Consider the following 114891-nt stretch of genomic DNA (forward strand, 5'->3'; position numbering starts at 1 on the left):
CTAAAATCCTAAGTCGCTGGGTCGGTCTCTCTAGACTGGCCCTGTAATCTCTCTCTAGTCCTTGTTCTACCTAACTTCTTCAGTAATTACTTTCCCTAAGTTTCGTTGACGGCGTCGTCGGTCCGGTCCTAGTCCGGTCTTTCTCCCTGATTTTAGGTCTATTGCCGTCGACGACGGGGCACCCACTCTAGATTTCCATCTGATTCCCTCAACCCATTAGCTAACCCAACTTCTCCCCCTAACGCATAGCAGATTCGTCCTAGAACCACTCCTAGCCTTGAGATTACCGATTCCAGTATGAATACCAGTCCAGTGATTAGCATTCGTTTCTTGCTCTGTGGTTCACTGCTGCTGACGACTAACCTAAATCACTTAAGAGATATCAGACCAATTACCACTGAGGGTAATTGGTCATCATTGTTCAACAGTCATCTGGTTCTAATCTTCGGTGCTGAGTCTCCTGACTGATCTCAGCTAGAACTCCATTTAGGTATCTCATTTATATCTATTATTAATTAACTTCAGCTAATGGACAGGATGTTGATTATATTTTTGTTGGTTTAGTCAGGAAGTTTTTCTGGGGTTCTGTTCTGGTGTTGAGTGGCATGTATCTAGCGAAGAATCGTGTCGTACAGATGAGAGAGGTTACTGATGGTTGATATCAGCCTGAGATAGATCTTCGGGTTCTGTGGTGATTAGGTGGAGTGTTTCACTGGCGCTAATGGAATCGTGCTTACAGGAAGTAATCGAAGACCGGATATGGAAAGGACTAGAAAAGATAAAGGCCCATGAATTTCTTCATGAGCCTTATCGGAATTTGGTGGCCCCTCCCAGATTTGAACTGGGGACCGAACGATTATGAGCCAAGCTTCAGCCCTGTAATCAACATAGTAACCCTGCCCCGAATCACTCCGAAATCCACCAGCAAAATCACATCACCTGATTATCCGCATGAATTCTCTGACGTCGACGACGGGGTTGATGAGGATGATGGGGGGAATTTAGTACGACGACGCCGACGAGGTTATGGGGTTAAACTTGGGTGGAAAGACAGGCCCCCTGAGAATCTTGACTTGCAACTCAAACTATCTGAGATATAGATGAGCAAGATGCAATTGACTATGCAACTAGGATAATTAAAACTACATCTAATATTAAATATAGGAGTTACCTTTTGGATCTATCTAACATATCAAAAGCGCTGGGCAAAAATAAGCCGTTTCTTGGCACTATTGATACTGAGCTTGGTGAGTTAGCAGTTTATCTGTTGCGTGTAAAAGGAATCAAAGCGTTATCAGACCAGACTGGCGATAAATCGATTGGTGATTTTTCAGCCGAGTCATATATTCAAATGCTTATCAGTGTATTGGCCCATCCAGTTGAAAAGGTACTAAATGATGAAGAGCCTGAAAAATCCACGCTGCCTCTAGAGCGGATTATGCTACTCGGTGAAAAAAGCTTAAATCAGTTCTCCAAGCTCTTTTTAGAACACCATGACTACCTCTATAGAGAAAAAATTTCAGAATCCAAAAAGAAGGAAGATGGAACCCCTGTTTGGTCACTGAGATATGGCGACACTATACATCCCCAAAATGAAGATGAGCAACCATATGAGTATTTATACCGCCTTCTTGTAATTGAAGATGGAGAACAACAAGAAAGAAGACGAGAAGTACTCGGTCAGTTTGCTTCCAAATCTCTTCTATCTTCCCACCTAAACTCTCAATTTGAAACTAGCACCGCAATAGGGGCTGCTCTCAGTGATAGAGTCAAATCTCTAACTACAGCAGCAAGTCTTGCCTCAGAAATCACTCAACCGATATCTGCTGCGATGGCAAGCATCCACCAACCTGCCTTAGATATATCTTCTATTGCACGAGCAAACCATATTCCAGACAGTATTTTAAATCCCTCAAATGTGCTAGAACCCAGTATATCTATCTCAAACAAAATGATGGAGATACAACATGAAGAAACAGCTAGAAAACACAAGCAAGAGCATCTAAATGAGCGTCAAGAGCAACATTTAGGTGCAATGGTCGAAAGCATGTCAGAGTCAGTAGAGTATATGCGTCGATTAGATGACAACCAAAGGCTCGCAACTGAAGAAAGTAAGCAAGCCAGCAAAGACTCTTCTGAATTTGCCATTCGCGGCATAAAGCTAAATAAGTGGGTTTTAGCCCTAACTGTTATCGGTCTTTTATCTTCAGCTTATGTTGACCATTCAGGGTCAGATACTGCAGAACAAGAAATACAGGTGGTAAAAGATGGGTTTTCAAAGCTATCCGAAAGCTTCGAGAATCTGGCAAATGCCGTAGAAGAAACTAACAGAAATGAACATATCACCGAAACTGCATTATCCTTACAAAAAGAAAATACAGAACTAAAGGCATTAATAGAGAAGCAATCCCAAAGAATTTCCGTCATTGAAAGCCAGCAGGCTGAACAGGTTAAGGCTCTTCAGGAACAGCTTAATGCTCTTCGTAGCGCAAATATGCATAAGCAAACTAGCACCTCAGAAACCGATACAAAACAAGAAGAGGCTAATACTCCTTAAATGAGAGCTATTTTAAGGCTTGCCGACCGCTTTCAGATTGAATTAATACTAGATACTTCAGTATGTAACCGTGACGTCGTCGACGTACATCACTAACCGTCAACGCCGCCACCAGAAAGCAAAAAAAAATCCGGTACCAGTGAGCAATGCCACCGATACCGGATGTGATAATTAAATTAATGGCTTATCTGAAACCATTATGTAACGCTCTGCATCTCGTCCAAACTTGAAGTAGATGCCATTGGCATTCAAGCTTGATTCTTGACCCTTAATCTTTGCTGACAACGCCGCTGCACCTTTAGGTAGATACATGCTTTCTTCAAACTCTTGAAGCTTATTCAGAAGCTCGGAAGGCTTGCCCTTCCACGGCTTACCTCCAGCTTTCTTAAGCAATGCCGTAAAAGCAATCGTTAGACTATCATCTGCCATACCCGATGCCATCAGCGACTCTACATTCTTCTCGTACACTTTTTGCAGCTTACCCTCTGGGATTTTCCAGATTGTTTCTAGCGCTCCTATCCATTTGGCATAGTCCATCATTCGCGCTTCATGCACCACCTCAACATCAGGTAATACCGCCAACGCTTTGGATGCAAGAGTCAGTAAGGCACCGAATATCTCTGGCATAGCTGCTTCTAACTCAGCTTTCAGCTCTTGTTCAGGACGTCGATTGCCTTTCTTCATCGGTTCCAAGTTGACTCGGAGGCAACGGGAAGCTAAGTCGGATTCTTTAACAAAATCATGAATACCGTTTAATACTAGTGGGCTATGTAGCTCTAGCATCGTCACTTCTGCTGTCTTGTACAGTGTTCGCTTCGTCATGGTTCCCTTGGTAGCTACGGTACAAAGCAAATCACTTTGACGCTTAGTTAAGCTTCTAAGGTTATCAATAACAACTAGCGACATGTCGTTAATGGTCAGAACAAAGTCACTTTGCTTAGGAAAAGCCATCGCTGAGACAGCGCTAGGATCTAACAAGCCACGAAGCACGTTATTACAGAAGAAGCTTTTTCCCGCCCCCTTCTCACCTTGGATCATCAGAATAGGATAAGGGACACCTTTTACCTTAGGATGCGCCATCAAGTAGGTCATATACGCTACTAGCAAAAGAAAGGTGTCCTGATCAGTGTTGATGAAACCTCTAAGCTTCTTCAGAGCTGATTTCATATCAACACAAGGTAGCTTTGGCGTCACCATTGGCAACTGAAAACTTGGTCTCTGAAAGTACAACTCTTCGTTGCTGGCTGGCATGCTATCCAACACATCAACACCTTGAGCGCTAAGTTGAGCAATCTGACCGTTCGAGAGATCAATGGTGACTGTTTCAGTTCCCGGAGCCATACCATATCGAATTTGAGGTTTAATCAACGGCTGCTCATGCTCCCATGCGATAGCTTTGACTTCCTCGAATGCATCTTTCACGTTTTTACCAACCAATCTTAGTTCTACTCGCTTAGCGAACTTACGCAGCATCTGCTCTCCCTGATCAGAAGCCAATGGGATAGCTTGCTTAGACTCTCCGGTATGCTCAATCAAATATGGTGTGCGTGACTCGTCCTGCTTAACTACGCTAGGGGTAAACTGTTCTAAGAACTCTGCGAATGCATTTTTATCAGCCATTGTAAAAATCTCCTTTAATACTATTTTTCTTGGGATGGCAGCATCATTTCGACTGCCACTTTTAAACGGAAACCATTTAGAACATCGGCGGCGGCGTCGGTGAGAGCCTGAGTTGCCGCATCCAATTGGTTTTGAAATTGTGCTTGTTCTAACCTCACCAAGAACGAATCGTGGTTGGTGAGTAGAAGTGGAATGTTGGCGTCATCAAGACGTAGACAGGCTCGACGCATAATGTCGGCACCTGTTGCTTGAATCTTCCAATTAGTTAGCGAGAGTTGCCCGTCCAAATCCGATATGGTGTATTTCCAATCTAAGGAACGAGCGAAGCCTTGATGCCGAATAACATCGGCAGATCTAGCGAGATAGTGGTCAATTGGGTAAATAAGACGAGATAGCTCATGAGACAGAGCTCTAACTCGACTCAACGCAATCCCCAGTTTTTCAGCGAGTGTCCGATAACCGATACCATATAGGCGTCCAATGAGCATTTGCTTACACTGGTCACGGCTAAATTGGCCGCCAACTAACTGAACGATATTTTTGTATATGTCCCCCTTTTGGTACCAATGCATGAGCACCTGACATTGCGCAAAATAAGCGGCAATCATGGGTTCTTGTTGCTGGTAATCTAAAAGAGCATAAACACTGCCTTTAGGTGGGCTCAGTACAGACTTCCAGTACTGCTTAGGGACTTGGTTCAGAGAAGAACCAAGCGTATGATCACGACCTGTTTTAGTATGAAAAGTCGAGACGACCGGACGATACCAATTCCCGGTAGAATCTGTGTTTAGTGCTTTAACAATGCCTTGATATTGCTTAGCTACGAATTGGCTTGTACCCGATTTTTTCTGTGAGTACGAACCAATTCGCTTAAGCATTGCAGCACGATTTACTCTAATCGCTTCTCTAGTCTTTAGATGCTCTATATGTCGCGTAATGCGACGTTGAACATCCAAAGGTGGCAAGCTCGAAACAGATTTAACCTCTTGAGCGATATGGTCAGGTAGGTAACCTTGCGCTGAGTGAACAAGTAACTGTTTATTTAGCGCATAGGTATGTGGTCCGAGACCATAACGTGCTATTACAATTCATGCTGCCATATCGTCGAAGTCCAAGTCATCAAGGTCAATCTCATCTTCAATTTCGACTTCCTCCAATTCTTCTAACGGCTCTGGGTCGTCCGAGAAAATTCCATCTTCGGAAGGATCTCTCACTCTTTCAGCGTCGGTGTCGTCATTACTCACTTGCTTTTGTTCAGTATCACCGTCAACGACGTCAACAAACTCACCTTTATTTTCTAACAACGCTTGAGCTACAGGATGTTCTAGGGAATCGATGTGATACTCTCCACCAAACGTTTCATCAAAAGCTTTCGCTACAAGAGACATATCAACATCAAATGGGGCGATATCATGCTCAACCGAGTAACTATAGACACCAGCCTCTTTGTTACGTTTTACTGAGATAACCTTCCCCTCAGCACTCGCCTTCACCGCGTCTAGCTTGCTGCGGTTCCAAGAATTTGATGGATTGCTACTCAATAGAACTAGGCGAATCTCGTTTTTTGTCGTTTGCAGAACATGAAGTACCTTTTGAGATACTTCTTTTTTTGGTAAGGACTGCGCAATGTCGGCATCTACATAATATATATACTTATATCCTGTCTCGTCATCGTATCGCTCAATCGTTAGCATTTTTTGTACTTCAGACTTTGTCATAAATGGAACACCATCTGACGGCATCATGTTTGACAATGCGTTACTAGGAATCTGCGCTTTGAAGTTAGCTACTTTTTCAGCCTGTGCATTTAGTTTTTCAAATAGATTCATTTCATCTCTCCTAAGTTATCAATAGAAATTGATGCGATTTAATTCAGCATCGCAATGGGCAGCCATTCAGCTACCCATTAAGTTGCAAAATCAATATTCAAAAGTCGTAGAGCGTTACTTTCCAAATTGTTAAAGAGCATCGAGAAGGCGTTCCGTCTCGTTGGTTTGCATTAAACAGCAATGTTGTGGCGTTGAATTTCCAAAGTGCTCGAAATAGCTAAATTTATCGTTTGGACTTTCTTTCCTAACCACGAAATACATTTAACCAGCTCCCCCACGAAGATAATTTCCAAAGTGCTTGTAAAAGCTACAGGCATAAAAAAAGAGAAGCTTTCGCTTCTCTTTTTTATCTGGTTCACGCTACTTTGACTGTTGTGACTTTTCGTAGGCATTCCTACTTTTACTGAACAAGCTATCTGATATATAAGCAAATGGTCCATCATACTTCTTCCACTTACTAAACTCTGAGTTGAGTTGCTTCTGTCTTCTGGCATAGCATTCATCATCAGACTCAACTACACCATCCTTGCCCACTTTCCTACTCACTTTATCCAGATAAAAGAAACTATCATTTTTTGCAATTTCTTCTGCTGCTTTATTGGCAGACACTGCATTAACCTTTAACCATGAATATAGCCACGCTTTAATAAATAACCAGCGATACGTTGCTCTGATATCGCTAGCTTTGTAACCACCATGCATTCTCGTATACATAAAAGTAGCAGGACTCGAAAGCTTAGCCTTACTACGCCCTTTCTGCTTTTTCTCGATATCTAAAGATTTCATTGAGAGCTCATGCATCAAAATTAGGTCAATGTACCGTTTCGTGTCTATTGCGATCGACACCTCTCTCCCTGATTTCTCATACTCAAACAATCTCCATTCATTCAAAACTTGCTCTATGTATTCCTCTAATCCTTGCTTGTAAAGCAAATACAAAGAAGTTGATAACAACGCAAACTTTTGGTTTTGAGGAAAGTCGACTAGCTCTTTACGGTTTAAGTAAGGCTTATTTGCAAACTCCATCAACTCCTCTACTACCGCCGATACCTGCGTAATCATTCCTTCTAGTATTTCAATACTGAGTGATGCTTTCCGCTTACTTAACTTCGCTCTGATTTCTTCAATGATCCATTTATCCCAGACCTGAAAAAGCTTATCTACAAGCCCCTCTAAATAGTCATTGACAGTCATAGGCGCTGATGACGTTGGAAGTCTTATTTCAAGTCGATCCATAACTTCGATAATGGACAACGCAGTCGTATTAAAAAAATAATTTTGGTGTAAATGCTGATACAGAGGAGTTTTAATTTTATCTAAGAACTCTTCTTCATAACTCTGTACATCACCTTTTTCAAACTTACTCAAAGCCAACGGACAATAAGCTTCATTACATCCTGGAAAATATGAAAAACCTAGTGTTTTTATGTGGAAATCTAGATGCTCATAGCTAGGTCGTTCTGACGTCTTTAACTGAATAAATTCGGGGTGAGATGATGCAATAAACATTTCAAAATTTATTAAATCAGGATCTTCTGGGGCAATACCGAAAGCTTTTCTGGCCAAAATTGCTATCTCTATAACATGAACATACCGAGTTTCTCATCCTATCTCAGTGATTGTTATGATATCCAGTCAATAGCATTATTATTGTCGTCGTCGACTTAATTCAGACGCCGTCAGCGTCAACGCGCAGCAAAAAAAGCAGAGGTTATCCCCCTGCACACCTAGTTTGCCCGTCAATCATCTATAACCTCGTCGGCGACGACACCAATTACGAAACCAGCTAGACCACCGATAAATACCCCATATGGACCATACCTAGCACCAATAGCAGCACCGACTTGAGCGCCACGGATACCAGTGTTCTTCTTTGATTGGGATGATGATTGTGAGAATGTTTTACTTTGCATACTTCCCTTCCTCTTTATATAGATATGAAAAAAGGCCATGCTCGATGAAGAACATGACCTTTTAGATTTTTACCAATACAGCTTTAGTGAGAGTGACCGCACACCTGACAACTACCATCATCATAAGCACGTTCACCACATGCAGGACAGGTTGTAACTAGTGTTGTAATTGATTTAATCGCCATGTAAAGGCTCCTTCTGTTGGTTGATTAGGGTGTTGCGAAGCTCATTGATACCTCAGCCTAGAGAGTTCCAATTTCGAAACTGAGATATCGTGAGCCAAGCTCCGCAACAAAATTTATTGTGCTTTACCTTTCTGGGTATCTGGGCCGCATTTCGCCGTATCAATGACATGACCATTCATGGTTCCACAGACATCCGCTTTCCATTGCACGATGACACCGTAAGACGCTGTATTCTGAATACCTGCCTTGCCATTCCATTGTGGCTCTAGTAGCTCTTTCATTTTCGAGATATCGCCCGGATTCCCTCCGAACGTGCCACCTGCGAATACTGAAGATGCGAAAAGCGAAGTTAAACCTAGCAGGATGATTGATGTTTTCATTTTTGTTTTTCCTTGAAGATTGCATGCCCTCTTTCTAAGAAGGCATCTGTTGATTAGTTTGAAGGTGTGGACTGACAGGTGGTGTCAGTTGGTAAAATTAATTTGAGGAATAACGGCAGGGCTTAGGTTTCGTGGGCTATGAAACCTATAACAAAATCGGTCACTTACTCATGACTATCGGGAAATAATGATGACTGACACTACCTGTCAGCGAATCAGTACATCATTGGTGATATGAATAAGAGTGAGAAGTTAGCCTACCGATTGAGTCAGATACTTTCCCGATTACATTCAGGAGAGAAACTGAGCCTTATCGACTTACAGCAGGAATTTGGAGTACATGAACGAACTGTACTTCGAGATTTCAGTCGACTGGCATTTCTACCTATCGAAAGAGAGGATGGATATTACTTCTTAAAGCAATTAGATCATCGTAATCCTAAAGCTCTTTTAACTCTGAACTCACTATCGAGTATGGGAGTAGATAAGTTGTTTCCAGATAGAGCAGTCATGACTCAGGCACTAAGCCATAAGACACAATCTATTCTTTTCCGTCATTTACCTATCGAAGATTCCAGTCGCTTTCAGACAACATTACGTGTCATTGCGAACGCTATTCATCAGCGAAACACTCTAACCTTAACGTGTCAGCGTCGTCGTTATCATCGGATTGAGCCTTACCAACTCATTAACGAGCATGGAATTTGGCATTTAGTTTCAATGCTTAGAGACCAATCATATTCGTTTCGAGTGGCAGAGATTACAGAGTTAGTTCAACACGATGATATTTACACTCCCTCACCTAGCTTCAACGAGAAACTAATCAGAGAAGAATTACACTGGAATACTCAGGGTATTGTAGAGGTCATCGCACAGGTAGGTTCTAGTCGAATTGATGATTACCAGAGGTCAGAACAACCTATGGCAATTCAAGTGCTGAAAGAGTTGGGTTATGGCTCGACACTTATAAGCATTGAGACATCAGATATTCACGCATTAATGCCAGTCCTCAAATCTTGGCTGCCTGATATCGATGTAATTTCTCCATCATGGGTAAAACAAGCCTTGGTTAGAGATATTGAAGCCTATCTAGCGACTTGTTCATGAGTAGGTTTATCGACGGCGTCGTCATTACGTCGACGACGACACCCTAATCTATCGAAACTTCTATCTCATCGAAGCAGTCCATTCCGACGTAGCTTAGGAAATTGGTTTCCCACATCGAATAGAACTCAGCGACACTGGATTCAATAATGGGAACTTCACCCATGTAACGGATGTAAGCCACACCATGACCAAAATCAAAGTCGATTTCTTTCTCAAGCTCAGGCATCAACCCACAGTAACTAAAGTCAGTGATGTAATCGAAAGTCCACTGGTCATTGAGTCTAGTGATACGGATTTCAGCAGGGTGAAAACCATCGCCCTCAGAGCTATAGCTCGAATCTCGAAAATTTATGGTTACAGCATGGGTTGACGGGGTTAGTTTCTGAGAGCGATCAATAACCATGTTAATTACATCTAGAAGGTCGGTACTAATTGGTAGCACTAGACGCTCTTTATCGAAGACTAAATTCATAATGAGATCCTTCTGTTATTTTTTCTTGGTAGGTTTGATGTGATTAACGAGATCGAGAAGCTCCTTTTTCCTATCTTGATATTTCTCTGAAACGACATGTAGGTAAATAGATGACTCAGCTTTAACGGCTAAACCTAGGCCACGAACGATAGCGGCACAGAAGCCCTGATTGTTAGCGGAACCAGAAGAATAGAGGGATTTGTAGACCTGACTTTTCCATGATTTACCACCCTGAGATTCGATAACCTCGAATAACTTAGAACATGGAATCCATTGTTTTGAATGTAATCCGGCACCACCACTTTGTCCGGAGATTCGGAAATAGAGCTGTTTATCCTCACTGTTTTGAGCAATCTCGTAGAGAACTTTCCCTTGAGATTTTGAACCTAGTTTATCTGCTTCACCTGATTTGAGGATGTTCGAAAATGGATTGTGTTTTGACGTGGCTTTAGATCCATCAGCTTCTGCATTAGCTGTACTGCCTTTAGATTGGTTCATAGAAACTTTCCTTTATTTATTGAACTAGAAAGAAGAACCTCACCGTTACGAATCGGTAAAAGTTATTCTAATTCAATAATATAAATTCATTTCGAGACTTATTACGCCTAGAGACTTCTTCCTGTCTTTTCCTGTCCGGTTCCTGTCTTTCCACTCAACTTTACCCCCATAACCGCGTCGGCGTCGTCGTACTAAACTCCCCCCATAACCTCGTCGTCGACGTCAGTAAACTCATGCGGGTAATCAGGTGATGTGATTTTGCTGGTGGATTTCGGAGTGATTCGTGGCAGGGTTACTATGTTGAATACAGGGCTGCAGCTTGGCTCATAATCGTTCGGTCCCCAGTTCAAATCTGGGAGGGGCCACCAAATTAGAAAAGCCAGAACAGTTCACGCTGCTCTGGCTTTTTGCTTTTCTAGATCTGCACACTCACGCAGTATTCCCTACAAATAACGAATCGCCCCGCACACAGTTCCAATTGCTTCTCTGTGACTAAGCTTACTTTTCTTTTATAAAAAAGGCGGCAATATGAACGTATATAAATTGTTCAATAGTTCAGGGAAGAAACATGAAAGACGAAACACTCTCGATTCACTTCGGCTACGAAACCGATCCAACAACCAAATCAGTTGCGACTCCTATTTATCAAACCGTTGCTTATGAATTCGATGATGCACAACACGGCGCCGACCTGTTTAACCTTGCGGTGCCGGGTAATATCTACACTCGCATAATGAACCCAACCAACGATGTGTTGGAAAAACGCATGGCAGCCTTAGAAGGCGGGATTGCAGGCTTAGTCGTGAGTGCGGGCAGCGCGGCGATCAACTATGCCATTCAAACGCTGGCCCAGATCGGTGACAACATTGTCTCTACACCTCAGCTTTACGGTGGTACTTACACCCTATTTGCTCACATGCTACCAAACCAAGGCATAGAGGTTCGCTTTGCCAAAGACGACAAGCCTGAAAGCTTGGCTGCACTGATCGATGAAAAAACCAAGGCGGTTTACTGTGAAAGTATTGGTAACCCAGCAGGTAATATCATCGACTTAGAACGTGTTGCAGAACTTGCTCATGCACAGGGTGTACCGGTGATTGTTGATAACACAGTAGCGACTCCAGTGCTGTGTAAGCCTATCGATTTTGGTGCCGATATCGTGGTGCACTCGCTAACAAAATACGTTGGTGGGCACGGAACAACATTGGGTGGCGTGATTGTCGACTCAGGTAAATTCCCATGGGCAGAGCACAAAGATCGCTTCCCAGTATTTAATCAGCCAGAACCTTCTTACCACGGTGTGGTTTATACCGAGGCTTTTGGCGAAGCCGCGTTTATTGGTCGTGCTCGAACGGTTCCACTGCGTAATACAGGCGCAGCATTGTCACCCATGAATGCTTTTATGCTAATGCAAGGTTTGGAGACCTTATCGTTACGCATGGAGCGACACACAGAGAACGCACTAAAAGTAGCAGAGTACCTTCAGCAACATGAGAAAGTGAGTTGGGTGAGCTACGCTGGTTTACCCACGTCTGAGTTCTACCCGTTGGCTGAGAAATACATGCAAGGTAAGCCATCGGCCATTTTATCTTTTGGCTTGAAAGATGGTTATGAAGCAGGTGTTCGTTTCTATGATGCGCTACAAATCTTCAAGCGCTTGGTGAACATCGGTGATGCTAAGTCCCTCGCTTGTCACCCTGCTTCTACGACACACCGCCAATTGAGCGAAGCGGAACAAAAACAAGCGGGTGTATCACCAGAGATGATCCGCCTCTCAGTAGGCATTGAGCACATTGACGATATCTTGGCTGACCTAGAACAAGCACTTAGCGCTTAATGACGCTACAGTTAGCTCTAACACTGATAGTTAACTAACAGACACAAAAAAGCCCATCACAGGATGGGCTTCTTATTATCTAACTTTTCTTAGATAAGCTGACAATTACTCAACCGTTACCGCTTTCGCTAGGTTACGAGGTTGGTCAACGTCGGTACCTTTGATTAGCGCGACATGGTAAGACAGCAGCTGCATCGGTACTGTGTAGTAGATAGGCGCTGTTACTTCACTTACGTGAGGCATCTTGATGATCTTCATGTTTTCATCACTTTCAAAGCCAGCGTCTTGGTCAGCGAATACGTAAAGCAAGCCACCACGTGCACGTACTTCTTCAACGTTCGATTTCAGCTTCTCTAACAAGTCGTTGCTTGGTGCAATAACGACCACAGGCATATCTGCATCGATAAGAGCCAAAGGACCGTGCTTAAGTTCACCAGCCGCGTAGGCTTCTGCGTGAATGTAAGAGATCTCTTTCAGTTTCAGAGACGCTTCCATTGCGATAGGGTAGAACTCACCACGGCCTAGGAACAGTGTGTGGTGCTTATCTGCAAAATCAGGGGCTAGCGCTTCAATCTCTTTATCAAATGCCAATGCTTTCTCGATATCAGCAGGCAGTTGATGCAGTGCTTGAACGATCTCAGCTTCTTTCTCTTCATTGATACGACCTTGTAGACGACCAATTGAAGTTACCATCATCAGCATAGCCGCTAGCTGTGTTGTGAAAGCCTTAGTTGAAGCCACACCGATTTCAGTTCCTGCGCGAGTCATGAAGGCAAAGTCAGACTCACGAACTAACGAAGAACCCGCTACGTTACAGATAGTCATTGCCGACATGTAGCCTTTCTCTTTTGCGAGACGAAGTGCAGCAAGCGTATCCGCCGTTTCACCAGATTGAGACAGAGTCACCAATAGGCTGTTCGGACGAACAACGAAATCACGGTAACGGAATTCAGAAGCAATCTCTACATCACAGCTTACGCCAGCTAGAGATTCAAACCAGTAACGAGCTGCCATGCCTGAGTTGTAAGACGTACCACATGCGATGATCTGCACGTGTTCTACCTTGCTTAGGATCTCTTCAGCTTTAACACCAATTGCATTAGTGATTACAGAAGTGTCAGAGATACGACCTTCCATTGTGTTGATTAGCGCTGTTGGCTGCTCAAAGATTTCTTTCTGCATGAAGTGACGGTATTGACCTTTATCACCAGCATCGTGCTCTGCGTTTGATTCAACGATGTCACGCTCAACACGCTCGCCCGCCACATCAAATACCGTAACATCACGACGAGTAACTTCAGCAACATCACCCTCTTCTAGGTACATGAAGCGACGAGTTACGCTTAATAGTGCAAGCTGGTCAGATGCTAGGAAGTTTTCACCAACACCAAAACCGATAACGATCGGGCTACCTGAACGAGCTACAACGATACGGCTAGGATCTTTACGATCAACCGCCACCGTGCCGTATGCACCGTCTAATTGTTTCGCTGTCTTTTGAAGCGCTTCAACCAATGAATCAGAACTACGAAGTTCCCATTCAACTAAGTGAGCGATAACTTCAGTATCCGTTTGTGAAGTAAACACGTAACCACGCTCTTGAAGAAGAGCACGCAGTGCTTCGTGGTTTTCGATAATACCATTGTGTACAACAGCAATATCACCAGACATGTGTGGGTGTGCATTCGCTTCAGATGGCTCACCGTGCGTCGCCCAACGTGTATGAGCGATACCAGTACCGCCAATAACATGTTGCTGATCGACTGCGTCTGCTAGCTCTTGTACTTTACCAAGGCGGCGCACACGAGTTAGGTTAGATTCAGTATCAACTACAGCGACACCCGCTGAGTCGTAGCCACGATATTCTAGGCGGCGAAGGCCTTCTACTAAAATTTCGGCGACATCACGCTGTGCTACTGCACCAACAATTCCACACATAGTTTCACTCCATCAATTTCGTTTTATTCCTATTGGCAGCAAGCAAAGGCCAGATCTTTATTAAGATCAATTATAGGAAGTTAAATGCATAATACTTAAATTTGTTTTTACGCTGGATCCGTCAGGATCACTCGAACATCATGTGATTCGATACTTGCTTTGGATTCTTCGCCCAAGTCTGTATCGGTAATCAAGATGTCAATGTGTTCCCACGCCAGCTCTAAGTTCGGGATCTTTCGTCCCACTTTTTCCGACTCAATCATCACGATCACTTCTCGTGACACTTCAGCCATTACTTTACTCAGGCCAATCAATTCATTAAACGTAGTGGTGCCTCTATCAAGGTCGATACCATCAGCTCCAATAAACAATTGGTCAAAATCGTAAGCACGAAGTACTGACTCCGCGACTTTGCCTTGGAAAGAATCCGAATGGGTATCCCAAGTACCACCCGTCATTAATAACGTTGGTTCACTTTCAAGCTCATTAAGCGCATTAGCCACGTGCAATGAGTTGGTCATAACGACCAAACCACGCTTGGTATTAAGCTGCTGGATCAAGGCGCCAGTCGTGCTACCACTATCGATGACAATGCGATTATGGTCGCGAATCAAATCTGCAGCGGCTTTTGCTAATGAAATCTTTCGAGTCGAAACTTGTTGACCCAGTTCTTCGTTCACAACCTCTTTCGGTAATGAAATCGCACCACCATAACGGCGTAAAAGCTGACCGTTTTTCTCTAAAGACGCCAAGTCCTTTCTAATCGTGACCTCTGAGGTTTCGAACTTAGCGGATAATTCATCAACACTAACCTCCCCCTTTTCATTCACTAGATTGGAAATTGCATGTCTTCTGAGCTGGGTGTTTCGTTTCGACATTTAGAAAAGGCCATTAAGTTTCGATGTGAAACATATTATAGTTACAACGAAACTATTTAGTCCATTTATTTTGATCCAAAAAATTAATAAATAGCGATAAAACCTTGTCCTAAGACAATTGTTAAGCAGTGATATTGAACTCATTAGGTGGTAGAATCCGCACCCGAAAAGAAAAAAAATTACAAAACTGACCGTTATTTTTCTGCAACTTTCACCTGATATATTGGTGTAAGTCACAGAAACCCGACGTTGAATCAAAATCGTTTAGTCATAAAATGACTAAAATTGATGAAAGACTTACAACTCTGAAGGACATATTGGAAGTCCCGCGCTTTTACACAACAGGCACAAAATGTTGATGTAGCGGACCAATCTTCAGAACTTAAATAAATTTCAAATTGTAACAATACTTACCGGAGAGTACCTTCCATGAAAAAGACCAAAATCGTATGTACGATTGGCCCTAAAACTGAATCTGTAGAGAAGCTAACTGAACTAGTAGATGCTGGCATGAACGTTATGCGTCTTAACTTCTCTCACGGTGATTTCGCAGAACACGGCACTCGTATCGCGAACTTCCGTAAAGTAATGGAAAACAAAGGTGAGCAACTTGCTATCCTTCTAGATACTAAAGGTCCTGAAATCCGTACTATCAAACTTGAAGATGGTAACGACGTAGATCTAGTAGCTGGTCAAGAGTTCACTTTCACAACTGACGCAACAGTTGTTGGTAACAAAGACGTAGTAGCAGTAACTTACCTAGGTTTCGCTAAAGACCTAACTGCAGGTAACACTATCCTTGTTGATGACGGCCTAATCGAAATGGAAGTTATCGCAACAACAGAAACTGAAGTTAAGTGTAAAGTTCTTAACAACGGTGCTCTAGGCGAAAACAAAGGTGTTAACCTTCCTGGCGTTTCTGTTCAACTTCCAGCTCTTTCTGAAAAAGACAAAGCTGACCTTAAGTTTGGTTGTGAGCAAGGCGTTGATTTCGTAGCTGCTTCTTTCATCCGTAAAGAAGACGATGTTAAAGAAATCCGTGAGCTTCTAAACGCTAACGGCGGCGAAAACATCCACATCATTTCTAAGATTGAAAACCAAGAAGGTGTAGATAACTTCGATTCAATCCTTGAAGCTTCTGACGGCATCATGGTTGCTCGTGGTGACCTAGGTGTTGAAATCCCAGCTGAAGAAGTAATCTTCGCTCAGAAAATGATGATCGAGAAGTGTAACCGTGCACGTAAGATGGTTATCACTGCAACTCAAATGCTTGACTCTATGATCAGCAACCCACGTCCAACTCGCGCTGAAGCGGGTGACGTTGCGAACGCAATCATGGATGGTACTGATGCTGTAATGCTTTCTGGTGAAACTGCTAAAGGTAAGTACCCAGTTGAAGCTGTTACTATCATGGCTCAAATCGCGAACCGTACTGATTCAGCTCTTAAAGCTGAACTAGGTTCTCGTCTAGACAGCCCACGTCTACGCATCACTGAAGCAGTATGTAAAGGCGCGGTAGACACAGCAGAGAAGCTAGCTGCTCCTCTAATCGTTGTTGCAACTGAAGGCGGTAAGTCTGCACGTTCAGTACGTAAGTACTTCCCAACTGCAAACATCCTTGCTCTAACAACTAACGAAAAGACAGCTGCACAGCTAGTTCTTACTAAAGGTGTTAAGCCAGTTCTTGTTGACTCTATCGAGAACACAGACGCTTTCTACATCAACGGTAAAGAAATCGCTCTACAATCTGGCCTAGGTAACAAAGGCGACATCGTAGTTATGGTTTCTGGTGCTCTAGTTGCTTCTGGTACTACAAACACAGCGTCTGTTCACGTTCTATAATCGAGAACAGCAACGCAATAAAATATAAAAGAGGGCTTCGGCCCTCTTTTTTTATGAAACAATATCTTGCCTAACTTTTCAGTACGCTGTATTATCAACACATAATAGAACTACGTACTGTTAACTTCCAATTGACTCTTTCTAAGAGACGGATTAGCAGACTAGAAATCAAATATATACATGAGGTTTGTAATGTCTAGTCCTACTCTCACTGATAAAGTATCGAAAATGATTCGCCAAGATATCCTGAACGGTGAATTGCTCCCTGGCCAAAAACTCGTTGTTGCTGATCTAAAAAGTAGATACAACGTGGGTGCATCGCCAATTCGTGAAGCCTTGGTACAATTGTCTTGGAGCAAGTACGTAAAACTAGAGCCACAAAAAGGCTGCTGGGTATCTCCAGTATCAAAGAAAGAACTTAACGATTTGTACGAAAGCCTTCGTGTTGTCTCTTCAGTTTTGCTTAAAAAAGCCATTTCATCAGGCGATGAGAGCTGGGAATTAGAAGTACTGACGTCTTATCATAAACTGTCTAAAATCCAATATGTGGCAGAAGAGTTTGACTGCGCTGAGTGGGAAGAACGTCACCAACAGTTCCATGTATCACTGCTTGAAGGCGCGGATTCAGAGAACATGTTTAAATTCTTTGATGACTTGATCAACCAAGTTAAGCGTTATCGTTTCCTAGTTCTATCGGCTGAAACAGTGACAGACGATCTGTTCAATATCGATGAACACGAAATGATCATGAAGCTAGTACTCGCTAAAAATGTCGATCAAGCGACAGAGCTGCTGGATCAACACCTGCTAAGCTCAATGAAACGAATTGAAGAAGTTATCGAAGCTGCTTAAGCATCAAGCCAAGATAGATTCTAACTACATAAAAACGGAGCCCAATGGCTCCGTTTTTTATTTCCAGTATTACGACTGAACTACCACCCAAAAAACTCTTTATGATGAGTATTGAGAAGCACGACCATAGGTAAAAAATACAACGCACTCAGTTGAAAACCAAGAATGACTAATGTGCCTATGGTTAACCTCACTAAAAAATCGACAAACATACTACGCCTCTTTTCACTCGACAGTATGATCCCCAAATGCTTGCTCGAGCTAATCCAATGAATTAAGTTAACGGTGTCATCCTTTTACTTCCGGTAAACACTCTATTTATTGCACCGTCTAACACGATGAAATCTGAAGTACAGCCATTTGCTTATTGTTCAGTTTAGCTCAAATTATCGCCAGCATTAGACTTTAGTCTAACTAGCTAATGTTTGTGATACGGATCTTTCCAAAGTGAGATTTTCAGGATTGTTCAGTATTGAGAGTAGGTAAATTGCTCATTCAATAGAGATAAGTCGGAGGAAGGATGAAGGTTTCATAGGTATTCAAACACGATTGAATACAGAGAATTAAGCGACATCAGCATGACTTGGGCACAAAGACACTGTATTGCGACCTGACGATTTAGATTCGTAAAGCCCCACATCGGCACATTTGTACGAACGAGTACTGTTACTGGTTAAATCCGTAAAGCCGACGCTGACTGTCACTTTAGTCCCCGCGGCGAGCTCTATCTCGATACGTAAACGATCCAAGACGCGTTTTGCTTCAGGCAGAGTGGTGTGTGGCATCAGTAGTGCAAACTCCTCTCCCCCAACACGAGCGACAAAGTCAGTACTGCGAAGGCTGTCCTGCAAAAGCTTGGCAACACCAGCAATCACACGGTCGCCTTCATTATGTCCAAGCTCGTCATTGATTCGCTTGAAGTTATCAATATCGACCAAAGCCAAGCAAGTCGTCGCTTCGTTAGGGTAACGCTCAACCAAGCGAGAATAGTAAGCGAGCTGCTCTTCGAACTTGCGACGGTTCCAGAGGTTGCTCAAAGAGTCTCGCTCGCTTAGAACGCGTAAACGGACTTCAAGCTCTTTTCTCACCGAGATGTCGACCAGTGACGTAATGTAGTAACTGATTTTACCCGAGTTGTTTTTGACCGCGTGAACTCGCATGATCGCAGTAAAAGGAATACGAAGTTTGTTCTTACACAACACTTCCCCTTCCCAAACTTCTTCTTGCTCTAGGTGCTGCCAGATTGAATCACTAGAGAGTGTCTGCTCGGTATTTTCCAGAAGCAGTTGTAAGGCGTTCTGTCCAATGACTTGCTTTTTACTGTAACCAGTTATGTTTTCAAATTCGTTATTGATCATCATGGCACGATGTTGCTTATCAGAGATCATCACCGCTGACATACCATTCAATGCCGCTCGCGCTAATTTACTTTCTAAGCTGCGTCGTCGATAGTGAGTTACCAGATAAGCAAACGGAAAGGCAAAGATCAATACAGTAAAGAGGACGATGATCTCTTCATGAGCAAGATCATTGAGATCGCGCTCTGCACGAGCAAGAAGCTGTTTTTCATTAAGTTGAATGAGCAAATGGACCTTTTGATTGTTCGCTAGCATAACCGTGTTAAACGCAAACAAATTACCATCCTCAAAAACGTGTCCCGCCTGCTCATTGGAGATTGCATCCCAAGTCTTCGGTGCGATGTTTTTTAGGTTGAAGCCTTTTCGTTCAGGAATAGAGTCGCCGAATAGCTTACCGCTGTTGTTACTCGCGATGTAATAACCGGCTTCATTGAGCACTTCTGCTTTAAGGTCATTATCAGGTGAATAACTAAGACGCGACGATAAACCCCATACGTCGAGATTTATAACAAGATAGCCGACTCTTTTTTCAGGTGTTTCTACGGGAGTAAAGACACGAATTACCGGAATATAAGGCAAGATTACCTCACCATGCTCAGTTTCAAGTTCAATGCCCCAGCCGCCAATCTGCTCGGCTTCTAGTTCTTGAGCATATTCGAAGTAGCTAGAGTCAGACTTATCTTGAAGCTCTTGAGGTATCGTTATATAGCCTGTTTCAGCGGAATAATTTACGCGAACCAGCTCTTTACCCGCTATATCTAACAGGTGGATCTGCGTATACCATTTCTGGTTCACTAGGACAGACTGCCAAACCTCTTCAAGTAGATCTTTGGTTTGGTTAGATGGAGAAGAAGCAAAATCAACCAAGCTTTGACTGTGACTTAACAGCCCCATCACAGAAACTAATTGGGTCTTAAGAAGATCATAATCTCGTTTGGCATACACTAACTGATGGACGGCTTGTTTCGCTGAGTAGTCGAAGCTCTGCTGTTTCACTTCTTGATAGCGTTGCAGGTAATAGAGACCTACAGCAGAAGACAGTGTGATAGAGATAATCAGCAATGTAATTATGGCTTTTTTATTTCTCATTGCTAACTCAGGTGAATGGAAGTGAAGCGCGGGATTATAGCACTCTAAATAATGAACAAAATAAAAGCCGCTTAAAAAAGCGGCTTTAAAACTATTTTTCCAATAACGATCGCTTACGCTTTTAGTGCGCGCTCACCGCGAGCAATGCCAACGACACCACTTCGAGCCACTTCAAGCACTTCCGTTACCTCAGACAATGCCTGAATGAAAGCATCAAGCTTCTCGCTAGTACCGGCCATTTGCACCGTGTATTGCGAAGCCGTTACATCAACGATCTGACCACGGAAAATATCTGCTGTGCGTTTCACTTCAGCACGAGCAAAGCCGCTAGCGCGTACTTTTACCATTAGAAGTTCACGCTCGATATGCTCAAGCTCAGACACTTCTTGTACCTTAAGTACATCGATCAGTTTGTGTAACTGCTTCTGAATCTGCTCAAGCTGCATTTCGCTTGAATTAGTGGTGACATTAAGACGAGAAAGCGTTGGATCATCCGTAGGAGATACATTCAAAGACTCGATGTTGTAGCCACGCTGAGAAAACAAGCCAACCACTCGAGAAAGTGCGCCTGGTTGGTTTTCCATTAATAGTGAAATGATGTGTCTCATATTATGTTCTCTCCGTTTTGCTTAGCCACATGTTATCCATACCCTCGCCTTTGATCTGCATTGGGTATACGTGCTCGGTGTCATCAACACTGATGTCAACAAATACCAGACGGTCTTTCATTGCTAATGCTTTTTCCAAGCCTGATTCCAATTCATCCGGAGATGAAATACGCATGCCAACGTGGCCATAAGCCTCAGCAATCGCAGCAAAATCAGGAACAGAGTCCATATATGAATTAGAGTAACGACCTTGATAAACAATGTCTTGCCACTGTTTTACCATGCCTAAGAAACGGTTGTTAAGGTTAATAATCTTAACGGGAATATTGTATTGCAGCGCAGTCGACAGCTCTTGGATATTCATTTGAATACTGCCGTCACCAGTAACAATCACAACTTCTTCATCAGGTTTCGCAAACTTAACGCCCATACCAGCAGGTAGGCCAAAGCCCATCGTGCCTAGACCACCAGAGTTAATCCAACGGCGTGGCTTGTCAAACGGGTAGTACAAAGCAGCAAACATTTGGTGTTGACCTACATCAGAAGCAACATAGGCATCGCCATTGGTTACTTTATGAAGTGTTTCAATAACTTGTTGTGGCTTAATACGACCAGACGTTTTGTCATACGCTAAGCAGTCACGCTCTTGCCACTGTTTAATTTCACTCCACCAGCTTTCCATCGCGTCTGCATCGTTAGTTCCACCTTGCTCAATAAGCAGGTTAACCATGCTCTCTAGTACTTTTTCCGCTGAACCTACAATCGGTAGATCCACTTTTACGTTTTTAGAGATAGAAGATGGGTCGATATCAATGTGCATGATCTTCGCATCAGGGCAGTACTTATCTAGGTTATTGGTGGTTCGATCATCGAAACGTACGCCAATACCAAAGATCAAGTCCGCATTGTGCATCGCCATATTGGCTTCATACAAACCATGCATGCCCAACATACCCAAAGAGTTCTTATGGGTACCAGGGAAAGCGCCAAGCCCCATTAGGGTGCTTACCACGGGTAAATTCAGTGCCTCTGCTAATTTTAACAGCGGCTTATCTGCCTCAGAAATAACTGCACCACCACCGACATAAAGTACCGGCTTCTTCGCTTCAAGAAGGGCTTTTAGCGCCTTTTTGATCTGACCTTTATGACCCGTAACCGTTGGGTTATACGAACGCATTTTTAGCGTTTCTGGGTATTCATAAGGAAGCTTGATTTGTGGGTTTAAGATGTCTTTTGGCAGATCAATAACCACAGGACCAGGACGTCCTGTCGTTGAAATATAGAATGCTTTTTTAACGACTTCAGGGATATCTTCCGCTTTCTTAACGAGGAAGCTGTGTTTAACGATCGGACGGGATACACCCACGATGTCACACTCTTGGAAGGCGTCATTACCAATTAAGCTATTTGGTACGTTACCAGAAATAACTATCATTGGAATTGAGTCCATGTAGGCGGTGGCAATACCAGTAACGGTATTGGTCGCACCCGGACCAGAACACACAAGTACTACGCCCGGCTTACCGGTAGAACGAGTATAGCCATCTGCCATGTGGGTAGCGGCTTGTTCGTGTCGTACTAATACGTGTTTAATTTCAGCAGTTTTAGCATGCAGCGCATCATAGATATCAAGTACAGAACCACCTGGGTAACCAAAGATTTGTTCTACACCCTCTTCAATTAGAGACTGCACCACCATCTCAGCGCCGGATAACATGGCTGTTTCAGATTTTGTTGTCATTTTGCTCTCCTCACCAGTTTCCAACCATATTTGGTGAACATGTTGGGCTGGTTTTTCATAGTCTAGGGCTTATTCGTAGCCTAATTCGAAATACTTCCACTTTTTCGGCTATGGCTGTCTGTCGTGATAACAACAAACAGTAATACGAAACAACTTTAACGCTTTATTATCATCTGGTCTAACACCTGTTATCCGATAATTACGTCAAAAAACCAACTATTAGCTGAAAGCATCAAATAAAACCCAAACCAAACCCAATAGTTAGATTTAAAAACCAATTAACATCTAAAAAAAAGAGCTTAATATTCAAATGAATCACGATTTATCGATTAATTACATCCTTATTGATGTGCGCTTTCGCACATTGTGCTGTGTCAGCAGGCATAAAAAATCCCCCTAAAAATGCAATCACATTCGTAGGGGGATTTTTAAACAACTGAAAATTTATCTAAGCAGAAAACTACTTATCTTTAGACTTTTCATTGTACATTTCTTCGATTTCGTCTTGATACTTATCGTTGATAACTTTACGACGCAATTTTTGAGTAGGTGTCAGTTCGCCATCATCCATAGAAAATGCTTTTGGCAGCAACTTGAATTTCTTCACTTGCTCAAACTTAGCCAACTCTTGCTGCAAGTCATTCACGCGCTTCTCTAGCATCTCGACAATCTGGTGGTGCTTAACAAGCTCAACACGGTCGTGATACTTGATATTCAGCTCTTTGGCATACTCTTCTAGAGAGTCATAACAAGGAACGATCAGCGCAGAAACGAATTTGCGCGTATCAGCGATAACGGCAATCTGTTCGATAAAGTGATCTTTACCAATCGCGCCTTCAACCACTTGCGGTGCAATGTACTTACCGCCAGAGGTCTTCATCAATTCTTTAATACGATCAGTAATGAACAGGTTACCATTTTCATCAAAATGTCCCGCATCACCAGTCTTTAGGAAACCGTGCTCGTCAAACGTCTTAGCGGTCTCTTCTGGCATCTTGTAGTAGCCACGCATCACCATTGGACCACGAACAAGAATCTCATCCTTAGCACCAATTTTCACTTCAGCGCCCGGCATCGACATACCAATTGAATCAGGGTTAAAACAGCGGTCATCCCAGCACGATACTGTTGCCGTGGTTTCTGTCATGCCGTAGCCAAGTTTTACGTTGATACCAATCGCGTGGAAGAAGCGACCAATGGTTTCATCAAGCTTCGCACCACCACATGGCATGAAGTTGATGTTACCGCCTAACAGAGCTCGCAGTTTAGATAACACAAGCTTATCGGCAAGCGCATGGCTCTTCTTCAGCATGAATGATGGTGTGCGACCTTCTTGGTGACAAACAGAAAGCTTCGCTCCCATATTCACCGCCCAAGTAAAGAGGACTTTACGGATAAACGGTGCTTTAGATACTTTCTCGTGAATCGCTGAGAATATCTTCTCGTAGAAACGAGGAACTGCAGACATAACCGTTGGCTTAACATCACTCAGCGCATCACGCACTTGCATTGTGTCTTGCAGGTAACAGTTGGTTGCGCCTTTATAAAGGACATAGAAAGTCCAAGCACGCTCAAATACATGTGATAAAGGTAAGAAACACAATGAGACGTCGTCTTTGCTTAAGCTAAGGCGCTCATCATGGCCTTTTAGTTGATAGCCAACGTTCGTGTAATCAAGCATTACGCCTTTTGGCTGGCCTGTTGTACCAGAGGTATAGATAAGCGTCAGTAAGTCATCCATACAGGCATCCGCAAGACGAACATCAAGTTCAGCTTGCTGCTCTTCAACACCACGAGCCATGAACTCTTTCCAAGAGACGGCAAAGCGATGTCCTTGCAGATCGATATCATCAGACATCGCCACAACAACTTCTAGCTGTTCACACTCTTCAAAAAGGCTAACCGCCGCATCAAATTGAGCTTGCTCGCCAACGAATAAGATCTTCACATCTGCATTTTGGATAATGTAAGAAGACTGCGCCGCTGTGTTGGTTGGGTAGATTGGTACCGTTACAAGACGCGCTTGTAAAGATGCAAAATCTGCCACAGTCCACTGAGGCATATTGTTCGAAAAGATACCGATCTTATCCTGAACTCTCAGTCCGTGAGCCAACAGTGCTAATGAAAGCGTATCGATTTGTTGTCCAAACTGTTCCCAGCTAATACCTTGCCATACATTATCGACTTTATGCTTCAAAGCTGTACGGTTGCCGCCTTGGGCAATTTGGTCACGAAGTCTTTTTACGATATGAAAATCTAAATTGGCCATCTCTTTACCTTTGGCTTACACCTGTAAGCTTTTTTGAGCGCACAAGTGTACCTCTGATCATGGAAAAGGCAACTGATGAAGCTCAAAGTTATAAGTAATAGTACGTCTCACGCTAAGTTTTCTATCAACAAAAATAGCAGGTACAAAAAAGCCCCAAGCCAGACTCCCAGCTTAGGGCTTACAAATCATAGGGATTAGTGCTTAGTTAAGCGCCACGACTTCGCCACAGATCATCATTAACTGATCGCGTAACCAAATGTGTCCTTTATCCTTTTCACTTGATTCGTGCCAGCTTAGGAAGCCAGAAATTGCCGCATTATCGAATGGGAAATCTAGGATCTGAAGCTGATCTTTGTTCGCGGCATGCTCAACCATCCAACGAGGTGCAATTGTCACAAGCTCAGATTGACCAACAACGTAAAGTACGTTGCTTAAGCTCGTACCTTCGTAGAAAGGTGTGCAATCTAGGTCACGGTAAGCTTGCTCTGAGAAGCTGCGTTGACCATGGATGCGAGACAGTTTTGCGTGCTTTTCGTTAAGCAGCTCTGCCGCTGAAACTTCACCGTTGATACGTGGGTGAGAAGCAGAAGCAACAACAACTAATTCGTCTTGGAAGATCTCAGTGCTTGAAAAGCCCTGCTCATCAAAACGAGCGTAATCAATAACGAAGTCGATTTCTTGGTAGCGCATACGCTCAGAAAGTTGACGATCGAATTCTGCATCCATGTGCAGTTTAACGCTCGGTGCTTGGTCGTTGATTGTCGACATGATCTTAGGTGCAAAACGCATGTCACAAGGGCTACAAATCGCAAGTTTGAACAGACGAGAAGACGACTCTGGAGAGAACACAGAACTTGGCAGTTCATTGCGTACTAACTGCAGTGCTTGGCGGATTGGACCAAACAACTGACGAGCACGTTGAGTCGGCTGAATACCACGACCTTGACGCATGAATAGTTCGTCGTTAAACATCACTTTTAGACGAGCAACAGCGTTACTTACAGCAGGCTGAGACATACCCAGATTATGAGCTGCACGTGTAATGTTTTGCTCTTGCATAACTGCATCAAATACAGTCAAAAGATTTAAGTCGACTCCACGAAGTGTGCTTTCCATTCTGTAGCTTGCAATAGCACTCATTGCGTCTTTTTTCTCTAACATTCAAGTTGCCTCTTGTCGGTTCGACAGCGTTAAATTGGTAATGGTATAGGAATAGATAACCACTAATTCTTATATTTATCAGACCGATGTTTTTCGGATTACCATTACTATTAACCAATAAATCTCGAGCTACCAACAAGATTGATAAAGAATAATTTTATTTTACCTTAATGATTAAATAACATCTAAAAATCAATTATTTATAGAGTTATAAAAAAACATAAAATGCATCACTTATGAGTTTCATTTCGACTTATTTAGCTGTTCTATCGTTTGGTTACATTTGTTACAATTTATTGAACCCATGAATTGTTTGACTGGTTGATTCAGAAATAACACTTATGAGTTAAGTGAGCGATGCATAACTAGGAAAATCTACCTTGTCCCAAAGTTGCTTTCTTAAGTCATCTTGGTTGGACCAATTGCCCGCTAACACCCATTCAACAAGTGCACTTGCCACGTCGGGATAAGTGACCACTTCAGCCTGCTTTTCACCGAGCCAACCACGCAAGGTAGCCGCGTCTAAAAAGGTCATAGTTTGAGCTAATCCAAGAGCCTCTAGCGTCGCCACATTGCTCTGTTGTTCGAACTGCCCCTCAAGTGGTTTGAGAAGCAATTTCTTACCCAAGGTTAGGGCTTCCGATGGCAATTCAAAACCGCCATTAGCCACTACACCAGAGCATTGATTGAGGTCGAATTGGAAACCGGCATGACTCAGTGGTTTGAACTCAATATTTTCGACTCGACTGTGCTCAATGACATTCGGGTGATAACAGACAAAGTTGTGCGAAATAAACTTCATCAACAGCTCTGAGATCGACTCAAGATCCTCAAACGGCAAATAGACCAACGTAAAGTCTTGTGCTGTTTTGGTTTGTTGATCACCAGCCAGCGTGTGAACGATAGGCGGCAGTATCGGTTGTTCAAAGTGATACCAATGCAAACCAATCGAGTGCTCAGTTGGGGCGAAATGTTGAATCACCGAATGTTCAATCCAGTTGCCCCCTTCTTTCGGTACATCATAGCGGAACGCATTCTGGTGGCTTATGCCAATGCATGGCACACCTTGCCTCTTAGCTGCCCATGCAGTCACAGGTTCAAAGTCATTCAACACTAAGTCATAAGGCGTCAAATCGATCTGATTAATCTCACTGAGAAATCGCCAGATGTTGTTCTTGATGAATGTCTTGCCGTATTTAACCTGCCCCTGCTCGCTGTAAAAAGTTAAGCCGCTGCGGGTCTGATAATTACCAAACGCTTCCATCGAGAAGTACTTGCTCTCGTCTCGCCCAGAGAACAGAAAATCGACATCGATATTTTGCTGACGAAAAGCCACGGCCATTGCTCTCGCTCGAGCAATGTGCCCATTCCCTGTGCCTTGTACGCCATATAAAATTTTCATGCATGTTCCTTTATGTTTGCCACTTAAGCTCGGCAGTGATTGTTGCCAACAAAATGATTACAGGATGAAGCTGATAGCAAGGCTAGTACAAGCGATGCCCAAGGCTGCGCCAATCAGTACGTCCGTTAAAAAGTGCACACCAAGTAGGATTCGAGAGCCAGCAATCGCTGCCGCCCAAATCAGGCTAAAGAGATATAAGCTCGGATAGAAATGTCCGATTAGAGTCGCCATAACAAAAGCCGCTGCGGAATGCCCAGAAGGCAGGCTGTATTTATCAGATGGCACAATATGGGAATAAAGCAATGAAGAGAATTCAGCGGGTCTGCGACGCTTGAGGGTATTTTTGGCAAACCAGTAAATAGGTAACTCGATTGCAAAGGCAGTTAAGCCCACCAAAAGAAAGTCTCGTCCGGTGTAACTGTCAGCCAGTAGTGCAACCAAAGCAATCAAAACGTAAAGATGTCCATCTCCAGTATGAGACACCGCCTTACTGAGTGTCGCCTGTTGTCCGCTATAACGGCTCTTTAAACAGAAAACAGAAAATGCCACATCCCAGCGGACAATAGGTTCGATAGTACGCATACAATCTCCTTAACAATCCTTATTCAGTTAAGGCTCAAGGTATGCCCCTGAAATGACAGTTAGGTGACGTTTTGAATGAACTAAAATGAATTTTGAAGCGAATTAACCGCTTTCACTAAGTAAGCTGATGGGAGCCAAGAAGCTGCCGATAAAAATAAAGCGACCCAAGGCCGCTTTATTCTTCTATGTTTTGACTTCTTTATATAAGCAAGCAAACGCTACTTCTATCATGCTAGTGGTTATCGTGTTCGCTAATGATAATAGTGCTCGTAAATGATAATAGCGCTAAAGGTTATAGCGCTAATGGCTCATGCTTTTTCACCAAACCAAAGTCCGCCAATATCGCGTAGGCCGCAGGGATCATAAACAACACCAGTAAGGTTGAAGCAAATATGCCAAACACGATCGAAATAACCAGAGGCTGGATAACCTGAGCCTGTAAGCTGGTTTCCGTCAATAGTGGCAACAAACCAGCAGCTGTCGTCATTGAAGTCAGGAATACAGCTCGGAAACGCTCACGACTCGCTTTCACCACCGAGTCATGTACGCTGTCTCCCTCATCAACATGGTGACGAATGTACTGCACCAACAAGATGGAATCGTTGACCACAATACCGGCAAGCGACACAAAGCCCATCATGCTTGGCATACTTAAAGAATGCCCAAGTATCCAGTGCCCAACGACTACACCAATAAAAGCGAGTGGAATCGCCAACATCACAACCACAGGTTCTAAGTAGCTTCTGAATTGATAGCTAAGAATTGCAAACACGCCGAATAACCCCAGCAAGAACCCTTTACCCATCGAGGATCCGGTCTTAGCCGCATCTTTAGCTTCCCCTTCGAAATCAAAGCGTAAGCCCGGATATTTCTGAATCAGCTTGGCTGCTTCATCTTTTTGGAACTGAGCCAAAATAGCTGATGAGCTCGCCTTTTTATTGTCAACATCACCAAAAATACTGATCGTTCTCAGCCCATCAATACGCTGGATACGCACGTAGTTACGTTGAAAATCTAGCGTCGCCAACGTTGCTAGCGGGATCTGACTGCCATCTGCGGTAATGATCGGGAAGTTAGCAAGCTGTTGTACGTCTCCCGCTTGCTCTTTATTAAGGTGCACCTCAATCGATATGTTCTCAACCCCAATTTGGATTTCATCTGCTGTCTGACCGAAGAATGCAGCACGCAACTGAGAAGCAATCATCTGCCCATTCACGTTGTAGGTTTCCGCTCCTGGGCGTAGCTTAACTAAGATCTCTTCTTTACCCATGCGCATGTCATCTAAAACACCATGCACTCCATCAAACTGATTGAGGTATTCCTGAATATCCAAAGAAGCCGATTTCAACGCTGCAAGATCATCATGTTTGGCGCGGATCTCGATAGCACGACCGCCCGGCCCCATGGTTGGCTGCTTGAAGACTAATGAAATAGGATCAGCAAGATCACCAATGTCTTCTCGCCATGCATCAATGAAATCATCGATAACGGTATTGCGACTCTCAGCGCCGAGTAAGTCTAAGCGCACCGTGGCTAAATGCGGGCCTGATTCATTGGCGTCTGCATTGGCATTAAACTGGCTAGTGATATGCTCAACCAATTTATTACCGCCCTCAACATCTTCACTCCACTGCTCATTCAAACGTTTAGCAGAAGCAACAATTTTGTCGACTACTCTCTCGGTTTGAGACAATGATGCGCCCGGCGGAAGAATGATGCGCGCCTCGGCAATATCACCATCCAGCTCTGGGAAAGGTTGGAACTTAACAACGCCACCAGCGATCAAGGCTACCGAAAGCAACAGCAGGGTCAGTACTCCCCCCATAAAGGCGTAGCGGAATGTCACGACTTTCTCAACCATGTTCATCAAAGTGGTATTACGGAAGTTCTCAAACTTATCAAGCAACACCACCTTAAAACGCAGCGCTGGCTTGTCATTCTTTTCTTTGTGTAATGAATGAGACAAGTGATTAGGTAGAATAAGAAACGCTTCGATTAAGCTCAGAGACAACACTAAAATAAGTACCTGAGGCACCGCTTTCAGCACCGCGCCCATTTCCCCATCAAGGAATAGTAAGCTACCGAAAATACAGACAGTGGTTAAGAAAGAAGACAGAACTCCGGGAAGCACTTTCTTTACGCCGTTGTACACCGCATCATCGACGCTTTGTCCCCTATCTAAATGGGAGGCTATCGATTCGGCTATCACTATGGCGTCATCCATCATGATACCAATCGCCATTAATAAACCGACCAGTGACATAATGTTGATCGACAAGCCCAAGTTAGCCATTAAGAACAAGCCACCAAGGAAGGCTACCGGCAGACCAGCAGCTACCCAGAATGAATAACGCAAACTGAAGAACAACCACATGGTGGCAAATACCAGAACAATACCTTGCCAGCCATTGCGCGCCATCATGGTTAGACGATCCCAAAGTACCGACGAGAGATCGTTGGTCATTTGCAGTGTCACACCATCGGGCGCAATCGCGCTTTGATCTTCAACGAATCTCGTCACGTTCTCTTTGATTCGTAACGCATCATCTTCTTTGTTTTTACTGATCTTCAATAGAGCAGATGGCTTACCATCAAACAGAACCTTCTGTTCATCCAGTTCAAAGCGATCGGTGATCTTGGCAATATCCCTCAAACGGATCACCGACCCATTTGGCGCAGATCCAACCACGATACTCTCTAATTCAACCGGCGTAATTCGTCTTTCATCAAAACGAATCAGGAAGTTTTTGTCTGGCGTTTCAACGTTACCACTTGGTAGTTTTACATTCTGACGACCAATTTGGTCTGCGATATCACCGACACTCAAACCTAACTGGCGAATGGCTTGGGTATCCAGTTCGACCCGATATTGGTGATCGGAAAAACCACTAACTTCGACTAAAGAGACATCATAATCGAGCTTCATGGTCCGTTTGAGATCTTCGGCGTAAGCCTTGAGTTCAGGCCATGAGGTTTCGGCTGTAATCGCGATATCAACTACCGGTTCATTCCAATCCAACTCTTGAACAACCGGAGATTCAATCTCGCTCGGGAAATCATTGATCGAGTTGATCTGAGTTTGCACGTCCACCAGCATTCGGCCAATATCCGCTTTCTCATTGAGTTTCAGAATAAGACGAGCACTGCCTTCGATCGCCTCACATTGAGTTTCTTCAATGTTGGCCAGACCATCGACGGCATCTTCCATTCGTACACACAAGCTCTCTTCCACCTCTTGTGGTGATGCACCGGGATAAACAATCGCCGCCATAATGTAAGGTGGATCATAGGCAGGAAAGGTTTCGCGCTTGATGGTTGATAATGAGGTCAAACCCATGATCAACAAACCAAGCATCAATAAGTTTGCAGCCGTCGGGTGTCGGGAGAAGAACCGAATCATGACGCATTCTCCTGCACATCCGCTGCTAATTCAGTAGAGTTTGACTCTTTGAGTAGCATGCCTTCAATCGCAGGTAAAACGTCATTTAGAATTAGCTTATCACCCGCGTGCAGTTCACCATCCACCACCACTTGGTTGTCTCGACGATAAAGCACTTCAACATTCACCACTTGTAAGCGCTGGCTGTCATCCATCAGATAAACCTTATCACCGTGCAGAGCGCGCTCTGGGACAACCCAACTAAGGTTGGCCAAGCCTTCGATCTCCGCTTTGACGAACATGCCGTTGACCAAAGGCGTGGCACTGCTTGGCTGCAGAGCGGAATAGTCTTGACCAATTTCAAGAATGATCCCCGCTGTGGCTTGGTTCTCATCAACGGTTTCACTGATTCTCGCCACCTTTGCAGGCCAATTGAGGTTAAGGCTGCCACTGTTTAGCTGAATACTTGCTTTGATCGGCGCTTCATAAGGGTTTGGTATGCCTGCGGCATCACGAGGGAATTGAGTAAAGCTTGAGGCTAAAGTTTGCATATCATGTATAGAGAGTTGCGCCTCAACTTCCATAACTTTAATCCCGTGAGCAACAAACATCTCTTGCTGAAGATTAACCACTTGGTTTTGTTCGATATCAACCTGCGCAATTCTCATCGCTCTAGGTAGGGTGATGGTCGTTTTATCCAAAGAGCGTTGCGCCTCTTTTACTTTAGAGACATTCACCTTAATCACCGCTTCCGCAACACGTTTTTCATCTGGCATTAATGCGATTTGATTCGCGATATCCAACACTAGCTTCTGTTGAGACAGTGCACTTTGTTGTTGTAGATCGACATCAGATTGAGAGGTGAGCCCTTTCTTACGCAGATCTTGTTTACGTTGTAGCTCTTTATTACTGATCAACAAACGATTCTTTTCGATCTTAAGAGTTTGATTCAGGTTGTCTTCTTCTTGGTTCAATTTCGCTAATGAAGTTTGGCTTGATTTAAGATCGGCCTCTGCTTGTATCAGCTTCAATTCGTAATCCAATGGATCAACCTTGAGCACAACCGTTCCCGCAGGGATCACCTGACCTTTCTCAAGATCTGGATGACGATAAACGATCTGTCCTGTCACCTCGGCAATCGCTTTCCATTCGACTTTCGGCACCACTTTGCCAAAGCCAACCGCTAACGGTGCTAACAGTTGTTGCTCTAGGCTTACTGTATCAACTAAGCGAGCTCTATCACCCGCAGGCTTGGTTGGAAGATCCGGCTTAAAGTTAATTGCAACCACAAGGCCAATGACACCAACCGCAAGCGCTGGAAAGAAGAGTAGTTTTTTATTTATTTTCATTATCTTTGATCCTGCACGGAAGAAGAGCTAGGCGTGTTTATAAAGCCTTCTGTCATCAATTGAATGTTGTGCTCGATTAAACGGTTAAGAAATTCTTCATTAATCTCAATACCATGGATTGCTAGTAGAGGAGGCGGCGCAATGAATGGAAACACCATCAAGCTTATATACGACACGCGACAGAGTTTGGGATCCATCTCTTTTCTTAAGACACCTTGCGCCACCAATTTTTCAAAAATGACATCTTGGGCTGGCTTAGCCACATCGAGAAAAACCTTTTCGAGTAACTCCCTTTGCACTTCAGAGGGCGGCATATTCATCACTTGGGCAATCAAACGAGGAAACTTGGGGACCTTGACCATCTCTTTGTAGTAAGTCCGCATTAAATCAAGAAAGTTCTCATGACTGCTTTCTTCCACCAATCTCTGCATCTGCAATTGCATCGGTCGTAGGGTTTCACGCAGCATCGCCTCAAACAGCCCGGCCTTACTGCCAAAGTAATAACGAATCATCGCAATGTTCACTCCCGCACGATCGGCAATCAGGCGTGTCGAGACCTTGTCGTATGGCTGAACAACAAACAGATCGCGAGCGTGCTCAATCAATAATTGTCGAACATCTAGGTTCTGTTGAGGTCGCCCCGCTTTTCGTGCCGTCATGGCGTAAACCTATCTCTATAATTAATCATTCGATTAATTATAGAGATAAACAGGCATAACAGTAGAAGAATAATTACTCACTATTTAATCAAGTGATTAATTAATCTAGTCACGCTTGTGATTTTTTTGGTGAATCGTTCCATTAAAAAGATTTACTACAAAGTTTTAACCTACACATCAGCCAAACGATAAACTAACCCGCCAATACAAAACCACCAATCAGCCCATTAACCTGAGAACAAGATAAAAAACAGCACAAACCAAACCAAAACACTGCCAATGTACGCTGATATTGGATTTTCTTGTTTGACGCTCAGAATAAATTACGGTAAATATGGTGTTAACAGTTTATTTACGGATATTTGTGTAATGATTTTTTCTTCTTCTCTACTGCTGAAACTTCTCCTTATCGTGAACCAATCGCGCGGGTAAGTTGTGGGTCAAGAACTACACAAATATTAAAACCCGCACTGAGCGGGTTTTTTTGTAACTGGCACTTTTAAAAGAACATCATTCTTAATAATAATTTGGATAGCAATCGATTCACTATCGATATAAGGAAGCACCCATGAACGATCAAGTAATAATTTTTGATACGACCTTACGTGACGGCGAGCAAGCATTGGCTGCAAGCCTTACGGTAAAAGAGAAGTTACAGATCGCTTATGCCCTTGAGAGACTGGGTGTCGATGTTATCGAAGCTGGCTTCCCTATCTCTTCTCCAGGTGATTTTGAATCGGTTCAAACGATTGCAAAACACATCAAAGGCAGCCGTATTTGTGCACTTTCTCGTGCCGTAGCGAAAGATATCGACGCCGCTGCAGAAGCGCTTAAAGTTGCTGACCAGTTCCGTATTCATACCTTCATTTCAACATCAACGGTTCACGTACAAGACAAATTACGCCGCAGCTACGACGATGTTGTCGAGATGGCAGTGAAAGCCGTCAAACATGCGCGTAACTACACTGACGATGTGGAGTTCTCTTGTGAGGATGCCGGTCGTACCCCTATTGATAACCTATGTCGCATGGTTGAAGCCGCGATTAACGCGGGCGCGAAAACCATCAACATTCCAGACACCGTTGGCTACACAGTACCGAATGAGTTTGGTGGCATTATCAAAACGCTATTCGATCGCGTACCCAACATCGATCAAGCGATCATCTCTGTTCACTGTCACGATGACTTAGGTATGTCGGTTGCGAACTCAATTGCTGCTGTGCAAGCGGGCGCTCGCCAAATTGAAGGCACAATCAATGGTATTGGAGAACGTGCGGGTAACTGTTCTCTAGAAGAAATCGCAATGATCATCAAAACTCGCCAAGAGTTGTTAGGTGTTCATACTGGTTTGGATCATAAAGAGATTCACCGTACCAGTAAGCTAGTGAGCCAACTTTGCCACATGCCAATTCAAGACAATAAAGCCATCGTTGGTGCAAATGCATTTAGCCACTCTTCAGGTATCCACCAAGACGGCATGCTTAAGAATAAGAACACTTACGAGATCATGACGCCTGAGTCTATTGGCTTGAAAAACAAAGCATTGAACCTAACAAGCCGTAGTGGCCGAGCGGCTGTTAAGAGCCACATGGACGCTATGGGTTATAAAGACAATGAGTACAACCTAGATTCATTGTACGAAGACTTCTTGAAGCTTGCTGACCGCAAAGGACAAGTGTTCGATTACGACCTAGAAGCACTAATGCACTTCGCGAACCTACGTGACGAAGATGACTTCTATAAACTTAACTACCTAAGCGTACAATCTGGTAGTGTTATGTCTACCACCAGCATCAAACTGCAATGTGGTGATGAAGAAAAATGCGAAGCGGCTGTCGGCAATGGTCCTGTTGACGCTTTATACCAATGTATCTACCGCCTAACGGGCTACGAAATCGCGTTGGATAAATTCGACCTTACTGCGAAAGGTGAAGGCGAAGATGGCTTAGGCCAAGCTGATATCATTGCTAACTATAAAGGCCGTAAGTACCACGGTACGGGCGTTTCAACCGATATCGTTGAAGCTTCTGGCCAAGCGTTACTACACGTTATTAATAGCATTCAACGCGCAGACACCATTGCTGAAATGAAGCAACAAAAATTCGCGACAGTTTAAGACCCCAATAACAGAGCGCTAGAGCCGATGTTGTTGGCTTTAGGGACAAAATTTAAAACGAGCCAAACCGCTCAGTAACAAGAATTAAAGGATTAACATGACAGATAAATCATACAAAATTGCCGTACTACCTGGTGATGGCATTGGCCCAGAAGTAATGCAACAAGCACATAAAGTGTTAGACGCGATCGAAAAGAAGCACGCGATTAGCTTTTCTCGCGAAGAGTATGATGTTGGTGGTATTGCAATTGATAATCACGGCTGTCCACTTCCAGAAGCAACAGTCACGGGCTGTGAAGAATCTGACGCGGTACTTTTTGGCTCAGTTGGCGGTCCTAAATGGGAACACCTTCCACCAAACGATCAACCAGAGCGTGGTGCCCTACTTCCGCTACGTAAACACTTCCAACTGTTCTGTAATCTACGTCCTGCACAAATCCACAAGGGTTTAGAGTCTTTCTCTCCTTTACGTGCTGACATTTCAGGAAACGGTTTCGACATCGTTGTTGTTCGTGAACTAACGGGCGGTATCTACTTCGGCCAACCTAAAGGTCGTGAAGGCGAAGGCGCAACAGAGAAAGCCTTTGACACTGAGGTTTACCACCGTTACGAAATCGAACGTATTGCGAAGATTGCTTTTGAATCTGCTCGTCTACGTAACAAAAACGTTTACTCAATCGATAAAGCGAACGTTCTACAAAGCTCGATCCTGTGGCGTGAAGTGGTTGAAGAAGTAGCGAAAGACTACCCAGACGTGAAACTAAGCCACATGTACATCGATAACGCGACCATGCAGCTAATCAAAGATCCATCTCAGTTTGACGTGATGCTTTGTTCGAACATCTTCGGTGACATCATCTCTGATGAGTGTGCAATGATCACAGGCTCTATGGGCATGCTTCCTTCTGCAAGCTTGAACGAAAGTAACTTCGGCCTATACGAACCTGCAGGCGGCAGTGCTCCAGATATCGCAGGTAAGAACATCGCGAACCCAGTAGCGCAAATTCTTTCTGCAGCGCTAATGCTTCGCTACAGCCTAGGCGAAGAAGCGGCAGCGCAAGACATCGAAACAGCGGTATCTAAAGCACTTTCTGCAGGCGAGCTAACCGCTGACCTTGCAGGAAAAAACCAAGCGCTGACTACCTCAGAAATGGGTGACAAGATCGCTGAGTACATCTTAGCTTCATAAGCTAGATACTTAGATTAGAAGCAAGTACATAAGAATAATATCAAGCCAAGTCAGCTTAAACCGCATGGCTTGGCTAGAAACAAACACTGGGACTGATGCTCCCAAGGAAGAAAAGCTATGTCGACAAACCAGCAAGCAAAAACCTTATACGAAAAAGTTTATGACGCTCACGTTGCGGTTGCAGCGAAGGGCGAAACGCCAATTCTTTATATCGATCGCCACTTAGTCCACGAAGTAACGTCACCACAAGCCTTTGATGGCCTGCGTGAAAAAGGTCGTAAAGTTCGCCAAGTAGGCAAAACTTTTGCAACCATGGATCACAACGTATCGACACAAACTAAAGACATCAACGCTTCTGGTGAGATGGCTCGTATCCAAATGGAAACGCTATCGAAAAACTGTGAAGAGTTTGGTGTCACGCTCTACGACCTAAACCACAAATACCAAGGTATTGTGCACGTAATGGGCCCTGAGCTAGGTATTACTCTGCCGGGCATGACCATCGTATGTGGTGACTCACACACAGCAACACATGGTGCATTTGGTTCATTAGCATTCGGTATCGGTACTTCAGAAGTTGAGCACGTTCTAGCAACTCAAACGCTAAAACAAGCTCGCGCTAAAACCATGAAGATCGAAGTAAAAGGCAAAGTTGCTGAAGGCATTACAGCAAAAGATATCGTACTCGCGATCATCGGCAAGACAACAGCCGCTGGCGGTACAGGCTACGTAGTTGAATTCTGTGGTGAGGCAATTACTGACCTTACAATGGAAGGTCGTATGACGGTATGTAACATGGCAATCGAGCTTGGCGCTAAAGCAGGCTTAATCGCTCCAGATGCAACGACATATGAATACATTAAAGGTCGTAAGTTCTCTCCACAAGGTGAAGACTTAGAAGCAGCAATCCAATACTGGGATACGTTAAAAACCGATGCTGATGCAGAGTTCGATGCGGTTGTTACACTAGAAGCAGCAGACATCAAACCACAAGTGACTTGGGGCACTAACCCAGGTCAGGTGATCTCAGTAGACACACCAATCCCTGCACCAGAAAGCTTCGCAGACCCTGTTGAAAAGGCATCTGCAGAAAAAGCGCTGGCTTACATGGGTCTTGAAGCGGGTAAATCTCTATCGGATTACAACGTTGATAAAGTCTTCGTAGGTTCTTGTACTAACTCGCGAATCGAAGACATGCGTGCAGCTGCAGCAGTAGCGAAAGGCCGCCAAGTAGCGAAACATGTTCAAGCATTGATCGTTCCGGGTTCTGAGCAAGTAAAAGCACAAGCTGAAGCGGAAGGCCTAGATAAGATCTTTATCGAAGCAGGCTTTGAATGGCGCCTACCGGGTTGCTCTATGTGTCTTGCAATGAACAACGACCGTCTAGGTCCACAAGAACGCTGTGCTTCTACATCAAACCGTAACTTTGAAGGTCGCCAAGGCCGTGATGGTCGTACGCACCTAGTTAGCCCTGCAATGGCAGCCGCAGCGGCTATCGCTGGTCACTTTGTCGATATTCGTGAACTTTAATTAGAGGATTTAACATGTCAGGTTTTCAACAACACACCGGATTAGTCGTTCCTCTAGATACGGCCAACATCGATACTGATGCGATCATTCCAAAGCAATTTCTACAGAAAGTGAACCGTATCGGTTTTGGTAAGCACTTATTCCACGATTGGCGTTTCCTAGATGACGCAGGCCAACAGCCAAACCCTGAGTTTGTGATGAACGCTCCGCGCTACCAAGGTGCTTCAATCCTGCTTGCTCGTGAAAACTTTGGTTGTGGCTCATCTCGCGAACACGCACCGTGGGCACTTGCTGATTACGGCATCCAAGTGATGATTGCACCAAGCTTTGCAGACATCTTCTACGGTAACTCTATCAACAACCAAATGGTTCCTGTTCGATTGACTGAGCAAGAAGTGGATGAGATTTTCCAATTCGTAGAAGCGAATGGAGGAGCAGAGGTCACAGTTGATCTAGAAGCAATGAAAGTGAGCGCAAATGGCAAACAATACTCGTTTGAAATTGATGAGTTCCGTCGTCACTGCTTACTGAATGGTTTAGATAATATCGGCCTAACGCTTCAACACGCAGATAAGATTTCAGAATTTGAAGCTAAAATTCCTAGCTTCCTGAAATAAAGCGATCTTTAAATAGAGCAAGCGATTTCAAAAACACCTAAAAGGTTGGCCTAGTGCCAACCTTTTTTATTTGAGTAAATTTTGCTTGGACTAAACTTTGTTGTTTAACTTAAATGGTTTATTTAGCTCACATATTTATTTAACTAAAGAACCATGAAAGAAAATCGTAAAGCATAAGGTCTTAGTAGTCAGTCATCAGGAGAATGCCATGAAACAACTACTTTTTATTGTCAGCCTACTTTTCTCAACCTTAGCTTTGTCTGCGCCTAAATCCGATCTTTGGCCATACTGGAATCAAAGCAACGAAACCAATCTAGAACAGGTATCTCATCAAGATTGGCAGCTGTTCCTCGACAACTACTTAGTTCAACAAGGTCAAAACACCCTAGTTCGCTACCAAGCAGTGAACACTGCAGATAAGACCAAACTCAAGCAGTACATAAGCCGACTTGAACAGATTGACCCATTCGACTATCCAAAAGCTGAACAGTACGCCTATTGGGTTAACCTATACAATGCAGTGACTGTTGATTTGATTCTTAATGCATACCCAATTAAATCTATCACTAAGCTCGGCGGACTGTTTAGTTTTGGACCGTGGGGAGATGATGTAGTGAAGGTAAATGGAAAGTCGCTGACACTCAATGATATTGAACATCGAATCCTAAGACCTATTTGGCAAGATCCGCGTACGCATTACGCGGTGAATTGCGCGAGTTTAGGTTGCCCTAATTTACAGCCTCAGGCCTTTACTACTGACAATACAGAAATGTTACTAGAACAAGCGGCGACCGAGTTTATAAACAGTGATAAAGCTGTACTAGTCAACAGCAATGACCTTGAATTGTCATCCATTTACGAATGGTTTGCTGTGGATTTTGGTACAGAGAATCAGCTCATTCAGCACCTAGACCAGTATCGAACAAAGCCGGTGACGAACACTAACAAAATCAACTATGACTATGATTGGTCACTTAACAAAGCGAACTAGTTTTAACATTAAAACTAATGAATCAAGCTAAAAAAAAAAGAGGCTAGAGGTTTTTATTAACCTCTAGCCTCTTTTTATCTATTGAACCGGATTTCAACAGTTAAAAGCTTGAACCCGGTTGCTGTAAGAACTCAACCTCTTCGGAAGTCGAAGCTCTCCCTAACACCTCATTACGGTGAGGGTAGCGACCAAAACGCTCGATGATGACCTTGTGCTTAAACTCAAAATCAAGATTATGTTCTAATCCCGTTTGAGAAAAGAGCTCCACGGCTTGTTCATGGACTAACAGAGACTCACTGTGCATATAAGGCATATACAGGAAGCTTTTTTGTTGCTCGTTAAGCTGGTGATCAAAACCACCCGATACCGCCTCTTGGGCTAGAGCCAACGCCATTGGGTCAGCCGAAAAAGCTGTAGGACTACTTCTACCAATATTTCGAGAAAACTGATCCAGCACGATAATTTCAGCCAATCGTCCTTGTGCGTTTTGTCGCCATTCAAATAGCTCACCTTGAGCCGCTGCCTTGTGCACCTCAGCAAATCGAGACTCTATCAAAACATCAATTTCTTCGCCGCCAGTAAACCAGTCTTTTGGCGTCAATTCATCGAACCAAAACTCTAGAACATCCTGATACGTTACCGTCATATAATTCCCTTTAATAAAAACCGAATCATTTAATAGTATGACTCGGTCTATGTTCGATTACTTAAAACCTTTAACCTTCTTTATTAGGTCATAAGCATTTTGAATTTCTTGCGATTTCTCTTTCGCGACATTCATCATTTCTGGTGGCAACCCCTTCGCCATCAGTTTATCTGGATGATGTTCATTCATCAGTTTACGGTAGGCTTTCTTCACCTCTTTGCCTTCGGCACTTTCACTCACACCAAGAACCTTATATGCGTCGCCAAGTTGGTTCTGTTGTGAAGCTTGTTGCCAACCTGATGACTGCCCATGCCCTTGACGGCCACCAAAGCTTCCACCTTGCTGTTGGAACCGGAACGCTGCTTCTTGCATCTGCAAGCGGCGTTCTAGCTGCTCTGCAGAAAATCCAAGGCCTTGCGCTATCTTATGCAGAACTTGGCGTTCACTCGGGTGCAAGCTGCCATCAGCAAATGCTGCGGATACTTGTAGCTCTAAAAAGAACTGCAGGAGATCAAAACGGCCACCCGATGAGATCTTCACACGCTCAAGTACATCACTTAATGGAAAGTCACTCTCTTTGCCGTCACGGAAGGCATCTTGGGCTGCTTTCCGTTGCTCGCCATGCAGGTTCATACGCTCCATCATTGTAGAAGCGAGCTGAATCTCTTCCGGAGTTACCTGTCCCTTAGCTTTAGCAACATGTCCCATAACCGCAAAAGCCGCTTTAAAGAACTCGTTTTGCCTTTCTGCTTGGCTTGGTCCACGACCAAAACCAGAACTATTGAACCCCGATTGGTTTAAACGTCGAGCCTTATCAAATTGATGCCCCAGAAATAAGCCAAAAACTAAACCAAGCGGACCTCCAAATAAAAAGCCAAAAAAAGCGCCCAAAATTTTGCCAAATATTTGCATTATGTGTTCTCTATCTATGAATTTTATCTGAGTAACGCTGTCTGATGATGCTGAATGCTAATATTTCCTTTATCATAAGGAAAATGCTTTATTAATTGGATTGATACTAGATCAACCCTTCATCTAGTGACACAGGATAGTTCAACTTCATGCAATCTTTTTCCCGCACCTTGTTAGCCGCGTCTATAAGTACGGCATTGTACGTGTCGACAACTCAAGCTGAAACAATCACCGATAGTAGTGTGCAGGAAATGCCCTCTATAGATCAATGCTTGATCGAACCCGCTGCCGAAAACGAGACACAACTGCCCGCTCATGTGGAATCAGATCGCTTAGAGGCTATCAATGGTGACAAGGCAATATATTCAGGTGATGTAAGAGTTACGCAAGGAAATAAAACCATCCTTGCTGATAATGTAACGCTTCACCAACAAGAAAACATCGTTGTAGCTGAAGGCAACGTAAACTTTAGTGACGGTCAAATTAAGTCTATCTCAGACAAGGCGACCAATAATCTCACTACCGATGAAATGACGCTTGAGAACACCGATTACGAATTCCTTTGCGAGCCCGGTCGCGGAGATGCTGTTTATATCGCAAAAACAGGCAAAGCGGTTTATGAAATTGAAGATGGTTCGATCACCTCTTGCCCAATTGGTGATAACGCTTGGCGCCTAAGAGCATCGAGCATCAGCGTCGATCAAGACGAAGAACAAGCCACCTTTTATAATCCACGTTTTGAAATTCAAAGTGTCCCAGTATTTTACTTACCCTACTTAACGGTACCTGTCGGCGACACACGTAAAACTGGTTTCTTGTATCCAACGGTTTCATACGGTTCAAGCGATGGTTTTGAAGCTGAAATCCCCGTTTATTGGAACTTGGCACCAAACTACGACTTGGAAACCACTTTTAAGTACATGCAGGAGCGTGGTACACAACTTAACAGTAAATTCCGTTACTTAAGCGATTTTGGCTCAGGTAGTATCGAGTCTGAATATTTGCCGGATGACAAAAAATACTCAGAAAAAGGCGACCGTTGGGGTGCTCAACTCCAGCATTCAGGGATATTCCAGCAATCGTGGTTGTTTGAAGTCGACTATTCAAAAGTCAGTGATATTGATTACTTTACCGATCTAAGTTCTGGTATTGGTAACCGTGAAGATGGCCAGCTACTTCAGGAAGGCCGAGCGACATACCGTTCCCAAAACTGGGATGCATCGGTACTTGTTCGAGATTTCCAAGTTCTGACTACAAGCAATAACCTACCTTACCGCCTAATGCCACAGCTAGAGTACAATTACTATGCTCCTGAGGTGATGGAGTACTTAGACTTCGACATGATCAGCCATGTATCTCTGTTTGATACAGATGCTTCAGGTAAGCCTTCTGCGACTCGTGTTCACGTTGAGCCAGGGATCACGGTCCCTGTAGGCAATACCTGGGGCACATGGACAACAGAAGCTCGACTACTTGGTACTTACTATCAACAAGACCTTGATGGCGTTGATACAGGTGCGGGTTCTGATTATGAAGGCTTAGAAGAATCGGTAAGCCGAGTTATTCCAGAGTTTAGAAGCCACGCAGGTATCGTCCTAGAACGCGACACCACTATTGTTGGCAACTATACTCAAACACTCGAACCGCAAGTCCAGTATCTTTACGTGCCAGAAGAAGATCAAAGCGATATTGGTCTTTATGATACTACGCTGTTACAAACCGATTACTACGGCCTATTTAGAAGCCGTAAATACAGTGGTGTAGACCGTATCGCATCTGCGAATCAAATTAGTTATGGTGCATCGTCTCGTTTCTTCGATGATGAGTATAAAGAGCGTTTGAATATTTCTTTTGGTCAGATTTTTTATATCGATAAAGATACAAAACAGACTTTAGACAACGACGACTCTGATAAGAAAACTAATTATTCGTCTTGGGCTATTGAAATGGATTTCAACTATGATGACTATCTGTTCTACCATGGTGGCGTGCAATACGACATCGATACCACTGCGATGCAACTTGCAAACAGCACATTAGAATATCGCTTCGCAGGCGGTTACATACAAACCAACTACCGCTATGTAACAGAAGAGTACATAAATGAAACTGTAGATTTTGACGTATCATCAATTACGAGGGATGGTATCTCACAAGCAGGTCTACTCGGTGCCTACCAAATTTCGCCAAAGTGGAATACCAGTGCTCAATATTTCTATGACTTAACCACACAAGAAGATCTAGAGTGGTTAGCTCGTCTGAACTATAAATCAGATTGTTGGTATATCGGCTTTACCTATAGTAACCGTTTGACGAATAACATTAGCGATCCAAATACTACGCCTGAATATGAAAATAACTTCAGTGTGAACTTCGGTATTGTTGGCTTTGGTACTAATATCGGCTCTGACTCCGGCGCGGTTGGGGAGAGCAGCTCTGACAACTCTCTAAGCTATGGTCGCCCATTCTTCTTAAACAACTAATTTTCTTTATTGATAAAACATCAGTAAATTTAAAGGACTACACATGACATTGTGGAAACACACATTAATTGCTATCGCAGCAGTTTGCACTGTATCAACGAGCTACGCAGCACCGGTTGAGCTCGATAGCGTAAAAGTGATCGTTAACGAAGGCGTTATCTTACAAAGTGACATCGACGCTTCAATGAAAACACTGCGTGCAAATGCTAAAAAAAGTGGTCAAACATTACCGTCACAAGATGTACTGAATGAGCAAGTTCTAGAAAAGCTGATCATCGATACAATTCAAACTCAAGAAGCGGAACGTATCGGTGTTCGTATTGATGATGCTCGACTTGATCAGGCGATTGAAGACATTGCAAAAGATAACAAACAAACAGTACAACAACTTACTGCATCGGTTGCTGAAGAAGGCCTGAGCTACAACGCATTTCGTGAGCAAGTAAGAAAAGAGATTGCAGCCAGTGAAGCTCGTAATGCCTTGGTTCGCCGTCGTATTAATATCCTTCCTGCAGAAGTAGACAACCTAGCGGACATCTTAGCGCAAGAAACCAATGCGACGGTTCAATACAAAATTGGCCACATTCAACTTCGATTCAATGATGACCAAACCAAAGAAGAGTTAGAAGCACAAGCGACAGATTTAGTGGAAGAACTAAACAGCGGAAAAGACTTCAGCACTATGGCTTATACTTACTCTAAAGGCCCTAAAGCACTACAAGGTGGTGATTGGGGTTGGATGCGTAAAGAAGAGATGCCTACGATTTTTGCAGACCAAATCAAAATGCAGAACAAAGGCAGCATCATCGGTCCTTTCCGAAGTGGTGTTGGCTTCCATATTCTAAAAATTGAAGACGTAAAAGGTTTGGAAACCGTTGCAGTTACCGAAGTTAATGCACGTCATATTTTGATTAAACCAACGGTTATCTTGAGTGATGACGGTGCGAAAGAGCAGCTTGAAGAAATCACGCGTCGCGTAAACGCAGGTGAAGCGAGCTTTGGTGACCTTGCACAGCAATACAGCCAAGACCCAGGCTCAGCCGTTCAAGATGGCGAGTTAGGTTACCAAACTCCTGATTTATACGTACCTGAATTCAAGCACCAAGTAGAAACGCTACCTGAAGGAAAAATCAGTGCACCATTCAAAACGGTTCATGGCTGGCACATTGTTGAAGTGCTTGATCGCAGAGAAGTAGACCGTACAGATTCAGCTTTAAAGAATAAAGCATACCAAATTCTATTTAACCGTAAGTTCAACGAAGAAGCTGGCGCTTGGCTGCAAGAAGTAAGAGCGAGTGCTTTTGTTGAAATGGTTGAGGATGACCAAGATGACAACTAAACGCCTTGTCATTACGGCAGGTGAACCTGCGGGGATTGGGCCAGATTTAACTCTGGCTCTATCTCAAGAAAGCTGGCCACATCAGCTCGTCGTTTGTGCGGACAAAACCCTACTAGCAGAGCGAGCAGAAATGTTAGGGATTGAGGTTGAGCTGTTGGACTACGACTCAACAGCGCCTAAGCAACCTCAACGCTCTGGAACACTGGTAGTAAAACATGTTCCACTCGCTGAAGTCGCCGTTGCGGGTCAACTTAATGAAGCGAACGGCCACTGCGTATTAAATACATTAGAAACCGCAGCAATTGGCTGTATGAATGATGAATTTGATGCTATTGTCACCGGCCCGGTTCACAAGGGTGTAATTAACCGAGCTGGCGTTGCTTTTAGTGGCCATACCGAGTTCTTTGCAGAGAAGTCCAATACTCCACTTGTCGTGATGATGTTGGCAACAGAAGGGCTGCGTGTTGCTCTCGTAACAACGCACATCCCGCTAGCTTATGTATCTCAAGCAGTAACCGAAGACAGATTAGAACAAATCATTGCTATTCTGCATAAAGATTTGGTCGAAAAGTTTGCTATAGAGAAACCAACTATTTACGTGTGTGGATTGAACCCACATGCGGGTGAAGATGGTTGTTTGGGTCGTGAAGAGATAGAAACTATCACCCCTACGCTAGAAAAAATTCGCCAGAAAGATGGTATTAATTTAGTTGGCCCATTGCCAGCAGACACCATCTTTAATGAAAAATATTTGCAAGATGCAGATGCTGTTTTAGGTATGTATCACGATCAAGTCCTCCCAGTATTGAAATACAAAGGGTTTGGTCGCTCAGTGAACATCACGCTTGGCTTACCGTTTATTCGCACATCAGTCGATCACGGTACCGCCTTAGACTTGGCAGGGAAAGGCCAAGCCGATACAGGGAGCTTTAGAACAGCGCTCACGCACGCCATTGAATTAGTAGAGAAAAAGCAATGAGAAATGATGTCCACTTAGGGCACAAAGCGCGTAAACGTTTTGGTCAAAACTTCCTTAACGATCCATACATTATTGATGGAATCGTATCGAGTATTAACCCACTACCAGGCCAGAACTTAGTAGAAATCGGCCCTGGTCTTGGTGCGATTACTGAGCCTGTTGGCAAGCTTGTCGACAAGTTCACAGTAATTGAACTGGATAGAGATCTTGCTGAACGTCTGCGTAATCACCCTGATCTTGCTGAAAAGTTAACGATCTATGAAGGCGATGCAATGAAGTTCGATTTCGAACAACTTGTTAAGCCAAACAACAAGCTACGTATCTTCGGTAACTTGCCATACAACATCTCTACACCATTGATGTTCCACCTTTTTGAGTTCCATAAAGACGTGCAAGACATGCATTTTATGCTTCAAAAAGAAGTCGTTAACCGATTGGCAGCGGGCCCTGGTACCAAAGCTTACGGTCGTCTAACGGTTATGGCTCAATATTACTGTAAAGTCACTCCTGTGCTAGAAGTGCCACCAACAGCATTTGTTCCGCCACCGAAAGTAGACTCTGCAGTCGTTCGCCTTCAGCCTTATGAAGTACTGCCTTACCCGGCAAAAGATCTTAAGTGGTTAGATCGCGTATGTCGCGAAGGCTTTAACCAGCGTCGTAAAACAGTACGTAACTGCTACAAGAGCCTAATCGACAAGGAAGTGCTTGAAGAGCTAGGTGTAAACCCTGGCATGCGCCCTGAGAACCTGACGCTCGAACAGTTTGTCGATATGGCGAACTGGTTGCACGACAGTCACAACGCTGACAAATAATCGAAAAAGGCTCCTACACTTCGGTGAGGAGCCTATTTTTTATGTAATACTTAAAGCATACCAACAACAAAAGGTGCGAATATGGATATATCTACGCCTTGTATCAAATGCCAAGTTCATTCTAAATATATAGAAGAACAATCTGAGCCATCTAAGAATCGCTACGTTTTCGCTTACATCATTACCATCAAAAATCTAAGTAAAACAACGGTACAACTTATGTCTCGCCGTTGGCTGATTACCGATTCCAACGGTAAACAACTCACCATAGAAGGTGATGGCGTGGTTGGACAGCAACCTGTGATTGAAGCCAATGACGAATACACATACACCAGTGGCACCGTCATCGAAACCCCAGTGGGAGTCATGCAGGGACACTATGTAATGACCGATCATAAAGGCATTGATTTCATAACAGAAGTCGACCCATTTAGACTGGCTATCCCCAATATTCTTAACTAGTACACATCTACCACTTACAGGAAAATGCTGTGTCGAATTATATTGTCGGAGACATCCAAGGATGCTTCAACGAACTTCAGTTACTGCTTGAAACCATCAACTTTGATAAACAACAAGATACATTATGGGTCGCCGGAGACTTAGTTGCTCGTGGCCCTAAATCCTTAGAGACGTTACGTTTTGTTCGTAGCCTTGGCGGTTCAGCGAAGGTGGTATTAGGTAACCATGATTTACATCTACTTGCGGTATCCTTAGGCCTCTTTTCAGCCAAACCAAAAGACAAGACTCAACCCATTCTTGATGCTGAAGACCGTGACCAATTGCTGGAATGGTTAAGACAACAACCCTTGATGCAAGAGCACCCAGAGTTTGTCATGACACATGCAGGCATCTCACCTCAATGGGACTTGGAACAAGCACGTACAGAGAATCGAGAGATAACGTCATTACTGAAATCGGACCGTTGGCAATGGCTTATCGAGAACATGTACAGCAACACGCCAGACCTCTGGAGCAAAGAGTTACAAGACATCGAACGTTATCGCTATGCGATCAATAGCCTGACAAGAATGCGCTTCTGTTTTGAAGATGGCCGACTCGACATGGCATGTAAGCTACCACCGAATGAAATTACCGATGAACCACTAGTGCCATGGTTTGACCTTCCGCAACGCATAAAGCTCGATAAAACTGTTGTTTTTGGACACTGGGCTGCGCTTGAAGGCTATAACGGAAAAGATGTAATTGGACTTGATACTGGATGCGTCTGGGGAGGAGAATTGACGATACTTCGCTGGGAAGATAAAAAGTTTTTCACTCAAAATGCGCTATAGAGATACGAGATACGAGATACGAGAAGTTTGCGTTACTGTTACAGTAACGCAAACGTTTTTAACTTCAGAGCTTAACGCTCGAGAATCACAAACTCCATGTTGTGTTTATTCTTCTCATCGGCTTGATAAGTTTCACTAAAGCTCTGCTTCCAACCTTCTCCCCAACTAGGGAACTGTGTATCGCCATCAACTTCGAGGTCGATATAAGTCAGGTATAGCTTGTTCGCTTTAGGTAAGCAGCTTTCATAGATAGAACCTCCACCGATGATCATCACTTCATCAACATCACTTACCAGCTCTAGTGCTTTTTCAATCGAAGTTACCGTCGTTACGCCTTCGATTTCTAAACTCTCATCGCGGCTGATTACAACGTTCAACCTCCCCGGTAAAGGACGTCCAATTGAATCGTAAGTCTTACGTCCCATCACGACAGGTTTGCCCATAGTTGAGCGTTTAAACCATGCGAAATCTGCAGGTAAATGCCAAGGCATCTGATTGTCTTTACCAATTACACGGTTGTTTGCCATTGCCGCTATCATACTGATGATCATAAATAGAAAGTCCTGTCCTTACCTGAAAATGAAATTGAAGTTAGACGATAGGTCTACGACGGTAGAATAACAGCCCCGGCACCGCCAAGCCAATCGCTAGCCCCGCGATAATGAACATCGACTTTAAGAAGTTCTCCATCAACATGGCGAGCAACTCTGGGTTATACCCTGCTCTGTTAATTTCTACCATAGCGATCATCGCTTTGAACGCAAAGACTCCTGGTACCATCGGAATCAAAGCGGCGACGGTAAATACCTTTGGGTGCGCCAACAGTTTGTGTGACCAATGAACCCCAATCATCCCGACAATAGTCGCAGCGAAGAACGTTGCCCATTCGATGGGAATGCCGAAATGCATCATTAAGTAACGGCTACCGTGGCCAATGGATCCTCCAAGAGCACAATAGATCAACGCACGTTGTGGCACGTTAAAGACCAGTGCAAAACCGACGGCAGGTATCGCCGCAAAAAACATATCATTCAAAAGGCCGAGCAATAATTCAAAGATAGTCATTAGCTTGCCCACCCCCACACGTCCGAAAGGCTCATCGCCGCAACAATGCCTAAGCTTGTTGCCAACGTTAATAAACTGGCCATGGTGAAGCGTGCTAGCCCCATATTAATATGGCCTTTAAGCATATCCGAAACAGAGTTAATTAAAGGGAAACCGGGTACAAGCATCAGCACAGAAGAAGCCATGACGATAGTGGGTTGGCCACCGATGTTATAAAGAACCGCTTGCGCTGAAATAGTTGTCGTAACAAACGCTGTGATAGCAAAGTTTAATAAGGGGTTAAAATGGCGATGACCAATTTCTTGTCTGACGATCATGCCGCAAGCTGAAGCAATAAAAGTCATCATGAAGACTTGCCAGTCTCCGCCCGCAAGGTGGCTAAAAGAGGCGCACGACAACCCTATCATCACAACCACTAACCAACGGTTGTAGCGCTCGGGGCTGATGTTTTGAATCTTTTTATACGCCAAATCATAATCGAGAATTCCCTTCTCCATCATGATGCAAATGCGTTGAATATCGGTGATAACCTGCATGTTAATGCCACGATCATTACAGCTTCGAGTAGTCGTTATGCAATGATCATCCATTACTGTTGTCACGACCAACGCATTGGCTGACAGTGCAACTTCAACCTCATTCACCCCACAAGCAATACCGATGCGGCGCATAATATCACCGACCAGTGTGCTTTCGGCGCCGTGTGCCAATAACATTTGTCCTGACTGAGCGACTAACCTTGAGATCGCTCTTTGTTTTGATGCCATGATTTCCTTCCCATAGGCGTTAATTATCTAAAGATAAATTTTGCATAAAAAACAACAAGACGTCATGATTTAGATACAAAAAAACCGCAATTTTCATTGCGGTTCAATAAAACTATCAGCGTATCTTAAAAAAAGCGACCAAAGTGCTTATAAGAAACGACGAGGATTATTAATCACGAACATAGATAACATGACCGTCATCTTCTTCGTCATCCCAATCATCCCAGTCGTCGTCATCTTCAGTAACGACATTCTTACCGGCCATCGCATCTTTATGGTAGTCATCCCACATAAAGTTAACTTTTTCTTCTTCTTCAATTGCTTCAACTTCACGAGGTAGGTTCTCCATGAACTCACCCAGTTTAAAGCAAAGATCTTTGGTACCGATCTTGTTTACAGCAGAGATCTTAAAGTACTCGCCTTCCCAACCTAAAGCTTCGACGATTTCTTGAATCTTTTCGTCAGCTTCTTCTTCAGGCATTAGATCAACTTTGTTGAACACTAACCAACGAGGTTTCTGTGCAACTTTCTCACTGTACTGCTCAAGCTCATCGATGATCGTCAATGCATTCTGAATAGGATCAGAACCATCAATTGGTAAAATATCGATCATATGTAGAAGAACACGACAACGCTCAAGGTGCTTCAAGAAACGAATACCAAGACCAGCGCCATCAGCTGCGCCTTCGATTAGTCCTGGGATGTCAGCAACAACGAAGCTCTTTTCAGGGACAACACTAACAACACCTAAACTAGGGATTAGCGTGGTAAACGGGTAATCAGCAACTTTCGGTTTCGCAGCAGATACTGAGCGAATAAAAGTAGATTTACCAGCGTTTGGCAAGCCAAGCATACCAACATCCGCTAGCAGAAGAAGCTCTAAACGCAGTTCGCGAACTTCACCTTTAGTACCCATTGTCTTTTGACGAGGAGCACGGTTAACAGACGACTTAAAACGCGTGTTACCAAGACCGTGCCAACCACCTTTACCAACCATTACTTTTTTGCCATGTTCAGCAACTTCAGCAACGATTTCATTAGTGTGGATATCAACAGCGCGAGTACCTACAGGTACTTTCATCGTCATATCTTTACCACGTTTACCTGTACAGTTACCACCGCGGCCATTTTCGCCACGCTCTGCATTATAAAAACGTTGGAAACGGTAATCGATAAGCGTATTTAAGTTCTCATCCGCTTGAATGTAAACATCACCGCCATCACCGCCATCACCGCCGTCAGGACCACCTTTAGCGACGAATTTTTCGCGCCAAAAGCTTACTGTACCATTACCGCCATCACCGGCTTCTATTTTTACTGATGCTTCATCAACGAATTTCATTTTTTAACTCCGCACTTACGTTGCGTTACCACTCATCAAGGAGTGATATAAATTCTAGCAGATCCGTGTTTAGATCGATCACCTAAGATCTAGATCGATCTGCAACCAAGGAACAAATAAGGAGAGGTTCTTTGCTTTCTATATATAAAAAAACAAACGGCTTCTTAATAAAACCAAACTGTTTCTCAAAAATAAAACGGCTTCTCAAAACCAAAACAAGAGCGTCTACTTTTTTATTCTCGCTATAAATAAAAAACCCTGCCGAATCGGCAGGGCTTTTGAATTCAGCTTGAAAGCTAGTATAAATAATCTAATAAAAGATTAAATTACTCAGCTTCGATGCTTACAAACTTACGGTTTTTAGGACCTTTTACTGCAAATTTCACTTTACCTTCAGTAAGAGCGAAAAGAGTATGGTCTTTACCGATGCCAACGTTTGTGCCAGCGTGGAACTTAGTACCACGTTGACGAACGATGATGTTACCTGCAAGAACAGATTCACCACCAAAACGCTTAACACCAAGACGTTTGCTTTCTGAATCGCGGCCGTTATTAGTAGAACCGCCAGCTTTTTTATGTGCCATTGTTAAACTCTCCTAATACTTAAGCGTTAATGCCAGTGATTTTCACTTCTGTGAACCACTGACGGTGACCAGCTTGCTTACGCGAGTGCTTACGACGACGGAACTTAACGATTTTTACTTTATCGCCACGACCGTGTTGTACTACTTCTGCAGTAACTTTGCCACCTTCAACAAGAGGTGCACCAACAGCGATTTCTTCGCCGTTAGCAACAAGAAGAACTTTATCAAATTCTACAGTTGCACCAGTTTCAACGTCTAATTTCTCTAAACGAAGTGTTTGACCTTCGCTTACTCGGTGTTGTTTGCCACCAGATTGGAAAACAGCGTACATATTTTACTCCGCTTTTTCCGCACAGCCTATGGTTGTTAATTCTACAACTCGGGTGTGCGCTAAACTAATCAATAGGGCGCAGATTCTACGGGAATCATGCCGCTATGACAAGCCATATTTTTAAAATATTGGCGAAAACATGTTCGCCAAAGAAAAGTGCGGCAATGATGCCTTTAAGTGATGTATTAATCAACGTTTTTTAGTGTATTATTCAACAATTAAATACAACGTATAAGCCTTACAGGGTCTAACTTCAGCCGGATGAACAATGGATTTTAAAGCTATCCAAACGCTTACTGCCAATGATATGGCAAAAGTGAATGAAACAATTCAAGCCCAACTTAATTCTGACGTAAGTTTAATCAACCAGCTTGGTTTTTATATCGTTAGCGGTGGTGGCAAACGCCTACGCCCTTTGCTTGCTCTTTTATCAGCTCGCGCACTTGGTTACCAAGGAGAGGCTCATATAACCTCAGCCGCGTTTATTGAGTTTATCCACACAGCAACACTGCTTCATGACGATGTTGTCGACGAATCAGACATGCGACGTGGCAAAGCGACAGCGAATGCTGCGTTTGGTAATGCAGCCAGCGTTTTGGTTGGTGATTTTATCTACACCCGCTCATTCCAGATGATGACGACGCTAGGATCTTTAAGGATCCTTGAGCTAATGAGCGAATCAGTAAACGTGATTGCCGAGGGTGAAGTTCAACAATTGATGAACTGTAATAACCCAGACACCACAGAAGAAAGCTACATGCAGGTGATCTATTCAAAGACCGCTCGTTTGTTTGAAGCCGCAACCCAAATTGGCGCGATTCTTACAGAGTCTTCACCTGAAATCGAAACAGCAATGCAAAACTACGGTAAGTACCTAGGCACTGCATTCCAGCTTATTGATGATGTGATGGACTACACCGCTGATGGTAAAGAGATGGGTAAAAATGTTGGTGATGACCTAGCAGAAGGCAAACCGACGTTACCGTTGCTCTACGCAATGCATCATGGATCACCAGACCAAGCGAGCATGATTCGTGAAGCGATTGAAAAAGCCAATGGTATGGAACGTCTCGACGACATTATGTCTGTAATGAAAGAAACAGGCTCGTTAGAATACACGACCAATAAAGCCTATGAAGAAGCTGATAAAGCCATTGCTGAGCTTTCTATTCTTCCTGATTCAGAATATAAGCAGGCTTTAACTACGCTAGCTCACCTTGCAGTAAAACGTAGTAAGTAAATAGAAGCTAAGTAGACAGCTATATAAAAAAAGAGCCGGTTGGCTCTTTTTTTTATCCTGCTTGATATTACTCTGGCTTTCAATAACGACTCGATTCTAATGATAAAGGTAATTGCGCTTCGATCTCTTCAAGTTCTTCCAATGGAACCGCATATTGCTTATGACTGTTGTAAGACTCAAACAAAGCGAACTGTTCTTGTTCATCGATAACCAATATCTTGCCCAAGCGACCTAGATAGTTAACATTCATTCCCTTTTGTACTCTAGCCATAATCCAATACCCTAATTCTTCGTGATTAGAAAAAGATTACGAGTGGGCTGAATGCAAGGATCAAAAAAGCCGATCACAATGATCGGCTTTCGTTAACTGTCTTTTTAGCAGAGTTCAGTTATCTATCGCTTATTTAGCGAATTCAACACCGATCTCAATATCGCCGTTTAGCGTTTCTAGCATGCTGTCTAGTGCGTTGCGTTCGAAATCGCTCAGTTCACCGTAGCTAAGGATCGCTTCTGCGCCCTCTTTGCCAAGTTTAACTGGTTGTGCGAAGAATGGTGCGTGCTCGCCTTCACCTTCAACGTATGCACACTCAATCACGTTCTCTTCGCCTTGAAGTGCTTTCACTAGAGCAAGACCGAAGCGACAAGCCGCTTGACCCATAGATAGAGTCGCACTACCGCCACCCGCTTTAGCTTCTACTACTTCAGTACCCGCGTTTTGGATGCGAGTTGTTAGCGCTGCGATTTCTTCGTCAGTAAACTCAACACCTTCAACTTGAGAAAGAAGAGGAAGGATCGTTACACCAGAGTGACCACCGATAACAGGAACACGAACATCGCCTGGATCTTTATCTTTCAGCTCAGCAACAAACGTTTCAGAACGAATGACATCAAGAGTCGTAATACCGAATAAACGACGCTTGTCGTAAACACCCGCTTTCTTAAGTACTTCAGCAGCGATTGGCACTGTTGTGTTTACTGGGTTAGTGATGATACCAACACAAGCAGTAGGACAAGTAACGGCAATTTTTTCAGCTAGAGACTTAACAATGCCAGCATTCACATTGAAAAGATCCGCACGATCCATACCAGGTTTACGAGCAACACCCGCAGAAATAAGCACAACATCCGCACCTTCAAGTGCTGGAGTTGGATCTTCACCCGCGTAACCTTTGATCGAAACAGGCGTTGGGATGTGGCTAAGATCGGCAGCAACACCCGGAGTTACCGGAGCGATGTCGTAAAGTGCAAGATCTGAACCAGCAGGCAGGCGGTTCTTTAGTAGTAGGGCTAGGGCTTGACCGATGCCACCAGCGGCACCAATAACAGCTACTTTCATTGTTATTCTCCTTGAGAGATTTCTCTTATAGATTCTTTGTAGAGTAATTCTTGAGCTAAATTTAAGTTAAAAAACTATATTAATCACAAAGTGATTACAATCAATTAACGCCAGCTTTGCGACTTCGCGCAAGTCAATAAAACCGTGCCACACAGCGAGTTGGCATTATGGGGATAATCATCTGAAATAACAAAATAAGTCGCCACTAATAACACATTATTCTATTAAATTTTTACAGTGATATGACTAACAAATTACCGTGATATTTTGGCTAAGATTGAATATGTATGCGAGAATATGCAGATATCTTTATTAATGAATAAGAATGACATATGCGCAATACAGAAAAACAAGACAACTTAGTTCGTGCTTTTAAATCATTATTAAAAGAAGAACGTTTTGGTTCGCAAGGCGAGATTGTCGATGCCCTCAAACATGAAGGTTTTGAAAGCATCAACCAATCTAAAGTTTCGCGTATGTTAACTAAGTTTGGCGCAGTTCGAACGCGCAATGCAAAAATGGAGATGGTTTACTGCCTTCCGGCTGAACTTGGCGTCCCGACAGTTTCAAGCTCTTTAAGAGAGTTGGTGCTAGATATTGACCACAACAATGCATTAGTTGTGATACACACAGGCCCTGGTGCTGCGCAGCTTATTGCCCGCTTATTGGATTCATTAGGTAAGTCAGAAGGTATACTGGGCGTAGTCGCAGGCGATGACACTATCTTTATTACTCCAACCTTGTCCGTGACCACTAAGCAACTGTTTGATTCAGTGTGCGAACTGTTTGAATACGCTGGATAATTGTCATAGTTTCATAACCATCACAACTACTAATGGATCACGAACATCTATTCGCTTCGTGATCCAAATCACATCCTAAGATATCCATCCCCTCCTCTATTAAAACCCACTAAACCATTGATTTTAAAAAACTCAATAGCAAATTAAACACGAGATCTAACCGTCATTTGTTAGATTTTTTAGCTATATCTTTTAACATTTGAGTAATTTTCTGCCAATTTTTGATATTATCCAGCCACTTTTTCATCACATGGATTGAAAAAGGTGCCGTTTCCAAATAGGAAACTCCAGAAACGACTACAATTGTTTCAGGGTTAATAATGAATAAAGGAAGGGAAATTCATGGCATTTACCAAACTTATTAAAGTTGGGGCTATTGCAGCTGCTGTAATGGGCGCTGGCGCAGTTAACGCTCAAGAGTTCATCACAATTGGTACTGGTTCAGTAACGGGTGTTTACTACCCAACTGGTGGTGCTATTTGTAAGCTAGTGAACAAAGGCCGCAAAGACCACAACATTCGTTGTTCTGTCGAGTCTACTGGTGGTTCAATCTACAACGTTAATACCATCCGTGCTGGTGAACTAGATTTCGGTGTTGTTCAATCGGATTGGCAATACCACGGCTACAACGGTACAAGTAAGTTCAAAGATCAGGGCGAATACAAGAAACTTCGCGCTATGTTCTCTCTACATACAGAACCGTTCAACATCATCGCTCGTACCGATGCTGGCATCAACAATGTGTCTGACCTAGCTGGTAAGCGTGTAAACATTGGGAATCCAGGTTCTGGTGACCGTGCAACGATGGGTGTTGTAATGGACGCTATGGGTTGGACTAACGATAGCTTCAAGCTTGCTTCTGAACTAAAAGGTTCTGAGCGTTCACAAGCACTTTGTGATAACAAGATTGATGCATTCATCTACATGGTTGGTCACCCGAACGGTTCAATCAAAGAAGCAACGACTTCTTGTGACGCAAAACTGGTTTCAGCAACTGGTCCGCAGATCGACAAGATCGTAGCTGAAAACCCATACTACGCATACAGCACAGTTCCAGCTGGTATGTACCGTGGTACAGACGCTGACGTAAACAGCTTCGGTGTTGCTGCAACTATGGTAACAACGTCTGACGTTTCTGATGAAGTAGCATACAACGTTGCTAAAGCAGTATTTGAAAACTTTGCTACATTCAAACGCCTGCACCCAGCATTTGCGAACCTGAAGAAAGAAGACATGGTTAAAGCGGGTATCTCAATCCCTCTTCACCCTGGCGCAGTAAAATACTACAAAGAAGTAGGCCTTCTAAAGTAACTCTACTTTAAGCCTACTCTACCAATAAGGAGGCGTGTCCTCCTTATTGGCTTTTCACGTTTTATAAAAATAACCCAAGTGAAAAGAGACAAACCTTTAAGTTTCTCCAATTTGGCGAACTTACCTTCGTATCAAGCCTAAGACAAAGACGAACAAAAAACGCATTTCCCTATCGATTCACTACACTAGATAGGAGATAAATAACGTCTCGTTGTTCGTAAGAAAGGCAGACCATCAATAATAAGGATAAAGTACATGACGCAGACAACATCACCGTCTCCAGATGTGCAAGAAATGGTGGCACAATCAGACACTGGTGCGCGTAGCCCTCACGGTATCCAAGGCCGTATTTTATGGTTTGTGCCTCTATGTTGGTCATTGTTCCAACTTTGGTATGCTTCTCCGCTGCCGTTCATTTTTAACTTCGCAATTTTAAACGACACTGAAGCTCGAGCAATTCACCTTACGTTTGCCATCTTCCTAGCCTTTACCGCTTACCCAGCCATGAAAAATTCGCCTCGGGATAGAATTCCTGCGGTCGACTGGGTATTAGCGCTTGTAGGTAGTTTTTCAGCTTCGTATATCTATATTTTCTATACGGAACTAGCCGGTCGTTCAGGCGCGCCAACAACATTCGATATTGTTGCGGCTGTGTTCGGCATGATTCTACTGCTTGAAGCAACTCGACGCGCTTTGGGTCCACCTCTTATGGTTGTGGCAGCAGTATTCCTACTTTACACCTTTGGCGGTCCTCATATGCCAGACGTGATTGCCCATAAAGGTGCGAGCCTTAATAAAGCAATGTCACATCTATGGCTAACCACAGAAGGTGTATTCGGTGTTGCTCTTGGCGTATCAACGTCATTCGTATTCTTGTTTGTACTGTTTGGTGCAATGCTAGAGCGTGCAGGCGCAGGTGCTTACTTCATCAAAGTAGCATTCTCCTTGCTTGGCCACATGAAAGGCGGCCCAGCAAAAGCAGCCGTTGTTGCATCTGGCCTATCAGGTCTAGTGTCTGGTTCATCTATTGCTAACGTGGTTACCACGGGTACTTTCACAATCCCTCTGATGAAAAGAGTCGGATTCTCAGGTGAAAAAGCCGGTGCAGTAGAAGTAGCCGCTTCAACTAATGGTCAGTTAACCCCACCAATCATGGGTGCTGCTGCATTCTTGATGGTTGAATATGTGGGTATCTCGTATGTAGAAGTGATTAAAGCGGCGCTATTGCCTGCTCTTATCTCTTACATCGCCCTGATTTACATTGTTCACTTAGAAGCATGTAAAGCAGGCATGACAGGCCTACCTCGTCGTCACACACCAACTATCGTACAAAGCCTACTGTCTTTCACTGGTACCATTCTTGGGCTATGTGTCATCAGTGCTGCGGTTTACTACGGTGTCGGTTGGACAAAAGATGTCTTTGGCGATGCAGCAACCCCAATTGTTACCGTTGCTCTATTGATCGCTTATGTAGCCTTGGTTCGAGTTTCAGCAAAATATGCGGCTGAAGGCGGCATGGATATTGATGCTGAGCTAACAGAAGTGCCAGATCCAGGCCCAACCATTAAGTCTGGTTTACATTTCCTATTGCCTATCGTGGTACTTGTTTGGTGTCTGACTGTAGAGCGATTCTCTCCAGGTCTTTCTGCCTTCTGGGCAACGGTATTCATGATTTTCATTTTGATCACGCAGCGTCCTTTGATGACTCTGATGAACAAATCGGACGATCTTGCAGAGCAAACCAAAGCGGGTTTCGTTGACCTATTAGAAAGCTTGGTTTCAGGCGCACGTAACATGATCGGTATCGGTGTAGCAACAGCTGCAGCAGGTACGGTTGTCGGTGTGGTAACGCTGACGGGTATCGGCTTGGTAATGACGGACTTCGTTGAGTTTATCTCAGGCGGTAGCATCATTCTTATGCTGCTATTCACTGCGGTAATCAGCTTAATCTTGGGTATGGGCTTACCAACAACGGCAAACTACATCGTTGTATCAACGCTGATGGCTCCGGTAATTGTTACCTTAGGCGCGGCGCATGGCCTAATCATCCCTCTGATTGCGGTTCACTTGTTCGTGTTCTACTTCGGTATTTTAGCCGATGATACGCCTCCAGTTGGTTTGGCAGCCTTTGCGGCCGCCGCGATTGCAAAATCAGACCCGATTCGAACCGGTATTCAAGGCTTTACCTACGATATCCGAACAGCAATATTGCCATTCATGTTCATTTTCAATACTCAACTACTGTTGATGGGCATTGATTCTTGGTGGCATCTATTCCTCACTATTTTCTCTTCTGTAACTGCGGTGCTTATCTTTGCTGCTGCAACACAAGGTTGGTGGTTTACCAAGAACAAATGGTGGGAAACGATCCTATTATTGGTTCTAACTTTCTCTTTCTTCCGCCCAGGCTTCTGGTGGGACATGATTTATCCAGAAAAAGTTCTTTCACCTGGAGTTGAGATCGCTCAAATCACAGAAGGTCTATCTGTGGGACAATCTCTTGAATTAAGAGTGGGTGGCGAAAACTTAGAAGGTGACTATTCTGAGAAGACGGTTCGCCTTCCATTTGAAGATTCTGCGACAACAAGTGAAGACCGCATTGCTTCAATGGGCTTAATGCTGACGAAATCTGAAGGCAAGATGATTGTCGACATGGTTGAGTTCGGTAGCCCAGCAGAAGCGGCTGGCATTGACTTTGATTGGGAAATTAAATCAGTTATCCAAGACGCGGAAAGACCAATGAAAGAGTGGGTATTCTTACCATCCCTACTCATTTTGATTGGCTTAGCGATGAACCAAAGAAGGCGTGCTCGTAAGGATGAGATTAGCGCGTAATGGATAGAGCCAAGTAGTGCTCAACTCTATTTGGCTTTATTACATGGAAAGGATAATCACAGCGCTTGGTCAATACTAAGCGCTGATAAAAAAGAGAAAAACACATGTATAAACAAATCCTTGTTCCTGTTGATCTTAACGACAAAGGCTTTTCTGACAAAGCTGTTGAATTAGCGGTATGGCACGCAAAGCATAGTAATGCTGAAATCCACATCTTGAACGTATTGCCGGGCATTCACATGTCGATGGTTGCGTCTTACTTCCCGAAAGATGCCGCGAATCAAATGAAGCTTGATGTAAAAAATCAGCTAAAAGAGTTTGCTGACAAATACATCGACGATGAAGTGGTTTATAAGGTTCACGTTGCAGAAGGTAAAACCTACACAACGATTTTAGATTACGCAGAAAAGCTTGGGGCAGACCTGATTGTGATGCCTAGTCATAAGCGCTCGAAAATCGACAAAGTGGTATTGGGTTCAGTGGCGAGTAAAGTCGTACAGAATTCACCAATCAATGTATTGGTAGTTAAGCCGCAAGGCTAATGGCTTCTAGCTTCTAGCTTCTAGCTTCTAGCTAAGTCGAATTGAAGAAAAAACATCAAAAAAGGTTGGCCCAAAGCCAACCTTTTTTCTTTCTGGAACTTAGTCTACAACCGCTTACTGTGAATTAACCGACGATATTCTGCGGCTTCCCATCAGCAAACCTATCAATGTTATCCATCAGAATATCTGAAAGCTTTTGAATTGAGCTATCACTGCCCCACGCTACGTGTGGCGTTAATAATAGATTCGGTAAGTGACTATTCGCCAATAACGGATTCGACGTATCTGCGGGTTCTTGTGTGAACACATCGATGCCTGCACCAGCAATATCATGATTTATCAATGCTTCAACTAAGGCTTGCTCATCGACTAACCCACCGCGGCCAGCATTAATCAATACCGCACTTGGTTTCATCATTGTTAGCTCTCGATCCGAAATCAAATTTCGGGTCGCTTCGGTCAACGGGCAATGTAAGCTGATCGCATCTGCTTGTTGTAACACAGTCTCAAAAGGTAGATATCCTTCTCGACAAGAATTTGCTCCTTTACGCTCAGCAAAGATGACGTTCATACCAATCGCTTTTGCTAATATCGCTGTCGCTTGCCCTAAGCCACCACTACCGATCAAACCTAATGTACTACCTGCAACATCTTGAATCGGATGAGTAAAGAAGCAGAATTGTTTGTCCTTTTGCCACTCGCCTGCCTCGATATCTTGATGATAACCAACGAGGTTTCGCTTTAGCGTAAACAGCATCGCGATAACATGTTCCGGTACCGATTGAGTCGCATAGCCTTGCACGTTTGTCACCGCTATGTTGTTACTCTTGCAGTAGCCAACATCGACATTGTTCACACCCGTTGCTGAAACAGCTATTAGCTTAAGTTGTTGTGCTTTAGTCAAATTCGATTCGTTGAGCACAACCTTATTGGTGATAACCACATCAGCGCCTTCAATTCGCTCAGACACTTGCTCAGGCGAAGTGAAGTCATACTCAACCCATTGATGTTCAAAGCTGAGAGGTTTTAAATGGATTTGAGATGGGATGGTCGCTCGGTCGAGAAAGACCACTTTCAACTTCGGCATTGTACGTCCTTGAATTTATGTCAATTGAGTCATTCTAAGCTTTTAGCTTACTGTAGTCTGGAAGCTCTGGCGCAATTTCAAAGTGCTGTTCGATTTGTGGTGAAGCTTGAAGATAAAACTCGCATGGCACGAAGGCTTTGAAAAGCTGGTTATTAGCTGGATGATAAAAACTCAGTTCACATGCGTGCAAAGCTAGCCTATCGCTATACTCAAACGCCTCTGGCGTAGCATAAAACTCGTCGCCAACGATTGGGTTCCCTAGTTCCATGCAGTGAACACGCAACTGATGAGAGCGACCAGTAATCGGCAGCAATTTCAATAATGTCGTTTGAGGCTCTTGTTGCTCCACAATATATCGAGTCTGTGATAGTTTACCCTCGTCAAAACAGACTTTCTGCCTAGGACGATTTGGCCAATCACAGATAAGCGGCAGATCAATCAAACCTTCAGCTTCACCTACTGAACCCCATACTCGCGCGTAATAGAGTTTGTGTGTCAGTCGATATTGGAATTGCTTCTTAAGATGGCGCTCAGCCTGCTTATGCTTAGCCAATAGCATCAAGCCTGATGTCGACATATCCAACCGATGCACAACCTGAATCTCCGGAAAATCCACAACCAACCGACTCCACATACTGTCGTAGTGCTCTGGCAGTCTCCCCGGTACCGAAAGTAGGCCTGCTGGCTTGTTCACCACAAGAATATCATCATCTTGATAGACAATATCAGTCCACGGTTCACGTGGTGGTGTGTACTGTTCTAACGCCATTAGAGCCTCTTAATTACTGGTTAATAAATAATTCACGGTTAATTCGTTTATTAATAAATACAATTTTCAACATTTTTGTACATAAAAGTTGACGAAGTTACGAAACATGGTATTGATAAGGTAACGGAAAATAAGAACTAAGCCTCAAAGGAAAAACGATGGAAAGTACGGCTAAAACCACCACAACACCAACCTCCGCACCACTTTCAAGCCTGATTAAATCTCTTGGCCCAGGAATCATGATGGCCGCTGCTGCGGTCGGTGGATCTCACTTAGTCGCTTCAACGAAAGCTGGCGCTATTTATGGTTGGCAACTAGCCGCACTGATTCTTTTAGTTAACGTATTTAAGTACCCATTCTTTAGAGCTGGCATCCAATATACCCTTGGTACTGGGCAAAGCTTGGTGGAAGGATATTCTAATCTCGGTCGACCTTACCTTGTTATCTTTTCGATACTAAGTGCCATTTCCGCCGTGGTAAATACCGCTGCCTTACTGCTATTCAGTGCAAGCTTACTGAGTTACTTTATTCCTTTTGATTTAGCCACCAGCACGCTGTGCATGATCGTTTTAGCGACGTGCTTGATCATTCTATTCGCTGGCCATTATCGCGCGCTCGATACGCTGTCCAAAGCGATCATGGCGAGCCTAACCATCACAACCTTAGCTGCCGTTGCCATTGCTATCGGCTCTCCAGTTGAACCTGATGCGGCTTTTGTTCCGCCATCACCTTGGTCATTGGCAGCTATTGGCTTTATCGTGGTGACTATGGGTTGGATGCCTGCGCCTATCGAGATTTCAAGCATCACCTCTATGTGGCTAAAAAGCCAAAAAGAGAAACAAGAAGTGACCGCTCAATCTGCACTGTTCGACTTCAACGTAGGCTACATTGGTACGGCACTGCTTGCTTTGATATTCGTTGCTTTAGGTGCACTTGTACTTCATGGAACAGGCGTTGAACTGTCTCGCTCTGGTGTTGGCTTCACCCATCAATTGGTCGGCATCTACGCTTCTACGATTGGTGAATGGTCGCGTCCACTGATCGCTCTTATCGCCTTCTTCTGTATCTTTGGCAGTACCATTACCGTTATCGATGGTTACTCACGCGTGCTTGCCGAATCACAGCGCCTGTTATTGAAAAAAGAATCGAGCCCAAGAATGCTGCAAGGCTGGATCATCATTGTCTCTCTCGCGGCACTCGCAATTGTGATGTTCTTCAGCGCAGCACTGATGCCAATGCTTGATTTTGCGATGGTGCTTGCCTTTGCTACTACGCCATTCTTCGCATTGCTTAACTTCATCTTAGTAAGCAAAACTAAGCTTCCTGAAGCGCTGGCGATTGGCACTAAGCTAAAATGGTTGTCTGTGGCGGGTCTGGTTTACCTATTTGGCTTCTTAGCTCTGTTCGTTTGGTGGAAATGGTTGATGTAATCTGCTCTCCAGATTCTTAACCAAACTGTTAGCCAAACTGTTAACTAAGTTATAGATACAAATAAGGCCTTCATGATGAAGGCCTTATTTCGTTAAAGCATTTAGCTAATTCAAAACTAGTTGTGAGAAACCACAATCAAACGTAGCGAATCAAGCTGAACCTGAGCCTTGCTGATGTACCCCGTCAGTTCATTGATTTGAGCTTCGATAACCTCTAGCTCTTCATCACGAATGTTAGGATTAACCGCTTTAAGCGCTTGTAGACGCTCTAACTCACCGTTCAAGTTAGTTTGCATATCTTTCTGAGCTTGCTGACGAACTTCTTCAACCTTCGGCAGTACATGCGTCTCACCTGCTTCGATTAGCTTGTGAATCTCACCTTGTACCGAGTTCACTAACTTGCTCGCTAAATGACGGTTTACCGGGCTGAGTTGACGGTTAAAGCTATCGAATTCAACCTGAGCAGATAAATCGTTACCACGACCATCCATCATCAAGCGAATCGGCGTCTTAGGCAGGAACTGGCTGATACCGCTGCGCTTTGGCGCTTGTGCATCAACAAGGTAAACCAACTCAAGTAGAATAGTACCCACTGGCAACGCTTTGTTCTTCAGTAGAGATACCGCAGACGCACCCACACCTTCACTCAATAGCAGATCAATACCACCCTGAATCATTGGGTGTTCCCAGCTAATGAAGTTCATATCTTCACGAGAAAGCGCAGTTTCACGGTCAAACGTAATCGTTGCACCTTCATAAGGTAAGCCTGGGTAGCTTGGCACCATCATGTGTTCAGAAGGTGTCACGACTAACGCATTTTCACCTTTGTCATCTTGGTTCAGACCAATGGTGTCAAATAGGCTTAGAGCAAACGACACTAGGTTAGTATCACCATCAGTAGACGCGATTTTTTCTGCAATCTCATGGGCTTTATCGCCACCATTTGAATGCATCTCTAGTAGGCGATCTCGGCCTTTTTCTAGATCCGATTTCAGACTTTGATTGAGCTTCGCTGATTCTTCAATCACTTCATCAAGTTGCTCGGTGTTACCAGAAGCCAGCATTTCAATCAGTACATCAGAATACTTATCGTAAACTGTGCGACCAGTAGGACAAGTTTCTGCAAACGCATTCAGACCTTCATCGAACCAACGCGCTAGAATTGCTTGTGATGTGCCTTTTAGGTAAGGAACATGAATGTCGATATCACGAAGCTGACCGATACGGTCCAAACGACCAATACGTTGTTCAAGCAAATCTGGGTTAAACGGAAGATCGAACATCACTAACTGGTTAGCAAATTGGAAGTTACGACCTTCAGAACCGATTTCGCTACAGATAAGCACCTGAGCACCGCCCTCTTCTTGAGCAAAGTAAGCCGCAGCTTTATCACGCTCTAGAATCGACATGCCTTCGTGGAATACCGTTGCACGCACACCTTCACGCTCACGTAGAGCTTGTTCCAGTTGAAGAGCCGTACTCGCACGCGAGGCGATCACTAGGATCTTTTCGCTACGCTTGTCTTGGATCTTTTCAATTAACCAATTCACACGTGAATCAAACTGCCACCAGCTTGAGTCTTCACCTTCAAACTCTTGGAAGATCTCTTCTGGGTACAGCATCTTCATCGCACGAGCTTCGGGAGCCATTTTGCCGCCGATCATGCCCGATACACGCATAGAGGTTGTGTACTGCGTTGGAATATCCATCGGCAATAGGTTTACATTACGCTTAGGGAAGCCTTTGATTGCAGCTCGTGTATTTCTGAATAGAACACGACCTGTACCATGGCGATCCATAAGGTTATCAATCAGTTCTTGGCGAGCTAACGCCTGCTCTTCTTCACTGCTATCGCCCTCGATAACGCGGAATAGAGGCTCAACATCTTGTTCAGAAAGCAGCTCAGTGATCTGATTCTTCGCGCTGTTTTCAAGCTTAACGCCAGAGAACAATGCCGTTACTGCATCAGCAACCGGCGCGTATTGGTCTTCTTCTTCAACAAATGCTTCGTAATCGTAGAAGCGATCAGGGTCAAGCAGACGCAGACGTGCAAAGTGACTCTCGCGACCAAGTTGTTCAGGGGTTGCTGTAAGCAGTAGTACGCCAGAGGTGTTTTCAGCTAAGCCTTCAACCACTTGGTATTCGCGGCTTGGTTTGTCTTGGCTCCACTCAAGGTGGTGCGCTTCATCGACAACCAATAGGTCCCATTCACCTTCCAGTGCTTGCTCGTAACGCTTGCGACTCTTACGCAGGAAATCTAGTGAGCACAGAACGTATTGCTGAGTATCAAATGGGTTGTCGGACTCAGCAAAAGATTCAATACAACGCTCTTCATCAAAGATAGAGAAGTGCAGATTGAAACGACGCATCATCTCTACAAGCCATTGATGTTGTAGAGTTTCTGGTACCACGATCAGAATGCGCTCAGCACGGCCAGACAGCACCTGCTGATGAATGATCATACCCGCTTCGATGGTTTTACCTAAACCCACTTCATCAGCCAGTAAAACGCGCGGAGCGTGACGACGACCCACTTCATGAGCAATGTACAACTGATGAGGAATCAAACCAGCACGCATACCACACAAGCCACGCATCGGGCTCTTATGTTGTTGGTATTGATTGCTTAACGCACGGTAACGCAGCACGAAATTATCCATACGGTCGATTTGACCTGCGTACAACTTATCTTGTGGTTTGTTAAAGCGGATCTGGTTGCTTAAGAATATTTCGCGCAGAGTCACCTCTGTCTCTTGAGTGTCTTCGCGAGTGCCCAAATAAGTCAGTAGCCCTTTGTCTTCGATAATTTCTTCGACAGATAGAGACCAGCCTTCTTGGCATTCGATGACATCGCCAACATTAAACGTTACTCGGGTTACGGGAGCATCAGTGCGTGCATAGACACGATTCTCTTCTGATGCTGCAAACATTACTGTCACTGTTCGAGCATCCATTGCTACAACGGTACCTAAACCTAAATCGCTCTCCGTATCGCTTATCCAGCGTTGCCCCAAAGCAAATGTCATGAATCGACTACCTCAATCTTATAGTTGGAATTTGGTCTTGTTTAGCTGCAATTTAAAACAAGAACACTCTCGTTCTCGCATTAAAAATATAGCCAAAAATACCTAATTTGCAGCCACTTTTTAAGTGCGCTCTAGATAATAGATATCTCGAGAAAATGGTGCAGAAAAAGGTCGCTAATCTTACTCGATGCTGTGATTTAGGTCACGCCTAAAGGACATGATTTCATACTTTTTTTCTGTTTTCGCTTGTGCAATCAAACTGTCAAAAAATCATGGTTAATCTATGAGTAGCAGATTGCTGCTCTCAAACGAAGACACTATCTTCACCTACAGCGATATGGTGATATTTATCTAGATGAAGTTTAGGTGAGTAGTTGACTATCAGCAGAATGAGATACTAATCTTTATATGAGCTTTATCTACGTTCAATGAATGCAATACAAGCCGCACGTCGGCAAGGAGATGCTATGGGCGAGACCAACCGGAAGCTATTTGTTTTAGACACCAATATCCTACTTCACGAACCCTTTGCTATATTTTCTTTCCACGAGCACGATGTCGTTATCCCGATGACAGTGCTAGAAGAACTCGACAGAATCAAAGACAGTAAAAGAGACGTTGCTCGAGATGCGAGAATCGCGATTCGAACGCTCGAAGACTTATTCAGGGAAGCCACACCAGATCAAATATCAGAAGGCATTCCTTTTTCTAAAGACATTAACGCATCCGGCAGTATTTCAATACTCGCTGATTACGAACTTCAAGAAAGCATCAAAGCCTTCGCCGATGACAAGGCTGGAGATAACCGAATCCTCAATGCAGTCCTCTATCTTCAAAACAAACGTGCGCCACGCGAAGTCGTTCTTATCACTAAAGACATCAACATGCGCTTGCGAGCCAAAGGCGCTGGTGTTCGCTTCGTTGAAGACTATCAAACCGACCAACTGATTGATGACATCCAATACCTCACCAAAGGCTTTCAACAACTCGAAGGGTCATTCTGGGATGGCATAGATAACGTTGAGAGTAGGAGTTTAGGTGGAAAAACGCTGCACACCTTAGCAAGAGCACCTTTCGATCCAACCTTCCTCAACCAATATGTGATTGACGAAGAAAGCGACTTTGCCGCTCGAGTCGAGGAGATTGAGGCCGAAAGCATTACGCTAAGAGATCTCAGTAGAGAAAGGTTGATGAACCGCAAGACATGGGACATTACACCTAAGAATATCTATCAAGGGATGGCGATTGATGCACTGCTCGACCCTGATATCGATCTCGTGATTCTAACGGGCGCTGCGGGTAGTGGTAAAACACTGTTAGCCATGGCTGCCGCACTTGAACAAACCATAGAACGTAAAAAATTCGATAAGATCATCGTAACCCGAAATACACCCGACATAGGTGAGTCGATTGGTTTCCTTCCCGGAACCGAAGAAGAAAAAATGCTGCCTTGGTTAGCGGCGGTGACCGATACACTGGAAGCTCTGCACAAGAATGATCACTGCACCGAAGGATCGATGAAGTACATCTGCGATAAAGCCAACATCCAGTTCAAATCGATTAACTTCATGCGTGGGCGCTCAATCCAAAATGCGTTTGTACTTTTGGATGAATGTCAGAACCTCACTGCTTCACAAATCAAAACCATCATTACCCGTTGTGGTGAAGGCACCAAGATCGTCTGTTCAGGAAACCTCGCTCAGATAGATTCTTCCTACTTAACCCCTGTGACTTCAGGCTTAACCTACATGGTCGAGCGCTTTAAAGACTTTGAAGGCAGTGCCAATATTCACCTCAATGGTGTGGTACGAAGCCGACTGGCTGAGTTTGCTGAAGAGAACATGTAACGGTTCGATTTAGTAAATCGTACTCCAGAAACAGAAAAGCGCCTCACATTGGAGGCGCTTTTAGCTTTAACTGCAACTGCAACTGCAACTGCAACTGCAACTATAATTTCAACTAGCTTGCTATAACAAATTTGCTGAAGTTGGTCTGAATTACTCAGTACCACCTACCGTTAGAGAATCGAGTTTCAATGTTGGTTGACCAACACCGACTGGAACGCTTTGGCCGGCTTTACCACACACACCGACACCACGATCAAGGCTAAGGTCGTTGCCTACCATAGACACTTGCTGCATCGCTTCGATACCCGAACCGATTAGCGTTGCACCTTTCACTGGGTGAGTGATCTTACCGTTTTCAATCATGTACGCTTCAGAAGCTGAGAACACAAACTTACCAGAAGTAATATCCACCTGACCGCCACCAAAGTTTGGCGCGTAGATGCCTCTTTCAACCGTCGAGATAATCTCTTCAGGAGTATGCTCACCTGGCAGCATGTAAGTGTTAGTCATACGCGGCATTGGAAGATGCGCGTAAGACTCACGACGACCATTACCTGTAGGCTCTACACCCATTAGACGAGCATTAAGCTTATCTTGCATGTAACCTTTTAGGATGCCGTTTTCGATTAGTGTGTTGTACTGACCATTAACGCCTTCATCATCGACGTTCAATGAACCACGCAGATTCGTTAATGTACCGTCATCAACAATCGTACATAGGCTTGATGTGACTTGCTCGCCCACTTTGCCAGAAAATACTGAAGACTCTTTACGGTTGAAGTCACCTTCTAAACCGTGGCCTACCGCTTCATGCAGAAGAACGCCCGGCCAACCCGAACCGAGAACGACAGGCATTGCACCAGCAGGCGCCGCAACCGCTTCAAGGTTAACTAACGCTTGGCGGATTGCTTCATCAGCAAATTGGTAAGCAACCTGAGAACCATTAGCATCACTTAAGAAGAAGTCGTAACCAAAACGACCACCGCCACCAGCACTGCCACGTTCACGACGATCGCCTTTCTGAGCAAGTACGCTAATAGACAAGCGAACCAACGGGCGAATATCACCGGCGAAAGTGCCGTCAGTCGCGGCAACAAGCATCTGCTCATGTACACCACTCAGGCTCACTGAAACCTCAGTAATCATAGGTTCCTTGGTGCGAATGTAAGCATCAAGTGCTTTTAGTAATTCTGTTTTCTGTTGTTTTTCCCAGCTTGCTAGCGGGTTTACCGCGTCATAATAAGCTTGGTTAGAGTTGCGCTTGAAAGCTTGTACCTTGCCGTTTTGGCCTTGCTTAGCGATACCGCGAGCTGCGATTGCACTCTGTTTAAGGCCATCCAATTGGATTTGGTCAGAGTAAGCAAAACCGGTCTTCTCGCCAGATACTGCACGAACGCCAACACCGCAATCGATATTGAAAGAGCCGTCTTTAATAATGCTGTCTTCTAGCACTAAAGATTCGTGCCAGCTTGACTGAAAGTAGATATCAGCATAATCAATTTGGCGGGTAGCAATGCTCGCCAATGTATCTGCGATATTTTGCTCCGTCAGCCCTGTCGGGTTCAGTAGCGCTTCTTCAATTTGATTAATGCTCATAAATGGCTCTTATTTGTAATTAAAATTGATTGGTAAATCGAGAGTGTTGCGCGATTGGCATATTTTGCCTGATTGATTCGCAACTGGATGTGTCTATCTCAACCACCATACTTTTAGGATCTTGGTCTAGCTGTGCGACCACTCGTCCCCATGGATCAACCACCATTGAGTGTCCCCATGTTTCTCTTTGACAAGGATGTTTGCCACCTTGCCCTACCGCGACAATCCACGATTGTGTTTCGATCGCGCGGCATCTTAATAATGCTTCCCAATGCGCTTGACCCGTTACCGCAGTAAACGCTGCTGGTACCACTATGATTTGTGCACCTTGCTTGCGTAACTCTGAATACAAGTGAGGAAAGCGCACATCATAACAAATACTCAAACCTAAGCGACCAAAAGGCGTTTCCGTCGTCACAACTCGGTCACCCGGCGTGAAAATATCCGACTCTCTATAGCACTTGTGCGCATCGGCAACATCCACATCAAACATGTGTAGCTTATCGTAATGAGTCACTAGGCACCCAAAGTCATCAATCACTAGGGTTGTCGTGGTCACGCCTTCAGCTATGCTTATCGGCATACTACCGACAACAATCCACATTCGGTGAAGCTTAGCTAACTCAGATAATTTCTTTTGTAGTGGGCCATCATTTAGAGGCTCAGCATACTGGTGATAGTCGGCTTTACTGCCAAAAACTAACGCGTTTTCAGGGCACACAACCCACTTCGCCCCCAACGCTTTGCACTTTGCTACTTCTTGAGCAAGGTAAGCAAGGTTCAATTCAGGGCTAGGGCCAGATGTCATTTGAATCAACCCAACACTATCCATGTGTCTCGCTCCTCTATTCATTATGATTCAGAAATCGGCATTTGACCGTATATTAACCGACTGGCTTGTATCAACTACTCAGCTAATTTTCTCAATTTTTCGGGTAGCTGGAACTCGCCAGAACTACGAGAAAGCTCACTCACCGTGGGTGAATCCAATGGGCCTTTTACCGAGTAATTCACTTGAGTAAAGACTTCAACCACCGGCGATATAACCGTAGTCACCGCCAATACGTACAGCGCCGTTTGAGGGGTTACCGCAAAGGCCGTTAATACTGGAATACCCGAGGTAATATCTGGGGTAAAATTCACTTCCGCATCAACCTGACGCGTATTCAGGTTAGCGATTCCTTTGATCTGCATCTCGCCTGCGACCGCATCCATGTTCAGATCGTTCGTCAGGAAGATACCGTTTTGAATCTTGCCGGTTCCTGTGATGCTATTGAATGCCATGCCTTTATCAAACACATCCGAGAAATCGAGTTGCATCTTACGGATAATCGAATCTAGGCTAAACAGGCCAAGCAATCGAGCCGCGCCACTTACGTCCGAGATGAAGCCTTTACCCAACTTGGTTTTAACGTTGCCGTCGATGGTATCCATCTGAATACCCCACGGAGAACCGTCCCACTCAAGCTGACCTTCCAACGCAAAAGGTGCTTTTTGAATCCCGGAAGTAATACCGAAGCGCTCCATTAACTCACTGTTATTTTCACCTTCGACATCAATAGATAACGATGAATGACTCTTGTCACCATTCAGTGCCCACCAGCCGCTCACATCGGCTTTGTTGTTTCCGCTTCGGACTTGAATCTTATTCCACTCAAGACGATCGTCTTGTCTTGCTAGCTCAACATCGACCTTACCGACTTTATAGCCTTGCAACCAAAAATCGTTCAGTGTGAGCTTAAGATTAGGCATCGCATCATAGATCTTTTTATCGAGTTCAGAGATCAATGGTGCTTCTTGCTCTTTCCGTTGCAGCAGTTGTTCTTGATTTGCTTTATCACTCCACTCAGGAACAAACAAATGCAGGCGATCTAGAGACACTGTTAGATCGTAAGGGGGCAAGTAATTGATATCCCCTTCAATCTCTTGGCTAGAAACTTCCATCTGCCACGCTTGTTTGTTCTTGCGAGCACTAAAATCGACATCATTCCAAGCTATGCCGCCTAAGATCAGCTCTTTACTTTCAAAAGTAATACGGCTAGGCGCAGGAATGGTTGGCGTATTCATTTGGCTAAGTACAGCGGTTGATGGCTTCACGGGTTCCATCACAACCGACAACCAATCATCGGCATTAAATTTATCAGTACGAATTAAGGCATGATGCCCAACAACAGGACTAATTTTATAACCACCACGCCCCAACACTAAATTGGTTGCAGTAAGCTTAGGAACCTCACCCGTAATATCAATTTCAGCCTGATACTTGGTATTCGGCAATTGCAGACGCGCAGTAATAGCTTCTTGGTTACCCGAGGCTTGCAGTCTAGCAGAACCACTCTCCAAGGATTTTTTCGCCAATGGATAAGGGTAATCACTGGCTAAATACTTAAGATCTGACTGTAAGTCTAACTGGTAACTAAAACCTATATCGTTGAGCTGAATATCAATCTGACTTTGCCATTGCGCATGACCCGATAGGCGACTCAACCACTGCTCGCCAATATAAGGCTCTAGAGGTTTCACGTCCCAATCACCTAAAACATCGATATCAACCGCATAACCAGGACCGTCATTCAGGCCTTTAAAATCAACAGAGATGCCCTGTTTTAGTAAGTCAGCGGCTAAACCATTCGCCGTAATAACATCATTATCAAACTCAATACGTCCGGTGGTGTTTTCGAGCACCATTGGCGGAGCTTCAATCTCAACATGGTTATCTTTAAGATCGGCATAGCCCCACGCTCTTGGCTCTTTTTCTGAATCAAAAGGAATATTGAGTTGGAATTCAGACGATACATCACCGCTCACTTGCAGCGCCGTTAACGCAGCACCCACAGAGTCGACTAATGGTGAGGCCGTCATGTAATCACGAACCGCATTACCTGAAGCCGTAGCCTTCGCTTCAATCTCGATATGACCGCCTTCCCCTAAATAAGGAATACGCCCAGTAATACGGTCAGCCGTTACGTCCATCAATTGAGCAGAGCGCGAATCAAGATGCATCGCATCATTTTCAAACAGGAGATCAAGCTGAAGATCGGTAATCAGTGGCCACGCCGTATCAAAACTGAACTTCGCGTTTTCTAGGCCAACCCAAACTTGGAAGATCCCATCATGGTTAGTATATGGGTATTGCCCCAGTTCACCATGCCATAACAGTTTCACCGTATCAGCTTTGCCCGCTTGAATCGCAGTTGAAAGGTAATCGGTTAGATCTTGCCCAAGTGCCAACGTCGGTAAATAACGCCATGTTTCACCCACATTGTAAGCGTCCGCTTCACCGTAGAAAGACAAGAATGGGCTCGCATCCTTTGGAAAGTCTAAGCGAAATGCGCCTAGTACTTGTAAGTCTGGCGTGGCTGCCGTGATTTTGTCCGACCACAGTTTCCAGCCGCTTTCATCTTGCTGCCAAACAATATCAACCAGACCCTGTTTAATATTCAGAGGTGCTTGGAAAACATCACCATAAGGAAACACATCGTCAATAACGTGAAGGCTAGCTTTCGCTTCCGAAGCCGAACCAAACACACTACCTGACACTTGGCTAAAACCGGGCACTAACTCCCACTGTTCAATCGCCAGATCAGAAAAGCTCGCTGAATAACGTAAGCTTTCGATGCCTGAATCCATTGAGACCCGAATATCAGAAACGGATCCACCCGGCTTCAACGAATTGATCATTTTGGTTGATTGCGCAGAATCTGGCATCAACTTGATTAACGGGGTAATAGTTTCCACATCAAGTTCAGAAACATTAAGTTCCCACGGGCCTTTATTCCATTTGAAGGCAACATCGAGTTCAGGCCAAGGCCTATCATCCGTTCTAAGGTTAAGTGAGTGACCATTCACTTGCCAACCATCATCAATGGGAGACAACTTAAAAACGCCTGATTCAAACATCAAATCATGTTGACCATCTTCGTTCCAGCTCAACTCCGAAGGCAGCACTTCTACGTAGGCATTTACCGGCTTGCTGTTTTGCAGGGTAACCCAACTATTCAAACTAACCGTGCCCGTTTCTATACCGGATTCAGCCTGCATATAACGGGTTAACCATGGTTTAACCGAGATATTGTCTGCACTCACATAGAACTCACCAGTTACATCGGTCAATGAACCACCATCGACAAAGTTAGCACTTACTGACAACGAGTTAAGATTGGCGTCTTTAATGCTAACCACACCTTCCGCGAGGTGGTGCTTACCTGAGTTTTTCCACTTTAAGGTTTCGATATCGAGCTGACGTTCTTCATCAGAGATGGTTCGATAAAGAAGAGAGGAATCTTTGGCGGTCACATCCACTAACGTTTTGAGGAGTAAGTTATCCAGCTCTTGCATCACCCGCTTTGAAGAGCCTGATTTTTTAGGTTTATCTTTGCCGTTCTGACCGGCAAACAGATCGACCGAACGTATATCCAGATACATTCGATTCATTACAAGGTCGGCAACAACAGGGCGCATCTGTACTAGAGATTGAATCAAATCAAATTCAACTTCGACACGTTCAACAGAGAAGGTCACATCTTCAGCATTAGGAAGACGAGCTTGAACGCCTTGCAGCGCAATAGAGGGATGAGTGTTACGCCAAAAGCCACCCACATCTTGAATAGAAAACTCAAAACCGGAATGTTGGTTTACCCAAAGCTCAATTTCAGATTGATACTTATTTAAATTGGGCAAGGCGACACGCAGTGTAGTCACAGCAATGGCTAGCGTTACTAAGAGAGTAACCACTAACCACAGACACGTACGTAAAATCAGAGTAACACTAGAACTCACAAAATATCCATTACATCATAACGACATCAAACTGCTCTTGTATGTACAGAGGCTCAGCCTGAATTTTCACTTGTTTACCAATAAAGACTTCAAGCTCAGCAAGCGCATGAGACTCTTCACCCTCTAATGCCTCGGCAACCGCTGCTGCCGCATAAACCACGAACTTATCCGCATCGTACGCACGATTTACACGAGTAATTTCTCGAAGTATTTCATAACAAACGGTTTCGACTGTCTTCACACTGCCACGCCCTTCACAGGCTGGGCAGCTAGAACACAGAATATGCTCAATACTTTCACGGGTACGTTTACGAGTCATCTCAACCAAACCAAGCTGTGTGAAGCCATTGATGTTGGTTTTCACACGGTCTTTATCGAGCGCCGCTTCTAAAGAAGTTAGTACTCGCTTACGGTGTTCTTCAGACAACATATCAATAAAGTCGATAATGATGATGCCACCTAAATTACGCAGGCGAAGTTGACGAGCAATCGCTTGTGTCGCTTCTACGTTGGTATTGAAAATCGTCTCTTCTAGATTACGACGACCAACAAAGGCACCAGTGTTGATATCAACAGTGGTCATCGCTTCTGTTTGGTCGATAATCAGATATCCACCAGACTTCAATTCTACTTTACGATCCAGTGAACGTTGAATCTCATTCTCAGTGTCGTACATATCGAAGATCGGTTTATCACCTTCATACAGCTCAAGCTTATCGGTAAGCTCAGGTACGTACTCCGAAGTAAACTCTTTCAGATTTTCAAATTCTAGTCGAGAATCGACCTGAATCTTACTCAGCTCAGTGCCCACAAAATCACGTAAGATACGCTGACTTAAGCACAGCTCACCATATAAGCGCGTACGAGCCTTATGCTTACCACGGCGCTCTACTACTTTGAGCCACAAACGCTTCAAGAAAGCGGCGTCTTGCTCAAGCTCATGAAAATCAGCGCCTTCAGCGGCAGTACGGATGATAAAACCACCGTGTTCATCACAGTAACGAGATACGACTTTTTTAAGACGATTACGTTCTGATTCGCTTTCAATACGCTGGGAAACACCGACATGACTTGCTCCCGGCATAAACACCAAGTAACGAGATGGCAAGGTGATATCAGTCGTTAAACGAGCACCCTTTGTTCCAAGAGGATCTTTAACGACCTGAACCACAATATCCTGACCTTGACGAACAAGCTCAGAAATATCACGTACCTGAAACTGCTTCTTTTCATTTTCAGCAACACATTCAGTGTGCGGAACAATGTCTGAGGCATGTAAAAATGCTGCTTTCTCAAGGCCTATATCCACAAATGCAGCCTGCATTCCGGGAAGAACACGGCTTACACGTCCTTTATAGATATTTCCTACGATACCGCGTCGAGCATCTCGTTCGACATGGATCTCTTGAAGAGCTCCCCCTTCAATCATGGCCACACGAGTTTCACTCGGGGTCACGTTCAGCAACAATTCAGCACTCATGGTGCACCTCAGATTAGTAATTATAAGAATTCTTGCAGTAGCTGGTCCGTTTCAAACAAAGGTAAGCCGACAACGGCGTAATAACTACCTTCAATTCGGGTGACAAAGCGTCCACCCAAACCTTGAATCCCATAGCTACCGGCTTTATCGCATGGCTCCCCTGTTTGCCAGTATTGTTCTATTTCTTTTTCACTGAGGGGTTTAAACCATACGTCGGTAATAATGATTTCTGTTTTTTGTTTTTCAGCAGAAACGACAGAAACGGCCGTCATTACTTGATGACGTTCATTCGCTAACTGAGTAAGCATACGCTTAGAATCAGCAAGGTCTGCAGGCTTCTCGAGCACTTGCCCTTGGCTAACGACTACGGTATCAGAACCGAGTACAACAGCATCCAAGCTAGGAACTACAGTATCAGAACCAGGAACGACATGCTGCTCTTCAGAAACATTAACTTGTAATAAAGAGAGTGCCGCTAAGGCTTTATCTAAAGATAGTCGCTTAACGTACTCTTCGGCGGTTTCTTGGGCGTGTTTATACTCTTCAACATCGGTTACGAGGACAGAGAACTCATAACCGAGTTGCGATAGTAATTCTTTGCGGCGTGGTGAGCCGGATGCCAAAACTAAATGTTTCTTTTCCATCGTCACGCTACCTCACATGCCAATGGCGACGCACGCGCCTCATTAATAAAAACATCCAAGGCCAAAGTATACAGTTTATCAATGCACCCCATAACGATAACGGATTAAAAACAACATCTTGGATCAAATATTCACCAAAGAATACCAACAGTTCAAGCAACACCGTTAACGCGGCAATGATCATCGCTTGCTGCCATAACGCCATGTTACGAATGACGAGGAAGTTCATCGCAATAATGTACATCACTATCGCCATCATCATACCTCGAATACCTAGAGTAGAGCCGATCAAAAGGTCCCACAATAAGCCTAGAATCAAAGCACTACCTACGTTAACACGATGCGGCAGAGCCAAAACCCAGTAACACGTAACCAGCAGTAACCAAGATGGTCTAAATAGGTCTAAACTACCAGGCCAAGGGATCGTTTGCAGAATCAGTGCTACTAAAAATGAGCAGCCAATTACGACCTTGCTTCTTAAAACGCTATTGGCCATCTTCACCCTCTAACAATGCTTGTTCTATGCTGGATTGATCCGCTTGCATCTGTTTGTTTTCATCAGGCCATACTAGCAGCAAGTATCTGAGCTTATCGAACTCAACCACAGGCTCCGCTTTGATAACGGCAAACTCACGTTTCGGGTCGTAATCAACGGCAGTAACGTAGGCGACTGGATAACCTTCTGGATATACTCCACCAAGACCCGATGTCACCAATAGATCTTCTTCTTGTATATCGGTACTGGTTGGAATGTGCTCTAGCTGGATCTCATCAATCATGCCATTGCCCGAAGCGATCACTCGAATATCATTACGAATAACCTGAACAGGAATTGCGTTGTTTGCGTCAGTCAGTAACAGGACACGACTATTATGAGCAGCAACAAAAGTCACTTGGCCGACAATGCCTTTTTCGTTGATCACCGGTTGACCTTCATACACCCCATCAATCTGACCTTTGTCGATCACAACTTGATGACGATATGGTGAAGTGTCTACCGCCATAACTTCTGTGACGACTTTCTTCTCATCACGGATAAACGGAGATCCTAACAACTTACGGAGGCGCTTGTTTTCTTCTTGATATTGCTCAAGCAGAATCAGCTCGCTCTTCAAGCGCAAGACTTCTCTTTTAATATTATGGTTGGACTTAATTAGCCCTTGTCGGGTACTAAAACGATCGTATACACCATCGAACATAGTGCGAGGCAAGTTGGCTGCATATTGAATAGGCGCGACCATGCTGTTTAATAAATAGCGAACATTTGAGAAAGCATCTAAACGACTATCAGCCAGCATAAGGCTGGCTGATAAAATTACAGCAAAAAACAGGCGCAATTGTAGAGAGGGGCCTCTACCAAAAATTGGCTTCATTCTATATTTGATCCTAGGGCTACATTTGATCCTATAGATAAGGTCCTAGGCTCTTTACATAAAACGAAATATAAAAGAGCCTAACACTAGATATTATTCTTCGCTAAACAGGTCACCACCGTGCATGTCAATCATCTCTAGGGCTTTACCGCCACCTAGAGCAACACACGTAAGTGGCTCTTCTGCAATAACAACTGGGATACCCGTTTCTTCTGTGAGTAGGCGGTCAAGATCTTTAAGCAGTGCACCGCCACCTGTGAGTACCATACCGTTTTCTGAAATATCAGAAGCTAACTCGGGTGGGCACTGCTCTAATGCGACCATTACAGCCGATACAATACCTGATAGAGGTTCTTGAAGTGCTTCAAGGATTTCGTTTGAGTTTAGGCTAAAGCTACGAGGTACACCTTCAGCAAGGTTACGACCACGAACTTCGATCTCTTCGACTTCATCACCAGGGTAAGCTGAACCGATTTCGTGTTTGATCTTCTCTGCTGTCGCTTCACCGATCAAGCTGCCGTAGTTACGACGAACATAGTTGATGATCGCCTCATCAAAACGGTCACCGCCGATACGTACAGAAGATGAGTAAACCACACCGTTTAGTGAGATAACCGCAACTTCAGTCGTACCACCACCGATATCAACTACCATTGAACCCGTTGGCTCGGATACGCGTAAGCCTGCACCAATCGCAGCAGCCATAGGCTCATCGATTAGATAAACCTCTCGAGCACCAGCACCTAGCGCTGATTCACGGATAGCACGACGCTCTACTTGCGTTGAACCACAAGGTACACAAACCAAAACACGAGGGCTTGGTTTAAGGACACTGTTGTCATGCACTTGTTTAATGAAGTGCTGAAGCATTTTTTCCGTTACGTAAAAATCAGCAATTACGCCATCTTTCATTGGACGGATCGCTGAAATGTTGCCAGGCGTACGGCCAAGCATTTGCTTAGCATCATGACCAACAGCAGCGACACTCTTTCCAGAACCGACTCGATCTTGGCGAATCGCAACAACGGAAGGCTCATCAAGAACAATGCCTTGGCCTTTAACATAAATAAGGGTATTGGCAGTACCTAAGTCAATCGATAGGTCGTTTGAAAACATGCCACGAAGCTTTTTAAACATATTCTTCGCTCATCCTGCAAGAATTAGAAGATAAAAAATTGCACTAAATGTACCAATACCTTGCTATTACGGCAAGGTATTGGTGTGTAAAGGTGGTTAGAAACGTCATATTACTACAGTAACTTAACTTAAATCAGAAAACCAAGGGCTATGGGCGATTAAGTCGATCAGGCTCTCCACGATAGATAACCCGATCATTACCTCGATGAATGCCGAAGGTTACAATGGAAGAAGGGTCTTCATCTCCTTGATCTCGCCAGTTAAATTGTAACCAAGGCTGACTTCCTTGTGACCAGGCACAAGAAATACCGTTAGGTTGAGCACTGCCTTGGCGTAAAAACAAGTGAACTTGCTCCCGTTGATTTGTCGTTTGCTTGGCAAATACAGTATCGCCTTGACCGGCTGATATCACCCCAATCTCTGGCTCACTGGTTAATAACGTATCACTGACTGCCGGTTCAGCCTCTGTCCAAACAATATCCCGACACTGTAAGCTCGTATCAAACTGACTATTATCATCTTGCACATTGGTCTGGAAACCCTGTTTACCTTGCCAATACTCAACCCTTAACGGCACATGAATGCTTTGACCCGAATTCCCGGCAACATCATCTAACATCATACGCCCATAACGTACATCCGGCTGGTTCAATAACTCTTGATGTAGAGTGGAAGGGCTCCCGCTCATTATTTTAAATTGGGTAGGATCGAGGCTATCACTCACACTGTCATCGTTTTTGTCTAACGTTAAACTTAAGTGACTGTCTATCGTCACGCTACTATCTATCGTGCGCGCAGAGTTATAAGGGCCATCGGGTAGCGACGCGCCGAGGGTCGCGCTCTCCAATTTTCTCCAAACGACTCTGTTATCCCATGATTGTGCCCAAACCGCACCGCTCCAATTACTTGCTGTTAACTCACTATCACTGATGTCTAACCGAGCAGAGTAAGCCCCCCACAAAAAGAAAGCACCTTTCAAATAATCGGCAAAATTTCCATAATTGCTGGTCGGCTTGTCTGCAGCACTAAACGCGGTGATAGCAAAGTCAACCTGTTTGAAAGGTTGCCCCATATAAGTCGACCCTCCCTGAGAATCGGGAGCAGTCCAATCTGACTGCGTGATCCTAAAATAATCTGGGTAGAAACGGCCTATCGTTTGATTATCCACATTCAGTGACATTGATAAATACATTGCGGAAGTCTTCATTTTTAATGACCCGACTTCTTGCCATGAAAATCTCAGAGTTTTTTGACGAGTTGACCCAACCTTGTCGTTAGGCATAAAAGTGTAGTCGCCAGGGAAACGATCATTCGCTAAGTTACCCAGCACGCCTGTATTTGGGTATGCTAACTCAAGCCCCACACTTAACGGTGCAGCATGGCCTGTCTCTGAATAATAGTTAAACGTGGTTTGATATTGGCACTCATCGCTTGGAGGTGACTGATAAAACTGAGGGTGAACAATCGGCTTAAAGGTCGCTCTAAACTCCTCGCCAGCTGAAATAAAATAGCCGGCTATCTCATCCGTTTTAGCCGGATTTTCAATCGTCCCGTCACTATTTTCAACATCACAAATCGCAATTTTCCATGGGCGCGATTGGACCATAAATTGACCTTTCAACGCTCCCCCTTCAACGGGACAATAGGCCTCATCACATTGAAAATTATTATCGGTAATCGTTACCAATATTTGCCCTGCATCTTGGAAGGTCAGTCTGGCATTGCGATTAGAATCAGTCAGATCTGCATTGAATTGTAGAAGGCCAGGAAACGCGGAGGCTGTCACTGGTTTTTGGTAAGAATATGACGCCGAAGGAGACCCTACGTACCCCAAATCAATTAACTGCCCACTATTGCTGCACGCTTTGACTTTAATAGGAACATCAATGGGTTTCCCCGCAATAACGCTTTGATCGCTTACTTCAAATTTATAAGGCACATATTTAATGGTATCACTATCACTTAAAGTAATCGTATTTGATACTTTCAGTGAAGCAGAAAGCGAGTAGTTACCAACAGTATTAGGGGTATTATTTATCACACGAAATTTTGAAATCCCCCCGGCTTCGGACACAAACTGAATATCTAAGTTTGTGCCACTATCTTGACTGAGGGTCGGTCGATACCCTTCAAGTAAGTTACCGTCACCATCTAACACAGACACTTCAACCATATTCTCTGGGGTGCTTTCACACGTAAGGTGGTAATTACGTGGATTAACTTCAATTTTTTCAGCGGCGGGGGGGGAATCACCACTGCACACTCTGACACTTGTTTCGGGGCAGTTTGATGGTGCGTAGCTGCAGTTTGGATCATTAAAGCCGCAATGTAATGATGTATTCACAGTGGATATAGGGGCTAAATGAGATGTTAGCGAACCACAAATAAGTGCGTTAGATAGATCAATGTCGTACCACGCGTCAATCGCACTATGTTCGTCATAAACGGCATTATTGGTACCAGTCATCTTCACCGCTTGCCCTGTAGATGTGACTGTTCCGCACACTTTCGTGTTGTGTAAGTTAATTTTTTGTAACGCGGTTACATCCCCATAAACCTCGTTCGATGAGCCTGTCGTTTCAACCTGGGTGCCATGACTGACCACATTACCAACCACTTTTGTATCATTCAATCTTACGTAACTCAGCGCAACAATATCACCATTGACTTCGTTTCCGGTACCAGTGATGTCAACGGTGGCCCCTTGACTTTCTATGTTACCGTTAACTTTTGTTTCATTAAGTTCAACTTTATTAAAGGCGATAATATTGCCATCAATTTGATTGCCCGTTCCCTTCACCGACACATAATTCGTGCTGCTGGCTATATTCCCGGTCACTTGTACATTTTCGAGGTATATATGACCAACGGCATTAACACCCCCTTTGATTTCATTATTACTGCCGCGCACAGAAACAAACCCATTCGGACTTTGGTTCAACACCCCACCTAGCAACTTTACTCCGTTACTTTCTGCAGAAATATGGTAGCCAGCCGGACCAACCGAGGTTTTCCCCGTCACAACAATATCTGGACCGACAAACATGATGGTTGCTTGAACAGTATGCAGTGAAACAGGGGAAGCCAGCGTACCCACTTGGTTATTGCCGGGAAAATTCATGCCTTTTTTCACGGTAAGAAGCACGGTCTTATCCTTCGGTCCACTCCACACGATGCGATCCCCAACATTAAAGTTGATCCATCCGTTAGAGGCATGGCAAACATACTGATAAGAATTAGTCTTATATTCCAGCACCCCACCAGGACAGATACCCACATTAGGGTTGTATAAGTCATAGACCTTAGCGGAAACGGAAGCGGAAAATAACATTAACACCATAAATAGCCCAGCGAGAGCCTTGAAGATCCTCTCTAGCCAATTCTGCTCTGTGTTTAATTGGGTTCGTTGTCTGAACCCTTTATTTGGCTGTATATTCACTCTTTTACCCATACCTCTTGCACTCGCTCAACCTGTAACCTACCACTTCCGCAAATCACCTTGGCTTCTACTTTATAAAAGCGTTGATTATTCAAGTCTCCGACCCGCATACAACTCATACGAGGCGCTTGGCATGGTTCGGCTGTCACTAAGTTTGGACGAGCTCCACTGATGGTATTTGTGCACATCGAATCGAACGCCGCAGAAGTCGAGAGTAAAGGAATAGGGTATAATTGCGTTAGCGCCCACTCATTAGCGGAGTGTGATAACAGCCAAGCTTGGGTACCCAGTTGCTCTCTCGTTAAGCTGTCGCTATTTGACCACCCGACTCGCGTTAGTGAATGCGCTAAAAAACCCATCACCACGATAACAAAAACAACCACAATTAATACGTTACCACTTTGATAACGTTGATAACGTTGATAACGTTGACTACGGAACATTAAGCACCTGGACATCTTGTTGGTAAACGCTGCGTTCACTATTTTGCTCCACAACCAAGTCAATATGAACAAGGCCACCTCGCTGGAGAGTCGGATCTAAATATTTAAAGCCGCTCTTCGATCCCACTATGCTGTCTGCGACCGTTAAAGGCAACGCATCCTGTAACGACTGCCTAGTAATGATATTACCCACAACGCAATACTCCACAATGTCATTGGGATCAAAAATATAATGGCGATCCGCAATTGAACGACTGACCAAGTTTTTGGCTTCCCCCACAAGCGTAAAATGCCCGTTGTTTTTATTTTGGTTTCCGACATCGAATGTATTTATGGGGAGTAAGTCTTCTCTACGAGTGGGGTTAATCACCATGCTTAATCCATTGGGAATGGTTGTTATCTCACTTCCATCGTCATTATTGTCCCCAACAAGAAAGTCGATATCTTGACCAATAGCCGAGTAAATACCAGAAAAGTGAATAGGGATAAAAGAGAGACACGAGCCGGAGGCTTGAAAACTATTTGGAACAGCATCACGAAATTCTCGTGATAACTTTTCCAAAATAAACTGCGCTTGAGTTTGTACTCTTTGTCGATTGATCGAATCGGCATACCCTTTGGTTCCCGACTCGACAAAGCCAGCGATAGCGAGCACCATAATAACGCCAACCACCATCGTCAATACCATCTCTATTAAAGTAAAACCCCGAACTTTCATCAAAAGTTTCCTTTATAAGCAGTGAGGACAAATCGGCCACTTTGTCCTGCAAAAATGGTCATGTTGATCCGTTTTAAATGACCGACTCCATCGCTGTCCAAGGCGCCATCATAAACCACATCAATCTCGACCCTGAAATTTCGGTAGCTCTCTTGAACGTCGTCCCCAAGCACACTTTGTAAAGGCCACGGCGGGCCTACTGAGCACTGAGATTGTGTCGTCTCGGTATACCAACATCCAATAAAGTCATCCACATCATTAAAATCACGGAGTTGAGTTTCTCCATCTGCACCTAATTGGGAAGGCAATGTACATTGCTCTTGCTGGCTCCCCACATCGCCTTCTCCACATCGAACTTCCCCCCCATTGGGGTCACTGTTTTGATCGAAGCCACGAGCCAGGATTTGGCTCATAAAACTTTGCCCTAATGCAACTGCGCGCGTTTGATAATGCGCAGATGCAGAATCGCTAATTTGAGGAACCAAAAAAGAAGTAAACGACAGCATTGCAATTCCGAGTATCACGATCGCGACGATCATTTCGATTAATGTCATCCCGCGATGAAAGGTCATGAACAGCTCCCTTTTGAGACATAGCCTTGGGGGTTGATGCTGACTAGGCATTGACTTTGATTCGCGTTTTCACGAATGGAAATCGTAATATCTGCGCCACTCACGTTCAGCGGATTCCCCAATAAATCAAAATCAATTAGGCTCGTTGATCCTATTTGGCTAAATGTCAGTGAAGCATCAGCAATCCAATCGCTGCGGTGTTCACGCTGGGCAGCGCTCAGCCCACAACTCTCAGAAGAACCAAGGCAATCGGGGCTGACTTGCAAGCGAAAGTGGCCATCATGCCCACTCACATTGGATTGCATTCGATTCACTTGAATCTGACGAATAATTGAAATCACCTGCTCCTGAGCAGCCATTGCAGAAAAGCTCGACGTACCGATATAGCGGCTTGCCGCATAAGAAGAGAGGATAGCAACGATAATAATAACGATGATCAGCTCTACCAGAGTAAAGCCGTTGGGTGTGGGGCTGTTATCCATCATGAGCCTCTAACTGCCTAGCGAATACTGATTATACAAGATAACGAAACTAACGATCTTATGTATATGAATAGTTTTGATATTTATGTGCATTGGATAGAAAAAAGGCCAGCAGGAGCTGGCCTTTTATATCTAAAGAACAGTAATTACTGGCATGCACCAGCAATAGCGCCAGCACCTGTAGAGCTAACTACTCGAGCCGTTGCTTGCGCTGCAGAAGTAGCCGAAGTGTAACGAACACATTGAGCGGTAAAACCTTCAAAACCATAATCGGTTGTTCCCCCAGCACTAACAGATGAGTCAGCCAGGTGTGCAAAGCCATCCATATCAAACGCAGCTTCAATACCTGCTGAAGTAGCTGTTGGGTAACCCCAGATAGTTTGAACTCCTTCAACATTCACAGGTGTAGATGAAGCTTCCCTGCCTTCAATTGCAGCCTTACCAAATACGATACCGGAAGCACCATTCATAGCTCCAGCTAAACCTTGAAGCGCTGAGTCCCTCGCATCATCTTGCAGGTTTAAGAAACGGGGTGCCGCAGTTACAGCAAGAATACCCAGAATAACAATTACAACCACTAGTTCAATTAGGGTGAAACCGCCTTGTCTTTTCATAATTAAGCTCTTTATATTAAATGTTACGCAGATTTACTGCAAAGTTACGGTCACACGACCCGTTTTAAGTTCGTAAACAAATTGGTGCGCCGTATTACCTTCAAGTTGAATGTAAGTACACGTGGCATCACCGGAATTTGCTTGCGCAGAATATTTAAAATTTGAATCGCTATCAATAGCATTAACCGCCGCCACTTGCGGTGGGTTTTGCAGCAAGTTCAGCATCAGTTCAGTACAGGTTTGATCTGAAATATCTTGTGGCGCGCTGCCGGTATTGTCATTCAGGGTCCATGGGTAACCATCTCGAAAACCAGTATCCACATTATTGCTTCTTTTTGAACGAGTTAGCCAAAAGTCAACACCATCATAGTCTATGGTATTGTATGTTTCACCACCGATCGTCTCTGATGGTCGTGCTTTTGCTTCCCATTGCGCTCTTGCAGACAAAACGGCGGTCGCAAAACCACCAGCGACACCTTCAATGCTTGCTTTTTTGGCTTCGTCCGTCACATCTAAGAAGCGAGGCAAGGCAGCTACCGCTAATAAACCCACAACAACAATGACTATAACCAACTCAACTAAGGAAAAACCCCTTTGATTTTTAAGCATTTTATACCTACTGTCTAATTACTATCACGCATTATACATTTGCAAACGTATAACACAAAAAAATAGTGTCAATATTTTCACAAAGCCAAAATATTGGCTTTCACGCTGAATCTTTCTTGTTTGAGTAATACATCTATTTGATATTTATCGCTGTAATGATAAACGCAGTGAAACTGCGTATTATCACTTCTATCTTCTATTGTTGGAGAGCTTAACCCGAAAATACTCTCTTGAGGGTACAGTTGGTCTAGCCAGTATCGACAGTCCCGCTTCGAGCCGTAAACGGGACTAATCCAACCCGTTCGGCTATAACTTTTGAGCGGCTCCAAATCGTGACTAGGCTCTGTGGCCGATAACAAATAGTGTTGTTTAAACAGATTGGCTTGCTCTAAGATTCGCTTACTTGCCACAATCAATGCTGTGTTCGTCGCTTGTTCTTCTACCGTTTTAAATGCCGATAGTAACCCAACAACCAGCGCAAGAATAACCGTACTCCAAACAACAAAACGTGAGCGATGTAGGTTATTTAGCATCCTCTAGCCTCTGATTGCATCCAACATTCCCCACATCGGTAAGAAAATACCTAATGCTAAAATCAAGACCATGCCAGCAACAACAACCAACAGGATTGGTTCGATTCTCGCTGTTAAGGTTTTCAAATCATAATCGACTTCTCGATCATAATAATCAGCCACCTCAAGCAACAGTTCATCAATGCGACCCGTCTCTTCGCCGACTGAGATCATTTGTATCACCAGTGGTGTGAAAATATCGCTATTGACCGCTGTTGATGAAACCGTACTACCGGCTTCAATGGCTGATTTCATGGCCTGAACTCGCAGCTCTAAAAAACGGTTGTCTAAAGCCTCAGCCGATAACGCTAATGACTGGTTGAGTGGCACACCCGCTTTTAACATTAATGCAAAAGTACGAGAGAAACGAGACAACAGCGCTCGGTTAAGCACACCACCTATAATGGGCATTTTTAAACGTATCCGATCCCAACGTTCAAGCCCCTTGTCTGTTTTGACCCAGGCTTTAAATCCAAACATCAAACCGAAGATCACCCCAAGCATTAAGCCCCAGTAGTTGACGAAGAACTCGGACATGCCAATCAATATACGAGTGGGTAAAGGGAGCTCAACACCAAAGCGAGTAAACATAGTGGTAAACTGCGGGATCACTTTTACATTGAGAATAAACATCGCGATCAAAATAAAAGTAATCACGAAAGTGGGATACCGCATCGCCGTTTTTATTCTCTTACGAGTCTCGACTTCTTGTTCGTAGTAACCCGCTAGCTGCAGTAAAGCTTGATCTAAACGACCTGTATTTTCACCTACACCTATCATCGACACAAACAAAGGGCTGAACACGTTAGGGTGCATTTGCATCGATGCCGATAATGCCCGGCCGTTTGTTAGTTCAGCGACGACGTCTTCTAAAGCGGCTTTCAACTGCTTATTTTCACAGTTTTGTGTTAGGCCTTTCATCGATCTTAATAAAGGCACGCCCGCTTTAGTTAAGCTATACAACTGTCGGCAAAACAGCACTAACACCTCAAGAGGGACACTCGGAGAAAATAGGCTGGACAAATCCACGTCGACTATAGAACTACCACCTTTTCCTAACTTGATAGAGGTAGGAATAATCCCCTTATTCATCAGACTATCGGCGGCAAGATCTTCACTATTCGCATTTAATAGGCCCGTTACTTGGCTGCCATCAGCGTTGCGGCCTACGTAGCGGTATGTGGGCATGGTGCGCCATCCTTAGGAATCTGAGAAGGCTGATCTGATGCCAATGCCTTAAGATAGATGGGTTCCGTTGTTCCTGAAGCATCGCCTTCGCCGAGGTACATTATCTCATCGAGACTCACAACACCTTGCACGGCAAGCTCCATCGCAGAAGCCAGTAACGGTTTGTAATGTTCAGATTGTCTGGCCAATTGAGCAAAACCAACGGCGTTATTGGTTCTGAGTGCATCCATCATCCCTTGATCTAACTCTAACATTTCGAACACACCAATCCGTCCATGATATCCCGTGAAGTTGCAATTCTGGCAACCCGATCCTCTGCTGAATGGTACGTCGACTTGATAAGGAAAACGGACACTCAGCCACTGTTTACGCGCTTCGTCTAATTCGTCCTCAACTTTACAATCGGAACATACTTTGCGAACCAGTCGTTGTGCAACGACCGCTCTCACAGCACTAGCCACCAAATAACCTGGTGCGCCCATATCCATCATACGCAGCGCACTGTCTATAGCATCGTTTGTATGGAGCGTACTCAACACTAGGTGACCGGTTAAGGCCGCTCTCAGACCAATTTCAACGGTTTCATGATCGCGCATTTCACCAATGAGGATAACATCGGGATCTTGACGCAAAAAGGTTCTCAAAATAGTAGAAAAATTGAGATCAATTTTAGGGTTAACTTGAACTTGGTTGATACGTGGCAGGCGATATTCAACAGGGTCTTCGACTGTGATGATCTTTCTTCCTGGTTGGTTCAACTCGCTCAAAGCACCATATAGCGTGGTCGTTTTACCCGATCCAGTCGGTCCGGTAACTAAAATCATACCGTGAGGGCGACGCAATTGCTGACGAAGACGAACAAGCAAGTCAATGGGAATACCTGATGCCTCTAATTCACGTAAACCTGCCGATTGATTAAGGAGACGCATCACCACAGATTCACCATGCTGCACTGGCATGGTTGACATACGAATATCAACCGATTGTTCTTTCACACGAATATTAAAGCGGCCATCCTGAGGGAGGCGCTTCTCCGATATGTCGAGACTTGCCATCAATTTCAAGCGAAGTACAAGCGCAGAAGCTATATTAACTTCATTCAACAACGTTTCATGTAACACACCATCAATACGCTGGCGAATACGTAACACATTTGAATCAGGTTCAATATGGATATCGGAGGCCCCGACTTGAACCGCATCTTCAAACAAAGAGTTAATGAGTTTAACAACCGTGACTTCCTGGCTGTCCTCATCGGCAATATTAAAATCAAAAGCGTCATTGACTTGGTGTTCGGCATGCAGTTGCTCAGCAAAAGAAGCAATCTCTTGAGTTCTTCGATAATAGCGATCAAAACAATCAACCAGTTGCTTTTCTGGAGCAATAACGAACTCCAGAGTATACTGACCTAATTGTCTGAGCAGCGATTCTTGTGCGAACAGATCTGCGGGATCACTCATCGCAACTCTCAATATGTCACCTTGACGTCCAAGAACTAAAGCACGGAGGCGACGAGCATGTACCTCAGGTAACAACTGTACAGATTCTACATCAACATTAGCTCGGCTTAGATCAATAAGAGGAATTCCGAGCTGCTGAGACAAAAAGCTCAGCATTTGTTGTTCTGACAAGAAACCAAGCTCTATCAGCGCGTCACCAAGCTTACGCCCAGTGCTCTTTTGAGAGACAAGAGCTTGTTCGACTTCAGCCTCAGTGATAATGCCTTCTTCGACAAGCAAATCACCAAGCCTTTTTCTTAATCTAATTTGCATCGCCACTCTCCTCTAAAGCATTGAGTATTTTTAACCGGTCACGTACAAAATTTTGTGATTGGGATGATATGCCAACTCTGGTTAAGGCACTTTGATATGACGCTTTAGCTGCCGTTAAATCAAGCTGGCGTTCTTGTTGAATAGCTAAGCCTAACCACCAACGAGCGTTATCTGAATCGACCTCTACCAACTTTTGGTAGCTTTCCAATGCCACTTCTTCTAGCTGAGAATTTTGACTCAACGCGGCACGCATTGCCAAATAATCTTGGCTAGGGTTCGGGGGCAAGTATATTAACGGACTTAAAGCCGCTTCTGATTGATTCGCTTTAATCAACAGCTTTGATAGCCCTAAACGTAGTTTTTCACTGTTAATATTGAGTTTAATACCCGACTGAAACAATTCATACGCTTTACGAGTGTCGCCTTTCCCGAAATAGAGAATCGCGAGCTTTTGACGGACATCTTCATCTCTTGCTGTGTAACGCAGAGCTTCTGTGTAGCCTTTCAGAGCACCAGTAAGATCATTTGCATCAAGCGCCTTCTGAGCTCGTCCTTGTGCATTCGTTGATAATTGTTCAGGTGTTAGCTCAACTTGCTCGATCAGCATGCGACTATGTTCTGAAACATCAGAGGCTCCATGCTCATTAGAGATAGGCGTGGGATCTTTTTTTGCCACACTAGCAACGTAAATCGGTTGAGTAATTTCAGTATTAACCGTTTTAGGCGTGCTTAGAGGTTTAGCTAGTGTTTGCTGCTTTGTCGTTTTTGGGGAAGATATTACAACGGATTCGGAAACACTAGGCTTAGCTTGAACGCTTTTTACCGTCACTGTGTTTTCTGTTGAAAGGGTCGAAGAGTCTAGTGTCACCAATTTCTTAGTTGGTGATGAGATAGGTTGAACGGCTTCCTGAATGCTATTTGAATCATCAACGACAGAAACTTGAACCTGTAAATCTCGTGTTGAGATTGACTGCTCAATCACTGGACCTTGCGATATCGCCCAGCCTCCCATCGCTAAACTCAAAGTAAAACTCGCAACAACCCAAACTAGGGGGGAACGCGTTTTTACTTTAGGTACGACTACCGCTTCAAAAGAAGTCGCTGATTTTTTCTTTGCCAATTCAGACAAGGCATTGTTAATAACGCTCATAATTAATTCCAACCCCACAGTATTGGCGTTTTAAATTTTGGCTTACACACATCGTAGGTATCATGCATGGCTGAAAACAGATGCTGGTTGTCGATATTATTTTTATCTTCACTAAACGAAAGCAGTAAAGCCTTGTGGCATAGCTGATTTATCAACCTTGGGATACCGAGTGAAGAACGACAAATCGCCTTTTTTTGATTCAAGCTAAACAGTTCAGTATTACCGCCAGACTTCGTAATCCGGTTATCAATGTAAGCCACAGCCTCATCAAGAGTTAGTGCTCTCAATGTTGAACTAAAGGTGATTCTTTGACGAAATTGTCTTAGGTGATAAGCCTCTAATCGAGCGTCTAATTCAGGCTGCCCGAATAATACTATCTGAAGTAACTTCTTGTCTTCAGTTTCCAGATTACCGAACAGCCTCAATGTCTCTAACGCTTCATCGGAGAGAGCTTGCGCCTCATCTATAATCGCAACCACTCTTAAGCCTGAGCGATGTAACTCAATCAGCTTATGTTGAATGTTATCCACTAGCGTAACTTCGTTCTCAATATTCAGATCAAGCTCTTTCGCAACAGCATGACGTAAGTCAGCCCCTGAAAGCACTGGATTTGGCAAATATATTAAAGCGGTACAATCTTTTAGATGATTAACCAACATCCGGCAAACCATAGTCTTGCCGGTGCCGACCTCTCCAGTCACCTTGATGACGCCCTCTCCCATCTCTAACGCCGAAATAACCGTTTGAATCGCCTCAAAATGCGGGGCTAATCCGTAAAAAAAGTCGGTATTTGGTGTTAAGGTAAAAGGCAGCTGTTCAAAACCAAAATGAGCTTGGTACATTAATTCATCCAGCTTAGTGAAACACTGCAAATCTAGAAGGTAAGTATTTATTCTTCATCTGGAAACCACTGCTGAAGCAAATCACGAGAGCGTTCTAATTCAGACTGCCAAGTATTAACCCCTACTATCGTGGGTTTTAATAAGATCACGAGCTCTGTTTTTTGCGTCAACTGGCTTGTATTGCGGAATAAATAGCCTAAACCTGGGATATCACCCAAAAATGGAACTTTTGAGGTCATGTCTGTAGTGTGTGATTTCATGAGTCCACCAATCACCACCACATCCCCATCTTGCGCACGAATCACGGAATCCGATTCACGAATCGAGCTCTTTGCAAGTGGAAGTGACACTAGGCCGGTGGTGGATCCTAAGTTCAGCTCTTTAACTTCTTCATTAACCTCTATAACTGCCGGATGAACATGTAAGAAGACATTGCCTTTGTCATCAATCTGGGGCGTTACATCTAAAGAAATACCAGAGAAAAATGGGGTTAACTCTACTTCAGGAGCAACATTCGCGTTATCTCCACTGCCAACAGCACTTGATAAATCTGTTACGTAGTATTCATCCGTTCCTACTTTAATCACCGCTTTCTGGTTGTTTGAAGCGGTAACTCTTGGACTAGAGAGCACATTAAGGTCACCTTGTGTACCCATAAAGCTCAGGACTGCCTCAAAGCTACCACCAGAAACGACAAGATTTGACTGTCCACCGAGCGCAGCACTGATGGGGTCGGCACCAGGTAAGGCTCCAGGAATAATTGCACCTGCTGCATCTTTAACAATTGAGCCCATGCCGATTGTATAGTTAGTGCCATTCGACGAAAACATCTTGGTCCAGTTAATACCCTGCTGATAGCCATCACTCAAAGTCACTTCCATGATCTTCGCTTCCAAGATAACTTGGCGTTGTAAACGCTTCTGCGATATTCCTAAAAACTCTCGAACCTCACGAATTTCATCAGGGAAAGCGCGCACTGTAATCACACTCGCCTGAGGAGTAACCACAACACTTTGACCATCTCCAGAACCAATTAGGTGCGCAACCGCCGCTTCAAGTTGTGGCCAAAAATCACTTTCAGATGTGGTTTCAATCTCTGTGCCACCGTTCGAGGTCGAATTTGAATTATTTGAAGAATTGGATGAATTGGATTCGGAGCTCGATGAACTGTTGTCTGAATTAGAGATCGTACCCGTTGTTATCGTGGTCAATGAGCGACCTGAGCGCTTCACTTGTAAATAATCGACCGGGATGGTGACCGTACGAAGACCTGCAGGGTATACCTGAATCACTTTGCCACGCTTTTCAATATCATAGCCATACATATCCTGAGCCACAGCCAACACTTCATCTAACGTTACATCCGTTAAGTTCAGCGTAAGCTTTCCAGATACACTTGGATGAATCGCCGCGCTGTATTCTGTACCTTTCACTAAGCTAGCAAAAAAGGTTCTCGCTTCTACCCCTTTTGCCTGAATACGAAAACGCTGAACCGTTTCCATACCTGAAGACAGAGGGTCAGTATTAAGCTGAGGCATCAGGTCATCTTGTACCGACGAAGGTAGATCATGAAGCGCTTTACTATTGGATTCATTAATTGATTCGTTTAAAGACTCTTTTATCTCAACAGGGTCACGATGCCCCATCGAACAGCCTACTAAAGATGATATTAGGATTGATACTACAAGTTTACGCATGTCTTCACTCTAACCTTAATTATTCTTAACATCTAAAGAGAACATCTCTAATTTCCACTGCTTAGAGCTTCTCTGCAGAGTGACGTATTCTGGATCTATATTCTTAACTCGGTACCCTCTTATCGTCTCTCCTTGGCCAAGGATTTTGCCATTTAAAATGGCATAGCATGGCATATCCGCTTTGCACACGATACTTTCTAAAGAAGGTAAGCGATAACGAGTTGGCGCCTTTTTAGCTGACGCTGTTTTTTGTTGAGGTGAAAGCCAATCTAATGGCGCCGTTGGATCTTGCTCAGCCCACACAACGGAACTGCTAAACAGCAAGGACAATAAAAGAGTTCTAACCACCGATAAATTCCTGTCTAGTGCCTAATGTGTAAACCTCGAACACTAGTCGAGCTTTAGGATATTCTTCTACTGAGTATTCTAATGTGCGCCAGTAGTAGCTCACAGGAAGTGACTCAAGCGCTTGAAGGTACGCTAGGATATCAAAGTAACTGCCTGTCAACTCCATTCTAACAGGGTGAAGAAAGTAACCAGAGTATTCACTGGTCTCTTGTTTGTTAGAGATCGCTTCTGGCTTTAGTGACTCTAGCGCCTCTAACTTCAGTCCGTTACCTGCATTAAGAACGCTCTCCAATAACTGCGACATTTGAGAAGGCGTGATCAGCCTCTCAACAATCTTTGAAAGCTGAAGTGAAAGCTCTTGGCTCTCCACTAGCAGCTTTTTATACTCTCGGCTAACCTCTTTGTCAGGGTCTTTGTTCAATTGGGCTTGCAAAACAAGCAGTTCACCTTGCTGTCTCTGATTTGATTGGTTCAGGCTAGTCATCTTGGCATTTTTAGCTTGAAGGTCGAGGTACGCTGGCTCAACCAACAAGGTGAACAACAACATAAATAGACCAACAAAACCACACACGAAAAGTAGCCATTTTTCTCGATGACTAAATGCAAGAAACTTATCGCTAAGTTGATTCCACTTCAGCATTACTTACTCTCCCTGCGAGTACTTAACTCAAACGTCACCACATCCTGATCATTACGACCAATTTTAAGTTTTTCAAAAGCACGCCCCACTAAATTCAACTCACTTTTAAACTGACCAACCCAGTTAGGAATAACATTTGCGTTACGAGCTAAGCCACTAAGATCTAAGATATCGTGAGTCATATAGATGTGTGAAAGAGAGATGTCATTTCGGCCTAATTTAGCTAAGGAACTCATGACGCCAGAATACCCGACTTGTTGTGATTCGTCGTATTGTCCGACCGCCTTCAACGCCTCTTTTTTAGCCTCAGTCTCACGTTTGAGACGCTTAACGGCCGCCGCTTTCTCTGGAGACGGTTTATGCTGAGTTAACTTATTGTTCAATTGGTCAACTTGATTATTAAGCTGATTTGATTCATGTTGCAAAACCGTTATATCACCATCTAAATTAGAAGACTGATACTGCATCACAAAGTACCCACCAAGTAGCAATACACAAACCAGCCCCCAACTCGCAACAACATTTTTCAGAGTAAAATATTCTTTTTTAGGTTTGAGATGTTCAGGGTAAAGATTGACTTTAAAAGTATCTTTTTTGGCCGCGAGTTTAACCAACAAACTCTCCGAATTATCACGTTCACCTTCAACCAATATTGAAACTGCCGAACTCAATGTGTTGTTTAAAGCGCTTTGCAGTTCAGCCTCATCTTCCTCATCACAACAGATTTTTAGCTGATGAAGCTGAGTACCTTTGAACTGAGAGGAAAGGTAATCAATAGAACGCTGAAGCTCCAAGGCAAGGGCGTCTAATTGCAGACCACTAGAAGCAGCACCCGTTAAAGGTGGAATAACACTTCGAATCGTTCTTTGAAAACAAATGGTATTTTCAACAAACGCACCAAGTTTGAAGTGCGTGTTAGGGCTGCGTTGCAAAAGGATAAAGTTAGAGAGCTCATCAGTACTATACCCCCAGATTTCATCCTCTGGAACCACACCTATCAGCTCAACTTGCGCCGAGCTAGTAATATTCACCAGCTTATCTAACAGTATTTTTGGTAAAACATACACTTGTAGCTTATTCGACATGGGCAAAGCTACAGCACTCGCGGTAATTTCAGTGGCTCTCTCTGAAACAAGATCCTTAATCAAAAATGGCAGCGCAACAGACCATTCACTCTCTGGAATACCTGGGTTCTCAATTTGATAAGTTTGATAGAAATTAGCACAGATAATCAACTGAAGGCTATTACTGGCAAACGCCTCACTGCTAAGCGATTTTTTTAGTACACTTTCCCAGCCCCCATTAATCACAGGAATACACGTGACTTGAGGCTCTAGATCTCCCGATGAAATATAAACGGCGTCATTACCCAATAGGACAACTTGGGAACTACCTTTAATATTTGTTGGCTTTATTTTTTCTAAAATCGCTTTAAAATTCATTTTTAACTACTACTCTTACGCCATCGATTTCTTCGACCAACTTTTACAACAGATTCCGCTCTCACAGCCTTTTCATTTTGGTTAGGCAAAGGGATGATTTGTTGTTCGTCGTCAAAATATCTTCCTTGATAACCGTTAATGCCTAACTCTATCAAGGTATTCTTTTCTTGTTTTGTCTCAACTCCAACGGCAATGACTTGAGTTGGGGAATCTCCGCATGTACCGATCAAACTTCGAACAAACAGTTGGTTCTCATGCCTTTTATCGATTTTCTTTGTGAGGCTTCTATGAAGTTTAATATAATTAACCTTCAAATCCTTTATATAATGAGTGCTAACAATCGTTCGTCCTGCTTGGCAAACCACCACTTTACACCCTAAACCTCGCAACATTTTTGCCACAGGTCTCATATAATCAAGATGAGCAATCAGGTGCCCTTCCTTAAACTCAAAAGCAAGCTGAGATCGATGCTGAGAAGAGAGCTGTAATAACTCACTCCTAAACCACTTAAAATGATGTTTACTTGCAAATGGGGTTACATTTAGATTCACCGAATAATGGGTAGGCCGACCAGACTCTTTCAGCGATTTTAGCAAAATATTTAAAACCGATTTATCCATCCGCGCTTGATACCCCACCTGTTCGACGGCTGGCATAAATCGAGACGATTTCAATAAACCTTTATCTGGATCGTGAATTCTAGTAAATATTTCTCTATTAAATTCATAAACTTGACCAGATTCCCGTAAAAGGTAACATCGCTGAGCAAAGATCACTAAATTCTCAGGAAGCAGAGCTTTATCAAGTAGAGTTCTCCAACGCACACTGCCCCTATGAAGCTCATTTTTGCTCTCTTTAGGATAACGGCTCCAGTTATTAATACGCTCTAACTGGGCACTCTTTAATGCGGTTTCCGTTTCATCCATGATTTGACTATGACGCTCACCTTCGGTGTACATGGTCACGCCGATATGGCACCAATTATCCGACTCTAAAGGCTCTGGTGGTGTTAGCTTATCAAGTTGTCTTAAACACTGGGCAGCCAGCGTCGCAATATCTTTAACACCTTGATGTGGGATAAATACAGCAAAATCCGCGTCATAATAGCGAGAAAACATAACATCAGGGTAGTGCTGAACAATATTCGACAAAACTTTACCTACTTCAACAATAAAGCCGTCGGTGATTTGCTTATCATTGGCATCACGTACCTGTTCCCACTCGTCGATACGCACTAGTAACACACCACCTCGAGTTCCGCTTTCTTGCAATGCCGATTCAAGCTTGTTATCAAATAGAACTCGATTTGCCGTCCCCGTGAGTTTATCTAGAAAAGTATAGGTACGAATAAAGGTATCAAAGCGACTTCGTTCCTGGCGAGCGTCTTGTAGCTCGTCAATCAATACATCTAAAGCTTCACTTGCGGTATATGGCCACTCTCGCTCATCTCCTTTTGCATGTGCTTCCACCTGCCCGGCTAAAATCATTCTTCCGCGCTCTTCCAAGATCTCAGAGCCCATTAATTGCTCTTTCAACCAACGAACACCGCAAGCAAGGCAGAAAAGAACCAGTGCGACTGCCAAAGTAATTGACAACATAGCTTCTATTGAATAGCTGAAGCCAATATAGGGGGGAAGCGCTTTAAACTCGATTCGATAACCTTCATTGCGCTCTAAAACGAAGCTTTTCTCATAAAGGCGACTGGGGGCAATTTGTGGGGAGGTGTCTTTGAAACGATAAACGATACCAGTCTTGTTCGAGAGTTTCATCTCAACAATATTGCTCGCCTGCAACATCTTAGGCATCCAACGCTGCATGGAATACGCGGCATCTGGGTCTTCCATTTCCTTATCTACAACATCAACAATACCAACCAAATAATGGTCCAAATACTCCTGCCCAATACGTTTAAAGGAAAGCGTACCACCAATAAAAAGAATGAACATCGCACTGATAACTATAACAGTGACAAATGCGATCAATCGAGTGCTCAATTTTAGTGTGGGGGTATATCTCATAAATAAAGAAATCCTTTTCAACTCACAAGTTGTCGTATTACCACTGATACAATAAATGGACGTTGTAAATAAATCGTTAAGAATTCTAGGTAGCAAAAAGCCGCGATGGACGCGGCTTCCTCCGACTTAAGACTGTCTTTATAATATATTAAAAACAATCCCTAAAATGGGATGTCATCATCAAAATCCATTGGTGGCTCATTATATTGAGGTTGAGCCTGCTGAGGAGCTTGTTGTTGAGGCGCTTGTTGTTGAGGCGCTTTTTGCGGTTGAGCAGGAGCGCTGTATTGTTGCTGTTGTGGCTGCTGTGGTTGACCCCAGCTACCTTGCTGTTGGTTGTTACCCATACCACCTTGAGCAGGAGCGCCGCCTTGGGCACGGCCACCAAGCATTTGCATCACACCATTGAAGCCTTGAACAACTACTTCTGTTGTGTAGCGATCTTGACCGCTTTGATCTTGCCATTTACGCGTTTGAAGTTGACCTTCAATGTAAACTTGAGAACCTTTACGTAGGTACTCACCAGCAACTTCCGCCAGCTTGCCAAACAAAGCAACACGGTGCCATTCTGTTTTTTCACGCTGTTCGCCAGTTGCTTTGTCACGCCATGACTCTGACGTTGCAATGGTAATGTTCGCTACTGCGCCGCCATTTGGCATGTAACGAATTTCAGGGTCATTACCTAGGTTACCCACTAATATAACTTTGTTAACTCCACGGCTAGCCATGATTTGCTCCGTCTAAATTCATAGTCTCAGAAAATTTTAGCGCACAAGAATAGCATGCTTTTCTGCAGTGATAAATCGCATTCCTATTCTCGCCTCACTACAAAGAATAAAAACGTAACAAATCATGATATTCAGATCGATGTTGCTTTTTTCTCCACTTACAAACCTCTCATTTACTTTCCAAGTTGATATTCAACGCAAGTCACAAGAAACGCTCTAGAGAAGCGAAAGCATGCATGACAACGTGAAATCTAAACCCAGCTCAACAAGGAGTTTCAATGAGAAAATCTCGATATGCTCGCACTTTGCATTTTATTTGCATCGATCCGAGTAACACCTATTTGCATGTTAAAGAGATTGAAAAGTTTCTATCTCTAACCCTTTTCAAGATGACACCAGATGATCTAATGTTATTTGACCGAAAGCAGAGTAATCGAATTTTGCTCGTTGATTACAAAGAGGTACCTCAATTAACGAACCTTCATCCAAATCTACCCGTGATGTGGAAAAACCATGAGATCATTCTATTCAACGTCCCCAAGGCACTGCCTACATCGGAGTTAATTACGTTTGGCGTATTAAAAGGTCTGTTTTACAACACTGAAGAGAAAGCCAAAATAGCGAAGGGACTTGAAGAGGTGATCAATGGAGACAATTGGCTACCTAGAAAGGTGGCAAGCCAATTGCTGTTCTACTATCGAAACATCGTGAGCACCAATACAACCCCCACCAATGTTGACTTAACCATTAGAGAGCTGCAAGTCATTCGTTGTCTTCAATCAGGCTCGTCAAATACACAGATAGCCGATGACTTGTTTATTAGCGAGTTCACGGTCAAATCTCACCTCTATCAAATATTTCGTAAGTTAGCCGTTAAAAATAGAGTCCAAGCCATCGCATGGGCTAACCAGAACCTGCTTGCATAATTGATCGGCCTCTTAAACTGACGATAATTTTGAGGAAAACTCTAGTGAACCATACGGATTGTTGCTGAATTTTTGACATTACTTATGCTAGAGTTGCCCTCAGAAATATCAACCACCTAGGTTGAATCCATAATTATTATAGATAAAGGGTCTTATCATGATCAAAAAGTGCCTTTTCCCGGCAGCTGGCTACGGTACTCGCTTCTTACCTGCAACCAAGTCAATGCCGAAAGAAATGATGCCCGTTGTAAACAAACCTCTGATTGAATACGGCGTTGAAGAAGCAATTGAAGCCGGTATGGATGGAATGTGCATCGTGACTGGCCGTGGTAAGCATTCATTGATGGACCACTTTGATAAGAACTACGAGCTTGAGCACCAGATCAGCGGCACCAATAAAGAAGATTTACTGATCAATATTCGTGAGACGATTGAAGCAGCAAACTTCACCTACATTCGTCAACGCGAAATGAAAGGTCTAGGTCATGCTATCTTGACTGGTCGTGAGCTTGTGGGTGATGAACCTTTTGCCGTTGTGCTTGCTGATGACCTTTGTGTGAACGAACAACAAGGCGTACTGGCTCAAATGGTTGCGCTATACAAACAGTTCCGTTGCTCAATCGTTGCAGTACAAGAAGTGCCTGAAAACGAAACACATAAATACGGTGTTATTTCGGGCGAGATGATCAAAGACGATCTTTTCCGTGTCGATGACATGGTAGAAAAGCCAGAACCAGGTACTGCTCCAAGCAACCTAGCGATCATTGGCCGTTATATTCTGACTCCAGATATCTTTGAGCTTATCGAGCAGACTGAACCAGGTAAAGGTGGTGAAATCCAGATCACTGATGCATTGCTAAAACAAGCAAAAGCAGGCTGTGTGTTGGCTTATAAATTTAAAGGCCAACGTTTTGACTGCGGTAGTGTTGAAGGCTATATCGAAGCAACAAACTACTGCTTTGAAAACCTATACAAAAAAGATCAGCAACAAATCGAGCTAGGTAAGCACTCAACAACAAAAGAAGCTTAATCGCTAATTTTGGCTTACTCGCTGTTTAGCTATTAAGTTATTTAATTATTTAGTTATTTAACTGATAGCAATGAACGGTTGGTTAGCAGCACATTAAATGATTCCAAGGGTGGCTCAAAAGAGTCGCCCTTTTTTATTACTGTTTTTTTATCCAGTAAAACTTTGCACAAATCTCACTCTATGTAATACTTTAGCCACTTAAAATTACATGGTCTGTTGAGATGGATAAAATAGAAATTAGAGGTGCTCGTACGCATAACCTCAAAGACATTAACCTAACCATACCTCGTGATAAGCTAACGGTTATCACTGGATTATCAGGTTCAGGAAAGTCGTCACTTGCGTTTGATACCCTCTACGCAGAAGGTCAACGTCGTTATGTTGAGTCTTTGTCGGCCTACGCTCGTCAATTTCTATCTCTCATGGAAAAGCCTGATGTCGACCACATCGAAGGTTTATCTCCAGCCATCTCCATCGAACAGAAATCAACTTCTCACAATCCTCGTTCAACGGTTGGCACCATCACTGAAGTCTATGATTACCTAAGACTACTTTATGCTCGTGTCGGTGAACCGCGCTGTCCTGATCACAATACCCCTCTTGCAGCACAAACCATCAGTCAAATGGTCGATAAAGTCTTAGAGCTACCGGCTGGTTCAAAGATGATGCTGTTGGCTCCGATAGTCAAAGAACGTAAGGGTGAACACGTTAAAACGCTTGAGAACCTAGCGGCTCAAGGCTTTATTCGTGCCCGTATTGATGGTGAGACCTGTGATTTATCCGATCCTCCCACATTGGAGCTGCACAAGAAGCACACCATTGAAGTCGTGGTAGACAGATTCAAGGTTCGCCCTGACCTTCAACAGCGTTTAGCTGAATCGTTTGAGACAACATTAGAGCTCTCTGGTGGCATCGCCGTAGTCGGCTGGATGGATGATAAAGAACAAGAAGAGATCGTATTCTCTGCAAACTTCGCTTGTCCAAAATGTGGTTACAGCATGCAAGAGCTTGAGCCTCGCCTGTTCTCATTCAATAACCCGGCAGGTGCTTGTGGTACGTGTGATGGACTTGGGGTTCAACAGTATTTTGACCCAAGCAGAGTGATTTTAGATGAGAACCTAAGTATTGCTGAAGGTGCGATTAAAGGCTGGGATCAGAAAAATTATTACTATTTCCAAATGCTGACATCGCTGTCAGATCATTATGGTTTTGACCTTTATGCGCCATTTAATTCTCTACCAAAGAAAACCCAAGAAATCATCCTCAAGGGTTCAGGTAGAACTGAAGTCGAATTCAAATACATCAATGATCGTGGTGATATTCGAGTCAAGCGTCACCCATTTGAAGGTATTTTAAATACGCTGGAACGCCGTTACCGCGATACTGAATCTAGCGCGGTGCGTGAAGATCTTGCCAAGTACATATCAACGAAATCATGTTCTAGCTGTGATGGTACGCGCTTAAGATTAGAAGCTCGAAATGTCTTTATTGGCGATACCACACTGCCAGAAATCGTTCAGCTCAGTATTGCTGATGCGCTAGAGTTTTTCCAAAACTTATCGCTTAGCGGCCAGCGTGGGCAAATCGCTGATAAAGTGATGAAAGAGATCAATGATCGTCTGCACTTCTTGGTGAACGTGGGTTTGAATTACCTGAACTTATCACGCAGTGCAGAAACACTGTCTGGTGGTGAAGCGCAAAGGATTCGTCTCGCAAGTCAAATTGGTGCCGGTTTAGTTGGCGTTATGTATGTGCTGGATGAGCCATCGATTGGCCTCCACCAGCGTGATAATGAACGTCTACTGCAGACTCTGGTTCACCTAAGAGATTTAGGAAATACCGTGCTTGTTGTTGAGCATGACGAAGATGCGATTCGTTGCGCTGACCATGTTATCGATATCGGCCCTGGGGCTGGTGTTCATGGTGGTCACGTGGTCGCAGAAGGCACCATGAAAGACATCATCGAAAATCCGAATTCTTTAACTGGGCAATACCTGAGTGGCGCCAAAGAAATTGCGATACCAAAACAAAGAACACCTATCGACAAGAAAAAGGTCGTCGAGATCGTTGGCGCAACGGGGAACAACCTAAAGAATGTCACTGCGACGATCCCTGTAGGCTTGTTCAGCTGTATTACGGGGGTATCGGGGTCAGGTAAATCTACACTAATCAATGACACCTTCTTTAAAGTTGCCCACACTCAATTAAACGGTGCAACAACCGCAGTTCCAGCGCAGCACAAAAAGATAAAAGGCTTAGAGCATTTCGACAAAGTGATCGATATTGATCAAAGCCCTATCGGTCGCACCCCTAGATCAAACCCTGCAACCTACACTGGTATTTTCACGCCAATTCGTGAGTTATTTGCAGGTACCCAAGAATCACGATCTCGTGGCTACAAGCCAGGTCGATTCAGTTTTAACGTTCGTGGTGGTCGCTGTGAAGCGTGTCAGGGAGACGGTGTCATCAAAGTAGAGATGCATTTCTTGCCAGATGTGTATGTACCGTGTGATGTGTGTAAAGGTAAGCGTTATAACCGTGAGACTCTAGAGGTCCGCTACAAGGGTAAAACCATTGATGAAGTTCTAGAGATGACTGTCGAAGATGCTCGTGAATACTTCAACCCAGTGCCTGTTATTGCTCGTAAGCTGCAAACCCTAATAGATGTTGGCCTTTCCTACATTCGCCTCGGACAAGCAGCGACAACCTTATCTGGTGGTGAAGCGCAACGCGTTAAATTAGCGCGTGAATTGTCTAAAAGAGACACGGGGAAAACCTTATACATTCTCGATGAACCAACAACAGGCCTACATTTCCACGATATCCAGCAACTGTTAACGGTACTGCATAGATTACGTGATCACGGTAATACGGTTGTCGTGATTGAGCATAACCTAGACGTCGTCAAAACAGCGGACTGGATCCTAGATCTTGGCCCTGAAGGTGGTCAAGGAGGCGGTGAAATTGTTGCAGAAGGTACACCTGAAGATGTGGCGTTAGTCGAAGGTTCGCACACTGCTCGCTTCCTTAAGCCTATGTTAAATTTGAAGTAGGTGTAAAATAGCTCCCTGCGAGCAGACAGAAAAATGTTAAAGTAACAGAGCTTGTTTCAGAAGGAACAAGCTCTGTTTTTATAAGGTTAGGGATTTATGGCAACAATACATACTAGCGGTACCCAGCTAGAAAATCAGAGAACTCAGCTTCCGCTTAACAAGGCATTCCTTGCCTCTTTAGCTGTTGTATTCTTATTAGCCATGCATTTTTTCATGCCCAATCCTGGAGGCTCAGGCCTCGCTTTATCCTTTAATCCAACCACTTGGTTAGCTCTTAGCTTTACGTTGGCGATTGGCTTCTACCAGCTTGCCACTAACCGAGCACTCAAATATTCAAAGTTAACCGTTGGCTTGCTAATAAGTTGCGTGATACTGACGCTGCCCATTCTTTACAGCAACGCCTCTCCTCAAGCCGCATCAGGCCGACTACTGGGATTGTGGGCGGGCTTCGCTTTATTCGTGGTGCTTCAGCAATTTAAATTCAGTAACAAACACAAACAACGCATGTTGTGGTTCATTGTTCTTGCCGTCGTCCTACAAGCACTTTTTGGCTATGTGCAATATTTCTTACTCGAACCTGGCAACCTATTTGGTTACAACACTGCGGCCAATAGACCTTATGGGATATTCCAACAACCGAATGTTATGGCAAGCTTTCTTGCTACAGGTTTTGTGCTTTCAGCGTATCTTTTAGCAAGACAGCCCTCTAAATATAATCACAAAATTAGCGAGTCGTTCTTACTATACCTGACACCAACCTTAACCGTGCCCTTGCTGATCATCATTGCATCACGTACAGGATGGTTGGCTGCCGTAATCGGGTTTGTCTGCATTCTGCCTTACCTTTACAAGTTCTCGACCAAGAAACGCTTCTACGGATGGTGCGCATCAGTGGTAGTCGGTATCGTCGTCGCTTTTTCGGTGATCAGCCTCAGCGCAACTGATAGTTTCGCCAGTAAAAAAGCAAACTTAGAAAGTCCACGAGCTTATACCTTTCCACAAGCGCTCGATATGATGATCGAAAAGCCATTTACCGGTTATGGCTACGGAAAATTCGAATCCGAATACACGTTATACACAGCCCGCCAACATCAACTTAACTCAAATTATCATCCCGGCCTTCCCTCAATGGATCACCCACACAATGAGTTCCTGTTTTGGGGAGTAGAAGGCGGAATAGTACCTATCGTTGGAATTTTAATTGCCGCGGTGTTAGTCCTGTCACGTATAGCAAACTCAGCGAAGGGAACACGTCTAGCACTGCTCGCGCTATTTGTACCCATACTCTTGCACTCTCAGCTCGAGTATCCTTTTTATCATTCTGCGATTCACTGGATAACATTCATCATCTTGATTTACTGGGTAGATCAACGCTCTTCTCGGCACTATCAACAGCCGTTTAGTATCGTTAGTAAAACCCTGTTTAGAGTGTCTAGCTTGGTGGTTCCGATCTTGGTGAGTTTCTATATGTTGAGCGCGCTGCATACCAATTATGTGCTGACTCAATTTGAACTGTCTAAGCCGAAAAACCCGGACATTCTTAAGCAGGTAACGAATCCCGTAGTTTGGAAAGATCGCTATGATTGGGATGTATACAGCACATATCTAAATATTGGCCTCTACAAAGCTGATCCTAGCCTGATCCAGCCTTATATAGATTGGTCGTTAGAGATCATAAAGAGTAAGCCAAGGCCTGCTTTCTACAGCAACCTGATTCTCGCGTATCAAGGATTAGGCGATCACAGCAAGGCAGAACAAATTCGTAGTGAAGCGAGCTTCTTGTTCCCAAATCGAGACTTTTCAAAGGTTCAGTATAAGAAGATATCAGAAGCAGAAAACAACATTTCTTCAGCTAAATGATGCCAAGGAATCTAGAATCATTTTGCTGTAATGACGTTTAGCCTAGACACAAAAAAGCGCACGATCTCTCGTGCGCTTTTCTTTTGAACTTCAGTTTATAGCTACTATTTTAGAACGTCTTGTAACGCTTTTAAGCACAAAGCGACATTCTCTTTTCGAGCGCCATAACCCATTAAACCAATACGCCAAGCCTTCCCAGCTAAACAGCCAAGGCCAGCACCGATTTCAAGGTTATATTCTTCTAGAAGTTGTGTTCTGATTTTGGCTTCATCAATCCCTTCAGGGAAGTAAAGCGCATTCAATTGAGGTAGGCGACTCTCTTCATCAACCACAAATTTTAATCCTAAAGCTTCTACGCCAGCTTTGAGTTCTTGGTGCATCGCATAGTGACGTGACCAAGCATTGTCTAGGCCTTCATTTTTCAATAAAACCAACGACTCATGCAAAGCATATAAGCTGTTCACCGGCGCCGTGTGATGATAACTACGCTTGCCTTCTCCACTCCAGTAACCCAGTACTAAGCTTTGATCTAGGAACCAGCTTTGTACTGGTGTTTGACGCGCCTTCATCTTCTCAACCGCACGTTGAGAGAAAGTCACTGGAGACAGGCCAGGAACGCAAGATAGACACTTTTGACTACCTGAATACACCGCATCGAGTTGCCATTCATCAACCAACAATGGCACACCACCTAATGATGTCACCGCATCCACAATCGATAATGCATCAAATTGACGAGCGACTGCGGAAATCGCTTGAGCATCCGATAACGCGCCAGTAGACGTTTCTGCATGCACAAATGCGACAGCAACAGCATCAGGGTTTTCTGCCAATGCCTTTTCTACCTTTTCCACAGAGACGGGTTTACCCCACTCGTCATCAACAAGGATCGCTTCACCACCACAACGCACAACATTTTCTCGCATACGTTCACCGAAAACACCGTTGCGACAAACAATCACCTTCTCGCCAGGCTCAATCAAGTTAACAAAACACGTTTCCATACCCGCACTGCCTGGAGCAGAAACGGCAATCGTAAACTCATTCTCTGTTTGGAATGCATACTTAAGAAGTTGTTTCAATTCATCCATCATCGCGATAAACAACGGATCGAGGTGACCAATGGTTGGGCGGCTCAAGGCCTGTAGAACTTGAGGCGAAATGTCTGAGGGCCCCGGTCCCATTAACGTTCGGTGCGGCGGATAAAAGCTATCAATAGCAGTAGTGAGTGTTAAATTAGACATGTACATCCCTTACGTTAATGTTGTGAACAATCCACCCTAAAGCAAATTGATTACCTCAGCAATTAGCCATAAGTATTGAGGTCACACCAGTGTCACATAATTGTTAAAATTATTTTTTAAATATCTCCAGTTACGGATTGACATTGTTACCGCAAACACGTTCAATGAAATGGCTATCTAGCAGAAGAGGAGCACTGCCCAGGCAGATGTTTTGTGGAACCGCATTTCCAATACAAAACATTAAGGGGGAGCAGTGCCGAGATAATAAAAGGATGCAGGACCTTTATTATCGGTTGAGCGGGCTGAATCCCGGCAACTGTCGCCATTTCTATATGGTGAAGAGCTTCTGAGGTTACTATTCTAATAATTCCTCTCTTTTTGCTCTAAATACTCTCTTCGAAAAACATCGGACGTTGGATTACCCAACCGTAATTTTATTTTAGGAAGTCGTGGGAGATATATCGTGAGTGCATCTAATGTAGCTGGTTCTTTTAATGTCGCTAAGTTTGGTGGAACAAGTGTTGCCAACTTTGAAGCAATGAGCCGTTGTGCTGCCATTATTGAAAATAACTCGAATACTAAACTGGTCGTGAGCAGCGCGTGCTCAGGCGTTACTAACCTGCTTGTTGAACTCGCGAATGGTGTTCAAGATAAAACTCGTCGCCAAGAACTAGTCACACAGTTAACCGACATTCATAATACGATTCTTGCTCAGTTAGCCGATCCGATCAGTATCGAGAAAGAGGTTCATAACATTCTCGATGATATTGCGAGTGCAGCCGAAGCGGCATCGTTCCAAGTAAGCACAAAACTGACTGACCACCTTGTCGCATGTGGCGAGCTGATGTCGACACATATCCTCGCTCAAATCATTCGCGAACGTGGTACACCAGCGGTTCGTTTTGATATCAGAGAAGTGATGCGCACCAATGATGATTTCGGTAAAGCAGAACCACAACTGGAAGATATTGCAGCCCTTGCACAGCAGAAACTGATTCCACTTTGCGAAGAACAAGTTGTCGTTACACAAGGTTTTATCGGTGCCGACAGCGAAGGTAACACCACAACGTTAGGTCGTGGCGGCAGTGATTATTCAGCTGCACTGATTGCCGAATCTGTGCAAGCGATTGGCTTAGAAATTTGGACGGATGTTCCGGGGATCTACACCACAGATCCACGCATCGCATCGAAAGCATCTCCTATCCCAGAAATCAGCTTCAGCGAAGCCTCTGAAATGGCAAACTTTGGCGCGAAGATATTACACCCTTCGACTCTGGTTCCTGCCCTACGCCATCAAATCCCGGTTTTTGTCGGCTCATCAAAAGCGCCAGAGCTTGGTGGAACGTGGATTCGTCAACAAGTTGAAAGCTCCCCTCTATTTAGAGCGCTTGCCCTACGCAGCAACCAAACCATGGTTACGCTGCGCAGCGCCAATATGTTCCATGCTTATGGCTTTTTGGCGAAGGTATTCGAGATCCTTGCTAAACATAAGATCTCGGTCGATCTTATCACTACCTCAGAGATCAGTGTCTCACTGACTCTCGATCAAACCGATACCTCTGGTGGTGCTCCTGAGTTACCTGAAGCCGCTCGCCTTGAGCTTGAAGAGTTGTGTTCCGTAGATATTGAGCACGACCTATGCCTTGTTGCTCTTATTGGTAATAACATGAGTGAAAGCAAAGGCTATGCAAAGCAGGTATTCGGTACTCTAGAAGATTTCAACCTACGTATGATTTGTTACGGAGCAAGCCCACACAACCTATGCTTCTTGCTAGATGAATCTGTGTCTAAGTTGGCGATTCAAAAACTTCATCAAGAGTTATTTGAGTAGATAGTCTGTTTATCATCGACAGATAAATAACTAAATTACAGATATAAAAAGGGTTGCTCTTGAGCAACCCTTTTTTATTTTTGCGAATCGAAGCTCGTTATAAATTCAAACTAGTTAATGTTTGGACCTAACCACTTCTCAGCTTCCAACATATCCCAACCTTTACGGTCGGCATAGCTATCCACTTGATCCTGTTGAATCTGTGCAATCGCAAAGTATCGGGCATCAGGATGTGAAAAATACATACCAGACACTGAAGCACCAGGCCACATTGCGTAACTCGTCGTTAGTGACATGTCGATCGCTTTTTCAACGTCCATCAACTCCCACAACGTGCCTTTCTCTGTATGTTCTGGGCAAGCAGGGTAACCCGGAGCAGGACGAATACCTTGGTATTTCTCTCGAATCAAATCGTCGTTAGACAAGTTCTCATCTGGCGAGTAGCCCCAGATATCCTTTCTCACTTCTTTATGCAGATACTCCGCGAACGCTTCAGCCAATCGGTCAGCAACCGCCTGAATCATAATTGCGTTGTAGTCATCGCCTTTCGCTTTGTATTCATCAGCCAGCTCTCGCTCACCGATACCACCAGTCACTGCAAAGCCACCAATCCAGTCCGCTTTGCCGCTATCTTTAGGTGCAATGTAATCTGACAAACAGTAGTTAAAACCTTTTGGCTTCTCGGTTTGTTGACGAAGGTTGTGCAAAACCTTTAACACTTCAGTACGAGATTCATCGGTATATACCTCGATATCATCGCCAACACTGTTGGCAGGGAACATCGCACACATCCCACGAGCTTCAAGTAGCTTCTCTTTCTGCACTCGATCCAATAAATCATTCGCATCTTTGAATAAGCGTTTCGCTTCCTCTCCCACTTCTTCATGATCAAGAATTGCAGGGTACTTTCCGACTAGCGACCATGTCATAAAGAATGGAGTCCAGTCGATGTACTGACGTAAAGTCGCAACATCAAAATCATTGAAGATGTGCACTCCAGGCTTAGCGGGTGCCGGCGGCGTATAAGCTCTCCAATCAATCACCACTTTATTAGCTCGAGCGCGCTCAAGCGTAACAGGCTTGGTACGTGGTTTCTTACGATTGTGCTGATCGCGAACGCGATCATAATCAATATCCAACTTCTCAATAAATGCTGGCTTCAACTCTTTAGATAACAATGAGGTACATACACCCACCGCACGTGAAGCATTGTTTACGTAGACCACAGGTTCAGAGTAGTTTTGTTCAATCTTAACGGCTGTATGCGCTTTGGATGTGGTTGCTCCACCGATCAGAAGAGGCAGTTTAAAGCCTTGTCTCTCCATTTCTTTAGCCACATGGACCATTTCATCAAGAGAAGGAGTGATCAAACCCGAAAGGCCAATGATATCGACGTTCTCTTCTTTAGCGACCTTAAGGATTTTTTCGCATGAAACCATCACGCCTAAATCGATAATTTCGTAGTTATTACACTGCAAGACAACGCCTACAATGTTTTTACCAATATCGTGAACATCGCCTTTTACGGTCGCAAGTAAGATTTTTCCGTTAGTCGCACCAACGTCTTTGGTTGCATTAATAAATGGTTCTAGATGGGCTACCGCTTGCTTCATAACACGTGCAGATTTCACCACTTGAGGAAGGAACATCTTACCTTCACCAAAGAGGTCACCAACCACGTTCATGCCATCCATTAATGGGCCTTCAATCACCTCAATAGGACGAGAAGCATTAACACGAGCTTCTTCGGTATCTTCTACAATAAAGTCGGTAATACCTTTCACTAAGGAATGCTCTAAGCGCTTTTCTACTGGCCAAGTACGCCACTCTAAAGCAGATTTATCTTCAACTTTCCCCACTGCACGCTCTAGATATTCAGTCGCGATATCTAGCAAGCGCTCAGTGGAATCATCTCGGCGATTTAGAACAACATCTTCAACGGCTTCACGCAAATCCTCAGGCACATTATCGTAAATCTCTAATTGCCCAGCATTTACGATGCCCATATCCATACCGTTTTTAAAACAGTGGTATAGGAATACTGCGTGGATTGCCTCACGAACGTAGTTATTGCCTCGGAATGAGAACGAAACATTCGATACACCACCAGAGATCATCGCATGAGGGAGATCGCGTTTGATATCTCCTACTGCTTCAATGAAATCGACCGCATAGTTGTTATGCTCATCAATACCCGTTGCCACAGCAAAAATGTTCGGGTCAAAAATAATATCTTCAGGTGGGAAGCCCACTTCATCAACCAGAATATTGTAGGCATTAGTACAAATCTCAACCTTACGCTCTCGAGTATCAGCTTGGCCAACGTCATCGAACGCCATCACGATAACGGCTGCACCATATCGGCGAACCAGTTTCGCTTGTTCGACAAACTTCTCTTTCCCTTCCTTCAATGAGATAGAGTTAACGATGCCTTTACCCTGAATACATTTCAGACCCGCTTCAATAACTTCCCATTTTGAAGAGTCGACCATGACTGGCACTTTCGAGATCTCAGGCTCAGATGCACATAGATTAAGGAATTTAACCATACACGCCTCAGCGTCTAGCATTCCTTCATCCATGTTAATATCGATAATTTGAGCGCCGTTCTCAACTTGCTCTCGAGCCACACTCAAAGCTTCATCATATAGCTCTTCTTTGATAAGGCGCTTAAAGCGAGCAGAGCCCGTAACGTTAGTTCGCTCACCCACGTTTACAAACAGAGATTCCTTGGAAATCGTCAATGGCTCTAAACCAGAGAGACGACAAGAGACGGGTAAATCTGGTAATTGGCGCGGTGTTACACCTTCAACAGCTTCCGCCATTTGGCGTATATGTTCTGGCGTCGTACCACAACAACCACCAATTAGGTTCAAGAAACCACTTTCAGCCCATTCCTTAACGTGTTCAGCCATATCTTCGGGAGACAGGTCATACTCACCAAATGCGTTAGGTAAACCCGCGTTAGGGTGTGCAGAAACATGACATTCGGAGATACGAGACATCTCACCGACATATTCGCGCAGTTCATCTGGGCCTAATGCACAGTTCAAACCGAATGAGATTGGTTTTACATGACGAAGAGCGTTGTAGAATGCTTCCGTCGTTTGTCCGGAAAGCGTTCGACCAGATGCATCGGTGATAGTACCGGAGATCATAACTGGTAAAGTGATACCCATTTCTTCAAAGACTGATTCAACGGCAAAAGAGCATGCCTTCGCGTTAAGTGTATCGAAGATAGTCTCGATAAGAATAAGGTCGGACCCACCTTTGATAAGAGCACGAGTCGACTCAGAATAAGCCACTACAAGTTCATCAAAGCTCACATTACGATAGCCCGGGTCATTAACATCTGGGGAGAGAGAACAAGTTCGGTTAGTTGGACCTAAAACACCCGCCACGAAACGAGGTTTCTCTGGCGTCTTCGCTGTCCATTCATCTGCCGCTTCTCGAGCCAGTTTAGCAGCAGCATAGTTAATTTCTTCGCTAAGACTTTCCATATCATAGTCGGCCATAGCAATGGTTGTTGCATTAAAGGTATTGGTTTCGAGGATATCTGCACCTGCTTCCAAATACTCCGTGTGGATACCTTTGATAAGCTTAGGCTGTGTAAGTACCAAAAGGTCATTGTTACCTTTTAAGTCACTATGCCAATCAGCAAAGCGCTCACCACGATAGTCCTGCTCTTCCAATTTATAATCCTGAATCATGGTACCCATGCCACCATCAATCAGTAAAATTCGTTGCTTTAACAGAGCCTCAATCTTTTGCCTTACATTACTTCCCACGGTACAGCCTCATTCCTTTAATTATTCCTCCATCCTATCACACATTAAAAAGGAGTCTAGACGTCTAAAAAAGGAAATTGATTACTAAGCTATGACAAAAAGTGTTTGCTATTTAAGCATGAGACAACGAAAATTAATTTTCATACTTTGTTACATATTGGAATCCCAATGTCGGTCTATTACACCTTATGCTTCTTGTCCGCTGCAGCCATGCTTATTGCTTTCGTGAATACCAAAATTGGTAAAATGCAGACAACCATCGCCATTACAGCTGGCTCAATGATGCTATCTCTATTGATTATCATTGCGGGACAAAACAATTGGTTTCAATTGGCAGACATCGCCTCAGAGACCGTTGCCAGTATTAACTTTGAAGACTTCCTCCTGAAAGGAATATTAGGTTTCTTACTCTTCGCGGGCGGCTTGGGGATTAAACTACCAAACTTAAAAGATCAGAAGTGGGAAATAACTGTACTAGCATTAGGTGCAACACTGTTTTCAACCTTCTTTATTGGGTTTGTGCTCTATGGGTTTTGTCAATTTATCGGCATTCAATTTGACCTGATTTATTGCTTACTGTTTGGGTCTCTAATATCTCCAACCGATCCAATTGCCGTGTTAGCAATAGTAAAAAAACTCGATGCTCCCAGACGAATCTCTACTCAAATCGAAGGAGAGTCTCTATTTAACGATGGTTTTGGTTTGGTTATCTTCGTAACCCTATTTACTATCGCATTCGGCACAGAAGCGCCGACTGTTGGCAGTGTTACCATGTTATTCGTCCAAGAGGCGATTGGCGGCATCGTCTACGGTTTTGTTTTAGGTCTGGTATTCCACTACCTAATCAGCAATACCGATGATCACTCTATGGAGTTGCTATTAACCATAGGCATCCCAACTGCTGGTTATGCGTTTGCTGAAGTTCTACATGTATCAGGACCATTAGCGATGGTGGTATCAGGTATCATGATTGGTAACTGGACTCGCTTTATCGGATTCTCAAAAGAGAGTGAGGATCACCTAGACCATTTCTGGGAACTCATAGACGAATTCTTAAATGGCGTCCTCTTCTTATTGATTGGTATGTCTATGCTACTATTCAAATTCCACCAAGAAGACTGGATTTTGATGGCGTTCGCAGTACCTCTAGTACTGAGTGCACGTTACCTCAGTGTGTTCTTGTCCTATATAGGATTTAAACGCTTTAGAACTTACAATCCTTGGTCAATCAAGATCCTGACTTGGGGCGGTTTGCGTGGTGGTCTAGCTCTAGCAATGGCTCTTTCAATACCTTCAGGCATTTGGGTTATTGAAGACAAGTCAATCGATGTTAAAGAGATTATCCTTGTCATGACATACGCTGTTGTTGTGTTCTCAATATTAGTTCAAGGTTCGACAATTACTCCAATGATAGAGAAAGCGAAACAAGCTGAGAAAGAATTGGATTAACACCGAAAAATATAAACGAAGGTCGCTTAGTATAAGCGGCCTTTTTTGTACCTGTGTCCATCAACAAGCACGCCTCTCTATCCCACAAGTTGCTCCCCTTATCTCTTTGTAGTATCTGAAGCAGTAAAACTAGCAAGCAACCAAGCACTAGTTTGAGTGCGTTCGAGCGAAGAGAAACACAAAGCATTTACGGAAATAAATTAAGTAAAGATACATGGCCTTCTTTTAAAGTGAAGTATTGAAAGCATAATAAAGTGTAGAAAGAGAACCACGATCGAAGAGGAATTGTAATTAGAGTTAAAGCTTCGCACACCAATGTTCTAGAACCGAAACTTCTCTATAGAACATCTGATGCAGTAGCAAGAAAGGTCTAGTCTTTCTACCGGGGCGTGCAGTCTAGATCCTTAAATATGCCAGAGGAGGACTGAGTCGGCACTCCGGAGATTCAACCAGACTGGTAAGTTAGGAGGACGCCTAGTTCTCCCAACATTGCTTCGAAGAAGCAACAGACGTAAAAAATCCCTAGCATTTCTGCTGAGGCTTTGTATGTGGCAGGAGTAGAGGTTTAGACTCCCAACACGCGCTATTTTGGTAAGCCGGAGAATCCGCTGCTTTGCTAATGGCGTATAATTAGTTTCAGAAAGCAAAAAGGCTCTAGCATTTCTGCTAGAGCCTTAAATATGGCAGGGGTGGAGAGA

The 114891-nt window shown here is 44.0% G+C and carries 89 protein-coding genes, 1 pseudogene and 1 riboswitch; of the genes and pseudogenes, 29 read left to right on the top strand and 61 right to left on the bottom strand.

Features of this window, described 5'->3' with window-relative positions:
- Nucleotides 1-1174 precede the first annotated feature (1174 nt).
- Nucleotides 1175-2557: a hypothetical protein gene (locus ED652_RS06410; protein WP_122053911.1), complete on the top strand. Its 1383-nt coding sequence runs from the start codon at nt 1175-1177 to the stop codon at nt 2555-2557.
- Nucleotides 2558-2728: 171 nt separating this feature from the next.
- Here ED652_RS06410 and ED652_RS06415 read toward each other — a convergent pair whose 3' ends face one another.
- From ED652_RS06415 to ED652_RS06440, 6 genes are all read right to left on the bottom strand, one after another.
- Complete coding sequence (locus ED652_RS06415; protein ID WP_046225246.1) at nt 2729-4177, bottom strand: ATP-binding protein; 1449 nt, start codon at nt 4175-4177, stop codon at nt 2729-2731.
- A 20-nt stretch (nt 4178-4197) separates the two neighbouring features.
- Nucleotides 4198-5055 (bottom strand): DNA polymerase, encoded by an 858-nt coding sequence (locus tag ED652_RS06420; RefSeq protein WP_046225245.1) that lies wholly within the window; start codon nt 5053-5055, stop codon nt 4198-4200.
- A gap of 210 nt (nt 5056-5265) precedes the next feature.
- Nucleotides 5266-6006 (bottom strand): hypothetical protein, encoded by a 741-nt coding sequence (locus tag ED652_RS06425; RefSeq protein WP_046225244.1) that lies wholly within the window; start codon nt 6004-6006, stop codon nt 5266-5268.
- Nucleotides 6007-6366: 360 nt separating this feature from the next.
- On the bottom strand, nt 6367-7572 hold the full coding sequence (locus tag ED652_RS06435; RefSeq protein WP_017087736.1) for a hypothetical protein: 1206 nt from the start codon (nt 7570-7572) through the stop codon (nt 6367-6369).
- A gap of 173 nt (nt 7573-7745) precedes the next feature.
- The gene (locus ED652_RS23720) at nt 7746-7919 is read right to left on the bottom strand and encodes a hypothetical protein (RefSeq protein WP_162929923.1); all 174 of its coding nucleotides are present in this window, start codon (nt 7917-7919) and stop codon (nt 7746-7748) included.
- A gap of 298 nt (nt 7920-8217) precedes the next feature.
- Nucleotides 8218-8484: a hypothetical protein gene (locus tag ED652_RS06440; RefSeq protein WP_122053913.1), complete on the bottom strand. Its 267-nt coding sequence runs from the start codon at nt 8482-8484 to the stop codon at nt 8218-8220.
- Between the two features lie 234 nt (nt 8485-8718).
- On the opposite strand from ED652_RS06440, the gene ED652_RS06445 reads away from it, so the two are divergent.
- Nucleotides 8719-9591, top strand: coding sequence for a YafY family protein (locus ED652_RS06445; RefSeq protein WP_122053915.1), 873 nt, complete (start codon nt 8719-8721; stop codon nt 9589-9591).
- A 43-nt stretch (nt 9592-9634) separates the two neighbouring features.
- On the opposite strand, the gene ED652_RS06450 is transcribed toward ED652_RS06445, so the two are convergent.
- Both ED652_RS06450 and ED652_RS06455 read right to left on the bottom strand, forming a co-directional pair.
- A complete protein-coding gene (locus tag ED652_RS06450; RefSeq protein ID WP_122053917.1) occupies nt 9635-10063 on the bottom strand; it encodes a DUF2787 family protein in 429 nt (142 codons plus the stop codon).
- A gap of 15 nt (nt 10064-10078) precedes the next feature.
- A complete protein-coding gene (locus ED652_RS06455) occupies nt 10079-10561 on the bottom strand; it encodes a hypothetical protein (protein WP_122053919.1) in 483 nt (160 codons plus the stop codon).
- 568 nt (nt 10562-11129) lie between these two features.
- Between ED652_RS06455 and ED652_RS06465 the strand changes: the two genes are divergently transcribed.
- Nucleotides 11130-12398: an O-acetylhomoserine aminocarboxypropyltransferase/cysteine synthase family protein gene (locus tag ED652_RS06465; RefSeq protein ID WP_010434545.1), complete on the top strand. Its 1269-nt coding sequence runs from the start codon at nt 11130-11132 to the stop codon at nt 12396-12398.
- Nucleotides 12399-12503: 105 nt separating this feature from the next.
- On the opposite strand, the gene glmS is transcribed toward ED652_RS06465, so the two are convergent.
- Nucleotides 12504-14336: a glutamine--fructose-6-phosphate transaminase (isomerizing) gene (gene glmS / locus ED652_RS06470; protein WP_122053922.1), complete on the bottom strand. Its 1833-nt coding sequence runs from the start codon at nt 14334-14336 to the stop codon at nt 12504-12506.
- 107 nt (nt 14337-14443) lie between these two features.
- Nucleotides 14444-15214: a DeoR/GlpR family DNA-binding transcription regulator gene (locus ED652_RS06475; RefSeq protein WP_122053924.1), complete on the bottom strand. Its 771-nt coding sequence runs from the start codon at nt 15212-15214 to the stop codon at nt 14444-14446.
- Nucleotides 15215-15643: 429 nt separating this feature from the next.
- On the opposite strand from ED652_RS06475, the gene pykF reads away from it, so the two are divergent.
- A complete protein-coding gene (gene pykF, locus ED652_RS06480; RefSeq protein WP_017104457.1) occupies nt 15644-17056 on the top strand; it encodes a pyruvate kinase PykF in 1413 nt (470 codons plus the stop codon).
- 180 nt (nt 17057-17236) lie between these two features.
- Nucleotides 17237-17908 carry a GntR family transcriptional regulator gene (locus ED652_RS06485; protein ID WP_017104458.1) on the top strand — a complete coding sequence of 224 codons (672 nt, stop codon included), beginning with the start codon at nt 17237-17239 and terminating at the stop codon, nt 17906-17908.
- 563 nt (nt 17909-18471) lie between these two features.
- Here ED652_RS06485 and ED652_RS06490 read toward each other — a convergent pair.
- The 10 genes from ED652_RS06490 to ED652_RS06535 all read right to left on the bottom strand — a co-directional run bounded on the left by ED652_RS06490 (nt 18472) and on the right by ED652_RS06535 (nt 33505).
- Complete coding sequence (locus ED652_RS06490; protein ID WP_122053926.1) at nt 18472-20355, bottom strand: diguanylate cyclase; 1884 nt, start codon at nt 20353-20355, stop codon at nt 18472-18474.
- 113 nt (nt 20356-20468) lie between these two features.
- Nucleotides 20469-20963 (bottom strand): acetolactate synthase small subunit, encoded by a 495-nt coding sequence (gene ilvN / locus ED652_RS06495; protein WP_008219984.1) that lies wholly within the window; start codon nt 20961-20963, stop codon nt 20469-20471.
- Nucleotide 20964: 1 nt separating this feature from the next.
- The gene (locus tag ED652_RS06500) at nt 20965-22704 is read right to left on the bottom strand and encodes an acetolactate synthase 3 large subunit (protein WP_122053928.1); all 1740 of its coding nucleotides are present in this window, start codon (nt 22702-22704) and stop codon (nt 20965-20967) included.
- Nucleotides 22705-23164: 460 nt separating this feature from the next.
- Nucleotides 23165-24973, bottom strand: coding sequence for a long-chain fatty acid--CoA ligase (locus ED652_RS06505; RefSeq protein WP_122053929.1), 1809 nt, complete (start codon nt 24971-24973; stop codon nt 23165-23167).
- A 201-nt stretch (nt 24974-25174) separates the two neighbouring features.
- On the bottom strand, nt 25175-26134 hold the full coding sequence (leuO, locus tag ED652_RS06510; RefSeq protein WP_004735878.1) for a transcriptional regulator LeuO: 960 nt from the start codon (nt 26132-26134) through the stop codon (nt 25175-25177).
- A gap of 346 nt (nt 26135-26480) precedes the next feature.
- Nucleotides 26481-27536, bottom strand: a complete 1056-nt coding sequence (locus ED652_RS06515; RefSeq protein ID WP_122053931.1) for an MJ1255/VC2487 family glycosyltransferase — start codon at nt 27534-27536, stop codon at nt 26481-26483.
- A 57-nt stretch (nt 27537-27593) separates the two neighbouring features.
- Nucleotides 27594-28118 (bottom strand): phosphatase PAP2 family protein, encoded by a 525-nt coding sequence (locus ED652_RS06520; RefSeq protein WP_004735880.1) that lies wholly within the window; start codon nt 28116-28118, stop codon nt 27594-27596.
- Between the two features lie 292 nt (nt 28119-28410).
- Nucleotides 28411-31518: an efflux RND transporter permease subunit gene (locus tag ED652_RS06525; protein ID WP_122053933.1), complete on the bottom strand. Its 3108-nt coding sequence runs from the start codon at nt 31516-31518 to the stop codon at nt 28411-28413.
- The gene (locus ED652_RS06530) at nt 31515-32846 is read right to left on the bottom strand and encodes an efflux RND transporter periplasmic adaptor subunit (RefSeq protein ID WP_122053935.1); all 1332 of its coding nucleotides are present in this window, start codon (nt 32844-32846) and stop codon (nt 31515-31517) included. The genes ED652_RS06525 and ED652_RS06530 overlap by 4 nt, the downstream gene beginning before the upstream one ends.
- Nucleotides 32846-33505, bottom strand: a complete 660-nt coding sequence (locus tag ED652_RS06535; RefSeq protein ID WP_122053936.1) for a TetR/AcrR family transcriptional regulator — start codon at nt 33503-33505, stop codon at nt 32846-32848. The genes ED652_RS06530 and ED652_RS06535 overlap by 1 nt, the downstream gene beginning before the upstream one ends.
- A 568-nt stretch (nt 33506-34073) precedes the next feature.
- Here ED652_RS06535 and leuA point away from each other — a divergent pair.
- The 5 genes from leuA to ED652_RS06560 all read left to right on the top strand — a co-directional run bounded on the left by leuA (nt 34074) and on the right by ED652_RS06560 (nt 39948).
- The gene (gene leuA, locus ED652_RS06540; RefSeq protein WP_065207191.1) at nt 34074-35621 is read left to right on the top strand and encodes a 2-isopropylmalate synthase; all 1548 of its coding nucleotides are present in this window, start codon (nt 34074-34076) and stop codon (nt 35619-35621) included.
- A 97-nt stretch (nt 35622-35718) separates the two neighbouring features.
- The gene (leuB, locus tag ED652_RS06545) at nt 35719-36810 is read left to right on the top strand and encodes a 3-isopropylmalate dehydrogenase (protein WP_102298541.1); all 1092 of its coding nucleotides are present in this window, start codon (nt 35719-35721) and stop codon (nt 36808-36810) included.
- Nucleotides 36811-36927: 117 nt separating this feature from the next.
- Nucleotides 36928-38340 carry a 3-isopropylmalate dehydratase large subunit gene (gene leuC, locus ED652_RS06550; protein WP_054547852.1) on the top strand — a complete coding sequence of 471 codons (1413 nt, stop codon included), beginning with the start codon at nt 36928-36930 and terminating at the stop codon, nt 38338-38340.
- 14 nt (nt 38341-38354) lie between these two features.
- The gene (gene leuD, locus ED652_RS06555) at nt 38355-38957 is read left to right on the top strand and encodes a 3-isopropylmalate dehydratase small subunit (protein ID WP_122053938.1); all 603 of its coding nucleotides are present in this window, start codon (nt 38355-38357) and stop codon (nt 38955-38957) included.
- 208 nt (nt 38958-39165) lie between these two features.
- Nucleotides 39166-39948 carry a DUF547 domain-containing protein gene (locus tag ED652_RS06560; protein WP_122053940.1) on the top strand — a complete coding sequence of 261 codons (783 nt, stop codon included), beginning with the start codon at nt 39166-39168 and terminating at the stop codon, nt 39946-39948.
- Nucleotides 39949-40048: 100 nt separating this feature from the next.
- Here ED652_RS06560 and ED652_RS06565 read toward each other — a convergent pair whose 3' ends face one another.
- Together ED652_RS06565 and djlA are read right to left on the bottom strand one after the other, a co-directional pair.
- Nucleotides 40049-40594, bottom strand: coding sequence for a DUF924 family protein (locus ED652_RS06565; RefSeq protein ID WP_122053948.1), 546 nt, complete (start codon nt 40592-40594; stop codon nt 40049-40051).
- A gap of 57 nt (nt 40595-40651) precedes the next feature.
- The gene (gene djlA / locus ED652_RS06570; RefSeq protein WP_122053949.1) at nt 40652-41506 is read right to left on the bottom strand and encodes a co-chaperone DjlA; all 855 of its coding nucleotides are present in this window, start codon (nt 41504-41506) and stop codon (nt 40652-40654) included.
- 149 nt (nt 41507-41655) lie between these two features.
- Between djlA and lptD the strand changes: the two genes are divergently transcribed.
- The 6 genes from lptD to ED652_RS06600 all read left to right on the top strand — a co-directional run bounded on the left by lptD (nt 41656) and on the right by ED652_RS06600 (nt 48414).
- Complete coding sequence (lptD, locus tag ED652_RS06575; RefSeq protein ID WP_122053951.1) at nt 41656-43989, top strand: LPS assembly protein LptD; 2334 nt, start codon at nt 41656-41658, stop codon at nt 43987-43989.
- A gap of 43 nt (nt 43990-44032) precedes the next feature.
- Nucleotides 44033-45328, top strand: a complete 1296-nt coding sequence (gene surA / locus ED652_RS06580; RefSeq protein ID WP_122053952.1) for a peptidylprolyl isomerase SurA — start codon at nt 44033-44035, stop codon at nt 45326-45328.
- Nucleotides 45318-46307: a 4-hydroxythreonine-4-phosphate dehydrogenase PdxA gene (gene pdxA, locus ED652_RS06585; RefSeq protein ID WP_162929924.1), complete on the top strand. Its 990-nt coding sequence runs from the start codon at nt 45318-45320 to the stop codon at nt 46305-46307. Before surA ends, pdxA begins: the two co-directional genes overlap by 11 nt.
- A complete protein-coding gene (rsmA, locus tag ED652_RS06590) occupies nt 46304-47119 on the top strand; it encodes a 16S rRNA (adenine(1518)-N(6)/adenine(1519)-N(6))-dimethyltransferase RsmA (protein ID WP_009847826.1) in 816 nt (271 codons plus the stop codon). Before pdxA ends, rsmA begins: the two co-directional genes overlap by 4 nt.
- An 81-nt stretch (nt 47120-47200) precedes the next feature.
- Complete coding sequence (apaG, locus tag ED652_RS06595) at nt 47201-47581, top strand: Co2+/Mg2+ efflux protein ApaG (RefSeq protein ID WP_009847827.1); 381 nt, start codon at nt 47201-47203, stop codon at nt 47579-47581.
- A gap of 29 nt (nt 47582-47610) precedes the next feature.
- Nucleotides 47611-48414, top strand: a complete 804-nt coding sequence (locus tag ED652_RS06600) for a symmetrical bis(5'-nucleosyl)-tetraphosphatase (protein WP_122053956.1) — start codon at nt 47611-47613, stop codon at nt 48412-48414.
- 71 nt (nt 48415-48485) lie between these two features.
- Here ED652_RS06600 and folA read toward each other — a convergent pair whose 3' ends face one another.
- The 6 genes from folA to rplU all read right to left on the bottom strand — a co-directional run bounded on the left by folA (nt 48486) and on the right by rplU (nt 52503).
- The gene (gene folA / locus ED652_RS06605; RefSeq protein ID WP_099167444.1) at nt 48486-48965 is read right to left on the bottom strand and encodes a type 3 dihydrofolate reductase; all 480 of its coding nucleotides are present in this window, start codon (nt 48963-48965) and stop codon (nt 48486-48488) included.
- A 40-nt stretch (nt 48966-49005) separates the two neighbouring features.
- Nucleotides 49006-49479 carry a threonine/serine exporter family protein gene (locus tag ED652_RS06610; protein WP_065113131.1) on the bottom strand — a complete coding sequence of 158 codons (474 nt, stop codon included), beginning with the start codon at nt 49477-49479 and terminating at the stop codon, nt 49006-49008.
- Nucleotides 49479-50246 (bottom strand): threonine/serine exporter ThrE family protein, encoded by a 768-nt coding sequence (locus ED652_RS06615; protein ID WP_122053958.1) that lies wholly within the window; start codon nt 50244-50246, stop codon nt 49479-49481. The genes ED652_RS06610 and ED652_RS06615 overlap by 1 nt, the downstream gene beginning before the upstream one ends.
- A gap of 169 nt (nt 50247-50415) precedes the next feature.
- On the bottom strand, nt 50416-51588 hold the full coding sequence (cgtA, locus tag ED652_RS06620; protein ID WP_009847831.1) for an Obg family GTPase CgtA: 1173 nt from the start codon (nt 51586-51588) through the stop codon (nt 50416-50418).
- Nucleotides 51589-51914: 326 nt separating this feature from the next.
- Nucleotides 51915-52172 (bottom strand): 50S ribosomal protein L27, encoded by a 258-nt coding sequence (gene rpmA, locus ED652_RS06625; RefSeq protein WP_004735905.1) that lies wholly within the window; start codon nt 52170-52172, stop codon nt 51915-51917.
- Between the two features lie 19 nt (nt 52173-52191).
- A complete protein-coding gene (gene rplU, locus ED652_RS06630; RefSeq protein ID WP_004740823.1) occupies nt 52192-52503 on the bottom strand; it encodes a 50S ribosomal protein L21 in 312 nt (103 codons plus the stop codon).
- Nucleotides 52504-52771: 268 nt separating this feature from the next.
- On the opposite strand from rplU, the gene ispB reads away from it, so the two are divergent.
- On the top strand, nt 52772-53743 hold the full coding sequence (gene ispB, locus ED652_RS06635) for an octaprenyl diphosphate synthase (protein ID WP_102281921.1): 972 nt from the start codon (nt 52772-52774) through the stop codon (nt 53741-53743).
- A 79-nt stretch (nt 53744-53822) separates the two neighbouring features.
- Here ispB and ED652_RS06640 read toward each other — a convergent pair whose 3' ends face one another.
- Together ED652_RS06640 and mdh are read right to left on the bottom strand one after the other, a co-directional pair.
- Nucleotides 53823-54014, bottom strand: a complete 192-nt coding sequence (locus ED652_RS06640) for a hypothetical protein (protein ID WP_017100846.1) — start codon at nt 54012-54014, stop codon at nt 53823-53825.
- Between the two features lie 129 nt (nt 54015-54143).
- Nucleotides 54144-55079 carry a malate dehydrogenase gene (mdh, locus tag ED652_RS06645; protein ID WP_010434414.1) on the bottom strand — a complete coding sequence of 312 codons (936 nt, stop codon included), beginning with the start codon at nt 55077-55079 and terminating at the stop codon, nt 54144-54146.
- Nucleotides 55080-55411: 332 nt separating this feature from the next.
- Here mdh and argR point away from each other — a divergent pair, with 332 nt between their 5' ends.
- The 4 genes from argR (at nt 55412) to ED652_RS06665 (ending at nt 60570) form a co-directional block, all read left to right on the top strand.
- Nucleotides 55412-55882, top strand: coding sequence for a transcriptional regulator ArgR (gene argR, locus ED652_RS06650; RefSeq protein ID WP_004735909.1), 471 nt, complete (start codon nt 55412-55414; stop codon nt 55880-55882).
- A gap of 342 nt (nt 55883-56224) precedes the next feature.
- On the top strand, nt 56225-57193 hold the full coding sequence (locus tag ED652_RS06655) for a TAXI family TRAP transporter solute-binding subunit (RefSeq protein ID WP_017078819.1): 969 nt from the start codon (nt 56225-56227) through the stop codon (nt 57191-57193).
- A 255-nt stretch (nt 57194-57448) separates the two neighbouring features.
- Nucleotides 57449-60028: a TRAP transporter permease gene (locus ED652_RS06660; RefSeq protein ID WP_122053960.1), complete on the top strand. Its 2580-nt coding sequence runs from the start codon at nt 57449-57451 to the stop codon at nt 60026-60028.
- Between the two features lie 104 nt (nt 60029-60132).
- On the top strand, nt 60133-60570 hold the full coding sequence (locus ED652_RS06665; protein WP_029223337.1) for a universal stress protein: 438 nt from the start codon (nt 60133-60135) through the stop codon (nt 60568-60570).
- A gap of 124 nt (nt 60571-60694) precedes the next feature.
- On the opposite strand, the gene ED652_RS06670 is transcribed toward ED652_RS06665, so the two are convergent.
- Nucleotides 60695-61657, bottom strand: coding sequence for a D-2-hydroxyacid dehydrogenase (locus tag ED652_RS06670; protein WP_122053962.1), 963 nt, complete (start codon nt 61655-61657; stop codon nt 60695-60697).
- 34 nt (nt 61658-61691) lie between these two features.
- Nucleotides 61692-62426: a bifunctional tRNA pseudouridine(32) synthase/23S rRNA pseudouridine(746) synthase RluA gene (rluA, locus tag ED652_RS06675; RefSeq protein WP_122053963.1), complete on the bottom strand. Its 735-nt coding sequence runs from the start codon at nt 62424-62426 to the stop codon at nt 61692-61694.
- A 158-nt stretch (nt 62427-62584) separates the two neighbouring features.
- On the opposite strand from rluA, the gene ED652_RS06680 reads away from it, so the two are divergent.
- Nucleotides 62585-63856, top strand: coding sequence for an NRAMP family divalent metal transporter (locus ED652_RS06680; protein WP_122053965.1), 1272 nt, complete (start codon nt 62585-62587; stop codon nt 63854-63856).
- 116 nt (nt 63857-63972) lie between these two features.
- On the opposite strand, the gene rapA is transcribed toward ED652_RS06680, so the two are convergent.
- Nucleotides 63973-66882 carry an RNA polymerase-associated protein RapA gene (gene rapA, locus ED652_RS06685; RefSeq protein WP_122053966.1) on the bottom strand — a complete coding sequence of 970 codons (2910 nt, stop codon included), beginning with the start codon at nt 66880-66882 and terminating at the stop codon, nt 63973-63975.
- Nucleotides 66883-67349: 467 nt separating this feature from the next.
- On the opposite strand from rapA, the gene ED652_RS06690 reads away from it, so the two are divergent.
- The gene (locus ED652_RS06690) at nt 67350-68729 is read left to right on the top strand and encodes a PhoH family protein (RefSeq protein ID WP_076676216.1); all 1380 of its coding nucleotides are present in this window, start codon (nt 67350-67352) and stop codon (nt 68727-68729) included.
- 150 nt (nt 68730-68879) lie between these two features.
- Here the strand turns inward: ED652_RS06690 and tldD are convergent, their stop codons facing one another.
- The 26 genes and pseudogenes from tldD to ED652_RS06820 form a co-directional block, all read right to left on the bottom strand.
- Complete coding sequence (gene tldD / locus ED652_RS06695; protein WP_122053968.1) at nt 68880-70325, bottom strand: metalloprotease TldD; 1446 nt, start codon at nt 70323-70325, stop codon at nt 68880-68882.
- Between the two features lie 19 nt (nt 70326-70344).
- The gene (locus ED652_RS06700) at nt 70345-71157 is read right to left on the bottom strand and encodes a carbon-nitrogen hydrolase family protein (protein ID WP_122053969.1); all 813 of its coding nucleotides are present in this window, start codon (nt 71155-71157) and stop codon (nt 70345-70347) included.
- A 74-nt stretch (nt 71158-71231) separates the two neighbouring features.
- On the bottom strand, nt 71232-75104 hold the full coding sequence (locus ED652_RS06705; protein ID WP_122053971.1) for a YhdP family protein: 3873 nt from the start codon (nt 75102-75104) through the stop codon (nt 71232-71234).
- A 10-nt stretch (nt 75105-75114) separates the two neighbouring features.
- Entirely contained in the window at nt 75115-76584 is a 1470-nt protein-coding gene (gene rng, locus ED652_RS06710) for a ribonuclease G (protein ID WP_122053972.1), read from the bottom strand.
- A gap of 20 nt (nt 76585-76604) precedes the next feature.
- Nucleotides 76605-77228 carry a nucleoside triphosphate pyrophosphatase gene (locus ED652_RS06715; protein WP_122053974.1) on the bottom strand — a complete coding sequence of 208 codons (624 nt, stop codon included), beginning with the start codon at nt 77226-77228 and terminating at the stop codon, nt 76605-76607.
- 7 nt (nt 77229-77235) lie between these two features.
- Entirely contained in the window at nt 77236-77724 is a 489-nt protein-coding gene (mreD, locus tag ED652_RS06720) for a rod shape-determining protein MreD (protein WP_122053976.1), read from the bottom strand.
- Nucleotides 77714-78601: a rod shape-determining protein MreC gene (gene mreC, locus ED652_RS06725; RefSeq protein WP_122053977.1), complete on the bottom strand. Its 888-nt coding sequence runs from the start codon at nt 78599-78601 to the stop codon at nt 77714-77716. The genes mreD and mreC overlap by 11 nt, the downstream gene beginning before the upstream one ends.
- A 93-nt stretch (nt 78602-78694) precedes the next feature.
- Nucleotides 78695-79738, bottom strand: a complete 1044-nt coding sequence (locus tag ED652_RS06730; protein ID WP_122053979.1) for a rod shape-determining protein — start codon at nt 79736-79738, stop codon at nt 78695-78697.
- A gap of 148 nt (nt 79739-79886) precedes the next feature.
- Nucleotides 79887-83177 (bottom strand): polymer-forming cytoskeletal protein, encoded by a 3291-nt coding sequence (locus ED652_RS06735; protein WP_162929925.1) that lies wholly within the window; start codon nt 83175-83177, stop codon nt 79887-79889.
- Entirely contained in the window at nt 83174-83620 is a 447-nt protein-coding gene (locus tag ED652_RS06740; protein ID WP_122053982.1) for an MSHA biogenesis protein MshP, read from the bottom strand. The genes ED652_RS06735 and ED652_RS06740 overlap by 4 nt, the downstream gene beginning before the upstream one ends.
- The gene (locus tag ED652_RS06745) at nt 83610-84338 is read right to left on the bottom strand and encodes a PilW family protein (RefSeq protein ID WP_122053983.1); all 729 of its coding nucleotides are present in this window, start codon (nt 84336-84338) and stop codon (nt 83610-83612) included. The genes ED652_RS06740 and ED652_RS06745 overlap by 11 nt, the downstream gene beginning before the upstream one ends.
- On the bottom strand, nt 84338-84910 hold the full coding sequence (locus tag ED652_RS06750; RefSeq protein WP_122053985.1) for a prepilin-type N-terminal cleavage/methylation domain-containing protein: 573 nt from the start codon (nt 84908-84910) through the stop codon (nt 84338-84340). The genes ED652_RS06745 and ED652_RS06750 overlap by 1 nt, the downstream gene beginning before the upstream one ends.
- The gene (locus tag ED652_RS06755; protein ID WP_122053986.1) at nt 84907-85392 is read right to left on the bottom strand and encodes a prepilin-type N-terminal cleavage/methylation domain-containing protein; all 486 of its coding nucleotides are present in this window, start codon (nt 85390-85392) and stop codon (nt 84907-84909) included. The genes ED652_RS06750 and ED652_RS06755 overlap by 4 nt, the downstream gene beginning before the upstream one ends.
- A 146-nt stretch (nt 85393-85538) precedes the next feature.
- Nucleotides 85539-86006, bottom strand: coding sequence for a type II secretion system protein (locus tag ED652_RS06760; protein ID WP_122053988.1), 468 nt, complete (start codon nt 86004-86006; stop codon nt 85539-85541).
- A 33-nt stretch (nt 86007-86039) separates the two neighbouring features.
- Nucleotides 86040-86615: a prepilin-type N-terminal cleavage/methylation domain-containing protein gene (locus tag ED652_RS06765; RefSeq protein WP_122053990.1), complete on the bottom strand. Its 576-nt coding sequence runs from the start codon at nt 86613-86615 to the stop codon at nt 86040-86042.
- Nucleotides 86616-86692: 77 nt separating this feature from the next.
- On the bottom strand, nt 86693-87148 hold the full coding sequence (locus tag ED652_RS06770; RefSeq protein WP_122053991.1) for an MSHA biogenesis protein MshF: 456 nt from the start codon (nt 87146-87148) through the stop codon (nt 86693-86695).
- Nucleotides 87149-87151: 3 nt separating this feature from the next.
- Nucleotides 87152-88375, bottom strand: a complete 1224-nt coding sequence (locus tag ED652_RS06775; RefSeq protein WP_122053993.1) for a type II secretion system F family protein — start codon at nt 88373-88375, stop codon at nt 87152-87154.
- Nucleotides 88376-88425: 50 nt separating this feature from the next.
- Nucleotides 88426-90147: pseudogene (locus ED652_RS06780) on the bottom strand (GspE/PulE family protein); the annotation flags it as partial.
- Complete coding sequence (locus ED652_RS06785; RefSeq protein ID WP_122053995.1) at nt 90137-91297, bottom strand: lipopolysaccharide assembly protein LapB; 1161 nt, start codon at nt 91295-91297, stop codon at nt 90137-90139. The pseudogene ED652_RS06780 and the gene ED652_RS06785, both read right to left, overlap by 11 nt.
- Before the next feature lie 2 nt (nt 91298-91299).
- Complete coding sequence (locus tag ED652_RS06790) at nt 91300-92139, bottom strand: ExeA family protein (protein WP_122053997.1); 840 nt, start codon at nt 92137-92139, stop codon at nt 91300-91302.
- Nucleotides 92140-92186: 47 nt separating this feature from the next.
- Entirely contained in the window at nt 92187-93836 is a 1650-nt protein-coding gene (gene mshL / locus ED652_RS06795) for a pilus (MSHA type) biogenesis protein MshL (RefSeq protein WP_122053999.1), read from the bottom strand.
- 15 nt (nt 93837-93851) lie between these two features.
- Nucleotides 93852-94184, bottom strand: coding sequence for an MSHA biogenesis protein MshK (locus tag ED652_RS06800; RefSeq protein ID WP_122054001.1), 333 nt, complete (start codon nt 94182-94184; stop codon nt 93852-93854).
- A complete protein-coding gene (pilO, locus tag ED652_RS06805) occupies nt 94177-94824 on the bottom strand; it encodes a type 4a pilus biogenesis protein PilO (RefSeq protein WP_122054002.1) in 648 nt (215 codons plus the stop codon). The genes ED652_RS06800 and pilO overlap by 8 nt, the downstream gene beginning before the upstream one ends.
- Nucleotides 94824-96266 carry an MSHA biogenesis protein MshI gene (locus ED652_RS06810; RefSeq protein ID WP_122054004.1) on the bottom strand — a complete coding sequence of 481 codons (1443 nt, stop codon included), beginning with the start codon at nt 96264-96266 and terminating at the stop codon, nt 94824-94826. Before ED652_RS06810 ends, pilO begins: the two co-directional genes overlap by 1 nt.
- Nucleotides 96267-96268: 2 nt before the next feature.
- Nucleotides 96269-98284, bottom strand: coding sequence for an RNase E specificity factor CsrD (gene csrD / locus ED652_RS06815; RefSeq protein ID WP_122054005.1), 2016 nt, complete (start codon nt 98282-98284; stop codon nt 96269-96271).
- Between the two features lie 161 nt (nt 98285-98445).
- Nucleotides 98446-99012, bottom strand: coding sequence for a single-stranded DNA-binding protein (locus ED652_RS06820; protein ID WP_122054007.1), 567 nt, complete (start codon nt 99010-99012; stop codon nt 98446-98448).
- A gap of 278 nt (nt 99013-99290) precedes the next feature.
- Between ED652_RS06820 and ED652_RS06825 the strand changes: the two genes are divergently transcribed.
- The 4 genes from ED652_RS06825 to ED652_RS06840 all read left to right on the top strand — a co-directional run bounded on the left by ED652_RS06825 (nt 99291) and on the right by ED652_RS06840 (nt 105881).
- Nucleotides 99291-99938 carry a LuxR C-terminal-related transcriptional regulator gene (locus ED652_RS06825; RefSeq protein ID WP_065105522.1) on the top strand — a complete coding sequence of 216 codons (648 nt, stop codon included), beginning with the start codon at nt 99291-99293 and terminating at the stop codon, nt 99936-99938.
- A 157-nt stretch (nt 99939-100095) separates the two neighbouring features.
- On the top strand, nt 100096-100968 hold the full coding sequence (gene galU, locus ED652_RS06830) for a UTP--glucose-1-phosphate uridylyltransferase GalU (protein WP_004735975.1): 873 nt from the start codon (nt 100096-100098) through the stop codon (nt 100966-100968).
- Between the two features lie 221 nt (nt 100969-101189).
- Complete coding sequence (gene uvrA, locus ED652_RS06835) at nt 101190-104021, top strand: excinuclease ABC subunit UvrA (protein WP_122054009.1); 2832 nt, start codon at nt 101190-101192, stop codon at nt 104019-104021.
- Nucleotides 104022-104117: 96 nt separating this feature from the next.
- Nucleotides 104118-105881, top strand: a complete 1764-nt coding sequence (locus ED652_RS06840; protein ID WP_122054010.1) for a PglL family O-oligosaccharyltransferase — start codon at nt 104118-104120, stop codon at nt 105879-105881.
- 104 nt (nt 105882-105985) lie between these two features.
- Here ED652_RS06840 and ED652_RS06845 read toward each other — a convergent pair whose 3' ends face one another.
- Nucleotides 105986-107125 carry an alanine--glyoxylate aminotransferase family protein gene (locus ED652_RS06845; protein WP_122054012.1) on the bottom strand — a complete coding sequence of 380 codons (1140 nt, stop codon included), beginning with the start codon at nt 107123-107125 and terminating at the stop codon, nt 105986-105988.
- Between the two features lie 176 nt (nt 107126-107301).
- Nucleotides 107302-107479, top strand: a riboswitch (Lysine riboswitch).
- Nucleotides 107480-107588: 109 nt separating this feature from the next.
- Here ED652_RS06845 and lysC point away from each other — a divergent pair.
- Complete coding sequence (gene lysC, locus ED652_RS06850; protein ID WP_122054013.1) at nt 107589-108956, top strand: lysine-sensitive aspartokinase 3; 1368 nt, start codon at nt 107589-107591, stop codon at nt 108954-108956.
- 110 nt (nt 108957-109066) lie between these two features.
- Here the strand turns inward: lysC and metH are convergent, their stop codons facing one another.
- Nucleotides 109067-112744, bottom strand: coding sequence for a methionine synthase (gene metH, locus ED652_RS06855; RefSeq protein ID WP_122054015.1), 3678 nt, complete (start codon nt 112742-112744; stop codon nt 109067-109069).
- Between the two features lie 168 nt (nt 112745-112912).
- Between metH and ED652_RS06860 the strand changes: the two genes are divergently transcribed.
- Complete coding sequence (locus ED652_RS06860; RefSeq protein ID WP_017109389.1) at nt 112913-114193, top strand: sodium:proton antiporter; 1281 nt, start codon at nt 112913-112915, stop codon at nt 114191-114193.
- The last annotated feature ends 698 nt before the right edge of the window (nt 114194-114891 follow it).

Origin of the sequence: Vibrio sp. Evd11, from assembly GCF_900382755.1 — a bacterium.
GTDB classification, from domain to species: Bacteria; Pseudomonadota; Gammaproteobacteria; order Enterobacterales; family Vibrionaceae; genus Vibrio; species Vibrio lentus.

Excerpts from the sequence above, each read along its gene's own strand:
- cgtA (WP_009847831.1), bottom strand. The coding sequence starts at position 51,588 with ATGAAATTCGTTGATGAAGCATCAGTAAAAATAGAAGCCGGTGATGGC.
- ED652_RS23720 (WP_162929923.1), bottom strand. The coding sequence starts at position 7,919 with ATGCAAAGTAAAACATTCTCACAATCATCATCCCAATCAAAGAAGAAC.
- ED652_RS06415 (WP_046225246.1), bottom strand. The coding sequence starts at position 4,177 with ATGGCTGATAAAAATGCATTCGCAGAGTTCTTAGAACAGTTTACCCCT.
- uvrA (WP_122054009.1), top strand. The coding sequence starts at position 101,190 with ATGGATAAAATAGAAATTAGAGGTGCTCGTACGCATAACCTCAAAGAC.
- ED652_RS06440 (WP_122053913.1), bottom strand. The coding sequence starts at position 8,484 with ATGAAAACATCAATCATCCTGCTAGGTTTAACTTCGCTTTTCGCATCT.
- ED652_RS06730 (WP_122053979.1), bottom strand. The coding sequence starts at position 79,738 with ATGTTTAAAAAGCTTCGTGGCATGTTTTCAAACGACCTATCGATTGAC.
- pykF (WP_017104457.1), top strand. The coding sequence starts at position 15,644 with ATGAAAAAGACCAAAATCGTATGTACGATTGGCCCTAAAACTGAATCT.
- ED652_RS06760 (WP_122053988.1), bottom strand. The coding sequence starts at position 86,006 with ATGAAAAGACAAGGCGGTTTCACCCTAATTGAACTAGTGGTTGTAATT.
- ED652_RS06740 (WP_122053982.1), bottom strand. The coding sequence starts at position 83,620 with ATGTTCCGTAGTCAACGTTATCAACGTTATCAACGTTATCAAAGTGGT.
- ED652_RS06790 (WP_122053997.1), bottom strand. The coding sequence starts at position 92,139 with ATGTACCAAGCTCATTTTGGTTTTGAACAGCTGCCTTTTACCTTAACA.
- ED652_RS06445 (WP_122053915.1), top strand. The coding sequence starts at position 8,719 with ATGAATAAGAGTGAGAAGTTAGCCTACCGATTGAGTCAGATACTTTCC.
- ED652_RS06610 (WP_065113131.1), bottom strand. The coding sequence starts at position 49,479 with ATGACTATCTTTGAATTATTGCTCGGCCTTTTGAATGATATGTTTTTT.
- ED652_RS06455 (WP_122053919.1), bottom strand. The coding sequence starts at position 10,561 with ATGAACCAATCTAAAGGCAGTACAGCTAATGCAGAAGCTGATGGATCT.
- mshL (WP_122053999.1), bottom strand. The coding sequence starts at position 93,836 with ATGCGTAAACTTGTAGTATCAATCCTAATATCATCTTTAGTAGGCTGT.
- rpmA (WP_004735905.1), bottom strand. The coding sequence starts at position 52,172 with ATGGCACATAAAAAAGCTGGCGGTTCTACTAATAACGGCCGCGATTCA.
- ilvN (WP_008219984.1), bottom strand. The coding sequence starts at position 20,963 with ATGAGACACATCATTTCACTATTAATGGAAAACCAACCAGGCGCACTT.
- ED652_RS06420 (WP_046225245.1), bottom strand. The coding sequence starts at position 5,055 with ATGCTTAAGCGAATTGGTTCGTACTCACAGAAAAAATCGGGTACAAGC.
- ED652_RS06655 (WP_017078819.1), top strand. The coding sequence starts at position 56,225 with ATGGCATTTACCAAACTTATTAAAGTTGGGGCTATTGCAGCTGCTGTA.
- ED652_RS06485 (WP_017104458.1), top strand. The coding sequence starts at position 17,237 with ATGAGGTTTGTAATGTCTAGTCCTACTCTCACTGATAAAGTATCGAAA.
- apaG (WP_009847827.1), top strand. The coding sequence starts at position 47,201 with ATGGATATATCTACGCCTTGTATCAAATGCCAAGTTCATTCTAAATAT.
- ED652_RS06640 (WP_017100846.1), bottom strand. The coding sequence starts at position 54,014 with ATGGCTAGAGTACAAAAGGGAATGAATGTTAACTATCTAGGTCGCTTG.
- ED652_RS06465 (WP_010434545.1), top strand. The coding sequence starts at position 11,130 with ATGAAAGACGAAACACTCTCGATTCACTTCGGCTACGAAACCGATCCA.
- pilO (WP_122054002.1), bottom strand. The coding sequence starts at position 94,824 with ATGCTGAAGTGGAATCAACTTAGCGATAAGTTTCTTGCATTTAGTCAT.
- ED652_RS06530 (WP_122053935.1), bottom strand. The coding sequence starts at position 32,846 with ATGAAAATAAATAAAAAACTACTCTTCTTTCCAGCGCTTGCGGTTGGT.
- argR (WP_004735909.1), top strand. The coding sequence starts at position 55,412 with ATGCGCAATACAGAAAAACAAGACAACTTAGTTCGTGCTTTTAAATCA.
- ED652_RS06715 (WP_122053974.1), bottom strand. The coding sequence starts at position 77,228 with ATGGAAAAGAAACATTTAGTTTTGGCATCCGGCTCACCACGCCGCAAA.
- rplU (WP_004740823.1), bottom strand. The coding sequence starts at position 52,503 with ATGTACGCTGTTTTCCAATCTGGTGGCAAACAACACCGAGTAAGCGAA.
- galU (WP_004735975.1), top strand. The coding sequence starts at position 100,096 with ATGATCAAAAAGTGCCTTTTCCCGGCAGCTGGCTACGGTACTCGCTTC.
- ED652_RS06840 (WP_122054010.1), top strand. The coding sequence starts at position 104,118 with ATGGCAACAATACATACTAGCGGTACCCAGCTAGAAAATCAGAGAACT.
- ED652_RS06700 (WP_122053969.1), bottom strand. The coding sequence starts at position 71,157 with ATGGATAGTGTTGGGTTGATTCAAATGACATCTGGCCCTAGCCCTGAA.
- ED652_RS06515 (WP_122053931.1), bottom strand. The coding sequence starts at position 27,536 with ATGAAAATTTTATATGGCGTACAAGGCACAGGGAATGGGCACATTGCT.
- leuC (WP_054547852.1), top strand. The coding sequence starts at position 36,928 with ATGTCGACAAACCAGCAAGCAAAAACCTTATACGAAAAAGTTTATGAC.
- leuA (WP_065207191.1), top strand. The coding sequence starts at position 34,074 with ATGAACGATCAAGTAATAATTTTTGATACGACCTTACGTGACGGCGAG.
- rng (WP_122053972.1), bottom strand. The coding sequence starts at position 76,584 with ATGAGTGCTGAATTGTTGCTGAACGTGACCCCGAGTGAAACTCGTGTG.
- pdxA (WP_162929924.1), top strand. The coding sequence starts at position 45,318 with ATGACAACTAAACGCCTTGTCATTACGGCAGGTGAACCTGCGGGGATT.
- ED652_RS06615 (WP_122053958.1), bottom strand. The coding sequence starts at position 50,246 with ATGGCATCAAAACAAAGAGCGATCTCAAGGTTAGTCGCTCAGTCAGGA.
- ED652_RS06450 (WP_122053917.1), bottom strand. The coding sequence starts at position 10,063 with ATGAATTTAGTCTTCGATAAAGAGCGTCTAGTGCTACCAATTAGTACC.
- leuB (WP_102298541.1), top strand. The coding sequence starts at position 35,719 with ATGACAGATAAATCATACAAAATTGCCGTACTACCTGGTGATGGCATT.
- ED652_RS06770 (WP_122053991.1), bottom strand. The coding sequence starts at position 87,148 with ATGCTAAATAACCTACATCGCTCACGTTTTGTTGTTTGGAGTACGGTT.
- csrD (WP_122054005.1), bottom strand. The coding sequence starts at position 98,284 with ATGAGATATACCCCCACACTAAAATTGAGCACTCGATTGATCGCATTT.
- ED652_RS06775 (WP_122053993.1), bottom strand. The coding sequence starts at position 88,375 with ATGCCCACATACCGCTACGTAGGCCGCAACGCTGATGGCAGCCAAGTA.
- ED652_RS06825 (WP_065105522.1), top strand. The coding sequence starts at position 99,291 with ATGAGAAAATCTCGATATGCTCGCACTTTGCATTTTATTTGCATCGAT.
- ED652_RS06425 (WP_046225244.1), bottom strand. The coding sequence starts at position 6,006 with ATGAATCTATTTGAAAAACTAAATGCACAGGCTGAAAAAGTAGCTAAC.
- rapA (WP_122053966.1), bottom strand. The coding sequence starts at position 66,882 with ATGACATTTGCTTTGGGGCAACGCTGGATAAGCGATACGGAGAGCGAT.
- djlA (WP_122053949.1), bottom strand. The coding sequence starts at position 41,506 with ATGCAAATATTTGGCAAAATTTTGGGCGCTTTTTTTGGCTTTTTATTT.
- ED652_RS06810 (WP_122054004.1), bottom strand. The coding sequence starts at position 96,266 with ATGAATTTTAAAGCGATTTTAGAAAAAATAAAGCCAACAAATATTAAA.
- ED652_RS06490 (WP_122053926.1), bottom strand. The coding sequence starts at position 20,355 with ATGAGAAATAAAAAAGCCATAATTACATTGCTGATTATCTCTATCACA.
- ED652_RS06500 (WP_122053928.1), bottom strand. The coding sequence starts at position 22,704 with ATGACAACAAAATCTGAAACAGCCATGTTATCCGGCGCTGAGATGGTG.
- ED652_RS06745 (WP_122053983.1), bottom strand. The coding sequence starts at position 84,338 with ATGAAAGTTCGGGGTTTTACTTTAATAGAGATGGTATTGACGATGGTG.
- folA (WP_099167444.1), bottom strand. The coding sequence starts at position 48,965 with ATGATCATCAGTATGATAGCGGCAATGGCAAACAACCGTGTAATTGGT.
- leuD (WP_122053938.1), top strand. The coding sequence starts at position 38,355 with ATGTCAGGTTTTCAACAACACACCGGATTAGTCGTTCCTCTAGATACG.
- ED652_RS06475 (WP_122053924.1), bottom strand. The coding sequence starts at position 15,214 with ATGTCGAAACGAAACACCCAGCTCAGAAGACATGCAATTTCCAATCTA.
- ED652_RS06565 (WP_122053948.1), bottom strand. The coding sequence starts at position 40,594 with ATGACGGTAACGTATCAGGATGTTCTAGAGTTTTGGTTCGATGAATTG.
- ispB (WP_102281921.1), top strand. The coding sequence starts at position 52,772 with ATGGATTTTAAAGCTATCCAAACGCTTACTGCCAATGATATGGCAAAA.
- ED652_RS06505 (WP_122053929.1), bottom strand. The coding sequence starts at position 24,973 with ATGGCCAATTTAGATTTTCATATCGTAAAAAGACTTCGTGACCAAATT.
- ED652_RS06525 (WP_122053933.1), bottom strand. The coding sequence starts at position 31,518 with ATGATTCGGTTCTTCTCCCGACACCCGACGGCTGCAAACTTATTGATG.
- ED652_RS06690 (WP_076676216.1), top strand. The coding sequence starts at position 67,350 with ATGGGCGAGACCAACCGGAAGCTATTTGTTTTAGACACCAATATCCTA.
- ED652_RS06820 (WP_122054007.1), bottom strand. The coding sequence starts at position 99,012 with ATGGCTAGCCGTGGAGTTAACAAAGTTATATTAGTGGGTAACCTAGGT.
- ED652_RS06680 (WP_122053965.1), top strand. The coding sequence starts at position 62,585 with ATGGAAAGTACGGCTAAAACCACCACAACACCAACCTCCGCACCACTT.
- ED652_RS06785 (WP_122053995.1), bottom strand. The coding sequence starts at position 91,297 with ATGAGCGTTATTAACAATGCCTTGTCTGAATTGGCAAAGAAAAAATCA.
- rsmA (WP_009847826.1), top strand. The coding sequence starts at position 46,304 with ATGAGAAATGATGTCCACTTAGGGCACAAAGCGCGTAAACGTTTTGGT.
- ED652_RS06660 (WP_122053960.1), top strand. The coding sequence starts at position 57,449 with ATGACGCAGACAACATCACCGTCTCCAGATGTGCAAGAAATGGTGGCA.
- leuO (WP_004735878.1), bottom strand. The coding sequence starts at position 26,134 with ATGTTAGAGAAAAAAGACGCAATGAGTGCTATTGCAAGCTACAGAATG.
- ED652_RS06535 (WP_122053936.1), bottom strand. The coding sequence starts at position 33,505 with ATGACGGCACGAAAAGCGGGGCGACCTCAACAGAACCTAGATGTTCGA.
- tldD (WP_122053968.1), bottom strand. The coding sequence starts at position 70,325 with ATGAGCATTAATCAAATTGAAGAAGCGCTACTGAACCCGACAGGGCTG.
- ED652_RS06845 (WP_122054012.1), bottom strand. The coding sequence starts at position 107,125 with ATGTCTAATTTAACACTCACTACTGCTATTGATAGCTTTTATCCGCCG.
- lptD (WP_122053951.1), top strand. The coding sequence starts at position 41,656 with ATGCAATCTTTTTCCCGCACCTTGTTAGCCGCGTCTATAAGTACGGCA.
- surA (WP_122053952.1), top strand. The coding sequence starts at position 44,033 with ATGACATTGTGGAAACACACATTAATTGCTATCGCAGCAGTTTGCACT.
- ED652_RS06560 (WP_122053940.1), top strand. The coding sequence starts at position 39,166 with ATGAAACAACTACTTTTTATTGTCAGCCTACTTTTCTCAACCTTAGCT.
- mdh (WP_010434414.1), bottom strand. The coding sequence starts at position 55,079 with ATGAAAGTAGCTGTTATTGGTGCCGCTGGTGGCATCGGTCAAGCCCTA.
- ED652_RS06755 (WP_122053986.1), bottom strand. The coding sequence starts at position 85,392 with ATGGATAACAGCCCCACACCCAACGGCTTTACTCTGGTAGAGCTGATC.
- mreC (WP_122053977.1), bottom strand. The coding sequence starts at position 78,601 with ATGAAGCCAATTTTTGGTAGAGGCCCCTCTCTACAATTGCGCCTGTTT.
- mreD (WP_122053976.1), bottom strand. The coding sequence starts at position 77,724 with ATGGCCAATAGCGTTTTAAGAAGCAAGGTCGTAATTGGCTGCTCATTT.
- glmS (WP_122053922.1), bottom strand. The coding sequence starts at position 14,336 with ATGTGTGGAATTGTTGGTGCAGTAGCACAGCGTGATGTCGCCGAAATT.
- ED652_RS06665 (WP_029223337.1), top strand. The coding sequence starts at position 60,133 with ATGTATAAACAAATCCTTGTTCCTGTTGATCTTAACGACAAAGGCTTT.
- ED652_RS06750 (WP_122053985.1), bottom strand. The coding sequence starts at position 84,910 with ATGACCTTTCATCGCGGGATGACATTAATCGAAATGATCGTCGCGATC.
- rluA (WP_122053963.1), bottom strand. The coding sequence starts at position 62,426 with ATGGCGTTAGAACAGTACACACCACCACGTGAACCGTGGACTGATATT.
- ED652_RS06860 (WP_017109389.1), top strand. The coding sequence starts at position 112,913 with ATGTCGGTCTATTACACCTTATGCTTCTTGTCCGCTGCAGCCATGCTT.
- ED652_RS06765 (WP_122053990.1), bottom strand. The coding sequence starts at position 86,615 with ATGCTTAAAAATCAAAGGGGTTTTTCCTTAGTTGAGTTGGTTATAGTC.
- ED652_RS06520 (WP_004735880.1), bottom strand. The coding sequence starts at position 28,118 with ATGCGTACTATCGAACCTATTGTCCGCTGGGATGTGGCATTTTCTGTT.
- ED652_RS06670 (WP_122053962.1), bottom strand. The coding sequence starts at position 61,657 with ATGCCGAAGTTGAAAGTGGTCTTTCTCGACCGAGCGACCATCCCATCT.